This window comes from Agrococcus beijingensis (genome assembly GCF_030758955.1).
Classification (GTDB): domain Bacteria; phylum Actinomycetota; class Actinomycetes; order Actinomycetales; family Microbacteriaceae; genus Agrococcus; species Agrococcus beijingensis.
Map to the genome: position 1 here is coordinate 186,318 of NZ_CP132360.1, position 115,343 is coordinate 301,660.

Below are 115,343 nucleotides of genomic sequence, written 5' to 3' on the forward strand. Positions count from 1 at the left end.
GCCGCCCAGTGGGACGTGCCCGGCTTCGCGAGCGTCGACGAGCTCATCGCGGCCGTGCGACCCGATGTCGTGCACGTCTGCACCCCGCACGACCAGCACGAGCCCGTTGCCGTCGCGGCGCTCGCCGCCGGCGTGCACGTGCTCACCGAGAAGCCGCTCGCCGACTCGCCCGCCGCGGGCGAGGCGATCGCCGCGGCAGCCGCCGCGAGCGGCGCGAAGCTCGCCGTCTGCTTCCAGAACCGCTACAACGCGCCCGTGCAGGCAACCCAGCGGCTGCTCGCCTCCGGCGAGCTCGGCGCCGTGCGGGGCGCCGCCGCGACCGTGCTCTGGCACCGGCTGCCCGACTACTACCTCGACCGCCCGTGGCGCGGCACCTGGGCGGGCGGCGGCGGAGGCCTGTTGATGAACCAGGCGATCCACACCCTCGACCTCCTGCAGTGGCTGCTCGGCCCGGTCGCCGACGTCGCCGGCCACGCCGCGACCCGCGCGCTCGCCGACGTCATCGAGGTCGAGGACACCGCCGAGCTGCGGCTGCGCCACGAGAGCGGCGCGACCAGCGTGCTCTACGCCACGCTCGGCCACGCGGCGAACTCGCCCGTGACGATCGAGATCGTCACCGAGCACGCGACCCTCACCCTGCGCGGCGACCTCACGGTCGAGCACGCCGACGGCCGGGTCGAGACCGTGCGGGAGCGCGAGTCGGCGGGCGGCGGGCGCGCCTACTGGGGCGTCTCGCACGAGCTGCTCATCGACGACTTCCACGCGAGCCTCGCCGATCCCGATCCCTTCTGGATCGGCGCCGACGCGGGCCTCGCCACCCTCTCCACCATCACTGCGGTGTACGACAGCTCCTTCCCCGAGCGAGCTCGTGCGACCGTGCGAAAGGACGCAGCATGAGCGACAAGGTCAGGATCGGCATCATCGGGTTCGGCGCCCAGGGCTCGATGTACGCGAAGTTCATCGCCGACGGCATGGTGCCCAGCATGGAGATCGGCGCGATCGCCGATCACAGCGAGGAGCGCCGGGCGAAGGCCGCAGAGCTCTACCCGGGGGTCGCGCTGCACGAGAGCCTCGACACCGTGCTCACGAGCGGCGAGGTCGACGCCATCGTCACCACCGTGCCGCACTTCCTGCACCCCGAGATGGGCATCGCCGCACTCGAGGCCGGCATCCACGCGCTGGTCGAGAAGCCCGCGGGCGTCTACACGAAGCAGGTCGCCGAGCTCAATGCGCTCGCCGCCTCGAAGCCCGAGCTGACCTTCGGCATCATGTTCAACCAGCGCAACAACCCGCTGTACAAGCGGCTCAAGGAGATCGTCGACAACGGCGAGATCGGCGACATCCGTCGCACGAACTGGATCATCACCACCTGGTGGCGCCCGCAGGGCTACTACGACCAGAGCGACTGGCGCGCTACGTGGGGCGGCGAGGGCGGCGGCGTGCTCGTCAACCAGGCCCCGCACCAGCTCGACCTCTGGCAGTGGATCTGCGGCGTGCCGAAGTCGGTCTACGCCAAGGTCGCCTATGGCTTCCGTCGCGACATCGCGGTCGAGGACGAGGTGACCGCCGTGGTCGACTACGGCAACGGCGCCACCGGCGTGTTCGTGACGGCCACGCACGACATCACCGGCACCGACCGCTTCGAGATCCTCGGCGACAAGGGCAAGATCGTCGTCGAGAACTCGAAGACGGCCACCGTGACCCGCCTGAAGAAGCCCGAGCGCGAGCTCAGCGAGGCGATGAGCATGGACGACGTGATGCGCATGTTCATGGGCGACTTCGACGCGACCGAGCTCTACACCACCGAGGTCATCGAGTTCGACTCCCCGTGGGGCGAGCAGCACTCGGGCGTGCTCGAGGACTTCGCGCAGAGCGTGCTCACGGGCGGCGAGCTGCTCGCGCCCGGAGCCGAGGGCATCAACGGCGTGCGCCTGGCCAACGCGATCCACCTCTCGAGCTGGACCGGCCGTGAGGTCGGGCTCGACTTCGACGAGGACGAGTACCTCGCCGAGCTCAACAGCCGCATCGCCGAGGAGGGCAAGTTCCCGGTCCGATCCTGAGACCAGGCCGCGGCAGGCACGCCAAGTCCTCAGGACCGGCTGCCCGCCTGTCGCGGCCGACACACCGCCGGTCCTCACCTCTGACCGGCGGGCAGCGGCGGCGAGAGCCGCGGGCAGCCGAGCACGACCAGCAAGTCCCAGCACCATCCACTCGAAGACGAGTCACCCCCAGGAGAGACAATGAAGTTTCGCACCCCAGTGACGGCAGCCGCCGTCCTCACCGCCGCCGGGCTCGTGCTCAGCGGCTGCGCCGCAGGCGCACCGGAGCCCGCCGCCAGCGGTGACGCATCCGCACCCACGCAGACGCTCACGATCGGCGCGGTCGCCGACATCACCGACTGGGACCCCGCGCAGGCCCACGTCGGCCACCTGCTGCAGCCCTACCAGGCCGCGTACGACACGCTGCTGCTGCGCGAGCCCGACGGCACGCTGGCACCCATGCTCGCGACCGAGTGGACCTACGACGAGACGAACACGCAGCTCACGCTCGAGCTGCGCACCGACGTCACCTTCAGCGACGGCGAGGCGTTCGACGCCGAGGCCGTGGTGGCGAACTTCGAGCACTTCAAGGCCGAGAACGGCCGCCAGGGCGCCCAGCTCGCGAGCTTCGAGTCGGCGACCGCCGTCGACGCCGACACCGTCGAGATCACGCTCACCGAGCCCGACCCCGCCTTCACCTACTTCCTGAGCCAGGCAGCCGGCCTGATGGGCAGCCCGGCCGCGCTCGACGGCGACGCGATCGGCGCAGCCCCCGTCGGCTCCGGCCCCTACGTGATGGACACGGCGTCGACGGTCGCCGGCTCGCAGTACGTCTTCACCGCGCGCGAGGACTACTGGAACCCCGACCTGCAGAAGTTCGCGGGCATCACCTTCAAGTTCCTGGTCGACAACGCCGCACGCGCCAACGCGCTGGTCTCCGGCCAGATCAACGCGGCGCTGATCGACGCACGCTCGACCGCGCAGGTCGACGGCGCGGGCCTCGAGCGCATCGCCTACCCGACCGACTGGGTCGGGCTGCTGCTGCTCGACCGCGACGGCACCATCGTGCCCGAGCTCGCCGACGTGCGCGTGCGCCAGGCGATCAACCACGCGCTCGACCGCGAGGCCCTGCTCGAGGCGCTCCAGCTCGGCTACGGCACGCCCACCGCGCAGCCGTTCGGCCCGGAGTCGGGCGCGTTCGACGAGGAGCTCGAGAACGCCTACCCGTACGACCCGGAGCGCGCTCGCGAGCTGCTCGCCGAGGCCGGCTACGCGGATGGCTTCACGATGTCGGCGCCGAGCGTCAGCGCCTTCGAGATCTTCTTCGCCACCATCGGCCAGCAGCTGTCCGAGGTCGGCATCACGCTGCAGGCGGAGGCGGTGCCCGACCAGGACCTCGTCTCCGAGATCGCCAGCGGCAACCACCCGTCGGCGTTCTTCTTCCTCTTCCAGGGCGAGGCGTGGGTGGCGATCAACCAGATCATCTCGACCGATGCGCTCTACAACTCGCTCGACAGCACCACGCCCGAGCTGCAGACGCTGATCGACCAGGTGCAGGCGGCCAAGACCGACGAGGAGCTCGAAGCCGCTGCGGTGGAGGTCAACCGCTACGTCGTCGAGCAGGCCTGGTTCGCTCCGCTGTACCGCCCCGACCAGCTGTTCTACACGGATGCGACGGTCACCGTCGAGCCGCAGGTGCAGCAGGCGGTCCCGTCCATCTACAACTTCGCTCCGGCGCAGTAGCACCCCCTGTGGAGGGCGGGGCGACCCGCCCTCCACACCCCAAGCACCACGCATCGACAAGGGAGTCGACATGCTCACCTTCGCCCTCCGACGACTCGGATCAGGCCTCCTCCTGCTGGTCGTCATCAGCGCGCTCGCCTATGCCCTGATGTTCGCCTCCGGCACCAACATCGCCCGCAACATCCTGGGCGAGACCGCGACCGAGGAGCAGGTGCTGCTGAAGCAGCAGGAGCTCGGTCTCGACCAGCCGCTCTGGCAGCGCTACCTGGCCTGGGCCGGCGGCGCGATCACCGGCAGCCTCGGCCGCTCCTGGTTCGGCGCCGAGACGGTCTCGCAGGCCGTGGCCACGCGGCTCCCCGTCACCCTCACGGTGATGGTCGTCGCGATCATCTTCACCGCCCTGATCGCCCTCATCATCGGCGTGACCGCGGCCGTCAAGCGCGGCTGGCTCGACAAGGCCCTGCAGGTCTCCGCCGTCGTCGGGGACGCCATCCCGGGCTTCGTGCTGGCGATCCTGCTCGTGCTCGTCTTCGCGATCCAGCTCAAGTGGGTGCCGGCGGTGAGCACCATCACACCGAACGCGCCGCCCTCCGCCTGGTTCCTCTCGCTGCTGCTGCCGGTGATCGCCATCGTCATCAACGCGGTGACCTCCAGCGCGCAGCAGATCCGCTCCGCCGTGATCAAGCAGTACGAGCGCGACTACGTGCGCACGCTGCGCAGCCGCGGCCTCGGTGAGCGCGAGATCCTCCTGAAGCACGTGCTGCGCGGGGCCAGCCCGGCCGGCCTGACCGTCTTGAGCCTGCAGTTCATCGGCATGCTCGGCGGCCTCGTGATCATCGAGAAGATCTTCGCCATCCCCGGCATCGGCAACCTGGCCGTGAGCGCCACCCAGCTGGGCGACGTCCCGGTCGTCATGGGTGTCGTGCTCTACACGGTCATCATCGTCGTCATCGTCAACCTGCTCGTCGATCTCCTGAACGGCTGGCTCAACCCGAAGGTGCGTGTCGCATGAGCGAGACCAGCGCGGCAGTGACGCCGCAGGCCCCCGCGGGCCAGGCGGGCGCCGTCGTCCGTCCGCACATCATCCGCAAGCTGCTGCGCAACCCGCTCGGGCTGGGCTCGATCGTGCTGCTCGGGCTGCTGCTGGTCACCGCGGCCATCGGCCCGCTGCTGGCGCCGTACGACCAGAACTTCGCCGACATCCTCGTGCCGCTCGCGCCGCCGTCGCCCGAGCACCTGCTCGGCACCGACTCCGCCGGTCGCGATGTGCTGAGCCGGCTGCTCTACGGCACGCAGCTGACCGTGCTCTCAGGCATCCTCTGCGCGGTCGTCGCGATCGCGATCGGCCTGCCCTCCGGCCTGCTCGCCGGCTACTACGGCGGCTGGTTCGACTCGCTCGCCAGCTGGACCGCGAACATGCTGATGAGCCTGCCCGGCATCGTGGTCCTGCTCGCCGTGCGCGCCGCGCTCGGCCCGTCGGTGTGGATCTCGATGGCCATCTTCGGCGTGCTGCTCAGCCCCGGCTACTTCCGGCTCACGCGCAGCGCCGTGCAGTCGGTGCGCAACGAGCTCTACGTCGACGCCGCCCGTGTCGCGGGGCTCTCCGACGCCAGCATCATCGGCCGCCACATCTTCTCGGTGGTGCGGGCGCCCATCATCATCCAGACCGCCGTCGTCGTCGGCGTCGCGATCGCCATCCAGGCCGGGCTGCAGTTCCTCGGCCTCGGCGACCCGACCGAGGCGAGCTGGGGGTCGATGGTCAACGAAGGCTTCCGCAACATCTATGCCGCGCCCGGTCTCATCTGGCCGCCGGTCATCCTCATCGGCCTCACGATCGGCGCCCTGGTGCTGCTCGCGAACGCCCTGCGCGACGCGCTCGAGGACCAGCAGAAGGTCAAGCGCAAGCGTCGCGTCACCGACATCGCCACCGGCGCGATCACGGCGATGACGCCGATCGTGCGCGCAGGCCGCGCCAAGGGCGTCGCCGCCGTCGACGAGGGCACGGAGCACCACCTGGTGCGCGTGAGCGGCCTGGCCGTCGGCTACCCGCAGCCCGACGGCAGCACGAAGCGCGTGGTCGACGACGTCTCCTTCTACGTCGACCGCGGCGAGGTGCTGGGCATCGTGGGCGAGTCGGGCTCGGGGAAGTCGCAGTCGGCGTTCTCGATCCTGGGCCTCCTGCCCGACAACGCCGAGATCGTGGCGGGCTCGATCCAGTTCGACGGCAAGTACACCGTCGCGCCGGGTGAGTCGAAGGTCGAGCAGTCGCGCCTCGCGCCGCTGCGCGGCAAGCGCATCGCCTACATCCCGCAGGAGCCGATGTCGAACCTCGACCCGAACTTCACGATCGGCCACCAGCTCTCCCGCCCGCTCCGCAAGGTGATGGGGCTGTCGAAGCAGGCCGCGAAGGCCCGGGCGATCGAGCTGCTCGACCAGGTGGGCATCCAGAACCCGGAGCGCATCTACGACATGCACCCGCATGAGATCTCGGGCGGCATGGCGCAGCGCGTGCTCATCGCCGGTGCGATCAGCTGCGAGCCCGACCTGGTGATCGCCGACGAGCCGACCACAGCGCTCGACGTGACGGTGCAGGCCGAGGTGCTCGACCTGCTGCGCGGCCTGCAGCAGCGCATCGGCATGGGCGTGCTGCTCGTGACGCACAACTTCGGCGTCGTCGCCGACATCGCCGACCGCGTCGTCGTGATGCAGGCCGGTCGCGTGGTCGAGTCGGGCGATGTCCGGCAGATCCTCGGCAGCCCGCAGCATCCGTACACGCAGATGCTGCTCGGCGCGATGCTCGAGGGCAAGGAGCCCATGACCATGCTGACGGATGCCGGACGCGGCCGAGAGGGGACGGACCGATGACCGCCACGAAGCTGCTCGAGGTCGACCGCCTGGTCGTCGAGTACCCCGGCCGCGGGTTCCGGGCCGCACCCATCCGGGTCCTCAAGGAGGTCTCGCTGTCGATCGAGCCCGGCAAGACGCTGGGGCTGGTGGGGGAGTCCGGCTCGGGCAAGACCACCATCGGTCGCGCGCTCCTGGGTCTCGCCCCGGTCACGGGCGGCACGATCACCTTCGAGGGCAAGGACGCCACGCACGTCCGGCGTGCCGAGCGCAAGCGGCTCAGCCGTCACATGCAGGTCGTGTTCCAGGATCCGTACACGTCGCTGAACCCGTCGATGGAGGTCGGTGCGATCCTGGCGGAGCCGCTGGTGGTGCAGGGCATCGCCGGTGCTGCGGCGAAGGCGCGCGTCGCCGAGCTGCTCGACCAGGTCGGGCTGCCGAGCGACGCGATCCACCGGCTGCCGCGCGAGTTCTCGGGCGGTCAGCGGCAGCGCGTCGCGATCGCCAGGGCGCTCGCGCTCAGCCCGAAGCTCATCGTCTGCGACGAGCCGGTCAGCGCGCTCGACCTGTCGACCCAAGCCCGTGTGCTCGACCTGTTCCTGCAGATCCAGCGCGACACCGGGGTGTCGTACCTCTTCATCTCGCACGACCTCGACGTGGTGCGGCACATCAGCCATGACGTGGCGGTGCTCTTCCGCGGCGACATCGTCGAGCACGGCGCTGCCGAGCAGGTCACGCGGCACCCGCACCACCCGTACACGAAGCGGCTGCTGCTCGCCTCGCCCGTGCCCGACCCCGACCGGCAGGCCGTGCGCCGGCGGGAGCGGCGCGAGCTGCTCGACTCGGAGGCCGTGCCCTCCGTCGAGTCGGCCAGTGCCTGAGGCGAGGGCCGCGCGGATCGGAGCGTGCGCCGATCGTCATAGGATGCAGGTGCAGTCAGCCGCGGACCAGGGAGGCATGGACCATGTCTTCACCTGAGCGCCGCCGCGGCGGTTCGGCGCCGACCATCTACGACGTCGCGAAGCTGGCCGGGGTCAACCCCTCGACCGTCTCCCGGGCGCTGAACTCGCCCGGCCGCATCAACGAGAAGACCGAGGCCAAGGTGCGCGCCGCCGCGCGCGACCTGCGCTACCGCCTCAACCCCATGGCACGAGCGCTGCCCACGGGCAGGACGAGCACGCTGGGCCTGATCCTCTCCGACATCACCAACCCGATGATCGCGGGCATCGTCCGCGGTGCCCAGCAGGCCGCCTCCGAGCGCGGGTACACGCTGCTGCTCGCCGAGTCGCAGGAGAGCGGGGAGCTCGAGGCGACCGCCGTCGACCGCATGATCTCGAGTGTCGACGGCCTGGTGCTGGCGGCCAGCCGCCTCGACGACGAGCGCATCGCGCAGGCCGCGGAGGATCGCCCGATGGTGCTGATCAACCGCGCCGTCGACGACGTCGAGTCGGTCATCGGTGATGTCGAGCCCGGCATCGACGAGGCGGTCGCGCACCTGCACCTGCTCGGCCATCGCCGCATCGTCTACCTCTCGGGACCGCAGACGTCATGGATGAGCCGGCACCGCGAGGCGGTCATCCGCGCCGTCGCGGCTCGGCGGGGTGTCGAGATCGAGGTGCTGGGCCCGAACCGCCCGACGCTCGAGATGGGCACGGAGGCACTGCCGCGGATCGTGGCGACCGGCGCGACCGCGGTGGTCGCGTACAACGACGTGATGGCGATCGGGCTGCTGCGCGCCGCGCAGCAGCAGGGTCTCGACATCCCGTCGGATCTCAGCATCGTCGGCTTCGACGACGTCTTCGGCTCCGACTTCACCTCGCCGCCGCTCACGACCGTCCGCATGCCGCTCATGGTGCTGGGCGAGCTCGCGGTGCGACGACTGCTCGACATGCTGCAGGACGACACGGAGCCCGAGCGCATCGAGCCGCCGGTGTCGCGGCTCGTCATCCGCGGATCCTCGGGGCGCGCCCGAAGCTAGCTCCCGCTCGCCGATTCCCAGCGCACGACGACGGCCCACGCTCCGCGGAGCGTGGGCCGTTCGCGATCAGAAGAGGTCGGCGAAGCCGAGCGCGACCAGGTTGTCGTACGAGGTCTGCAGGCAGTCGAACACGTCACGGCCGTACAGGTCGTCCTGCTCGACGAGCAGGTACTTCGCGCCCGCGTCGATGCTCGTCGGGATGATGCCCTGCCAGTCGAGGTTGCCCTCGCCGACCTCGGCGAACTGCACGACGCCCGTGAACGCCTGCATGAAGGTCGCGAAGTCGCCCTGGGCGAGCGCGCCGAAGGCCTCGGGCGGCAGCTGCCCGATCCGGTAGTCCTTCAGGTGGATCATGGCGACGCGGCCCGCGAAGCGCTCGATCGTGCGCTGCGGGTCGACGCCGCCGCGCTGCAGCCAGTGGGCGTCGAGCTCGAGCCCGACGGTGGGGGAGCGGTCGGCGATGATGTCGAGGAGGAAGCGCCCGTCGTACTTCGCGAACTCGATGTGGTGGTTGTGGTAGTACAGGCCGATGCCGTGCTCGGCGAGCCGCTGGGCCATCTGCTCGGTCGCGTCGCAGAAGGCGAGCACCTTCTCGAGGCTCGCCATGGCGTCGAACGGCAGCATGCCGATCCGCACCATGGTCGCGCCGAGCGCCTTGGCATCGGCGACGATCTTGTCGAAGTCGGTCGTGAGCGCGTCGTTGCCGGCGGGCGAGGGCTCGAGGCCGGCGGAGATCGACGCGATGTCGATGCCCAGCTCGTCGCGTGCCCTGGCGATCTCGGCGACGTTCTCGGGCGTCAGGGGGATCTGCGAGATCTCCACCGCCCGGTAGCCGATCTCGCGTACGCGACGGAGCGTCTCGAACGCCCCGTGCTCCGCAACGCTGTCCTTGAGCATCATCGCCTGGACGCCGATCACTGCCACCTGGTCTCCCATCGTCGAGCGTCGCGACGATGCAACGCTGCTGGGTGCAGTCTGGCACCGGAGGCCGCGATTTGGCAACCGGTTGACAAGGCGCGCGCAGTGCGGTTCACTGCACCTGTGCCAATGACGCTGCGCCTGGATCCCGACCGCCTCCTCCCCGCCGACCCCGCCACGCGCGAGATCGCCCGGGAGCTCTACGCGCTGGTCGCCGATCTGCCGATCGTGTCGCCGCACGGCCACGTCGATCCGCGGCTGCTGCTCGACGACGAGCCCTTCCCCGACCCGGCGCAGCTGTTCATCCGCTTCGACCACTACGTCACGCGCCTGATGCACGCGGCGGGCGTCGAGCTCGCCGACCTCGGCATCCCGCATGCCGATGGCCGACCGGTCGCCGCGCCGCGCGACGTGTGGCGCACCTTCTGCGCCCACTGGCGCCTCTACGCCGGCACCGCATCCGGGTACTGGCTGCAGCACACGTTCGCGACCCTCTTCGGCATCGACGAGCACCCCTCGCCCGAGAACGCCGACGCGCTGTACGACCGCGTCCAGGCCGCGCTCGAGACCGACGAGTTCCGCCCCCGGGCGCTGTTCGCGCGCTTCGGCATCGACGTGATGGCCACCACCGACGACCCGATGGACGACCTCGCCGCCCACCGCGCGCTCGCCGACGACCCGACGTTCACGGGCCGCGTGCTGCCGACGTTCCGCCCCGACGCCTACCTCAACCCGCTCGCGCCCGGCTACGCCGACAACGTGCGCAGGCTCGCCGAATGGGGCGGCCACGAGGCCGACGACTTCCGCGGCTACCTCGACTCGCTCGAGCGCCGCCGCCGCCACTTCGTCGAGCACGGCGCCGTCTCGGCCGACTTCGGCGTGCTCGAGCCCTACACGGTCGACCTCGGCGTCGAGGGCGCGAGCGCGCTCTTCGCCCAGGCGGTCGCCGGCACGATCAGCCCCGCCGACGCGCGCGAGCTGCTGGGCCACATGCTGCTGGAGTCGGCTCGCATGAGCGTCGAGGACGGCCTGGTGATGACCGTGCACCCGGGCGTCGCGCGCAACCACTCGAGCTCGACCTTCCGCTCCTACGGCCCCGACACCGGCCACGACATCCCCGTCGCCGTCGAGTACGTCGAGAACCTGCGCCCGCTGCTCGAGCGCTTCGGCGACGACCCGTCCTTCCACCTCGTGCTCTTCACGATCGACGAGACGGTCTACTCGCGCGAGATCGCGCCGCTCGCGGGCTTCTACCCGTCGGTCTACATCGGGGCGCCGTGGTGGTTCATCGATGCTCCGGATGCGGTGCTGCGGTTCCGCGCGGCCGTCACCGAGACCGCCGGGTTCTCCCGCGGCTCCGGCTTCATCGACGACACCCGCGCGTTCCTGTCGATCCCCGCCCGGCACGACATGTCTCGGCGCCTCGACGCCGCGTTCCTCGCCCGGCTCGTGATCGAGGGCCGCATCGACCGCGACACCGCGGCCCAGATCGTCGTCGACCTCGTCGACGGCTCGCCCAGGAGGGTCTTCAAGCTGTGACCGATCGCATCTCCCGCCAGGCGCTCGCCGACGCCGGCCTCGCCGCCGAAGCGGCGCCCGTCCGCATCGTCCACCTCGGGCTCGGCGCATTCCACCGCGCCCACCAGGCCTGGTACACCGCCAACGCCGACGACGCCGCCGACTGGGGCATCGCCGCGTTCACCGGGCGCAGCCCCGCCGTCGCCGACGAGCTGCGGCCGCAGGACGGCCTGTTCACCCTGATCGTCCGCGACGGCGACGCCGACCGCGCCGAGATCGTGCCGAGCATCGTCGAGGCAGTCTCCGGCGACGACGTCGGGCGCCTGACCGCGCTGCTGGCCGCTCCCGAGACCGCGATCGTGACGATCACCATCACCGAGCCCGGGTACCGCCTGCGCGCAGACGGCTCGCCCGACGAGAGCGACCCGCTGGTCGCCGCCGACGTCGAGGCGCTCCGCGACGGCGGCGATCCCGCCACGACGCTCGGCAGGCTCGTCGCCGGGCTCGACGCCCGCCGCGCCGCCGGCGTCGGCCCGCTCGCGGTCGTCCCCTGCGACAACATGCCCGACAACGGCGCGCTCGTCGCGAACGGCACGGCCGCGCTCGCAGCGCTGGCAGGCCTCGACGAGACCGCCGCCTGGATCCGCGACGAGGTGTCGTTCGTGTCGACCTCCGTCGACCGGATCACGCCCCGATCGACGCCCGCCGACGCTGCGACGGCCGAGCGGCTGACCGGCTTCGCCGACGCCTCGCCGGTGGTCACCGAGCCGTTCCGTGACTGGGTGCTCGAGGGCGAGTTCCCCGCCGGCCGACCCGCCTGGGAGACCGCCGGAGCGCGCTTCGTCGATGAGATCGAGCCCTTCGAGCGCCGCAAGCTGTGGCTGCTGAACGGCGCGCACACGCTGCTCGCCTACACCGGGCTCAGTGGGGGCCACGAGACGGTGGCCGCCGCGGTCGCCGACCCCGAGCTGCGGGCCGCGGTCGACGGACTCTGGGATGAGGCCGCGGCGCACCTGCCCGAGGGCCTCGACCTCGACGCCTACCGGGCTGCACTGCTCGACCGCTTCGACAACGCGCGCATCGAGCACCGGCTCGCGCAGATCGGCATGGAGGGCGTCGCCAAGCTGCGGGTGCGCATCGCTCCGGTGCTCCTGGCCGAGCGCGCCGCCGGACGCTCGGGCGCGGCCTCGCTGCGTGCGCTCACGGCGTGGCTCGCCCTCGCCCTGGACGGCTCGGCGCCAGCCGATGCCGCCGCGGCCCAGATCGACGTCGCGCGATCCGCGGCCGATCCGGTCGCCGCCCTGCTCGATCTGGTCGACCCGCGACTCGCGCAGGACGCCGAGATCCTCGCCTCCGCCAGGGCCGCGGCGCCGACCTCCGGCTGACCTTCCGACGCGTTTCCAGGCAAAGGTTGGCAACCGCTTGCCAACCACTCGGAACACTGCCATGATCGAGGGATCGCCGACCGGCGATCGGAGCACCCACTCCACGCAACGACGCGTACGCGATGGCGCGAAGGGATCCCAACCAGATGACAGTGACGTCGAACGACACGGCTGCGAAGCCGGCGACGAACCAGCAGGCAGGCCGCCTCAGCGCGAAGACGCTGATCGGCTACGGCGCCGGTGACGCCGCCAACAATCTCGCGTTCACGACCGCGACGATGTTCCTGCTCGTCTACTACACCGACGTCGCCGGCATCGGCGCTGCGGCGGCCGGCACCCTGCTGCTCGTGGTGCGCATCTTCGACGCGTTCGCCGACGTCTTCGCCGGCCGCATCGTCGACCGCACCTACTCGAAGCGGTTCGGCAAGTTCCGGCCGTTCATCCTGTTCGGGTCGCTGCCGCTGCTGCTGCTGAGCTTCCTCACGTTCAACGTGCCGCAGATCGGCGAGACCGGCATGCTCATCTACGCGTACCTCACGTACGCGGCGCTGGGCTTGGCCTACAGCCTCGTCAACATCCCCTACGGCTCGCTCGCCGGGGCGATGACGCAGAGCTCCTCCGAGCGCGCGAGGCTGTCGAGCGCCCGCACCATCGGCGCCGTGATCGTCGGCGCGGTGCTGGGCATCGTGGTCGCTCCGCTCATCACGCCGGAGCGCGACCTGCAGACGCTCTTCACCTTCATGACGCTCGGGTTCGTGGTGGTCGGCTTCGCGCTCTACATGTTCACGTTCTTCACCGCCAAGGAGACCGTGCGCCGCGACGTGACGAAGGTCACGATGCGCCAGAGCTTCGCGATCCTCAAGCACAACCGCCCGCTCGCGATGCTGTGCATCTCATCGTTCTTCTTCCTCACCGGCATGCTCGCCATGAGCACCGTGCAGCTCTACTACCTGCGCGACGTGCTGCAGGCGATCGAGCTCTACGCCGCCGTGTCGATCGTGCAGATCATCGGCACCTTCGGCATCGGGGCGATGATGCCGTGGATCGTGCGCACGCTCGGCAAGCGCAACGCCTACATGCTCGGCGGCGCGGTCGTCGTGCTCGGCGGCGTCACGGCGTTCATGGCTCCGACGACGCTGCCGTGGCTCGGCTTCGCGGGCCTCGCGATCGCGACCCTCGGCGTCTCGTTCAACGGCATGCTCGTGTGGGCGCTCGAGGCCGACACCGTCGAGTACGGCGAGTGGAAGACCGGCGTGCGCGCCGAGGGCATCATCTACGCGCTGTTCTCGTTCACCCGGAAGACCGGCCAGGCCATCGGCGGCGCGCTCGCGGCCTACGCACTGGCGGTGGGCGGCTACGTCGCGGGCGCCGCCGAGCAGTCGGAGGCGGCAGACCTCGCCATCCGCGCCGCCGTCGGCCTCGTGCCGGCGATCTTCTCGCTGCTGGCCGTCGGCGTCATGGTGCTCTACCCCCTGACGGATGCCCGCCACCGTGAGATCGTTGCCGAGATCGAGCAGCGCCGCACCGAGACCGAGGCTCTCCGCACCATCGACCCCTCGCTCTCGACTGCAGCGTTCGCGACGCGAGCAGACGCATCCACCCCACCCATCAAGGAGTCATGACATGAAGATCGAGAAGGCAGAGGTGCTCGTCTCGAGCCCCGGACGCAACTTCGTCACGCTGCGCATCACCACCGATGACGGCTACACCGGCCTCGGCGACGCGACCGTCAACGGTCGCGAGCTGGCGGTCGCCTCGTACCTCCAGGACCACGTCGTGCCGCTGCTCATCGGCCTCGACGCGCACCGCATCGAGGACACCTGGCAGTACCTCTACCGGGGTGCCTACTGGCGCCGGGGACCGATCACGATGGCAGCGATCGCCGCCGTCGACACGGCGCTGTGGGACATCAAGGCCAAGGTCGCCAAGATGCCGCTCTACCAGCTGCTCGGCGGTCGCTCGCGCGAGGGCCTGCTGGTCTACGGCCACGCCTCCGGCGCCGAGCTGCCCGAGCTGTTCGACTCGATCCGCGAGCACCAGGAGGAGGGCTACCGCGCCATCCGCGTGCAGACCGGCGTGCCGGGCCTCCCGAGCGTCTACGGCGTCGCCTCGAGCGCCAACGCGCAGCAGGGCGGCATGGGCGTCACGACCCGCTACGACCACGAGCCCGCCCGCCCGGGCGAGCGCCCCGTCGAGGAGTCGTGGGACACGCGCGCCTACATCCGCCACATCCCGACCGTCATGGAGGCCGTGCGCAACGAGTTCGGCCCCGAGCTGCCGCTGCTGCACGACGCGCACCACCGCCTCACGCCCATCGAGGCGGCCAAGGTGGGCAAGCTGCTCGAGCCCTACGACCTCTTCTGGCTCGAGGACGTCACGCCGGCCGAGAACCAGCAGGCGCTGCGCCTCGTGCGCGAGCACACCACCACGCCGCTCGCGATCGGCGAGATCTTCAACACGATCTGGGACTACAAGGAGCTGATCGAGGAGCAGCTGATCGACTACGTGCGCAGCCCCATCACGCACGCGGGCGGCATCACGGCGCTGCGCCGCATCTTCGACTACGCCTCGGTCTACCAGATCAAGTCGGGCGTCCACGGCCCGACCGACGTCTCGCCGGTCGGCCTCGCTGCCGCCATCCACCTCGGCATCGCGATCCCGAACTTCGGCATCCAGGAGTACATGAAGCACTCCAAGGCGACGCACGAGGTGTTCCGCACCGACTACTCGTTCGAGGATGGGCTCCTCAAGCCGGGCGAGGCCGTCGGCCTGGGCGTCGAGTACGACGACGAGGCCGGCGCCGGCCACGGCTACGCGCCCGCCTACCTGCCGGTGGCACGCCTGCTCGACGGGTCGATGCACAACTGGTGACATGACTTCCGGGAACGCGACGCCCGGACGACGACGCCGCTCCGCCCTCGGGCGGGGCGGCGTTCGTCGTCCGTTCGGCGACACGTGCCCACCGCACGTCCAGCCGCGGCTCCTAGCGTCTCGGCATGCAGATCGGGTACAAGCTCTTCGCCGAGGACGTCGCGCCGAACGAGCTGATCAGGCGAGCCGTCGAGGCCGAGCGGGTCGGCTTCGACTTCGTCGAGATCAGCGACCACTTCCATCCCTGGCTGCCGGAGCACCAGCACTCGCCGTTCGCGTGGGCGATCCTGTCGGCGATCGCGGCGAAGACCTTGACGCTGCGGCTCGCCACCGGCGTCACCTGCCCCTCGATCCGCTACCACCCGGCGATCATCGCGCAGGCGGCGGCGACGCTGCAGATCATCTCCGACGGCCGCTTCACGCTCGGCGTCGGCGCGGGGGAGCGGCTCAGCGAGCGCATCGTCGGCCAGGGCTGGCCCGAGGTGGGCGACCGTCATCAGCGCCTGCGCGAGGCGATCGAGATCATCCGGCTGCTGTGGTCGGGCGGCACCCACTCGTACCGCGGCGAGTTCCTCGAGCTGCACGATGCGCGCGTCTACGACCTGCCGGATGCGCTGCCCGAGATCGTCGTGGCGGCCGGCGGGCCGCAGGCGGCGGCGCTCGCAGCAGAGCTGGGCGACGGGCTGTTCGCCACCGATCCCGACGCGTCGCTGCTCGAGGCGTGGCGGGCCGTGGGCGGCGACGGTCCGCGCTACGGCGAGGTGCCGACCGCCTTCGCGCCCGACGAGCGCGCCGGCGCCGAGGCCGCGCACCGCCGGTTCCGCTTCGGGCCGCTGGGCTGGAAGGTGCTGGCCGAGCTGCCCGACCCGACCGCGTTCGACCAGGCGACGCAGCACGTTCGCGTCGACGACATGACGGATGCGTTCGCCTGCGGCCCCGACGTCGAGCGGCACGTCGAGGTCTTCGACGGCTTCCGCGAAGCCGGCTTCGACCACCTCGCGCTCATGGACGGCGGCCCCGACCCGGATGCCTTCTTCGCGTTCTTCGCCGACCAGCTCGGACCGCGCCTGCGGCAGGGCTGACCGGCCGTGAGCCTCCCGGACCGCCAGTAGGGTGATTCGGGAGGACAGCAATGCCAGAGCACACCCTGAAGGTCGCGGCCGCCGTGACCCTCGACGACGCATCCGCCGACCGCATCCGCGAGCTCGAGCCTCGCGTCGAGCTGCTGCGCGACACCTCGCTGACGCGGCCGTGGCGCTGGCACGGCGACTGGGAGGGCGACCCCGACTGGGAGCGCACGCCAGAGCGGCAGAGCGCCTACGAGGCGATGCTCGACGGGGCGGATGCGCTCTTCGGCATCCCGGACGTCGACCCGGTGGCGCTGACCCGCGCCGTGCGCGGCAACGCGGGGCTGCGCTGGGTGCACACGACTGCCGCCGGCGGCGGCGGCCAGGTGCGCGCCGCGCGCCTCAGCGAGGCGGAGCTCGCGCGCGTCGCGGTCACCACGAGCGCCGGCGTGCACGCGTCGACCCTCGCCGAGTGGGCGCTGTTCGGCGTGCTCGCGGGCGCGAAGGACCTGCGCCGGCTCGAGCGCGACCAGGCGGATCGGCACTGGTCCGACGGCCGCCGCATGATGCGGCACGTGGGCGAGATGACCGTGCTCATCGTCGGCACGGGCGGCATCGGCAAGGTCTGCGCCGCGCGGTTCTCGGCGCTCGGCGCGACCGTCTGGGGAACCACCCGCCGCGACGAGCCGGTCGCGCACGTCGACCGGCTGGTGCCGATCGAGCGGCTCGCCGAGGCCGCCGCGCAGGTCGACGCGATCGTCAACACGCTGCCGGGCACCGAGCTGACGGAGGGGCTCCTCGGCGAGGCGGTCCTCGGCGGCGTCCGCGACGACACGATCCTGGTGAACGTGGGCCGCGGCACCGTGGTCGACGAGGCCGCGCTGCTGACCGCCCTCGACGCCGGGCGCGTCGGCTTCGCCGCCCTCGATGTCACCGCGACCGAGCCGCTGCCGCACGACAGCGCCCTGTGGACGCATCCGAACGTCCTGATCAGCCCCCACACGGCGGCGCTCTCGCGGCAGGAGCCCCGCCGCATCGCCGAGCTCTTCGCCGCGAACGCGACCCGCCTGCTCGACGGCGAGCCGCTGCACAACGTGATGAGCACGAAGGAGTTCTACTGATGGGCGACGGCATGCCTCCCGACCGCACGACTTCCAGAGGCACCGCGCTGTTCGACCTGACGGGCCGCATCGCGCTCGTCACCGGCTCGAGCCAGGGCATCGGCCGTGCGCTCGCGCAGGGCCTCGCCGAGGCCGGCGCGACCGTCGTCGTGCACGGCCGCGACCGCCGGAAGGCCGAGCGGGCCGCCGCCGAGATCGCCGGCTCGACCGGCCGCGAGGCGCACGTCGCGATCTTCGACGTGACGGATGCGGCTGCGGTCGATGCCGGGATCGCCGACGTCGAGGCGCGGCTCGGCACCCCCGACATCCTCGTCAACAACGCCGGGATCCAGCGGCGCAACCCGATCGCCGAGTTCACCGACGCGGATTGGCACGACCTGGTCGCCACCAACCTGACGAGCGCGTTCCTGCTCTCGCGCCGGGTGGCGAAGGGCATGATCGAGCGCGGCTCGGGCCGCATCGTCTCGATCGGCAGCGTGCAGTCGCAGCTCGCCCGCCCCTCGATCGCGCCGTACAGCGCCACGAAGGGCGCGATCGTCATGCTGACGAAGGGCCTCTGCGCCGACCTCGCCCCGCACGGCATCAGCGTCAACGCGCTCGCCCCGGGCTACTTCGCGACCGAGCTCACCCAGAAGCTCGTCGACGACCAGGAGTTCTCGGCGTGGGTCGCACAGCGCACGCCCGCCGGGCGATGGGGCAGGGTCGAGGATCTCGTCGGCACGCTCGTGTTCCTGTCGAGCGACGCGAGCGCCTTCGTCAACGGCCAGACGATCTACGTCGACGGCGGCATGACCGCGGTCGTGTGAGAGGAGCAGCATGATCGAGAACCTGGCGCTGGTCGCCCACGCGAAGGAGGACGTGCGCGTCGAGCCGCTGCCCGAGCCCGCTCCGGAGCCCTCGGAGGCGGTGGTCGAGATCGCCTACGGCGGCATCTGCGGCTCCGACCTGCACTACTGGCTGCACGGCGCGGCCGGCCAGTCGATCCTGCGAGAGCCGATGGTGCTCGGGCACGAGATCGTCGGCACCGTGCTGGCCGCCGCGGCCGACGGCTCGGGGCCGGCTGTCGGCGCCCGCGTCGCCGTGCACCCCGCGACGCCCATCGACGACGGCTCGGCGCCGTTCCCCGCCGACCGGCCGAACCTCAGCCCCGCAGGCACCTACCTCGGGTCGGCCGCGCGGCTGCCGCACACCGACGGCGCCTTCGCCCGGCGCGTGGCGCTGCCGGCCCGCATGCTGCGGGCGATCCCCGACGGGCTCTCGCTGCGCCTCGCGGTGCTCGCCGAGCCCGCGGCCGTCGCCTGGCACGGCGTCGGCCAGGCGGGCGACGTCGCCGGCCGCAGGGTGCTCGTGATCGGCACCGGCCCGATCGGGGCGCTCGCGATCGCGGTCGCCAAGCACCACGGCGCCGCCGAGATCGTCGCGACCGACCTGCACGAGCACCCGCGATCGCTCGCGACGCGACTGGGGGCACGCGCCCTCGATGCGACGGATGCGCAGGCCATCGCGGCCGTGCACGCCGACGTGGTCATCGAGTCGTCGGGCACCGTGCCGGGGCTCGCCGCCGCCATCAGCGGTGCCCGCCGCGGCGGCACGGTCGTGATGCTGGGGCTGCAGCGCGCGGGCGACGTCGCCGTGCCGATGGCGAGCGCCATCGCGCGCGAGCTGACCCTGGTCGGCTCGTTCCGCTTCAACGACGAGATCGACGAGGTGCTGGCGGCGCTGGCCGACGGCTCGCTCGACGCGGAGGCGGTGATCAGCCACGAGCTGCCGATCGATCAGGCCCGCGAGGCGCTCGTGCTCGCGCGCGACGCATCCGTATCCTCGAAGGTGCTGCTGACGTTCGCGGCCGACGCACACGAAGGAGTGAAGGCATGAGCGAGACGCGCTACCCGTCGATGATCATCATGGGCGTGCAGGGCTCCGGCAAGTCGACCATCGGCAAGGCGCTCGCCGACCGGCTCAACATCGACTTCATCGATGGCGACGACCTGCACCCGAAGGCCAACAAGGACAAGATGGGCGCGGGGCATCCGCTCACCGACGAGGATCGCGTGCCGTGGCTGAAGGTCATCGGCGACACGATCGCCGCCGGCCGCGCCGAGGGCCGCATCACGATCGTCGCCTGCTCGGCGCTCAAGCGCTGGTACCGCGAGCTGCTGCGCTCGAGCGACCAGCAGCTCGTGTTCCTGCACCTGGTGGGCGACAGGGGGGTGCTCGCGAACCGGCTCGCGCACCGCGACCACGAGTTCATGCCCTCCACGCTGCTCGACAGCCAGATGGAGACGCTCGAGCCCCTCGCCGAGTGGGAGCAGGGCATCGCCATCTCGATCGACCAGTCGCCCGAGGCCATCGTCGACGAGGTCTCGCGCATCCTGATCGCCCGCGCGGCCGGCCGCGACGTGCTGCCCGGGCCGGCGACGACGCTCACCGGCACCATCGAGCTGCCCGGCGCCTGAGCCGCCGCCGGCGCTCGGCCGGCAGATCCCTCCGCCGCAGTCGGATCCCACTGCACCGCATCACCCCCCCATTGCTCTCGCACCACCACTCACAGAGGAGACGCACGATGGACGATCTGGTCCTCAACTGGGATCTCGGCACGGGAGGGCTGCTGCTGCTCGCGGCCGGCGCCATCGCGCTGCTCCTGGTGCTGATCATGACCTTCAAGATCCACGCCTTCCTGGCGCTGATGATCACGAGCCTGCTGACCGCGGTCGCGGCCGGCATCCCGTTCGACCAGCTGATCCCCGCCATCTCCTTCGGCTTCAACCCGACGCTCGGCAGCGTGATGCTGCTGGTCGCGCTCGGCGCGATGCTCGGCCGCATGATCGAGACCTCGGGCGGCGCGCGGGTGCTGACCGACAAGCTGATCGGGCGCTTCGGCGAGCAGCGGGCCGGCATGGCCGTCGGCGTCGCGAGCCTGCTGATGGGCTTCCCGATCTTCTTCGACGCCGGCCTGGTCGTCATGATGCCGATCATCTACGCCGTCGCGCGTCGACTCGGGGGCTCGCTGCTGAGCGTCGCGTTCCCCTCGGCCCTCGCGTTCAGCGCCATGCACATCTTCGTGCCGCCGCACCCGGGCCCGGTCTCCGCATCCGCCATCCTGGGCGCCGACGTGGGCCTCGTGCTCATCCTCGGCCTCGTCGTGGCGCTGCCCGTCTGGTACCTGGTGGGCGTGCTCTTCGGCGGCTGGGTCGGTCGTCGCTACAACATCCCCGTGCCGACGATCCTCGACGGCTCTGCCGAGGACCACAAGGAGATGGAGTCGAACCCCTCCTTCGGCAAGATCATCACGCTGCTGGTGCTGCCGCTCGTGCTCATCCTCATGAACACCGGCCTCAACATGTACGCCTCGACCACCGACGACGCGGATGCGTTCAAGGCACTGCCCGTCGTGGCGCTGCTGCGCGCGCTCGGCGAGACCCCGATCGCGCTGCTGATCACCGTCATCGTGTCGATGTGGCTGCTCGGCTGGGGCATGGGCAAGTCGGGCACGCTGATCGAGAAGGTCGCCGACAGCGCGCTCGGCCCGATCTGCTCGGTCGTGCTCGTCACCGGCGCCGGCGGCATGTTCGGCGGCGTGCTGCGCGTCACCGGCATCGGCAACGCGATCGCCGACTCGTTGAACTCGATCGGCATGCCGGTCATCGTCGCGGCGTTCCTCATCTCGCTCATCGTGCGCATCGCGCAGGGCTCGGCCACGGTCGCGCTCACCACGGCCGCATCGCTGATGGCGGGCGTGGTGGTCGACGGCGGCTTCAACCCGGTCGAGGTCGCTGCGATCGTGCTCGCCACGGCGGCCGGCTCGGTCGGCTTCAGCCACGTCAACGACTCGGGCTTCTGGCTGGTCAGCAAGTTCTTCGGCCTCGACGTCAAGACGACGCTGAAGACCTGGACGGTCGCGCAGGGCCTGATGGCCATCATCGGCTTCGCGATCTCGTTCGTCATCTACCTGATCGCCGGCATGTTCGGCTGATCGCCTGCCACGGGATCGGGGCCCGGGACGGGCTCGGGCACTGGCGTCGCGGGGAGGGCCCGAAAGGGCCCTCTCTCCTCGCTCCAGCGTGCTGTACCATCGGAGGTTGAACTTCGGCGAGGGGTGCTCCGGCACCCGTGATCGACGCGGTCGCGGCAGCAGGCAGAGTCCTCACGCTCCGGGCGTTCGAGTCGACGACAACGATGGGCTGCGGCCCGAAGGAGCAATTCCCATGAGCAACGAAGACAACAAGCTGGCCGCTGAGGTCCGCACGGCCTTCGGCAAGGGCGCGGCACGCAAGATCCGCGCGATCGGCAGCGTTCCCGCGGTCCTCTACGGCCACGGCACCGAGCCCCAGCACCTCACGCTGAACGCCCACGAGGTGTTCCTGCGCGTGCGCCACTCCAACGCCATCTTCGACCTGCAGGTCGACGGCAAGTCGCAGCTCGCGCTCGTCAAGGACGTGCAGCGCAACCCGGTGCTCCAGGGCGTCCAGGCCATCGAGCACCTCGACCTCGTGATCGTCAAGCGCGGCGAGAAGGTCGTCGTCGACGTGCCCGTCCACGTCGAGGGCGAGTCGGCTCCCGGCACGATCACCAACCTCGAGCTGACCTCGCTGTCGATCGAGGTCGAGGCGCTGCACATCCCCGACTCCATCACGCTCTCGATCGAGGGCCTCGAGGAGGGCGCGCACGTGCTCGCCGGCGACATCGAGCTGCCCAAGGGCTCGACGCTGCTCACCGACCCCGAGACGCTCATCGTCGGCATCATGGTGCCCGCGGCCCCGAGCGACGGCGAGGACGAGGCAGCTGCCCCCGCCGCCCCCGCTGAGGGCGAGTCGGCGGAGTAGTTCCAGGCGATCGCGTCTCCATGACGCAGACGTGGCTCGTGGTCGGGCTCGGGAATCCCGGGCCCGACTACGCGCGCACGCGCCACAACATCGGGCAGATGGCGCTCGCCGAGCTCGAGCGCCGCGGCGGCGCGACTGCCAAGCGGCACGGCAAGGCCGAGGCGCTCGTCGCCGAGTCGCGGGTGATCGGCGGCCCCAAGGTGGTCACCGCGTTCCCGACCACCTTCATGAACCGCTCCGGCGGCCCGGTCGCGAAGCTCATGGACTACTACGGCGTCGAGCTCGAGCACGTCATCGTGCTGCACGACGAGCTCGACCTGCCGCTGGGCGAGGTGCGCCTCAAGCAGGGCGGCGGGCACGGCGGCCACAATGGCATGCGCGACATCATCGCCGCGCGGGGGCCCGACGTGCTGCGCGTGCGCCTCGGCATCGGACGCCCGCCCGGCCGTCAGGATCCCGCCGACTACGTGCTCAAGCCCTTCGCGAAGGCCGAGCAGGAGGAGGCCGACCTGCTCGTGCAGCTGGGCGCCGACGCGGTCGAGCGCATCATCGCCGAGGGCTTCCTCACCGCCCAGCAGCGCATCCACTCGCCGTCCTGATCGCCGACGGCACGCCGCTAGCATGGAGTGCCCATCGAGAAGGAGAGCCCTCTTGCGTCGAACCGCACTGCGCGTCGCAGTCGTCATCACGGCGGGACTCGTGCTCGCCGGCTGCGCCAGCGGCGACGCCGAGACTCCCGAGCCCCCGCAGGGACCGAACGGCTACTCGCTCGCGGCCAACAGCGCCGACGGCTCGACGCTGTGGTGGGATCGGAGCGAGGAGTCAGGGCTCACCGACCTGATCCTCGAGGATCCCGACGGCCGCTTCCTGGCCTCGTGCCTGGGCGCGGGACCGCTGCTGTGCATCGAGGGCCCCGAGGCCTCCAAGGGCGTGCTCGTCATCGCCCCCGCCGGCGCCGAGCGTGCGGTGATGGGCTGGTTCGGCCAGGAGTTCGAGCTCACCCGCGGCGAGGATCTGCCCGCAGACGCGCCCCCCGTGTTCGTGGGTGTGATGCCGCCGGTGCTGCCTGAGGGCACCTTCACGCTGCAGGTCCTCGACGGCGCCGGCGCCGTCATCATGGCCCAGTGAGCCCGCTGCCCCAGTGAGCCTCAAGCCTCTCCTCGACCTCCTGGAGCGCGGCGCGCTCGAGCCGGTGGTCGCCGCCTCCCGTGGCGGGGCGCTCAGCGGCATCGAGGCGATGCGCGCGCCGGTGGTGGCCACGATCGCCGGCGGCCACGACCGCCCGCTGCTGGTCATCACCGCCACGCGCCGCGAGGCCGATGCCGTGCGCGACGACCTGCTCGCCTGGCTGCCCGAGGCGCAGGTGCTCGAGCTGCCCGCCTGGGAGACGCTGCCGCACGAGCGGCTGAGCCCGTCCGCCGAGACCGTGGGTCAGCGGGGCGCCACGCTCCGCGCCGTGGCCGAGCGCACGCCCGGCGTGCCGACCGTCGTCATCGCGTCGGTGCGCGCCGCGCTGCAGCCGGTCGCCGACAACCTGCTCGACGTGCAGCCGGTCGAGCTGGTCGCCGGATCCCGCGGCGTCGACCTCGCGGCGCTGTCACGCAGCCTCGTCGACCTCGCGTACCTGCGCGTCGACATGGTCACGCGGCGCGGTGAGTTCGCCGTGCGCGGCGGCATCGTCGACGTCTTCAGCCCCGCCGCCGACCACCCGGTGCGCATCGAGCTGTTCGGCGACGAGGTCGAGCAGATGCGCTGGTTCCACGTCGCCGACCAGCGCTCCGACGCCACGCCGATCGAGCGGATCGTGCTGCCGCCGAGCCGCGAGATGCTGCTGACGGATGCGGTGCGCCAGCGGGCGCGCGAGCTCGCTCCCGAGTTCCCCGGCATCCAGCAGATGCTGGAGAAGATCGCCGAGGGCATCCCGGTCGAGGGCATGGAGTCGCTCGCGCCGGCGCTGCTGCCGCGCCTCGTGCCCGTCACCCACTACCTGCCCGGCGCGGGCGTCGTGGTGCTCGGTCCCGAGCGCATCCGCGACCGCGTCGCCAGCCTCAACGACACGAACCAGGAGTTCCTCGAGGCCGCGTGGAGCGCCGCGACCGCGGGGGGCCAGGCGCCGGTCGACCTGCGCAGCGGCTTCCTCAGCCTCGACGAGCTGCGCGACGCGGTCAGCGCGCCCTGGTGGACGTTCTCGACCCTGCAGGCCGACGACTCGGTGACGGGCATCGACGCGCTGCCGGTGCCGAGCTTCGCGGGCAGGGCAGACGGCGCGGTCGACCACCTGCGCGAGCGCGCCCGCGAGGGCTGGCGCATCGTCGTCACCGCGGCCGGCCACGGGCTCGTCGAGCGCGCCGCTCAGGTGCTGGGGGAGCGCGAGGTGGCCGCGCGCACCGTCGAGGCGCTGCCCGCAGAGCTCGAGCCCGGGATCGTGCACGTCACCCAGGCGTCGGTCGAGCACGGCTTCTCGCTGCCCGACGAGCGCATCGAGCTCGTGAGCGAGGCAGAGTTCTTCGGCCGCGCCGTCGGCGTCGACGCACGTCAGCCGCACAAGCTCGCCGCCCGCCGCCGCTCGGTCGTCGACCCGCTGCAGCTGAAGCCCGGCGACTACGTCGTGCACGAGACGCACGGCGTCGGCCGCTTCGTCGAGCTCACGCAGCGCACCGTCTCGACCGGTGGCCGCAACCCCGTGAAGACCAAACGCGAGTACCTCGTGATCGAGTACGCCGCATCGAAGCGCGGTCACCCCGGCGACCGGCTCTCGGTGCCCACCGACCAGCTCGACCAGCTCAACCGCTATGTCGGCGGCGAGGCGCCGCAGCTGTCGAAGATGGGCGGCAGCGACTGGCAGCAGTCGAAGGCGAAGGCGCGCAAGGCCGTCCGCGACATCGCGGTCGAGCTCGTGCAGCTCTACTCGAAGCGCATGGCCTCCAAGGGCCGGTCGTTCGGGCCCGACACCCCCTGGCAGCGTGAGCTCGAGGACGCGTTCCCGTACGCCGAGACGCCCGACCAGCTGACCACCATCGACGAGGTCAAGCGCGACATGGAGCGCTCGGTGCCGATGGACCGGCTGCTCTCCGGCGACGTCGGCTACGGCAAGACCGAGGTCGCGGTGCGCGCCGCCTTCAAGGCCGTGCAGGACGGCACGCAGGTGGCGGTGCTGGTGCCGACGACGCTGCTCGTGCGCCAGCACTTCGAGACCTTCGCGGCCCGCTTCGCCGGCTTCCCCGTGCAGGTGCGCGCGCTCAGCCGCTTCCAGTCCGACAAGGAGGTGCGCGAGACGATGGCGGGCATCGCCGACGGCACCGTCGACGTCGTCATCGGCACCCACCGCATCCTCTCGGAGAGCGTGCAGTTCAAGGAGCTGGGCCTGGTGATCATCGACGAGGAGCAGCGCTTCGGCGTCGAGCACAAGGAGAAGCTCAAGGCTATGAAGGCCAACGTCGACGTGCTCTCGATGTCGGCCACCCCCATCCCCCGCACCCTCGAGATGGCGGTCACCGGCATCCGCGAGATGTCGACGCTCGCCACCCCGCCCGAGGCCCGGCACCCGGTGCTCACCTTCGTCGGCGCCTACAACGAGCAGCAGGTCGCCGCCGCGATCCGCCGCGAGCTGCTGCGCGAGGGCCAGGTGTTCTTCGTGCACAACCGGGTCTCGTCGATCAACCGCGTCGCGGCGCGGCTGGCCGAGCTCGTGCCCGAGGCCCGCATCGGCGTCGCCCACGGCAAGATGGCCGAGGCGCAGCTCGAGCGGGTGATCGTCGACTTCTGGGAGAAGCAGTACGACGTGCTCGTCTCGACCACCATCGTCGAGACCGGCCTCGACATCCCCAACGCCAACACCCTCATCCTCGACCACGCGGAGCGCTACGGCCTCAGTCAGCTGCACCAGCTGCGCGGCCGGGTGGGCCGTGGCCGTGAGCGCGCCTACGCGTACTTCCTCTACGACGCCGACAAGCCGCTCTCCGAGACCGCGCACGACCGGCTCGAGACCATCGCTGTGCACAACGAGCTGGGCGCCGGCATGCAGGTGGCGCTGAAGGACCTCGAGATCCGCGGCGCCGGCAACCTGCTCGGCGGCGAGCAGTCGGGCCACATCGCCGGCGTCGGCTTCGACCTCTACCTGCGCATGGTGGGGGAGGCGGTGGCGCTGTTCCGCGGCGAGGAGGACGAGGGGCCGCGCGAGCTGCGGCTCGAGCTGCCCGTCGACGCGGTGATCCCGGAGGACTACGTCGACGCCGAGCGGCTGCGCCTCGAGGCCTACCAGAAGCTCTCGGCCGCCGCCTCGAGCCGCGACGACGGCGCCATCGACCACGTGCTCGACGAGCTGCGCGACCGCTACGGCGAGCCGCCGGCGCAGGTCGACGCGCTGGTCGCCGTCGCCCGCCTGCGGCGCAAGGCGCAGCGCGCGAAGCTGTCGGAGGTCATCACGGTCGGCCCGAACCTGCGCGTCGGCCCGGCGGAGCTCGCCGACTCGGTGCAGCTGCGCCTGCGCCGCATGTACCCGGAGGCCAAGGTCAACGTGCAGGCGAAGACGATCGTCGTGCCGATCCCGACCGCCGGCGGCGGCAGGCTCGCCGGCACGGCTGCCGAGCCACTGCCCGACACCGAGCTCATCGCCTGGGTCGACGGACTGCTGACGGCGATCTTCCCGCCGCCCAAGCCGGCCGTCGAGGGCGACGCGTGAGCGCCTTCGACGACCTGGTCGCGGTGATGGCGCGGCTCCGGGCGCCCGGCGGCTGCCCCTGGGACGCCGAGCAGACGCACGCGTCGCTCGTGCCCTACGCCATCGAGGAGGCGCACGAGCTCGCCGAGGCGATCGAGGCGGGCTCGGGCGACGACCACCTGCGCGAGGAGCTCGGCGACGTGCTGCTGCAGGTCGTCTTCCACGCCGACATCGCCCGCGCCGACGGCCGCTTCGACATCGACGACGTCGCGCGCGGCCTGGCCGAGAAGCTGCGCCGACGGCATCCGCACGTCTTCGGCGACGTGGCGGTCGACGGCGTCGACGAGGTGGTCGCGAACTGGGATGCGCTGAAGCGCGCCGAGAAGCCCGAGCGCGAGAGCGCGCTCGACGGCGTGCCGGCGAGCCTGCCGGCGCTCGCCCGCGCCGAGAAGGTGGTGCGTCGCGCTGAGCGCGCCGGCCTGCGGCTGCCCGAGGCGGATGCGTCGGCCGCCGTCGCGCAGGACGCCGAGACCGAGCGCGACCTCGGTCGGGCGCTGCTCGACATCGTGCGGAGCGCGAGCGATCGCGGCCTCGACGCCGAGCGAGCGCTGCGGGGCGCGACGCGCGCGCTCGAGCACGAGCTGCGGGCGCAGGAGCGCGACGCGGCCGGCACCTGAGCCGCGCCGCGTCCGCGGCCCGGCGCCCCCGCGCCTCCGCGCCTCCGCGCCCCGCGATGGCTTCCGCACAACGCAAGCTCGCGCGGCGATCCGCCTGCGATTCGGGAGCGGCGGCGCTGGGCAGCCGCTGGTCGGCCCCCGCGGGCTTGCGTTGTGCTGAGCGCCAGGTGTGCTGGAGGCCCCGAGCTGTCGTCAGGGGTTGACGACCAGGTTGCCCACCTTGCGGCCCGAGTCGACGATCTCGTGGGCGCGGGCGATCTCGGCGAGCGGCAGCGCCTGCACAACCGGGTCGAGCTCGCCGCTCGCGACCTGCGCGAGCAGCTGTCGCATGTGCTCCGGCCGCACTGAGGCGACACCGGCCTTGACCCGGCCGCGGGCCGTGACCGTCTGGCCCAGCGTGGCGAGCACCTGCAGCAGCGTGCCGCCCTCGGCGAGCAGTCGCGTGCGGCTGGCGGTCGTGCCGCCCACGGTGTCGACCACCACGTCGAAGCGCTCGTCGAGCCGCTCGACGGGGGAGCGGGCGTAGTCGATCACGCGCTCGGCCCCCAGCCTGCGCACCAGCTCGGCGTTGCCGGTGCTCGCCACCCCGGTGACGCGCGCGCCCGCGAGCCGTGCCACCTGCACCGCGCTCGTGCCGACCGCGCCCGAGGCGCCGATCACCAGGACGGTCTGGCCCGCGCGCAGGCCGGCGACGTCGAGCAGGAAGTGCATGGCGGTCGTGCCGCCGAAGAGCACGGCGGCGGCCGCGTCGTGCGAGACGCCGGCGGGCTTCCGCACGAAATCCTTGGCGCGCACCGAGGCGAGCTCGGCGTGGCCGCCCAGCCGGTTCGGCATGCCGGCGACCTCGTCGCCGACGGCCAGCTCGGCAACCCCCTCGCCGATCGCCTCGACGGTTCCCGAGAGCGCGGTGCCCAGCACGCGTCGGCGCGGGCCGCGCATGCCGATCGCGAGGCGCGCGACGACGCCGAAGCCTCGGGGGAAGCTGCCCGAGCGCATGCGCGCATCGCCGGAGTTCACCGCGGCCGCGGCCACCCGCACGAGCACCTGGCCGGCTCGTGGCTCCGGGGTCGGCAGATCGACGAGGCGCGCCACGCTGGGCGGGCCATACCTGGGGACGATCGCTGCGCGCACGGGCGGCTCCTTTACGGGTGTGACGACGGCGAGGAGTTCGCCTACGGCCTCGAGCTGGTGCTCGACGGGCTCGAGGCCAGGCCGGCGGCCTGGGTGCCCGAGGGGTTCGAGGAGCCCGACATGCCTGCAGCGTCCGACGCGCCCGCCGCGTCCGCAGCCCGCGGCGCGACCGACGGCTGAGCCGCCCCGTCGCCCGAGGCCTGCACCGAGCCGTCTGCCTGCACCGGGCCGTCCCCGGTCGGTGGCCGCCAGCGCAGCCGGCCCACCGCGGCCACCAGGAAGATGCCGACCACGAAGGCGAGCAGCACCTGGCCGGTGGGCCACACGAGGCCCGCCCAGCCGCCGTGCTCGGCCGGGTCCAGGAACGGGTACGGGAACCAGCTGTCGATCAGCCCGCCGCGCAGCCACGCGAAGACGAGGAAGGCCACCGGGTACGCCATCCACCACCCCGCCCGCGAGACGCGGATCGGCCGGGCGGTCGCGACCAGCAGCCAGTCGAGCCCCACCATCCACGGGATGAAGCGGTGCTGCGCGGCATTGGTGAACTCGACCGACCACGCCCACACCTCGTCGGGCTCCGCCAGCAGCACCGCGTAGACGACGCCCGCGAGCACGATGTAGGCGGTGATCGCGCCGCGGAGGTGGTCGAACCACCGGGGCCGATGCTCCTCCCGCACCAGCAGCATCCACACCATCAGCACGATGACGGCGATGTTCGCCTGCACCGTGAAGTAGGCGAAGTGCTCGGTCGGCGGCTCGCCCGACTGCAGCATGTTCTTGATGTTCCAGCCCTCGGCGAAGACCGCCATGAGCAGGATCACGATGCGCCACGCCACGACGGGCTCGGCTCGATCGGTGAGGGGCCAGGGGCGTCGTCGCACGACGCCATGATGGCACCGCTGTGCGGGTTCCGGATGCGTCGACCCGGCAGGGCGCACCCGCGGCGTGCGGGAGAATGGTCGCCATGGCTACCCAGGTGCACCCGCCGCGCGGCATGCGCGACTTCCTGCCCGTCGACAAGCGAGCGCGGGAGCGCGTGCTCCGCATCATCCGGGATGCCTACGAGGACCACGGCTTCGAGGAGATCGAGACGCCCGTCGTCGAGGACGCCGAGCGGCTGCACGCCGGGCTCGGCGGCGACAACGAGAAGCTCGCGTTCGCGGTGATGCGGCGGGCGCTGAGCGTCGACGACCTGCGCGCGGCCGAGAGCCCGCTGGCGCTCGCCGACCTGGGCCTGAGGTTCGACCTGACCGTGCCGCTCGCGCGCTTCATCGCCACCCACCGCGCGTCGCTGCCGCCGGTGTTCCGCGCGATCCAGATCGCGCCGGTGTGGCGCGCCGAGCGGCCGCAGCGCGGCCGCTACCGCCAGTTCATGCAGTGCGACATCGACATCGCGGGCGAGCCCGGCATCGCGGCCGAGCTCGAGCTGCTGGCGGCGACGGGGGATGCGCTGACGCGCCTGGGCGTGCCCGACGCGTTCATCCGCGTCAACGACCGACGCATCCTGGCGGCCGCGCTCGCGCACGCCGGTGTGCCGGCCGAGGCGCGCGAGTCGGCGCTGATCACCGTCGACAAGCTCGACAAGATCGGCCGCGACGGCGTGATCGCGGAGCTCGCCGAGCGCGGCGTCGACGGCGAGCAACTGATGTCGACCCTCGACGCGATCCGCGACGGCGAGCAGCTCGACGGCTTCGACGCGACCGTGCTCGACGACGTGCGCGTCCTGCTCGACGCGAGCGTCGGCATCCGCCTCGAGTTCGACCCGACGCTCGTGCGCGGCATGGGCTACTACACCGGGCCGATCTTCGAGATCGCGCACCCCGACCTGCCGTTCTCGATCGGCGGCGGGGGCCGCTACGACGGCATGATCGGCCGGTTCCTCGGCCAGGAGATGCCTGCCGTGGGCATCTCGCTGGGCTTCGAGCGGCTCGTCGAGCTCGTCGAGCTGCCCGACAGCGGCGCCCGCGAGGTGGTCGCGCTGCTCGTCGACAAGGCCGTCGAGCCGGCGGCGGTGCTCGCCATCAAGCGCGACCTGGTGGCGGCCGGCCAGACGGTGCGGATCCAGCGCCGCACCAAGAACGTGACGGTGCTGCTCGAGCAGCTGGCCGCATCCGGTGCCACCCACTTCGCGTTCGTGCGCCCGGGCGATGCGGCGGCGCTGCTCGAGGTCAAGCCGATCGGCTGAGCGAGCGCCCGGTGACGCGGCTGTGCCCGGCGAGGGGTGGCGGCTAGGCTCGACACGGCCATCCACTGCGATCCCTTCCCACCCGAACCAAGGAGCACCCGTGGCACTCATCGACACCCTGCAGGCGCGCGAGATCCTCGACTCCCGCGGCAACCCGACCGTCGAGGTCGAGGTGCTGCTCTCCGACGGCTCGGTCGGCCGCGCGGCCGTGCCCAGCGGCGCATCCACCGGCGCCTTCGAGGCCTTCGAGCTGCGCGACGGCGACTCCGCGCGCTACCTCGGCAAGGGCGTCGAGCAGGCCGTCGACGCCGTCAACGAGGAGATCGCCGAGGCGGTCGAGGGCCTCTCGGCCGACGACCAGCGCATCGTCGACGCGACGCTCGTCGAGCTCGACGGCAGCGACAACAAGAAGAACCTCGGCGCCAACGCCATCCTGGGCGTCTCGCTCGCGGTCGCCAAGGCCGCCGCCGACTCGGCGAACCTGCCGCTGTTCCGCTACCTCGGCGGGCCGAACGCCTTCCTGCTGCCGGTGCCGATGATGAACGTCATCAACGGCGGCGCGCACGCCGACACGGCTGTCGACGTGCAGGAGTTCATGATCCTGCCGATCGGCGCCGAGACGTTCCGCGAGGGCCTGCGCTGGGGCGCCGAGACCTACCACACGCTGAAGGCGATCCTGAAGGAGCAGGGGCTCTCGACCGGCCTCGGCGACGAGGGCGGCTTCGCGCCCGACCTGCCCAGCAACCGCACCGCGCTCGACCTGCTCGTGCAGGCGATCGAGAAGGCGGGCTTCACGCCCGGCACCGACATCGCGCTCGGCATGGACGTCGCGGCGACCGAGTTCTACAAGGACGGCGCCTACCGCTTCGAGGGCCGCGACCGCTCGAGCGCCGAGCTGACCGACTACTTCGCCGAGCTCGTCGACGCCTACCCGCTGGTCACGATCGAGGACCCGCTGGCCGAGGACGACTGGGACGGCTGGGTGTCGCTCACCGAGCGCCTCGACGACCGCGTGCAGCTGGTCGGCGACGACCTGTTCGTCACCAACCCCGAGCGCCTCATGGACGGCATCGAGCGCGGCGCCGCGAACGCGCTGCTGGTGAAGGTCAACCAGATCGGCACGCTCTCCGAGACGCTCGACGCCATCCGCATCGCGACCCAGGCCGGCTACGGCTCGGTGCTCTCGCACCGCTCGGGCGAGACCGAGGACACCACGATCGCCGACATCGCGGTCGCGGTGAACGCGGGTCAGATCAAGACCGGCGCCCCCGCCCGCAGCGAGCGCGTCGCGAAGTACAACCAGCTGCTGCGCATCGAGGAGGACCTGGGCGAGGCCGCCGAGTACGCCGGCGCCGGCGCCTACCCGCGCTTCGAGGGCTGACCCAGCCGCGCACCGCGGTTCGACCGCGCTCAGGGGGCACTCGCCGATATCCTCGGCGGGTGCCCCCTCCCCGTTCCGCCTCCGGCCAGCTGCGCGTGTCGTGGCTGCTGCTCGTCGCGGTCGGGCTGGTGGTGGCGGGCTTCGTCGTGCTCGCGCCCTCGGTGGGGCTGCTGCTCGAGCAGCGCCGCGACATCGCCGCGCTCGAGGCGCAGGTGGCCGCGCAGCAGGCGAACGTCGAAGCGCTCGAGGACGAGCGGGCCCGCTGGGACGACCCTGCCTACATCGAGGCCGAGGCGCGCGACCGGCTGTTCTACGTCTACCCGGGGGAGACGAGCTTCGTGCTGCTCGACGACCGCTCCACGCTCGAGACCGCATCGGCCGACGTGCCCTCCGACACGCTCGAGGAGCCGCAGAGCGACTGGGCGGCGGCGGCAGCCGCATCGCTGCTCGTCGCCGGCCTCACCGACGCCGGACCCGCGTCCTTCGGCGTGCCCGCTGACCTGCCCGAGCCCGAGTGACCGCCGCAGTCGTCCTGGAGGACCACCGATGACCGACCGCACCATCGAGCCGGCCAGCGCCCGCGATCTCGAGATCATGGCGCTGCAGCTCGGCCGCACCATGCGCGGGGTGCTGGGCGTGGGCGCGCGCTGTGTCTGCGGGGCGCCCACCGTGGTGGTCACGAGCCCTCGCCTCCCCGACGGCACGCCGTTCCCGACCTTCTACTACCTCACGCACCCCGCGGCCACGGCCGCGGCGTCGCGGCTCGAGGCCGATGGCACCATGGCCGCGCTGCAGGAGCGGCTGGCCGAGCCCGAGATGGCGGATGCGTATGCCGCGGCCCATGCGGCGTACCTCGCCGACCGCGAGCCCCACGGCCACGTCGACGAGATCGCGGGCATCAGCGCCGGCGGCATGCCCACCCGCGTGAAGTGCCTGCACGCGGTGCTGGCGCACTCGCTCGCGGCGGGCGCGCGCGTCAACCCGATCGGCGATCTGACGCTCGAGCTCGCCGACTGGTCGCCCGAAGCATGCGCCTGCGCGCCCGATGCACGGGGCGGCGCACCGGAATGACGGCATCCATGGCCGCGTTAGACTGGATGCACATCCTCATCTGATAGCTGGGAAGAAGCGCGTCTGTGAACAAGATCCTGATCGTCGGAGGCGGCTACGCCGGCCTGTACACCGCACGGGGGCTCGAGCGCTTGCTCAACGCCTCCGAGGCAGAGATCACGATCGTCGATCCCCTGCCGTACATGACCTACCTGCCGTTCCTGCCGGAGGTCGCCGCGGGCTCGATCGAGCCGCGCCACGCCATCGTGCCGCTGCGCCGCCACCTGAGCCGCACCAAGGTGATCCAGGCGAAGGTCACGAACGTCGACCACGCAGCCAAGGTCGCCACCATCCAGCCCGAGGGCGGCGAGGCGTCGACCATCGCCTACGACGTCATCGTCATGACCGCGGGCTCGGTCTCGCGCACCTTCCCGATCCCCGGCGTCGCCGACCAGGCCATCGGCATGAAGACGATCGAGGAGGCCGTCGCGGTGCGCGACCGCCTGATCTCGAACTTCGCCAAGGCCGCGGCGCTGCCCGAGGGTCCCGAGCGCGACCGCCTGCTGACCGTCGTGGTCGTCGGCGGCGGCTTCGCCGGCATCGAGACCATCGCCGAGCTCCGCGACCTCGCCACCCACCTGCTCTCGCGCTTCCGCGAGATCTCGTTCGACGAGGTCAAGTTCCACCTCGTCGAGGCCATGGGCCGCATCATGCCCGAGGTGTCGGAGAGCACCGGCGAGTGGGTCATCGAGGATCTCGGCAAGCGCGGCGTCGACGTGCACCTCAACACGCAGCTGCAGAGCGCCCTCGACGGCGTCATCGAGCTCTCCAGCGGCGACCGCTTCGGCGCCGACCTGATCATCTGGACCGCCGGAGTCATGGCGAACCCGGTCGTGCGCCAGACCGACATGCCGCTCGACGAGCGCGGTCGCATCACGGCGCTCGCCACCCTGCAGGTCGCCGCCGACGGCGTGGTCGTGCCCGACGCCTGGACGGCTGGCGACGTCTCGGCCGTGCCCGACAAGTCGAAGACGCCCGGCCCGGGCGGGTTCTGCGTGCCGAACGCGCAGCACGCCGTGCGCCAGGCCAAGCTGCTCGCGAAGAACATCGTCGCCGTGCTGCGCGACGAGGCCCCGCGCGAGTACATCCACGACAACGAGGGCGCCGTCGCGGGCCTGGGCCTCTGGAACGGCGTGTTCCAGAAGGGCAAGCTCGCCATCAAGGGCCCGCTCGCCTGGCTCGCGCACCGCGGCTACCACGGGCTCGCGATGCCGATGTGGGAGCGCAAGCTGCGCGTGTTCGGCGACTGGATCGGCGGCTTCTTCCTGGGCCGCGACATCGCCGAGATCTCCGACCGCGAGCGCCCGCGCGTCGCGTTCGAGACCTTCGCGTCGCGCCCGAAGCCGAAGGTCGAGGAGCCGGCAGCGCCCAGGGCCGAGGACAAGGTCGACGCCTAGGCCTCACCAGCACCCCTTCAGCGCCGCGCTCCCCATCGGGGGCGCGGCGCTGTCGTATGCTCTTCGCGGACAACCGTCCAAGAGGCTTGCGAGGGGAGCGCGGATGGCGAGGAAGCCGGCGAGCGTGCGCCGCCAGGATCTCGTGGAGGCGGGCCTGCGCGTCATCGCACGCGAGGGGATGCACGGGGCCACCGTGCGCGCGATCGTCGCCGAAGCAGGCGTGCCGCTCGCGACCTTCCACTACGTGTTCGCCTCGCGCGACGAGATGATCGGCGACGCCTACGCCTACGTCGCGATGCCCGCGGAGGGCGAGCAGGCGCTGGTGCTGCCCGACGGCGCCACGCTCGAGCAGGCGGTGCGGCTGGCGCTCGAGGCGTGGTTCGAGCGCTTCGTCCAGCACCCCGAGTACGAGCTGGCGGTGATGGAGATCATGGCCTTCTGCAGCCGCACGCCGTCGCTGGCGCACCTGCCCGGCCAGGTGCAGGAGCGCTACCTGGAGGCGGTCGTCGGCATCCTCGAGCAGGTGGTCGCCCACTTCGGGCTGGCACCCGCCGCGACGCTGCGCGAGGTCGCGACGCTCGTCCTGCACGTCACCGACGCCCTGACCTACGCCTGGCTGCGCACCCGCGACACCGACGCATCCCACCGCTGGATCGAGGCGGTCGTGCCGGTGGTCGTCGGCGCGCTCGAGGGCGAGCGATGAGCGGGCTGCGACTGGCCGACGCGCAGCCCTGGACGCTCGAGGGCCACTGGCTGCGCATGGATGCCGCGACCGCCGCGCTCGACGGGCCGTTCGCGGCGCTGTCGCTCGACGCGCTCGCCGCCAACGCCGGCGACATGGTCGCCCGCGCCGCCGGCACGAGCCTGCGCCTGGCGACGAAGTCGGTGCGCAGCCGCCCGGTCATCGAGGCGATGCTGGCGACGCCCGGCTGGCACGGCGTGCTCGCCGCGACGCTGCCGGAGGGGCTCTGGCTGGCCGAGACGATCGACGACGTGCTCGTCGGCTACCCGACGGCCGACCGCGGAGCACTGCGCGCGCTGGTCGCCGACCCGCGCTCGCTCGAGCGGGTCACCGTGATGGTCGACAGCGCCGAGCACCTCGACCTCATCGACGCCGCCGCCCCCGGGCATGCCGAGATCCGCGTGGCGATCGAGCTCGACGCGGCGCTCGAGCTCGGGCCGCTGCGCGCCGGCGTGCGCCGCTCGCCGCTGCGGAGCCCCGCGCAGGTGCGCGAGCTCGCCCGCGCGGTCGTCGACCGGCCGGGCTTCCGGCTCGTGGGGCTGATGGCCTACGAGGCCCAGGTCGCCGGCGTGCAGAACACCGTGGCGCGCGGCGGCGTGCCCGCGTTCGTGCTGCGCCGCATGCAGCGCCTGTCGATCGACGAGCTGCGCGACCGCCGCGCCGCGACGGTCGCCGCCCTGCACGAGCTCGCCCCGCTCGAGTTCGTCAACGGCGGCGGCACGGGCTCGATCGAGTCGACCGCGGCCGACGCCTCGGTGACCGAGATCGGCGCGGGCAGCGGCCTGTTCGGCGCGCACCTGTTCGACGGCTACCGAGGCTTCCAACCCGCGCCGGCGCTGGCGTTCGCGCTGCCCGTCGTGCGCCGCCCCGGTTCCGGATGCGTGACGCTGCTCGGTGGCGGATGGAACGCCTCGGGCCTGGCCGGGGCCGACAAGGCGCCGGTCATCGCCTGGCCGGAGGGCCTCCGCATCGATCCGACCGAGGGCGCCGGAGAGGTGCAGACGCCCGTGCTGGGGCCGATCGCCGATCGGCTGCGCCTCGGCGACCGCGTCTGGATGCGGCACGCGAAGTCGGGCGAGCTGTGCGAGCGCACCGATGAGCTGCACGTCGTGACCGGCACCCAGGTGCTGGGCGCCATCCCCACCTATCGTGGGGAGGGGAGGAAGCTGCTGTGACGTGGACGAACTGGGCGAGGTCGCTGAGGGCCGAGCCTTCGGAGGTGGCTGCCCCGGTGACCGTCGAGGGCGTCCGCGATGCGCTGGCGCGCGTGCGCTCCCGGGGCGGCACGGTGCGACCGGTCGGCAGCGGCCACTCGTTCTCGGGCGCCGCACGCCCGGACGACGCGCACCTCAGCGTCGACGGGCTCTCGGGGCTGCGCTCGGTCGACCTCGCCACAGGCCGTGCGACGCTGCTGGCGGGCACCTCGGTGCGCGAGGCATCGCTCGCGCTCGCGCGGCACGGCCTCGCCTTCGACAACCTGGGCGACATCGACCACCAGTCGATCGCCGGCGCGATCTCGACCGGCACCCACGGCACGGGCCTGCGGCACCGCTCGATCGGCGCGTCGGTCGTCGCCGCGACGCTCGTGACCGCGCAGGGCGAGACGCTCCGCGTGAGCGAGACCGAGCGGCCGGAGCTGCTGCCTGCTGTGCGGCTCGGCCTCGGGGTGCTCGGCGTGCTCGTCGACGTCACCGTGCAGGCGGTGCCCGCGTTCGCGCTCGAGGCGATCGAGACGACCGTGCGGCTCGATGCCGTGCTCGACGACTGGGTCGGCCTCAACCGGCGCACCGACCACTTCGAGTTCTACTGGTTCGCGGCGACCCGCCTGGCGTCGACGAAGTCGAACAGCCGCGTCGAGGGGCCGCTCGCGCCGCGCTCCGCGCTCGGGCGCTTCGTCGACGAGCGGCTGCTCACCGACCACGGGCACCGGGCGCTGCTCGCGATCGGCGCCCTCGTGCCGCGCGCGGCTCCGGCGCTCAACGACCTCTCGGCCCGGCTGATGCCGCGCGGCCGCTTCGTCGAGCCGAGCCATCAGGTCTTCTCGGCCGACCGGCGCGTGCGGTTCCGCGAGCTCGAGTACGGCCTGCCGATCGAGGCGGTGCCCGAGGCGCTGCGCGAGATCGACCGGGCGCTGCGCCGCGTCGACCTGGTGCCGACGTTCCCGTTCGAGGTGCGCTCGATCGGTGCCGACGACGCGCTGCTGTCGACCGCGCACGGCCGCGACACCGGCTACATCGCGGCGCATCGCTGGTGGCGCGAGGATCCGCGCCCGCTGTTCGACCTCGTCGAGCCGATCCTGCTCGCGCATGACGGCCGCCCGCACTGGGGCAAGGCGCACTCGCTGCGCGCGCCGCAGCTGGCCGAGCGCTTCCCGGGCTTCGCGGCGTTCCTCGCCGTCCGCGACGAGCTCGACCCCGACCGGCTCTTCGCGAGCGCGTGGACGCGGCAGGTGCTCGGCACCTGAGCCGCCTATGGTGGAAGCCATGGACCCCCTGCTGTACCTCTGGATCGCCGTCGGCGCGCTGGTCGTCCTCGCACTGATCGCGATCGTCTGGACCGTCGCAGCCTCCGCGTCGATGCGCCGCCTGAGCGGCACGGTCGACGAGCGCTGGGCCGCGCTGGCCGCGACCCTCGACCGCCGCCCGGCGGTCGCCGCGCCGCTGCTCGCCCACGCGACCGAGGCGCAGCGCGCCCAGGTGGCGGATGCGTTCACGGCACTCGAGCGCGCACACGCACCGGGGGAGAAGGCCGCCGCCGAGGCGGCCGTGCAGCAGGCGCTGCGCCCGCTGGTGCTCGCCGCGGCATCGCAGCCGACCGGCTCGGACGCCGCGGAGGCCCGCGCCGCCCTCGCGGGCCTCGACGACGAGGCGCAGGCACGCCGGCGCGACTACAACACGGGCGCGCGCGAGCTCAACGCGAAGGCCCGGCGCTTCCCGACCTCGCTGTTCGCGAAGTCGGCGGGCGGCCGCCGCGACTTCTTCGAGGTCGACCAGACCGGCGCCGTCGCCGAGCCCCCGCGCATCCAGTTCTGAGTCCGCAGCGCGCGCACCGAGACGAGCCCCCGCGTCGCAGGACGCGGATGGATCCCGAGAGCGTCACGAATCGCGGATCGATCGTCCTCGTCTCGAGACCCGTCCGCGTTTCGCGACACCTGCCGCGCCTCGCGACCCCGTCCGCGCCTCGCGACGCCGGCCGCGTCCCGCGCCGCCTGCCGCGCCTCGCGACCCGGTCCGCGCCTCGCGACGCGGCCGCGTCCCGCCGAATTCTCCGAGCGCGAAGCCGCACGTCTGCGACTGCCCGTCGAGGAGCGGCGCAGGCTCGAGGCCGAGGAGCAGCACGAAGCACCGCCACCCGGCTCATACTGGGCCGGCACAGGCACAGGCACAGGCACAGGCACAGGCACAGGCACGGGCACGGGCGCAGGCACAGGCACCGATGGCGATCCCGTGCCGCCGCCGCCCTTCTAGCGCCGGCGGCGGCGAGGATCTCGCTCCGCATCACGCGACGCAGCGCGACAGCGCGCCCGTGCTCAGCGTGGTCGCCGGGCGGGCCTTGCGCGGCAGCAGCGCTCCGCACCACAGCTACGGCCCGAAGACCAGGATCCTGTCGTCGCCGTCGGCGGGCGTGCCGCGGCCGTCGGTGTTGTTGGTGAGCGCCCAGAGCGACCCGTCCGGCGCGACCGCGACGTCGCGCATCCGCCCGAACCGATCGAGCCAGTGCACCGTCGAGGCGCTCGCGTCACCGAAGTCGACCTGCCGCAGCGACTCTCCGCGCAGGTTGGCGATCCAGAGCGAGCCGGCGGCGAAGGCCATGCCGCTGGGGCTCGCCTCGGCCGGGCTCCACTGCTGCACCGGATCGCGGAATCGCGCATCGCCGCCGATGCCCTCGACCGTCGGCCAGCCGTAGTTGGCGCCCGCCTCGATGGCGTTCAGCTCGTCCCAGGTGTCCTGCCCGAACTCGGTCGCCCACAGCCTGCCGTCGTCGTCCCACGCGAGGCTCTGCGGGTTGCGGTGGCCGAGCGAGTAGACGGGCGAGCCGGGGAACGGGTTGTCGGCGGGGATCGCGCCGTCGGGCTCGAGCCGCAGGATCTTGCCGGCGAGGCTCGCCGGATCCTGCGCCCGGCTCGGCACCGCGGCGTCGCCCGCCGTCACGTAGAGCTTGCCGTCGGGGCCGAAGGCGATGCGCCCGCCGTTGTGGTTGCCCGCTGCCGGGATCGCCTCGATGACGGTCTCGGGCTGGCCGAACGTCAGCGCGCCCGCCGCGCCCGTCAGCGTCGTGCGCTGGACGAGGTTCTCGCCGCCGCCGGTCGCGTACCAGTAGAGGTGCCCGTCGTGGACGGCGATGCCGAGCAGGCCGCCCTCGTCGTCGTCGCCGCCGTCGACGCCGGCGATCTCGATGATCGGCGTGACCGTGCCGTCGGCCCGCACCTCGACGATGGTGGCGCTGTCGCGCTCGCTCACCAGCGCACCGCCGCCCGGCAGGAACGCGATCGACCAGGGCGCGTCGAGCCCGGTCGCGAGCACGGCGGGCTCGTCGAGCGTGCCCGCCGGCGTCGCGGGCGTCGACGGCACAGCGGATGCGTCGGGCTCGGCGGGCGCGCGGCTCGCGGTCGGGGAGGGGGTCGCCTCCGGCGGCTGCGGCGACCCGCAGGCGGTGAGCAGCACGGCGACGGCGAGCGCGAGCGCCGCTGCGGTGGTCGACTGCGCCATGCGGGCTCCTTCGCTCGTGCGGTCAGCGTAGCGGCGACGCGGGCGGTGGGGGCGGTGCGGCGAGATTCGCGCGCGCCGATGCTGTGCCGATCGGCGTCGCGCCCCTACCGTTGGCGCATGACCAGCACGGCTGCCGAGGCGGCGCCCTACGCGATCGCCGACGCTGGCGCCCAGCGGCCGACGCCCTGGTGGACGTGGATGCTCGCCGCCGTGATCCTGTTCCTCGCCGCCGTGGCCGGCGTGCTGCTGCGGCCGGCGGGCACCACCGTCGCGGTGTGGTGGCCGGCGGCCGGGCTGTCGGTGCTGTTCGTGATGCTGCAGCCGCGCGCCAAGATGCCCTGGGCCGTGGTGATCGTGCTGGTCTCGTCGATCGCGGCGAACCTCGTCGGCGGCAGGACGCTGCCGCTGGCCGTCGCGTTCGGCGTCGCCAACCTCGCCGAGGTGGTCGCGGTGCTGGCGGTGCTGGGCGTCTGGCGCCGGCCGTTCCGGCTCTCGTCGCTGCGCGCGGGGCTGCGGTTCGCCGTCGCCGTCGCGACCGGAGCCGCGGTGGTGGGCGTGCTCGCCGGCGCCATCGTAATGCTCCTCGAGGGCGGCGACTTCTTCCCGACCGCAGGCTTCGTCGCCGCGTCGCACGCCGCGGCGGTGGCGATGCTCGCGCCCTTCGCGGTGCTGCCGCCGCGCCTGCCGGTGCTCGCCAGCCGCTGGGAGATCGCGCTGCAGGCGACGATCCTCGCAGCGGTCATCGTGCTGGTGTTCAACCCGGGCATCGAGCTGCCGCTGTCGTTCGCGCCGTATCCGCTCGTGGCGTGGGCCGCGTTCCGGTTCCCGATCCGCGTCGTGCTGGTCGAGACGATCCTCGCCTCGGTGGCGATGCTGGCCTTCTCGATCGCGGGCGGCGGCCCGTTCAACCTGCCGCAGATCGACCTGGTGACGCGCGCGGCGCTGTTCGAGACGATGCTCGTCGCGCTCGCCGCCTTCACGGTGATCCTGACCGCTGCGCAGTACGAGCTGCGCGCCGTGAGCCGGCAGCTGGAGGCGTCGTCCCATCTGCTCAGCGGCAGCGTCGTCGACTCACGGCTGGGGCTCGCGGTGTCGCTGCCGGGCGACGAGCACTCCCGGCTCGTCTGGGCGACCCGGGCGGCGCGCCGGCTGCGCGCCGGCGAGCTCGACGGCGACGACTGGTCGGGACCGGTGCGCCTGGCCGCCATGCAGGCGCTCCGCACCGGCGAGGCGGTCTCCGTCAGCAACGGTGCGGGCCGTCGACTCACCGTCGCGGCGAACGCGATCGAGGGCGAGGAGCACGCGGTGGCCGTGCAGCTGCTCGACATCACCAGCCTGCTGCGGGCCCAGCAGGCCAAGGTCGAGGCCGAGGTCGAGCGCGACGCCGCCAGGAAGATCCGCGCCGAGCTCGAGCGGCAGCGCGACGACTTCCTCGCCACCACCAGCCATGAGCTGCGCACCCCGATCACCAGCGTCATCGGCTACGCCGAGCTGCTCGCCGACTCGCACGCGCTCGAGGGCGCGCCGCGGGAGTGGGTGCGCGTCATCGAGCGCAACGCGGTGCGGCTGAGCGAGCTGGTGGAGGATCTGCTGACCCTCAGCGGTGGCGCCACGGCGCCCCGCAGGCCGTCGAACGCGCAGCCGATCGACAGCGGGCAGCTGCTGGCCGATGCCGCGGCGACGGTGCGGCCGATGAGCGACCACAAGGGCATCGACATCGAGGTCGAGGCCGACGGATCCTCGCTGCTCGGCGCCCGCGGCGACCTCGATCGGGCGATCACCAACGTGCTCACCAACGCGATCAAGTTCACGCCCGCCGGCGGCACCGTGCGGGCTCGCGCCGATGCGCACGACGGCTGGGTGCGCATCCGCATCACCGACACCGGCCCGGGCATGACCGACGACGAGATCGTGCACGCGTTCGACCGCTTCTACAGGGCGCCGGCCGCCGAGCGCGACAACGTGCCCGGCACCGGCCTCGGCCTCGCCATCGTGGCGGAGCTCGTGCGCAGGAACGGCGGCACGGTGGCGCTCGAGGCGGGCGCCGCCGGGAGCACGGGGCTCACGGCCGAGCTGCGGCTGCCCGCGACCGCGTAGCGCTGGTCGCCTCCGCCGTCTCGCCGCGCATCCCGGCCGCTGAGTGGCTGAGGGTCCCGTGCCGATCGGCGAGCTCGATCGCGCGCTCGAGGTCGTCGATGAGGTCGGCCGGGTCCTCCAGCCCGATCGACAGCCGCAGCACGCCGGGGTGCGGCTTCGCCTCCGCCGCCACCGGGCGGTGGGTGAGGGAGGACGGGTGCTGGATGAGCGAGTCGACGCTGCCGAGCGAGACGGCGTGCGTGAAGAGCTCGACGCCCTCGGCGATCGCGGCGGCCCGTGCTGCGGAGCCGACGTCGATGGCGATCATCGAGCCCGGCCCGGCCATCTGCCGCCCCGCGCCGACCAGGCCCGCAGGGTCGCAGCCGTCGAGACCGGGGAAGCGCACCGAGCGCACGCCGGGCATCTCGACCAAGGCCCGCGCCACCACCTCGGCGGCAGCCTGCTGAGCGCGCACGCGCAGCGGCAGCGTCTGCAGGCCGCGGTGCATCAGGTAGGCGCTGAACGGGTGCGCGATCGCGCCCGTGATCGCGCGGATGGGCCGGAGCGCGTGCGCCCAGTCGTCGTCGCAGGCGACCACCCCGCCGAGCACGTCGCCATGGCCGCCGATGTACTTGGTGGCCGAGTGCAGCGACAGCGCCGCGCCGTGCCGCAGCGGTCGCTGCAGCACGGGAGTCGCGAAGGTGTTGTCGACCAGCACCGGGGCGGCGCCGGCCGCCGCCACGAGCGCGTCGAGGTCGATGAGCTCGAGGGTCGGGTTCGCGGGCGTCTCGACCACCACGAGCCCGGTGTCGGGCCGCACGGCGCGGGCCACGGCGTCGATCGAGTCGACGAAGGTCGTCTCGGTGCCGAGCAGCCCGGTCGCCAGCAGATGGTCGGTGCCGCCGTAGAGCGGGCGGAGGGCGACGGCGTGGCTGCCGCGCCGTTGGCGCGCGGCCATCAGCACGGCGCTGACCGCCGCCATGCCGGAGGCGAAGGCCACGGCGGTCTCGGCGCCCTCGAGCTGCGCGAGCGCTGACTCGAAGCGCGCGACGGTCGGGTTCCAGAGCCGTTGGTACACGGCGGAGCCGTCGCCGATGTCGCCGCCCGTCGCGAGGCGCTCGTAGGCGTCGCCGCCGGGCTCGACCCCCGGCAGCGGGCTGGTCGAGGACAGGTCGATGGGGGTCGCGTGCACGCCGAGCGCCCGAAGGTCCTCGCGGCCGGCATGCACCGCGAGAGAGTCGGGTCGGAGGCGAGCGTCATTGCTCGTCGTCATGCCCATGATCATGCCGCATAGCCGGCGTGATGCCGGCCGGGCACTCAGACGAGCGCGAGCTCCTGCAGCTTCGCCTCGACCTCGGCGTTCGACGGCTCGACCTGGTGCGAGCCGTCGGGGAAGACCACCACCGGGATGTTCATGCGGCCCGAGATGCGCTTGGCCTCCTCGACCGCGGCCTCGTCCTGCTCGAGGTCGATGTAGTCGAAGTCGACGCCGAGGGCGTCGAGCTGGCTCTTCGTGCGGCGGCAGTCGCGGCACCAGTCGGCGCCGTACACCTGGATCGTCGTGGCAGTCATCCTTCGATCCTACGTGCGACCGGCGCCGCCGGGCGCATCCGGTGCCAGGATCGACGCGTGAGCCTCCTCGCCCAGCCGCTGCGCATCGGCAGCTTCGAGTCGCCCAACCGCATCATGCAGGCGGCGCACTCCAAGCAGTACTCCGACCGGGTCGAGTCCGACCGCGAGACCGCCTACTTCGTCCGCCGCGCGCGCGGCACCGAGGGTCGCGGCGGCTGCGGCCTGTTCGTCGCCGGCAACCACCTCGTGCATCCGACCGCGTCGACCCGCGGCTTCGAGGACGCCTGGCGGCCCGAGGCCGTCGACGCCAACCGCCGCATGACCGACGCGATCCACGAGGCCGGCTCGCGCGTGCTGGTGCAGCTGAACCACCACGGCGCGCAGGCCTCGCCCGAGGGGCCCGACGGTCCGCGCCCCGTCTTCGCGCCGAGCCGCATCCTCTCGCCCTCGACCGGCGTCGCCACCCGCGAGGCGAGCGCTCGCGACATCGCCGGGTTCGTCGAGGCCTGGGCAGGCGCGGCCGAGCGCTCGCGGCTGGGCGGCTTCGACGGCGTCGAGATCCACATGGCGCACGGCTACCTCCTGCACCAGTTCCTGAGCCCGCTCTACAACAGGCGGGCGGATGCGTACGGTGGCGATCTCGAGGCACGCACGCGGTTCCCGCGCGAGGTGCTGCGCGCGGTGCGCGCCCGCGTGGGCGACGACTTCACGGTCGGCATCCGCATCGTCGTCGACGAGCACAACGACGAGGGACTCGCCGCGGCAGCCTGCCGCGACATCGTCGCGGCGCTGCGCAGCGAGGCGCGCATCGACTTCCTCGACACCGCCGCCGGCGGCTATCACGACGTGCACTGGGTGTTCCCGTCGTCGGCGATGCCGGTCGCCTGGCTGCGCGACGACGTCGCGGCGCTCAAGCGGGCCAATCCCGACATCCCGGTCTTCGGCGTCGGCGCCGCGACGAGCGTCGAGGAGGCGGAGGAGGTGCTCGCGAGCGGGATCGCCGACATGGTGGCGCTCACGCGCGGCCAGCTGGCCGACCCAGACCTGGCGACCAAGCTCCTCACCGGCGCGACCGACGGCATCCGGCACTGCATCCGCCTGAACCAGGGCTGCCTGGGCCGCGGCAGCCAGGGGCTCAGCGTGACCTGCACGGTGAACCCCGAGGCGGGCCGCGAGCTCGAGCCGCCAGCGCCGCGCGCCGCGTCGGCCGCTCGGTGGACGGTCGTGGGCGGTGGGCCGGCCGGCCTCCGGGCTGCGGTCGACCTGGCGCGGCTCGGCCACGCGGTGACGCTGCTCGAGCGCGCCGACCGGCTCGGAGGGCAGCTGCTGCGCGCGGCGCGCGTGCCCGGCCGCGGATCGGTGTCGGTGCTGGTCACCGACCTCGAGCGCGACGCCCGGGCGGCTGGGGTCGACATCCGCCTCGCCGAGGAGGCCACGCTCGATGCGATCCGGTCGACGCGGCCCGACGCCGTCGTGCTGGCCACCGGGGCGACGGCGCCGGCCACCACCGCGCTCGCCGTCGACGACGCCTTCGCCGGAGCGCGGCCCGCGACCGTCGACGCGTTCACGGCGCTCGACGATCCCGCGCGTCTCGGTCCCCGCATCCTGGTCGTCGACGACGACGGCTCGGCCTACGCCTCCGGCGTGCTGCTCAGCCTGGTCGCGACCGGGGCAGAGGTCGAGGCGGTGACGCCGTTCGAGTCGCTGCTGCCGCACGTCGGCACCGGCTACGAGCGGCAGCTCGTGCTGCGCACGCTCGCCGAGGGGCGCTTCCGCCGCATCGCCGGCGCGCGGGTGCGCGGATCGGGCGATCGGCTCGCCGCGGTCGACGCGCTCACGGGGGAGGAGCGGCCGCTCGCCGTGCCGACCGCGATCGTCGCGCTCACGCCGCGCCGCTCGGTGACGGTCGACGGGCGCGATGCCGACGAGCTCGAGGTCGAGCTGGGCGTGCCGGTCTCCGCGATCGGCGACGCGCTGTCGCCGCGCGGCATCGATGCGGCGATCGCGGAGGCCTGGGCGCTCGCCCGCACGACCGCGGCCGGGGCCCTGGAGCCCTGAACCGGGCGCCCTGGAGCCCTGAACCGGGAGCCCCGGATCCGGAGCCGGCAGCCCGGAACTCCGCGCCCTGAGCCCTGGCGGCTGCACGGCCGCTGCGCCATGCTGGGCCTCGCGGCCCGTGCGCCATGCTGAGGGCCGCCGAGAGGAGCCGATGATGACGACGGTGCTGAACCCCTACCTGGCCTTCGCCCGCGAGGCGCGCGAGGCGATGAACTTCTACCACGGCGTGTTCGGCGGTGATCTGGTGCTGAGCACCTTCGGCGAGGGCGGCATGGCGCAGGATCCCGCCGACGCCGACCTGGTGATGCACGCGCAGCTGACCACGGCCGACGGGCACACGGTCATGGGCAGCGACACGCCGTCGTCGATGCCGGCGCCCGCTCGCGGTCAGCAGGTCTCGATCTCGGGCGACGACCGCGCCGCGCTCACCCGCTACTGGGAGGCGCTCGGCGACGGCGCCCGCATCGTGGAGCCGCTCGAGGTCGCGCCGTGGGGCGACACCTTCGGCATGCTGGTCGACCGCTGGGGCATCACCTGGATGGTGAGCATCAGCGGCTGACCGGCCGTCGCCTACGCGTCGTGCTCGGGCGGATCCGCGGGGCCGCCCGAGGCGGTGTCGCGCTCCTCCTCGGGGAGCTCCTCCTGCGGCGGCGTCGTGTCCTGCGTCTCGTCGGCGGTCTGCTTGCGCTGCGTCTCGTCCATGCATCCGTTGTATCGGGATATTGCGCTCGCGTCGAGCAGGTGTCACGTTGTGTCTGCAGGCTCGGCGAGCGTTCACGCTCGACCAGACTCGGTCATTCGGGAATCATATGGCAGCCATAAGCGCTGCATCGATCATCGGCGGCAGCGGGTCGCCCGGGAAGACAGGACGCACCATGACCACCATCAGCATCTTCGGCAACGGCAACATGGGCACCGCGATCGCCGGTCTGCTCGGCGCGGGCGGCGCCGAGATCCAGCAGGTCGGAGAGGGCGAGACCGAGGAGCTCAGCGGCGACATCGTCGTGCTCGCCGTACCCTACGCTGCGCTGGCGTCGATCGCAGAGCAGTACGGCGAGCAGCTCGCCGGCCGCACCGTCGTCGACATCACGAACCCGCTCGACTTCGAGACCTTCGACCGGCTCGTGGTGCCCGTCGGCTCGTCGGCGGCCGCCGAGCTCGCGGCGAAGCTGCCGTCGAGCAAGGTGCTCAAGGCCTTCAACACCACCTTCGCCGCGACGCTCGGCTCGAAGCGGGTCGGCGACCTGACGACGACCGTGCTCGTCGCGGGCGACGACGCCGACGCCAAGGCGACGCTCATCGCAGCCGTGCAGGCCGGTGGCGCCGACGCGATCGACGCCGGCAGCCTGGCACGGGCGCACGAGCTCGAGGCGATGGGCTTCCTGCAGCTCACCCTCGCGGCCTCCGAGAAGATCGCCTGGACGGGCGGCTTCGGCATCGTCCGCTGAGCCACCCGACGCGACGAAGGGCCCCGCATCGCGCGGAGCCCTTCGTCGTCGCAGCAACGTGAGCGCCGGCTCACCGCACCGGCTGGATGCCCAGCGAGTCGAGCAGCCCGCGGATGCGCTGCTCGATGTCGTCGCGGATCGGCCGCACGGCGTCGATGCCTTGGCCTGCCGGGTCGTCGAGCTCCCAGTCCTCGTAGCGCTTGCCGGGGAACACCGGGCACGCATCCCCGCACCCCATCGTGATGACGACGTCGGAGTCGCGCACCGCATCCGTCGTCAGCACCTTGGGCACCTCGGCGGTGATGTCGATGCCGACCTCCTGCATCGCGGCGACGGCGGTCGGGTTGATCTGCTCGGCGGGCATGCTGCCGGCCGAGCGCACCTCGACGGCACCGCCGGAGAGCTCGCGCAGGAAGCCTGCGGCCATCTGCGAGCGGCCCGCGTTGTGCACGCAGACGAACAGGGCGGTGGGAGTGGGCTCGGTCTCGGTCATGGTTCCTCCGGGTCGGGGCGGATGCGTTCAGCGGGTCGTGCGGATGCGTTCAGCGGGTCGTGCGGATGCGTTCAGGGAGTGGGGGAGAGCTCGGCGAGCAGGCGGTCGACGCGTCGCGCGATGTCGTCGCGGATCGCGCGCACGCCCGCAGGCGAGGCGAGGGCCGGGTCGCCGACCTGCCAGTCCTCGTAGCGGACGCCCGGGATGATCGGGCACACGTCACCGCAGCCCATCGTGATCACGACGTCAGCGGCGCGCACGGCGTCATCGGTGAGCGGCTTCGGGAACGGGTCGCCGTCGACGCCCAGCTCGTCGATGAGCGCGCGCACCTCGGCGTGCACGGCGCTCGCGGGCATGGAGCCGGCCGAGCGGGCGACGACGGCACCGCCGGAGCGCTGCTCGACGAGCGCCGCCGCGAGCTGGGAGCGGCCGGCGTTCTGCACGCAGACGAAGAGCACGTGCGGCACGCCGGCGGTGCGGTCGCGCAGCACGTCGGCCAGGCGCTGCTTCGCGAAGCGCTCGGCGAGCACCAGGAGGTGCGACTGCACCCGCGAGGTGCGTGCGAGCCCGGCGAACGACTCGCGCACGATGCGCAGCACCGCGTCGCCCGAGAGGTCCGGCGTGACACCGGAGAGCCGCTCGGCGATCTGCGCCACGCGGGCATCGACGTCGACGAGCTCACGGTCGCCCTGCCCAGGCGGCCAGTGCGCCGCAGGCTGGGGATCGAGCGCGGTGCGCAGCCCCTCGAGCACGGCGGTCGCGACCGGTCGCATGGCGCTCTCGAGCCGGTAGTGCACCCACGTGCCGCGCCGCTCCGACGCGAGCACCCCCGCCTCGCGCAGCACCTTCAGGTGGTGGGAGACCGTCGGCTGCGAGACGTCGGTGAGCTCGGCGAGGTCGCACACGCACGCCTCACCGGTGGGAGAGGTCGCGATGAGCGACACCATGCGCAGCCGCAGCGGGTCGGCCATCGCCTTCACGGCGCCGGCCATGCGGTCGGCGGTGCGCTGGTCGATGGCGCTCGCCGCATCGACGCGGTCGCAGCGCTCGGTGCTGATCACGGTGCCCCCTGCATCCACGCGGTCGGGATATCGAACGCTCTATATTGACAGATCCCGATGCAGGGCGCCAGGAACACGCCGCAGACGCGAGCGCGCCCGCTGCCGGATGTGGGCAGCGGGCGCGCGTCGGAGCAGTGCGTGAGGTCGGAGCAGTGCGTCAGTTGGCGACGTATCCGCCGTCGACGACCAGCTCGGCGCCGGTGACGAACGAGGCGTCGTCGCTGGCGAGGAAGGCGATCGCGGCCGCGATCTCCTCGGGCTTGCCGACGCGGCCCATCGGCGTGACGGCCGAGAGCTGGCCGCGGTCGGCCTCGCCCAGGATCGGCGTCTCGATGAAGCCCGGGTGCACGGAGTTGACGCGCACGCCCTGCTTCGCCCAACCGAGGGCGACGGCCTTCGTGATGGTGCGCACGGCGCCCTTCGCGGCGGCGTAGCCCATGCTGACGCCGAAGCCGCCGGTGATGCCGAAGATCGACGAGATGTTGATGACGGAGCCGTGGCCGCCGACCTTGAGGGCCTCGCCCGCGGCCTTCATGCCGAGGTAGACGGAGTCCTGGGTCACGGAGGTGACCTTCTTGTACTCCTCCCAGGTCGACTCCTCGATCGTGACGGTGTCGCCGATGCCGGCGTTGTTCACCAGGATGTCGAGGCCGCCCTGTGCGCTGACGATCTGCTCGACCGCTGCGGTCCACGAGGCCTGGTCGGTGACATCGAGGTGCACTGCCGAGGCGGTGCCGCCTGCGGCGGTGATCTCGTCGACGACCGAGGCGGCGAGCGCGTCGTTCAGGTCGCCGATGACGACCTTCGCTCCCTCGCTCGCGAGGCGCTTCGAGGTCGCCGCGCCGATGCCGCTGGCGCCGCCGGTGATGAGTGCGACGCGATCCGTGAGCCTGTTCATGGTGTCTCCTTCTCTGTCGGCTGACCGGGCCGTTGCGGTGGCGCCGATGCGCCGGGTCACTGCTGGCTACAACTTCGAATCTGAACGGTCTATTCCGACCCGGCAGGTGAACCGCTCGTCAGGTTCGCCACCCCGCCCGCCGGACGACGGGGTACGATGGGCCGCACATCCACCTGCGAAGGAGCAGCCACCATGCCCGAGACGATCATCGCCGGCTACGCCCGCACGCCGTTCGCCAAGTTCCTCGGGCAGCTGGCGCAGACCCCCTCCACCGAGCTCGGCGCGCACGCCGCCAAGCACGCGCTCGCGAAGGCGGGCGTCGAGGCCACCGAGGTCGACGCCGTCGTCGTCGGGCAGGTGCTGCAGGCCACCGTCGGCCAGAACCCGCCCCGCCAGACCGCCGTCGGCGCCGGCATCCCGATGACCGTGCCGGCGCTGGGCATCAACGCCGTCTGCCTCTCGGGCACCGAGGCGATCGTCACCGGCCACCGCATGATCCAGCTCGGTGAGGCCGACGTGGTCGTGGCGGTCGGCCAGGAGTCGATGACGCTCGCCCCGCACGCCGCGCCGATGCGCGCCGGTTCGAAGTTCGGCGACATGGGCCTCATCGACACCATGCAGTTCGACGGCCTCACCGACGCGTTCGACCGGGTCGCCATGGGCGCCTCCACCGACAGCTACAACGGCGCTTTCGAGATCACGCGCGAGCAGCAGGACGAGCTCGCAGCCGCCTCGCACGCCCGCCTCGTGCGGGCGCAGGGCGACGGCACCTTCGACGACGAGATCGTGCCCTTCGAGGCGAAGGCCGGCCGCAGGACGGTCACGGTCGCCGCCGACGACGGCGTGCGCGCCGAGACCACGACCGAGTCGCTCGCCGCCCTGCGCCCCGCGTTCACGCCCGACGGCACAGTCACGGCCGGCAACGCGTCGCAGATTACCGACGGCGCGGCCGCCGTCGTGCTCGTCTCCTCCGACTACGCATCCGCCCACGGGATCACGGGGCTGGCGAGGATCCTGTCGACCGGCTTCGTCGCCGGCGACGACGTCTCGCTGCACTCGCAGCCCGCCGACGCCATCGAGCAGGCGCTCGGGCGCGCAGGCAGGGCCACCGGCGACCTGCAGGCGGTCGAGATCAACGAGGCCTTCGCGGCCGTCGGCGTCGCCTCGACCCGCCAGCTGGGCGTCGACCCCGAGATCGTCAACGCCAACGGCGGAGCGATCGCCATGGGCCACCCCATCGGCGCATCGGGCCTGCGCATCGTCGGCCACCTCGCGCGGCGCCTGCAGCAGCTGGGCACCGGCTCGATCGGCGCAGCCGGCATCTGCGGCGGCGGCGGCCAGGGCTCGGCCGTCGTGCTCGAGGCGCTCTGACGCCCGCCCGCTGAGCCCCCGGACGCATCCGCCGGCCCTAGGCTGGTCGGATGCGTCTCTCCGTGCTCGACCTCGCCCCCATCGCCCCCGGCCAGAACGCCGGCCAGAGCCTCGCCGGCTCCGTCGAGCTGGCGCAGGCGGCTGAGCGGCTGGGCTTCGCGCGCGTCTGGTACGCCGAGCACCACAACATGGCGACGATCGCGTCGAGCGCCACGAGCGTGCTCATCGCGCACGTCGCCGCGCACACCGAGTCGATCCGGCTCGGCGCGGGCGGCGTGATGCTGCCGAACCACTCGCCGCTCGTGATCGCCGAGCAGTTCGGCACCCTCGCCGAGCTGCACCCGGGCCGCATCGACCTCGGGCTCGGCCGCGCGCCCGGCACCGACCAGCGCACCTGGACGGCGCTGCGCCGCGACATCCGCGCCTCCGAGCGCTTCCCCGAGGACGTGCTCGAGCTGCAGGGCTACCTGCGCGGCGAGCCGACGGTGCCGGGCATCAAGGCCATCCCCGGGCACGGCACCGACGTGCCGCTCACGATCCTCGGCTCGTCGCTGTTCGGGGCGCAGCTCGCGGCGGCGCTCGGCCTGCCCTACGCCTTCGCCTCGCACTTCGCCCCGGATGCGCTGCACCAGGCCGTCGCCGTCTACCGCGAGCGGTTCGAGCCCTCCGCGCAGCTCGCCGAGCCCTACGTGATCGCCGGCCTCAACGCCGTGGTCGCCCCCACGCGCGCCGAGGCGATGGCGATGCAGCGCACCGTCATCCGCAGTCGCGTGCGGAGCCTGCTGCTGCGCGACACCCCGGCCGCCGCGGCCGTCGGGGACGACGAGCTGGATGCGCTGGCCGCGAGCCCGCAGGCCGCCCACGTCATGAAGATGGTGCAGCACACCGCGCTCGGCACGGCCGAGGAGGCGACGGCCACGCTGCGCAGCTTCCTGATCGAGGCGGATGCGGACGAGCTGATCATGGCGGTCCACGGCACCACGGCCGAGCGCATCACGGCGCTCGAGCTGCTGGAGGGCGCCGGCGCGCTGGCGGACCAGCAGGCTCCGGCCGGTCGCGGAGACGCGGTCAGCCCCGCGCGCTGACCGGCTCCAGCGCGCCGTCGGGGTCGACGGCATCGTCGGTGGCGTCCTCGTGCGCATACGCGATGCCGCGCTCGACCACCACGCCGACGCGGTCGCCGACGCTCGGCCGGTGGCCGAGCGTGCGGCAGCGCACGCTCGCGCCGGCCCAGTCGAGCACGACGTCGCTGCCGTCGCGGCGGTAGAGCGCAGCCGTGACCGTCGCCTCGTCGCCGGGCACGATCGAGATGGCCTCCGGGAGCACCGCGATCGTGACCGACCCGCTGGCGCCGGTGACCGCATCCGCCCCGAGGCGCAGGGGATGGTCGAAGGCGGCGAAGCCCGCCGCGTCGTTGCAGCCCTCGACGAGCGTCGCATCGGAGAGGAAGCGCGCCACCGTCGGCGAGGCGGGCCGCTCCACGAGCGCTTCGGGCGTGCCGATCTGCTGGACGCGTCCGCCGTCGAGCATCACGACGCGGTCGGCGAGCGCGAGGGCCTCGTCGCGATCGTGGGTGACGTGGATGACGGTGAGGCCGAGCGAGCGGGTGAGCGCCTGCAGCTCGAGCCTCAGGCGGTCGCGCAGGGGCTCGTCGAGCGCCGAGAGCGCCTCGTCGAGCAGCAGCACCCGCGGGCCGCCGACGAGGGCGCGCGCGATCGCGACGCGCTGCCGCTGGCCCCCGGAGAGCGTCGCGGGGTCGCGGCGCTCGAAGCCCGCCAGGCCTACGCGCTCGAGCGCCTCGGCCGCGAGCTGCCGGCGCTGCGCGCGCGGCACCCGCCGCATGCGCAGCGGGTACTCGACGTTGCGGCCGACGCTCCAATGGGGCCAGACGGCGTGCTGCTGGAAGACCATGCCCAGGCCGCGGTGCTCGGGCTCGACGAAGGTGCGCGCCCCCGCCATCGGCTCGCCGCCGATCGCGATGGTGCCGCCGGTCGGCCGCAGGAAGCCGGCGACGGCGCGCAGCAGCGTCGTCTTGCCGGAGCCCGAGGGCCCGACGAGCGCGACGAACTCGCCGTCCCGCACATCGAGCGACACGTCGGCGAGGCCGACGGTGCCGTCGGGGAAGCGCACGTCGAGGTGGTCGAGCGAGACGGTGGCCATGGTGGATCCCTTCAGCGCCGCGACTTCGGCACGGCCAGCGAGAGCCCTGCGAGTCCGACGACGGTGACGATGAGCGAGAGCGCGGCCGCGGCGTTCGGGCCGCCGCCCTGCTGCAGCCCGAAGATGACGACGCCCAGCGTCTGGCTGCCGGGGGAGAGCAGCAGCGCCGAGAGGGTGAGCTCGCGCACCGCGGTGAGCGCCACGAGCACGGCGCCGCCGATCGCGGCCGGCGCCGCCATGCGCAGCGACACGTCGCGCAGGGCGCGCATCCGGCTCGCGCCCGAGGCGCGCGCCGCCTCCTCGGCGGTGAGCGGGGTGGCCGACAGGGGCGCGTGCACCGACTGCACGACGAGCGCCAGGAACGACGTGACGTAGGCGGCGAGGATGAGCCAGGGCGTGTTGAACAGGCCGAGGCGCGGCGCGATGACGAGCCAGGCGACGGCGATGACGAGGCCCGGGATCGCCTGCGGCATGATCGCGAGCGTGTGCAGCGCGCGGTTGTCGCGCGCCCGGGTGCGGGTGACGAGGGTGCCGATGACCAGCCCGAGGCCGCCGCAGAGCACCGCGGCGAGGCCGGCGAGCCAGAGCGAGGTGGTCGCGCCCGCGATGGTGCCGCTGGCCGTGAGCGCGCGCTCGATCGACGCCGTCGTGATGGTGTCGGGGGTGAGCGGCACGCCCGGGGCCGGCAGCAGCGACTGCTCGAGCAGCGCCAGCAGCGGCAGCAGGGTGATCGCCAGCACGACGATCCAGGCGAGGGTCGCGACGAGCCGGCGCCAGCGGCCCAGCGGCAGCGGCTCGGCGCGCGATGCGGAGGCATCGAGCTCGACGCGTCGGCGACCGGCGGTCAGGTCGAGCGCGACCGCGAGCAGCGCGACAGCGAGCAGCACGACCCCGATCGTCGCGACGACGCCCAGCGGGTCGTCGACCGTGCCCGACTGCACGTAGCGGTAGACGAGGGTGGCGAGCGTGGTGAAGCGCTCCGGCGTGCCGAGGATCGAGGGGATGCCGAAGTCGGCGAGGTTCGAGACCGCGGTGAGCGTGAACGACGAGAGCAGGGCGCCGCGCAGCAGCGGCACCGTGACGGTCAGCAGCGCGCGGGGCGCCGATGCCCCGGCGATGCGCGCCGCCTGCTCGAGGTCGGCGGGCACGCGGCGCAGCGCCGCCGTGACGATGAGCATGGCGATCGGGTACGAGTGCACGATCAGCAGCATGATGACGCCGTCGGCGCCGTACACCGACCACAGCGGCTCGCCGAAGCGCTCCCGCCACCAGCGGTTGATCGGGCTCGCAGGGCCGGCGAGGCCCACCCACGCGATGGCGCCGACGAAGGGCGGCACGAGCATGGGGCTGAGGGCCAGCAGGCGCAGCGCGCGACGCCCGGGGATGTCGGTGCGCTCGAGCACGAGGGCCAGCGCGGTGCCCACCAGCACGGCGCCCGCGGCCGACGCGAGCGCAGAGACCAGGCTGTTGCGGCCCGCCTCGACCACGTCGCCGTCGACGAGCGTCGCCAGGTGCTCGGTGCCCGCGAGCAGGATCATCGACCCGAACGGCAGCAGCACGACAGCCGCGACCGCCAGCCAGGCGGCGACCCGCACGAGGTCGAGGCCGTCTGGCCGGCGCGCGAGCTGCCGCTGGCGCGCGCCGAAGGGCCCGACCTTGCGGTCGGGCCTCTGGAGCGCGCCGCCGGGCCCGACCTTGCGGTCGGGCCGCGGGGGCGCGCCGAAGGGCCCGACCGTGCGGTCGGGCCGCTGGGGCGCGCCGAAGGGCCCGACCGTGCGGTCGGGCCGCTGGGGCGCGCCGAAGGGCCCGACCGTGCGGTCGGGCCTCTGGAGCGCGCCGAAGGGCCCGACCTTGCGGTCGGGCCGCTGGGGCGCGCCGAAGGGCCCGACCGTGCGGCCGGGCCCCGGGGAGGCGGTCCTACTGGAAGAGCTCATTGAAGGTCGCGACCGCATCGGCCTTCGTGGCGGCGATGACCTCGAGGTCGGGGTTCAGGAGCGCGATGTCGCTCATCGCCGGTGCGCCCTCGGGCGTGCCGACGTCGCCGCGCACGGGCAGGTAGGCCTGCTCGACCGCGATCGTCTGGCCCTCGACGCTGACCAGGAAGTCGACGAACGCCTGCGCGGCGTCGGCCTCGTCGGTGCTGGCGAAGACGCCGGCGGGCTGGCTGACGAAGGGCACGCCCTCCGACGGGTACGAGACCGCGATGGGCGAGCCCGCGGCCGCGAGGTCGCGCACGAGGTAGTCGACGACCACGCCGACGGGCTGCGCGCCGCTGGCGATCGCCTGCGACGTGGGGCCGTTGCTGTCGACGATGACCGGCTCGTTGGCCGCCAGCGCCGTCAGCCACGCCTCGCCCAGCTCGGCCTCGTCGAGCCAGACGGCCGCGTTGAAGGCCGCGGCGCCCGAGACGTCCGGGTTCGGCATCACGAGCCGGTCGGCGTACGCCGGGTCGGTCAGCTCCTGCCACGACGCGGGCGGGGCGTCGACGACGTCGGTGTTGTAGGCGATGACGGTGGGGATGATCCGGGTGCCCACGTAGAAGCCCTCGGGGTCGACGACGGCGGGGTCGAGCGCGTCGACGTCGGCGGTGTCGAGCTCGAGCAGCAGGCCGTCGGCGGCGAAGCCCTCGAAGGTGGGAGCGTCGGCGGCGAGCAGCACGTCGGCCTGCACCTCGCCCGTGGCGCGCTCCGACTCGATGCGGGCGTTCAGGTCACCGGTGCCGGCGCGGAAGACCTCGACCGTGATCTCGGGACGCCGCTCGTTGAAGGCTGCGACGATCTGGTCGATCTTCTCCTGCGGCTCCGAGGTGTAGAGGGTGATGCTGGCGGGGGCCGCGTCGGCAGTCGCCGACTCGGTGGCGGCGGGGCCGGCGTCGGCCTGGCTGCAGCCGGCGAGCACGAGGGCGCTGGCGGCGAGCGCGGCGAGGGCGCTGGTCTTGCGGTGCATGACGTTCCTTCTGCGAGGTCGATGGGACCCTGCCAGCGTCACGATCGCGCATGAACGCGCGGTGTCCCACGCCTGTCGCGCGGGCGACCGTCAGACGGCCATCGGGCTCGGCGGCGACGCCGTCGAGGCCCTGCTCGACTCGCTCGTCCTGCCTCGTGGAAGGAGGCAGACGTCAGGGCGCGCACCGCGATGGCTGCGCGCCCTGACGATGACGGGGCTACCGCACGGTCACGTTGGCCGTGACCTCGAGGGCGCCGAGCCTGGTGGTGACGATCACCGTGCTGCCCCTGGCGGTGTTGGTGGTGCGCAGCCGCCAGTCACCGGCGGCGTCCGGGATGGCCGTGCCGAGCACCACGCCGTTCGCGGCCCGCACCGTCACCTGGTTGCCCGACGGGATGCTGACCGTCCCGTCGATCCGCCATTCCGACTTGCGCGTGTCGAGCCTCGCGGAGGTGACGGTCACCACGTCGCGCAGGACGGAGACCGCCACCTCGTCCGTGGAGGTCGTCCCGTCGGCGCCGGTGGTGGTGAGGCGCAGCACGACGTCGCCGTCGGGCATGGTGAACGTCGGGCGCACGGCCGTGGCATCGCTCAGCGCGACCGCAGGACCGGAGACCAGGCTCCAGCTGTGGCCCGTGGCAGCGACGGACGCCGACCCGTCGAGCGTCACGACCGCTCCCCGCAGCGCCCGCTGGTCGGGCCCCGCGGCGGCGACCGAGGGAACCAGTGCCGGCTCCTGCGTGACGATGGTCACCTGCGCCGTGGCGGAGGCTCCGAACGAGCTGGAGACCGTGAGGGTCACCACGATCGACCGGTCGGCTTCGGCGGGTGCGGTGAAGCTCGTCGTCGAGCCTGTGTCCGTGGCGAGGACACCGCCGGACGTCGTCCAGGCGTAGCCCGCCACGTCGCCCAGCGAACCGGTGCCGTCCAGGGTGACGGTGGCACCCGGCGCGACGAACACGACCGGGTCAGTGCCCAGGGTCCCCGCGGTCGCCGGAGTGACCTGGACGTCGGCGTGCAGCTCGAGTCCCGCGTGGGCAGGGCCGTCCGACACCACGGGGGCCTGGTCCGAACCGCCGCCGTCCGAGGTCACGGTGACGCGGGCCGGCGGTGCGTCGGTCAGGAACGCGCCGACCCCGCTGAGCGTCGCCAGCGGATCCGTCGAGCTCGCGATGACCGTGAGGACGCCGCTGCTCGCTCCCGAAGCGTCCACGGTGCGCGTGAAGGTGGCGCTCGACACGGTGACCGCGTCGGTGACGTCGATGACCTTCTCGGCCACCGGCACATCGCCGGCGTTGACGACGGTCACGGTCTGCGGCCGCTCCGCCGAACCGTACGACACCCGGGCGTAGTACTCGGTGCCGCTCGACGCCATGGGGGTGGTCGGCCAGAGCGAGCTGCTCTTGACCTGGAGGGCTTCGCCGGGCTGCGAGGTCGCGTGCACGTCGATCGTGCCGGTGGTCGGGTTGTAGACGGCGGCGACGGCGTCGAGCCCGGCATTGGTGGCGTACCGGCCCGACAGGCTGAACAGGTCCGTCCTCACGTCATCGGTGCCGCCGACGGCGCGGAAGTAGTTCTGGGCCGCGCCGCTGTCGTCGACCCAGACGCTGCCCGTGACGTCGTGCAGCACATCCGGGTCACCGATGTAGCCCTCGGGTGCGCCGCTCGTCCAGGTCAGGAACGGGCCGACGCGGCTCCGCAGCGCACCGGTGAAGTCGCCGGCAGCGCCGATGCCGACGTCCTCGACGAGGCGGGCGGAGCCCGTCCCGTCGGTGGTCAGGGTGTCGACGCCGTAGGGGTGCGTGAAGGTGTACGCGGTGTTGGGCAGGGCGTCGCGCACGACGATGCGGACGCGTCCGAAGGTGACCTGCTCGCCGTCGACCGGCGCTTCGGTGTTGAACGTCGCCTCGAGCCCCGTGGTGAGCACGGCTCGGCCCGCGCCTCCGCCGACCGACAGCTCGGCTCCGGCGAGGAAGTAGAAGTGCTCCAGGGGGAAGTTGTCCGGCCAGGAGGTGCGTGCGAAGGGGTCCGGGACTTCGTCGGCGGGGATCGCGCAGAGCGGATCCTCCACCTGCAGGCAGCCCTCCAGCCGGACGCCGTTCGCGTCCTCGTACCAGGTGGGGAACCCATGGACCGGGTCGGTCGGGCCCACCGTGACGGGATGGTTGGTGGCGCCGGGCGCCAGAGCCGCCTGTGCCGCCACTCCCGTCCCCAACAGGGCGAGCGCCACGACGCCGGCGATTGCAGTTGTTCGTACTCGGGTCAACACGGTCGCTCCATTCGTTCGGCGGAAGTCGCAGAGCTGCGCGACGTCCACGCTGGCAACGGTGGATGCGGGCGCTTGGAATTTCCTTGTGCTTCCCGAACGCCGTTACTGGAGCGGCCTCGGACTCCGGCAGATCCGGATCAGCGCTGCAGGCCGTAGCGCTCGGCGAAGCGGGCGAGGATCGCCTGCGGATGCTCGACGTGCGCCGCGCGCCCCGCGGCGATCAGGTCGTCGACCTCCTCGGGCGAGAAGTAGCCGTGATCGCGGTACACGCGGATGCGCTGCTCGAGGCCGTCAGCGTCGAGCTCGGGATGGAACTGGGTCGCCACCACGTGCTGCCCGATGCGCACCATGTGCACGCACGCGGCCGAGACCGCCAGCAGCGTCGAGCCCTCCGGCGCCTCGGCGATGCCCTCCTTGTGGCCGCCGAACGCGGTGAAGGCCCTCGGCAGGCCGTCGGTCAGCCAGTCCTGCCCGACGAGGCTCAGCTCGACCGGCGCCACCGACTCGGCGATGCCGCGCACCATGCGCCCGCCGAGCGCGTGCACGACCGCGCCCAGCCCGAGGCACGCGCCCAGGTAGGGGATGTCGTCGCGGATCACTCGGGTGGCGAGGTCGGTGAGCCAGGTGATCGTCTCGGCGTGCGCGCGGGGCCGCCCGTGCTCGTCGCTGAAGTTCGCCGGGCCGCCGCCGATGAGCACGGCGTCGACGGTGTCGAGCTCGATCGGCGGGCGCTCGCGGTCGAGCCGCACGCGCTGGACGCGCGCCTGGTCGAGCCGCCCGAAGCGCAGCATCGCCTCGAGCTCGGCCTCGGCGACCTCGTCCTCCGGTCGCGACTGGACGATCAGGATCTGGCGCATGGCTCGCGCTCCTTCATCTCGGGATGCCCGCCTCGGCCGTGCCGCCCCCCGGTGGTGGAGGACTCGGCCGCCCAGACGCCGCTGGAGCCCCGCCGGTGCGAGCCGAGCAGGTGGGTGTCGACGATCCCGACGGCCTCCATCAGCGCGAACATCGTCGTCGGCCCCACGTGCGCGAAGCCGCGGCGCTTGAGCTCCTTCGACAGCGCGAGCGACTCCGGCGACTGCGTGGGCACGTCGGCGTACGAGGCGGGCGCCGGCGTCGCCGTGGGCTGGAACGACCAGATGAGCGCAGCGAGGCCCTCCTGCTCGCGCAGCCCCACCGTCGCCCGCGCGTTCTGGATCGTGGCGTCGATCTTGCGGCGGTTGCGCACGATGCCGGCATCGGCCATCAGCCTGACGACGTCCGCCTCGTCGAAGCGGGCCACCGCATCCGCCTCGAAGTGCCGGAAGGCGGCGCGGAACGCGGGGCGCTTGCGCAGGATCGTCGCCCACGAGAGCCCCGACTGGAAGGCCTCGAGCGAGAGCCGCTCGAACAGCCCCGTCTCGTCGCGCACCGGCATGCCCCACTCGGTGTCGTAGTAGTCGCGCAGCATCGCGTCGGTCGCCGCCCAGGCGGGCCGGGCGAGGCCGTCGTCGCCCACGATCAGGTGCATGCCAGCCAGGCTAGCGGCGTCCATAGGATTGGCCGGTGCGAGCTGATGCAGAGGCCACAGGGCAGACGGATGCGGTCCGTCGCGCCTGGCGGGCGGGCGTCAGCGTGACGGTGGCCACCAGCGCCTACGGACTCTCGTTCGGGGCGCTCTCGATCGCGTCGGGCCTCGACCTCTGGCAGACCATGGTGCTGAGCGCCCTGATGTTCTCGGGCGGCTCGCAGTTCGCCTTCATCGGCGTGATCGCCGCGGGCGGCGGCATCGCCGGCGTCGCCAGCGCGGCCATGCTGGGGCTGCGCAACGCGCTCTACGGCATGAGCATGCGGCGCGTGGTGCAGCCGCGCGGGGCGCTGCTGCCGCTGGCCGCTCACGTGACCATCGACGAGTCGACCGCCGTCGCGCTCGCGCAGACCGAGCCTCGCGCGCAGCGCACGGGGTTCTGGGTGACGGGCGTCGGCATCTACCTGGGCTGGAACCTCGCGACCCTCGCCGGCGCGCTGCTGGGCGACCTGCTCGGCGACCCGAAGCAGTGGGGGCTCGACGCGGCAGCTGCCGCCGCGTTCGTCGGCCTGCTGTGGCCGCGGCTCAAGGCGCGGCAGGCGATCGCGGTGGCCGCCGGCAGCGCCGTCGTGGCGACCGCGCTGCTGCCGGTGCTGCCGGCCGGCATGCCGGTGATCGTGGCGGCAGCGGTGGGCGTGCTCGTGGGCCTGACGAACTGGCTCGGCCCGAAGCACGAGTCGCGCCTGCCCGATCCCGGTGGGCAGCCGCATCCGAAGGGGCAGCACGCGTGACCCTGTGGCACCTGATCCTGCTGGCGAGCATCGCGGTGCTCGCGATCAAGCTCGTCGGCTACGCCGTGCCGCCGCGGCTGTTCGAGCGCCCGCGGCCCAGGCGCACGCTCGAGCTGCTGACGGTGTCGCTGCTCGCGGGCCTCGTCGCCGTGCAGACGCTCGGGGCGGGCGCGGCGGTGGTGCTCGACGCGAGGATCCCCGCGGTGGCGGTCGCCGCGGGCCTGTTCGCGGTGCGCGCGCCGTTCATCGTCGCGGTGCTCGGGGCGGCCGTGACGGCTGCGCTGCTGCGCGCGTTCGCCGGGTTCGCGTGACGGCCCCGCGAGCCCCTCGCGGTTCGCTATGGTTGCCTCTCGAGATCGATCCGCCAGACCGGGCTGGAGCACAGCCTCGAGTCGCTATGCTGAACGGCACTCGCCAGCGCCGCTGGCCCATCCGCGTGGAGGAAACCGCATGACCGAGCACGACGGCCCCGACGCCGAGAGCACGCAGTCGTGGGGTGACGACTACCGTGCCCAGCTCGCGTCGATGCTCTCGGGCACGAGCCCCGAGGACCGCGAGGCGGTCGCCTCGCTGCCGTCGGGCTCGGCGATCCTCGTCGTGCGCCGCGGCCCGAACGTGGGCGCGCGCTTCCTGCTCGACCAGGACTCCACCATCGCCGGCCGCCACCCCGACGCCGACATCTTCCTCGACGACGTCACCGTCTCGCGCCGCCATGCAGAGTTCCAGCGCTCGGGCACGTCGTTCGAGCTGCGCGACCTCGGCTCGCTGAACGGCACGTACTTCGAAGGCGAGCGCGTCGACCACGTGGCGCTCCAGGACGGCGCGGAGGTGCAGGTCGGCAAGTTCCGCCTCACCTTCTACCGCTCACGGCTCGACCTCGAGCCACGGCAGTGAGCGCCCAGGCCCAGCCCGCGCGCAAGGCCGCCGCGCTCCTGTCGATCGGGCAGGTGCTCGCGAAGCTCGGCCCGGAGTTCCCCGACCTGTCGCCGTCGAAGCTGCGCTTCCTCGAGGACCAGGGGCTCATCTCGCCCCAGCGCACCGCCTCCGGCTACCGCAAGTTCGACGCCGCCGACCTCGAGCGGCTGCGCTACATCCTCACGCTGCAGCGCGACCACTACCTGCCGCTGAAGGTCATCCTCGGTCACCTCGACGACATCGATGCGGGCCGGTCGCCGCAGATCCCTGGCGCCAACGTGCGCGTCGAGGCGCCGTCGATCCTGGGGGCGGAGCGCCGGCTGACGCGCGCCGAGCTGCAGGCCGAGTCGGGCGCCACGAAGCAGCTGCTCGCCGATGCGCTGTCGGCGCAGCTGGTGCCGGGCGCCGAGCCGTTCGGCGAGGCGGCGCTGCACGCCATGCGCGCGCTCGTCGAGCTGCAGCGGTTCGGCATCGAGCCGCGGCACCTGCGCGGCATGCGCCAGTCGGCGCAGCGCGAGGCCGCACTGATCGAGTCGGCGCTGACGCCCATCCGCGGCCGGCGCGAGACGGGCAGCCAGGCGAAGGCGGCCGAGGCGGCACGCGACCTGGCCGGTCAGATCCAGGCGGTCCGCGACCTCCTGACCCGCGACGCGCTCGGCGCGTAGCCGGCAGGCGCGCCCTGCCCGCTCGTGGGCGGCAGGGCGTAGACTCGCCCCGACACGCCGCGCCGATCATCGGTTGCACGGGATGAGCGTGGAGCCTCGATACGGTGAGGCTCAACACTCAACCTTGACTTGAAGGTTGCGGCACTCCTGAAGGGATCGGCGATGGGCGACGGCACCCACGATGCAGACCAGGGCGACACCGCCCGCGATGCGAGCATGCTCTTCAGCGACGGCCTCCCGCAGGAGCCCGACGCCGTCGGCTACCGCGGTGCGGTCGCCGCGGACGCGGCGGGCATCACCTACCGCCAGCTCGACTACTGGGCGCGCACCGGCCTCGTCGAGCCGACGATCCGCCCGGCGCACGGCTCGGGCAGCCAGCGCCTCTACTCCTTCCGCGACATCCTCGTCCTGAAGCTCGTCAAGCGACTGCTCGACACCGGCATCTCGCTGCAGCAGATCCGCGTCGCGATCCAGCAGCTGCACGAGGCGGGCGTCCGCGACCTCACGCAGACCACGCTCATCTCCGACGGCGCGTCGGTCTACCTCTGCACCTCGAACGACGAGGTGATCGACCTGCTGAGCAACGGCCAGGGCGTGTTCGGCATCGCCGTCGGGCGCGTGCTGCGCGAGGTCGAGTCGCAGCTCATCGAGCTCGAGGGCACGCCGGTCGACGCGCAGCCCCTCGACGAGCTCGCCGCCCGCCGCGCGCGCAAGAGCCGCACGGCCTGACCCTGACGGCCTGAGTCTGACGGCCAGCGCCTGACGGCCAGCGCCTGACGACCAGCGCCTGACGGCCTGAACCTGACGGCCTGAGCCTGACGGCCCCCTGACCGCGGTCGCGCCGTCCGAGCGCGTCGTCACGTCCCGCGGGCAGCTGGTCGCGCAGTGCGGCGGCTCGCCGACGGCGCGGTCGTCGCGCACGGATAGCCGCGCTCTGGAGCCCGCATCGCCTCGCTCTGAGGCGCGTGGTGGAGGGCTCGCGCCGCTACTTGCTCTCGGGCTCGCCCTCGGGCACCGTCTCGGAGGCCGCTGCCTCCTCGAGCTCCGCAGCCGCGGTCGCGTCGACCGCGGCGGTCGGCGCCGGCACCTTGCGGCCGGAGGCCGCCTCGTCGCCCGCGCGGCCGGAAGCCGTCAGCACCGTCTGCAGCAGCTCGTCGAACTGCAGCGCCATCTCCTGCGCGCCCTCGCCGGGCCACACGTGGAGCGGCCGTGCGGCACCCTGCGCCTGCTGCATCGACGTGCGCTCGGGCAGCACCGTCTCGAGCACGAGCGGCCCGAACATGTCCTTGAGCTCCTGGATGCGGTACTGGTGCTCGAGCGACTGCGGGCGGGCGCGGTTGACGACGATGCCGAGCGGCTGCAGGCGCGGGCTCAGGCCGCGGCGGATCTCCTCGATCGCGCGCAGCGCGCGGTCGGCGGCGGCGACCGAGAACAGGCCGGGCTCCGTCACGACCAGCACGCGGTCGGAGGCGGCCCACGCGGTGCGGGTGAGCGCGTTGAGCGAGGGAGCGCAGTCGACGAGCACGAGGTCGTAGTCGTTCTCGACGGTCGTCAGCGCCGTCTCGAGCTTCCAGATGTCCTTGATCGTCGGGTGCGGCCCGTCGAAGTTGATCGCGCTGGGGGAGCCGATGAGCACATCGATGGTGCCGCCGTGCCCCTGCGTCCAGCCCGAGGGCGAGATCGCCTGCTGGACGACCTTGTCCTTGGGGTTCGCAAGCACATCGGCGACGTTGAGACGGCCTTCGATCTCGATGTCCATGCCGGTCGAGGCGTCCGATTGCGGGTCGAGATCGACGACGAGCGTGCGAAGGCCCTTGGCGAAGGCGGCAGAGGCGAGACCGAGGGTCACCGTCGTCTTGCCGACGCCGCCCTTGAGTGAGCTGATCGAGAGTACGTGCACGGCGGCCAAGCCTAGCCCCACTAGATTGGGAAGACCGCGCCGCCGCACCCGGAGGATCCCTCTATGTTCTCGAAGCTCCTTGTCGCCAACCGAGGCGAGATCGCCATCCGCGCGTTCCGCGCCGCCAACGAGCTGGGGATCAGGACCGTCGCCGTCTACGCGCACGAGGACCGCAACTCGCTCCACTGCCAGAAGGCCGACGAGGCCTACCAGATCGGCGAGCCCGGCCGCCCGGTGCGCGCCTACCTCACGGTGAGCGAGATCATCCGCGTCGCGAAGGACTCCGGCGCCGACGCCATCTACCCGGGCTACGGCTTCCTCAGCGAGAACCCCGAGCTGGCGACCGCCGCGGCTGCGGCGGGCATCACGTTCGTCGGTCCCGGCGCCTCGGTGCTGGCGATGGCCGGCAACAAGGTGACGGCCAAGGAGCACGCGATCGCCGCCGGCGTGCCCGTGCTGGCCTCCACGCCGGCGACCTCCGACCTCGACGAGCTCATCGCGGGCGCCGACGAGATCGGCTTCCCCGTCTTCGCGAAGGCGGTCGCCGGTGGCGGCGGTCGTGGGATGCGTCTGGTGAAGCGCCGAGAGGATCTCCGGGAGGCGCTCGAGGCCGCCATGCGCGAGGCCGACAGCGCCTTCGGCGACCCGACGATGTTCATCGAGCAGGCCGTGGTCCGTCCGCGGCACATCGAGGTGCAGATCCTCGCCGACGCGACCGGCGAGACGGTGCACCTGTTCGAGCGCGACTGCTCGGTGCAGCGCCGCCACCAGAAGGTCGTCGAGCTGGCACCCGCGCCCAACCTCTCCGACGAGAAGCGCGCCGAGCTCTACCGCGACGCCGTCGCCTTCGCCCGCTCGATCGGCTACGTCAACGCCGGCACGGTCGAGTTCCTGCTCGACACCGCTGGCGACCGCGCGGGCGAGCACGTGTTCATCGAGATGAACCCGCGCATCCAGGTCGAGCACACGGTCACCGAGGAGATCACCGACGTCGACCTGGTGGCCAGCCAGATCCGCATCGCCGCGGGGGAGTCGCTCGAGCAGCTCGGCCTCAAGCAGGAGCAGATCGAGATGCACGGCGCTGCCCTGCAGTGCCGCGTCACCACCGAGAACCCGGCCGACGGCTTCCGCCCCGACACCGGCCGCATCACCGCCTACCGCTCGCCGGGCGGCGCGGGCGTGCGCCTCGACGGCGGCACGATCAACCCCGGCACCGACGTCAGCCCCCACTTCGACTCGATGCTGGCGAAGGTCACCACCCGCGGCCGCGATCTCGACACCGCGATCCGCCGCGCCCACCGCGCGGTCAGCGAGTTCCGCATCCGTGGCGTCGCGACGAACATCCCGTTCCTGCTCAACCTGCTCGACACCGACGAGTTCCGCGCCGGCGACGTGTCGACCCAGTTCATCGACGAGCACCCCGAGCTCACGCGCATCAACCCGCCGAAGGACCGCGCGTCGAAGGTGCTCGCCTGGCTCGCCGACGTGACGGTCAACCAGCCCAACGGCAAGGCCGAGGGCGTCATCAACCCGGCGATCAAGCTGCCCGCCATCGACCTCGAAGCGCCGGCGCCCGACGGCGAGCGGCAGCGGCTGCTCGAGCTCGGCCCGGCCGGCTGGGCGAAGGCGCTGCGCGAGCGCACCACGCTCGCGGTCACCGAGACCACCTTCCGCGACGCGCACCAGTCGCTGCTCGCGACCCGCGTGCGCACCGCCGACCTGGTCGCGGTCGCCCCGCACGTCGCGCGCATGACGCCGCAGCTGCTCTCGATGGAGGCCTGGGGCGGCGCGACCTACGACGTGGCGCTGCGCTTCCTCGGCGAGGACCCGTGGGAGCGGCTCGCGGCGCTCCGCGAGGCGATGCCGAACATCCCGCTGCAGATGCTGCTGCGCGGCCGCAACACGGTCGGCTACACGCCGTACCCGACCGAGGTGACCACCGCCTTCGTCGAGGAGGCCGCACTCACCGGCATCGACGTGTTCCGCATCTTCGACGCGCTGAACGACGTCGACCAGATGCGGCCGGCGATCGACGCGGTGCTCGAGACCGGCTCCACGGTCGCCGAGGTGGCGCTGTGCTACTCCGGCGACATGCTCGACCCGGCGGAGGACCTCTACACCCTCGACTACTACCTGCGGCTCGCCGAGCGCATCGTCGACGCCGGCGCGCACGTGCTCGCGATCAAGGACATGGCGGGCCTGCTGCGCGCGGGCGCGGCCTCGAAGCTCGTGGCGGCGCTCCGCGACCGCTTCGGCGTGCCGGTGCACCTCCACACGCACGACACCGCCGGCGGTCAGCTCGCGACGCTGCTCGCCGCCTCCGCCGCGGGCGTCGACGCGGTCGACGTCGCCAGCGCCCCGATGGCCGGCACCACCAGCCAGCCGTCGCTGTCGGCGCTGGTCGCCGCCGTCGCGCACACCGACCGCGACACCGGCCTCTCGCTCGCCGCGGTGAGCGACCTCGAGCCCTACTGGGAGGCCGTCCGTCGGCTCTACAAGCCGTTCGAGTCGGGCCTGCCCGGCCCCACCGGCCGCGTCTACCACCACGAGATCCCGGGTGGTCAGCTGTCGAACCTGCGGCAGCAGGCGATCGCGCTCGGGCTCGCCGACGACTTCGAGAAGATCGAGGACTGGTACGCCGCGGCGAACCGCATCCTCGGCCGCCCGACGAAGGTGACGCCCTCGTCGAAGGTGGTGGGCGACCTGGCGCTGCAGCTCGTGGCGCAGGGGGTCGACCCCGACGACTTCGAGCGCGACCCGCGCAAGTACGACATCCCCGACTCCGTCATCGGCTTCATGGCCGGCGAGCTGGGCGACCTGCCGGGCGGCTGGCCCGAGCCCTTCCGCTCGAAGGTGCTCGCCGGCCGCGAGGTCGACATCTCGATCAAGCCGCTCGCGCCCGAGCAGGCCGAGCGCCTGCTGACGGCCGGCGCCGACCGCCAGCACGCGCTGAACGAGCTGCTGTTCGCTGGCCCGACGAAGGCGTTCGACGAGAGCCGCGCGCAGTACGGCGACCTCTCGGTGGTCGACACCATCGACTACCTCTACGGCATGCTGCCCGGCGAGGAGCACCACGTCGGCATCGGCCGCGGCGTCACCCTGAACGTCGAGCTCGAGGCCGTGGGCCAGCCCGACGACGACGGCATCGTGACGGTGATGACGGTGCTGAACGGCCAGCTGCGCCCGGTCTACGTGCGCGACCGCTCCGTCAAGGTCGACAAGCCCCAGGTCGAGAAGGCGGATGCGTCGGTGCCCGGCCAGATCGCGGCTCCGTTCGCCGGGGCGGTCACCGTGAAGGTCGCCGTCGGCGACACGGTCGCGGCAGGCGACGCCGTGGCGACGATCGAGGCGATGAAGATGGAGGCCGGCATCACCTCGCCGGTCGACGGCGTCGTCGAGCGGCTGGCGCTCACCGGCACGACGCCGGTCGAGGCCGGCGACCTGATCGTGGTGGTGAAGCCCGCGTGAGCGTGCGGGAGATCCGGGTCTTCGGCGACCCTGTGCTGCGGGAGCGCGCCCAGCCGGTCGACCCGGCGGCGCCCGCGACGGCGGCCCTGGTGCAGGATCTGCTCGACACCGTGCAGCTGCCGGGCCGCGCGGGCGTGGCGGCGTGCCAGATCGGCGTCGCGAAGGCGGCGTTCTCCTACCTGGTCGACGACGAGCTGGGCTATGTGCTGAACCCGCGCATCGACGAGGTGCGCGGCGAGCCGCAGCTGGTCGACGAGGGCTGCCTGTCGGTGCCGGAGCTCGGCTTCCCGACGCCGCGCCATCCCTTCTGCCGCGTGATCGGCGAGGATCTCGAGGGCCGCGAGGTCGTGCTCGAGGGCGAGGGCCTGATGGCGCAGATGCTGCAGCACGAGATGGGGCACCTCGACGGCCGGCTCTACCTGCAGGCGCTCGACAAGGAGACGCGGTCGATCGCGATGGCCGAGGTGCGGAAGGCCGCCTGGTACTGAGGCCGCGACGGCACCGGCTCAGGCCTTGACGAGCGTGAAGATGCCGTAGCGCATCGCGCCCGTGCGGTAGGCGAGGATCAGCCTCGGGAACGAGAGCGCGAAGACGCGGTTGCGGCCCTCGAGGGCGAGCCGACGGGTGTCGCGGTCGACGATCACCGACCGCAGCAGCCGGCGCGTGCAGATCGTCCACGTGCGGGCGACGCGGCGGCTGACGTCCTCGTAGTCGACGACCTCGAAGCCGGCCGCGCGCGCCAGCGCCGCGTACTCCTCGGGCGTGCCCATCGAGGGCAGTCGGCCCTCGCGGCAGATCGGCTCGAGCAGGTGGCGCAGCTTCCAGCCGCGGGCATCGGGCGCCGCGAGCCAGGCGCAGACGACGAAGCGGCCCCCGGGCGCCAGCACGCGGTGGGCCTCGTCGAAGAAGCCCTGCTTGTCGGCCATGTGCTCGCTCGACTCGATCGCCCACGCGGCGTCGGCGGAGCCCTCGGGCAGGCCGTTCTCGAGCCAGTCGCGCTGCTGGACCTCGACGCCGTCGACAGGCTGCGCGGCCGCGTGGCGCGCCTGCTCGCCCGAGAGCGTGAAGCCGGTGACGCGCACACCGCGCTGGGCCGCGAGGCGTCGCGCCGTGCCGCCGTAGCCGCAGCCGATGTCGACGCACGCGTCACCGGTCTGCAGCTGCAGCCGGTCGCCGACCGTGTCGACCAGCGCCTCGACGGCTGCGACGGGCGTCTCGCGGCCCGTCGTCCACAGCCCGTGGTGCACGTGCTCGCCCCACAGGCGGCGGTAGATCGCGTCGAGCTCGTCGTAGTGGTCGGCCACGGCGGCGGCGCTCTGGGGAGCACGAGCAAGGATCATGCGCTCACCCTGCCGCATCCGTCACGCCGCGTCCATCGTGCCCACGTCGTGACGACGGCGGCATCGAGGCGCTGCCTCGACGCCGCCGTCGGTCGGCTCACTCGCCGACGTCGTGCGCGGTGGAGTTCGACGCGTAGATGTCCTCGACCTGGGCGGCGAAGTCGCGCAGCACGTTGTCGCGCTTGATCGACATCTTCGGTGTCAGGTGGCCGTTCGCCTCGATGAACTCGACCGGCAGGATCGCGAACTTGCGCACCGACTCGGCGCGCGAGACGTGCTTGTTGGCGCGCTCGATCGCGGAGCGGACCTCCTCGATCACCGCCGGGTGGTTCGCGGCCTGCTCGAGCGTCATCGACGCGTCGTGCCCGTTGTTCTGCAGCCAGGTCGCCAGCATCTCGCCGTCGAGGGTGATGAGCGCGGCGATGAACTTGCGCTGGTCGCCCACGACGACCGGCTGCCCGATGATGGTGTTCGAGCGGATCGGGTCCTCGAGCGTGTTCGGCGCCACGTTCTTGCCGGCGGCCGTGACGATGAGCTCCTTCTTCCGACCGGTGATCGTGAGGTAGCCGTCGGCGTCGAGGGAGCCGATGTCGCCGGTGCGGAACCAGCCGTCCTCGGTGAAGGAGTCCTTGGTCGCCTGCTCGTTGTTCCAGTAGCCCGCGAAGACGGCGACGCCCTTGCCGAGGATCTCGCCGTCGTCGGCGATCTTCACGCCGTTGCCGGGCATGGCCGGCCCGACCGTGCCGATCTTGAACCTGGAGGGCAGACCGACCGTCAGCGGCGCCGTGGTCTCGGTCAGGCCGTAGCCCTCGAGCACCCGGATGCCGAGCGAGCGGTAGAAGTGCGCGAGGAACGTCGACAGGGGCGCCGAGCCTGAGACGGCGTACCGCACGTTGCCGCCGAGCGCGGTGCGCAGCTTGTTGAGCACGAGCCGGTCGAACAGCGCGAACTGCAGCTTGAGCCCCAGCGGCACGTGGCCGGCGTCGAGCGCCTTGGAGTGCGCGACGGCGACCCGGGCGGCGCGGCGGAAGATCTTGCCCTTGCCGCCCGCCTCCGCCTTCTGCTCGCTGGCGTTGTAGACCTTCTCGAACACGCGCGGCACAGCGAGGAAGAACGTCGGCTTGAACGAGCCCATCGCCGGCAGCAGCTGCTTCGTGTCGGACTGGTGCCCGACCCGCACGCCCGCGGTGACGCCGAGGATCGAGATGAAGCGCGCGAAGACGTGCGCCTGCGTGACGAACAGCAGCGTCGACGATCCGGGCGCGACGACCTCGGCCATCGCCACGCGCGCGTTGCGGCACAGCTCGACGAAGTTCGAGTGCGTCAGCATGACGCCCTTCGGGCGGCCCGTCGACCCGGAGGTGTAGATGAGCGTGGCGATGTCGTCGCCCACGGCGAGCCGCCGGCGCCGCTCGATCTCGTCGTCGGCGACGTCCTTGCCCTGCTCGACCAGCGAGTCGAGGTCGCCGCGGTCGATGCGCCAGACGTCGCTGATCGCCGGCAGGTCGCCGTGCGCCTCGTCGAAGCGCGACACCAGGTCGGCGTCCTCGAGGATCACGCGGGTGGCGCCGCCGTCGGAGAGGATCCACTGGATCTGGGAGGGTGCGGACGTCTCGTACACGGGCACCATGTGGGCGCCGGCGTAGAAGAGCGCGAAGTCGACGAGCGAGAACTCGTAGCGCACCTTGCACAGGAAGCCGACGGCGTCGCCGGGCTGCACGCCCGCGGCGACGAAGCCCTTGGCGAGCGCGACCACCTGGCGGCGGAACTCGGTGGCGGAGATGTCGCGCCAGCCGTCGCCCTGCGGCACCGAGAACAGCGCGATGTGCGGGTTCTCCCGGACGGTGTCCTCGAGCAGGTCGGTGACGTTCGCCTCCGGGTCGGGTGCGACGACGGGAGGGGTGACACCCTCGGGTGCGGTGAGCTGGGGCACTGGGACTCCTTCGGCGTTCGTGCGTTGGCGCCATTGTATGGTCGGGCGTCCCACTGCGCCGTGAGGTGCGCGCATGTCTGTCGCGGGGTCGTGCAGGCCCTAGGCTCGGGTGCGTCTTGGAGGTGCGATGTTCTACTGGCTGCTGCGGCACTGGGTGGTCGGCCCGTACATGAACCGGGTGTTCCGCCCGTGGGTCGTGGGCCTCGAGCACCTGCCCGCCTCGGGCGGCGCGATCATCGCCGGCAACCACCTGTCGGTCATCGACTCCTTCCTGATGCCGCTGGTGCTCGATCGCCGCGTCTACTTCCTGGCGAAGTCCGACTACTTCAACGGCAAGGGCCTCAAGGGCAGGCTGATCCGCTGGTTCTTCCTCGGCGTCGGCCAGCTGCCGATGGACCGCTCGGGCGGCGAGAAGAGCTCGCAGAGCCTCGACGCCGCGCTGCAGAAGGTGCAGGACGGCCAGTTCATCGGCATCTACCCGGAGGGCACCCGCAGCCCCGACGGCAAGATGTACCGCGGGCGCACCGGTGTCGCCCGCATGGTGCTCGACGCGCGCGTGCCGGTCATCCCGTGCGTGATGGTCGACACCGAGAAGATCATGCCGATCGGCAAGCGCCTGCCGCGCGTCGGGCGCATCGGCATCATCTTCGGCGAGCCGATCGACTTCTCGCGCTACTACAACCTCGAGGGCGACCGCTTCGTGCTGCGCTCGATCACCGACGAGATCATGGTCACCCTCAACCGCATCTCCGACCAGGAGTACGTCGACGTCTACGCCTCGAGCGTGAAGTCCCGCGTCGAGGCGGAGCGGAAGGCGCTCGCCGCCGCGCGCGCCGAGCGCTGAGCGGCCGCGGACGGGTCCGGCGCTTCGCCGCTCAGTAGACTGGCCTCTGGCGCACTTCCGCGCCATCCGATTGCAGAGGCACGCATGACCGAGACGTTCGTGAACCCGTTCGACACTGAGCGCAGCTCCATCGAGCAGGGACTCGACGCCTATCGCTCGCTGCCCGTCAAGCAGCAGCCATCGTGGCCCGACGAGGCCGAGCTCGAGCGCGTCCGCCGCGAGCTGCGCGCGGCTCCGCCGCTGGTGTTCGCCGGCGAGGTCGACATGCTGCGCGACCGGCTCGCGACCGCTGCCCAGGGCGGCGCCTTCCTGCTGCAGGGCGGCGACTGCGCCGAGACCTTCGCGGGCGCGACGGCCGACAACATCCGCAACCGCGTGAAGACGATCCTGCAGATGGCGGTCGTGCTCACCTACGGCGCGGCGATGCCGGTGATCAAGATGGGCCGCATGGCCGGGCAGTTCGCCAAGCCGCGCTCCAACGACAGCGAGACGCGCGGCGACCTGACGCTGCCCGCCTACCGCGGCGACATCGTCAACGGCTACGACTTCACCCCCGAGTCGCGCGCCGCCGACCCCGACCGCATCCTCCGCGGCTACCACATGGCCGCATCCACCCTGAACCTCGTGCGCGCCTTCACGCAGGGTGGCTTCGCCGACCTGCGCCAGGTGCACTCCTGGAACAAGGGCTTCGCCGAGAACCCGCTGTTCGCCCGCTACGAGGCGCTCGCCAGCGAGATCGATCGCGCGGTGCGCTTCATGGAGGCCGCCGGCGCCAACTTCGACGAGCTGCGCGGCGTCGAGTTCTTCACCGGCCACGAGGGCCTGCTGATGGACTACGAGCGCCCGCTCACGCGCATCGACTCGCGCACCGGCCTCGCCTACAACACCTCGAGCCACTTCCAGTGGATCGGCGAGCGCACGCGCGAGCTCGACGGCGCGCACGTCGACTTCTTCTCGCGGGTGCGCAACCCCATCGGCGTGAAGCTGGGCCCGACCACGACGCCCGCCGACATGGAGGCGCTGGTCGACAAGCTCGACCCCGAGCGCGAGCCCGGTCGCCTGACCTTCATCACCAGGATGGGCGCAGGGCGCATCCGCGACGTGCTGCCGGGCCTGCTCGAGGCGTCGAAGTCGCTCGAGTCGACCCCGCTGTGGGTCACCGACCCCATGCACGGCAACGGCATCACGACGAAGAACGGCTACAAGTCGCGCCGCTTCGACGACGTGGTCGACGAGGTGCGCGGCTTCTTCGAGGCGCACAAGCAGGTCGGCACGTTCCCCGGCGGCATCCACGTCGAGCTCACCGGCGACGACGTCACCGAGTGCCTCGGCGGCTCGGAGGACATCGACGAGCTCGCGCTCGAGTCGCGCTACGAGTCGCTCTGCGACCCGCGCCTGAACCACATGCAGTCGCTCGAGCTGGCGTTCCTGGTGGCCGAGGAGCTGCGGGCGGCACCGCGCCCGTAGCGGTCTGCTGCGCCTCCGGCCGCGCCGGCCCCTCGTGGCCGGCGCGGCTCAGTAGGTCGCGTCGATGACGACGGTCGAGCCCTGCACGACGGCGCTCGATCCGGGATCCTGCGACAGGACCGCCGCGAGGCTCTGCAGCGCCTCGGGCACGTTGGTGCGCAGCTCGGGCACGAGCTGCGCATCCCGGATCGCCTGCACGGCATCGGGGATGGGCATGCCCACCACGTCCGGCACCTGCGACATGGGCGGGCCCAGCGAGACGACGCCGGTGATCGTCGCGCCGCGGCGCACCGGCCCGTCGCTCGGCACCGTCATCGACACGAGGTGGCCGGTCGGCACCTCGAACGAGTGCTCCTGCGCCGAGAAGTCGACGAGCAGGCCAGCCTGCTGCAGGGCGGCGGAGGCGTCGTCCGCGTTCTGGCCGGACTCGGCGGGGATCGGGCCGAGCGAGACGCGCAGCGCGATCGGCGTGCGCTCCTCGAGCGTCTGCACCTGGCTGAGGTCGACCTCGTTCGCCGAGGCCGCGAGCACGGTCTGCGGAGGCGCTGCATCGAACACGAAGTCCGGCTCGGCCTCGGCGACCGTGAAGCCGGCGGTGGCGATCTCGGCGCGGGCCTGCTCGAGCGGCATGCCAGCGAGGGCAGGCACCGGCAGGCTCCGTCGGCCCGCGGAGACCACCAGCTGCACCGCGTCGCCGTTGCCGATCTCGGCGCCGGCGGGCGGGACGGTCCGCAGCACGTGCCCTGACGGCGTGTCGTAGTTCGCCTCGGCCACCACCTCGGAGACCTCGATGCCGTCGCCGTCCAGCAGCGCGACCGCGGCGTCCTGCGTCTCGCCGACGACCGACGGCACGGTGCTGCTGCCGCCCGGTCCGAGGTTGAACCACCAGCCCAGGCCGGCCGCGAGCAGCAGGCCGAGCAGCACCACCGCGAGCCACAGCATGCCGCGGCGCCGGCGCACGGTGACGCGTCGCGCGAGCGCCGTCGCGGCCACGCCGTCGCCGCCGTCGCGCACGACCACCGGCGGGGGCGGCGCGACCGTGCGCCGGGGCTTGCGCGGCCGCTCGATGACGGTCGTCGACCGGTCGTCCTCCGAGACTGAGGGCAGCACGGTCGTCGGGGTGTCGATGCCGCGCTCCCGGATCGCGTGCAGCTCTGCCAGCATCTCCGACGCATCCGTCGGTCGCAGGTTCGGATCGCGCTGCGTCGCCCAGTGCACGAGCGAGTCGAGCGCCTCGGGCACGCCGGGCGCCTCGGTCGACGGCAGCGGCACCTGCTCGTTGGCGTGCTGGAAGGCGATCTGCATGGGCTCGTCGCCGGTGAACGGCTGCTTGCCGGTGAGCATCTCGAACAGCAGGATGCCCACGGCGTAGATGTCGCTGCGGGCGTCGGCGATGCCACGGGTGACGAGCTCGGGGGAGAGGTAGGCGATCGTGCCCAGCAGCGCCTTCCCGGTCGCGGTGTTCGCGGTCGCCGCCCGCGCGAGGCCGAAGTCGCCGATCTTGATGCGCCCGTCGTGGGCGAGCAGGATGTTCTCGGGCTTCAGGTCGCGGTGCACGATGCCGGCCCGGTGCGCGGCCGCCAGGCCCGCGAGGATCGCCTCGAGCACGTCGAGCGACTGCTCAGCGGTGATGCGGCCGCGCTCGATGAGCAGGTCGCGCAGGGTGATCGAGGGCACCAGCTCCATGACGAGCCACGCCAGCCCGTCGTCGTCTCCCTGGTCGTAGGTGTTCACGACGTTCGGATGCGCGAGGCGGGCCGCCGCCTTCGCCTCCTGGATGAAGCGCTCCCGGAAGTCCTCGTCGTCGCTCAGGTGCGGGTGCATCACCTTCACGGCCACCTTGCGGTCGAGCCGCAGGTCGAGCCCGGCGTAGACGCTCGCCATGCCGCCGCGGGCGATGCGGTCGCCGACCTCGTACCTGCGGTCGATCAGCCGTCCGATGACGGGATCGCGGGGGTCGACAGGCACGAAGCGAGGATAGGCGGAGGTGCGGCGCAAGCACGGCACCCACGCCGCTGTGGGGCGCAGGTCGGGTCCGGTGGCATCATGGAGGCGTGACGCAAGACACCGCTTGGCTCTCCGTGCCCGACCTCGTGACGCTGCTCGGTCAGCCGGTCGGACGCATCCACCGACTCATCGAGGATCACCGCCTGCCGGCGACGCGCCGGAACGGCACGCTGCAGGTGCCCGCCGCGGCGATCCGCGACGGCGAACCGCTCAGCGAGCTGCGCGGCACCCTGCTCGTGCTGCTCGACGCCGGGCACACCGAGGACGAGGCGATCGACTGGCTGCTCGCCGAGGACGACTCGCTGGGCGTCGCGCCGATCGAGGCCATGCGCGCAGGCTCGAAGGCCGCCGTGCGCAAGGCCGCGCAGCTGCTCGGCTGAGCCGGCCCGGCGGCAGCGCCGATCAGCGGTCGCGCTTCGCGACCGTGTCGGCCAGTCGCTCGAGCTCGAGCACGGCCGAGCGCGAGAGCGTGCCCCCGTGGAGCGCCTCGAGCGCCTCGCCGACCGCGCGGTCGATCAGCGACTCGAGCCGCTCGGGCGCCTCGGAGCGCTGGATCGCGTCCTGCAGGATCGCGATCTGGCGGTCGTCGAGCTCGCGGTCGCCGAGCAGCTCGTCGAGCATGGTGCGGATGCCCGGGGCCAGCCGCTGCCGGGCGATCTCGATCAGCACGGTGCGCTTGCCCTCGCGCAGGTCGTCGCCCGCCGGCTTCCCGGTGATCTCGGGATCGCCGAACACGCCCAGCAGGTCGTCGCGCATCTGGAACGCGACCCCGACCGGCAGGCCGTAGCCGGCGAGCGCGTCGAGCTGCTCGCGGTCGGCGCCGGCCAGCAGGGCACCGAGCGTCAGCGGCGCCTCCACCGAGTACTTGGCCGACTTGTAGACCGCCACGGTGTGCGCGCGGTCGAGCAGGTCGGCCGGCTCCTGCCGGATCCATGCGGCCTCCTCGAGCACGTCGAGGTACTGCCCGAAGGTGACCTCCTCGCGCATCCGGCGGTACGCGTCATGGACCGCCTCGCCGTGGGCCGTCCCGCGGCACGCCTCGAGCATCCGGTCGTCGGCCCAGTTGAGCAGCAGGTCGCCCACCAGGATCGCGGCGCTCGTGCCCCAGGAGGCCGCGTCGCCCACCCACTCGCCGTCGCGGTGCCGCGACTCGAGCGCGCGGTGCATCGCGGGCCTGCCGCGGCGCGTGTCGGAGGCGTCGATGATGTCGTCGTGCACGAGCGCGGCGGCGTGGAACAGCTCGATCGCGGTCGCGACCTGCACCACGTCGCTCCACTGCGGGTCGCGCTCGGTGCCGGCGGTGTGGCCGGCGTCGCTGCGCGCAGCGGTCACCGCGTGCCAGCCCCACAGCACGAAGGCGCTGCGCACCCGCTTGCCGCCGGCGACCATCTCGCGCACCTGCGCCAGCAGCGGCCCCGCATCGGGCGAGATCTCCGTCAGGGCGCGCTCCCGCGCGTCGAGGTATTCCTGGATCGAGCCCTCGACTGCTCGGGCGAAGCGCTGCTGTGCTGACACAAGACACATGCTATTGACAGCCGCAGCGCGTAGACTGGCGCTCCGCACCGGTCGATCGAAAGGGGTGCGACATGGGCCTCTCCGAGCACGAGCAGCGACTGCTCGACGAGATGGAGCGCAATCTCTACAAGCACGAGGCAGACATCGTCAACACGACGAGCGGGCCTCGCACCGTCGACTACACCAAGGTGGCCGTCGGCGTCCTCGGCATCGTCGCGGGACTCGTGCTGGTGGTGGTGGGCGTGCTGATGAAGCTGGCGATCATCGGCGTCGTCGGGTTCGGCATCGCGGTCGCGGGCGCGCTCTGGGCGCTGTCGGCGTCGAAGCCGGCGACCGGCGACGAGGCCGACCGGGCGCGCGCGGGCGGCGACGGCCCGGCCGCGAAGCAGCAGAGCCCGAGCCTGATGGATCGTCTCGCCGAGGAGTGGGACGACCGCAACCAGCGGGGCTGAGCCCCCACTCCACTCCACTCCCTCTGAGGGTCGACGCGCTCGCGTCGGCCCTCTTTCGTCGTCCTGAGGGCGATCCGCCCCGGGCGCTGCGGCGTCCGGGGCGTCTGCACGTCTCCACGGCGCCAAAACCCCTCCACCGCGAAAACCCAGACGAATGTTGAGAACACGCCCGGAGTTTGCGCAACTTTCTGAGGAAAGTGGCGCTGAGTGGAGTACGGTGGAGGAAGTCGGCGGATGTCGGCGAACCATCTGCTCGCAGGCCGGACGAGAGGGGGCTCCGTGTTCCTCGGCACGCACACGCCCAAGCTCGACGACAAGGGCCGCGTCATCCTCCCCGCGCGCTTCCGGCAGGAGCTCGAGGGAGGCCTCGTGCTCACCCGCGGCCAGGAGCGCTGCATCTACGTCTTCTCGGTGCGCGAGTTCGAGCGTGTCCACGAGCAGATCCGGCAGGCGCCGCTCACCTCGGCCGCCGCCCGCGACTTCCTCCGCCTGTTCCTCTCGGGCGCGTCGAGCGAGCAGCCCGACAGCCAGCACCGCGTGACCGTCCCCGCCAACCTGCGCGAGTACGCCGGCCTCGGCCGCGAGCTCACCGTCATCGGTGCGGGCTCCCGCGCCGAGATCTGGGACACCGAGGCCTGGAACACCTACTACGCGGCCAAGGAGGCCGACTTCGCGACGACCACCGAGGAGGTGATCCCCGGCATCTTCTGACCCGACCCGTGACCCCCAGCTGGGCGCCGCGACACACCTTCCCCGGTGCCGCGCCGCACGGATGGGGATCAGGGGCCGGGACGGACAGGGAGACGACATGGACGCATCCGCACTGCACACCCCGGTCATGCTCGAGCGCACGCTCGCGCTGCTCGCGCCGGCGATCGACGCGGCCGTCACCGCCGGGCGCGCGCCCGTCGTGGTCGACGGCACCCTCGGCATGGGCGGGCACACCGAGGCGATGCTCGCGGCGCACCCGACGCTCGTGGTCGCCGGCATCGACCGGGACCCCGACGCCATCAGGCTCGCGCGGCAGCGGCTGGCGCCGTTCGGCGAGCGCTTCGTGCCGGTGCAGACCACCTACGACCGCATCGACCTCGCCCTCGACGCCGCCGGGGTCGTCGCCGCCGACGGCATCCTGCTCGACCTGGGCGTCTCGAGCCTGCAGCTCGACGCCGCCGACCGCGGCTTCGCCTACGCCAAGGACGCCCCGCTCGACATGCGCATGGGGCAGGCGGGCGACGTCACCGCCGCCTCGATCATCGCCGAGCGCAGCGACCGCGAGCTCTCGCGGCTGTTCCGCGTCTACGGCGACGAGAAGCTCGCCGACCGCTACGCGCGGGCGATCGTCGCCGCGCGCGCCGAGGCGCCGATCGAGACGTCGGCGCAGCTCGTCGACATCCTGCAGGCGGCCACGCCGCGGGCGCTGTCGAACCAGGGCCACCCCGCCAAGCGCGTCTTCCAGGCGCTGCGCATCGAGGTCAACCAGGAGCTGGCGATCCTCGAGCGCACCATGCCTGCGGCGATCGACGCGCTGGCCGTCGGCGGGCGCCTCGTGGTGCTCGCCTACCAGTCGCTCGAGGACCGCATCGTCAAGCGCGCGCTGCAGGCCGCAGCCGCGTCGACCGCGCCGCGCGACCTGCCGGTCGAGCTGCCCGAGCACGCGCCGCACCTGCGGCTGCTCGTGCGCGGCGCCGAGCTCGCCGACGACGCGGAGCGCGCCCGCAATCCGCGCTCCGCGCCCGTCCGCCTCCGGTCGGCCGAGCGCATCCGTCCCGTCAACGCATCCGCATCGAAGACGCCCGCATCCAGCCCAGGGGAGCCGTCATGACCAACGCCGCCGTCGTCGACCTGCACGCGCTGCCGCAGCAGCACCCCGCGCCGAGCCCTGCGCCCGAGCGCGAGCGCCATCTGCGGGCGCTGCCGGTCGTCGTGCCGCGTCGCAGCCCGCGCCTCGTGCACGGCATCGTCGCGATGGTCGGCCTCGGCGCCGTGGTGTGCGCCCAGCTCGGGCTCTCGGTCGTCATCAGCGAGGGCGCCTACCGCATGAGCGCGCTGCAGGGGGAGTCGACCGTGCTCGCCCGCGCCGAGCAGTCGATCGCCGAGGAGATCGCGGTGCTCGCATCGCCGCAGCACGTGGCCGTCGCGGCCGGCGAGCTCGGCATGCTCGGCGGCCAGCCGTCGCAGTTCCTGACGCTCGCGGGCACCGCGACCGCCGGGGGGCCAGACGCGATGCACATGCAGGTGCCGGCCGTCGACCAGTTCGGCATGTACGTGCCGAACGCACTGCTCGCGGCGGAGCCGCAGGCCGCCGCGGTCGTCGCCGAGGTGCAGGCCGAGGCGACCCTTCCGTACCCCGGGATGCTGCTGCCGCCGGGCGAGTCGGTGCCGGCTCCCGCGGCGGCGCCGGTCGCGCCCGCCGCGCCTGCCGCGCCCCCGGCACCCGCCCCCGGCACGCTCCTGCCGGCCACGCCGACCCAGTAGCGGCGGGGCGGGGCGTGGCGGCGGAGCCGCCGGCGCATCCGCCGGTACCGTGCTCACGACCTGATCGAGGCTCGCACCGCGAGCGGAAGCGGAGGTGCGGGTGACCGCCAAGCCGAAGCGCAGCGCCGGCCGTCTGCGCACGACGCTGGTCGCCGTCCTGACGTTCGCGCTGCTCGCCACGTTCGTCGTGCGGCTCGCCGACATCCAGCTCGTCCGCGCCGAGGCGCTGAACGCCGAGGCGGATGGGCGACGTGGCGTCGCGCAGACCCTCTTCGGCACCCGCGGTCCCGTCGTCGACGCGGAGGGCACCGTGCTGGCCGAGAGCGTCGACCGCTGGGATCTGACCGTCTCGCCGCGCTACACGCGCGACCTGCAGCCGGGCATCGACGGGGTCGACGAGACGCGCACCGTCGGCGACGCGCTGGTGCAGATCGCCCAGATCACCGGCGACGACCCGCGCGACCTGCAGGCGCAGATCTACGCCGAGCTCGAGCGCAACCCCGACTCCGACTACCTGCTGCTCGCGAGCGGCCTCGACGTGGCGCAGTTCGAGGCGGTGCGCGACCTCGACCTGCCCTACGTCTACCTGCGGCTCAACCCGCAGCGGGTCTACCCCTCCGGCTCCGTCGCCGGCAACCTGGTGGGCTTCATGGGGCAGTCCGAGGCGCTCTCCGGCGTCGAGCGCAGCGAGCAGGAGTGCCTGGCGGCGACCGACGGGAGCCGCGTCTTCGATCGCTCGGCCGACGGCACGCCGATCCCGGGCTCCATGGTGACCCGCCCCGCCGTCGACGGCGGCACCGTGCAGCTCACGATCGACGCCGACGTGCAGTTCCAGGTGCAGCAGCTCACCGCGCAGTACACGGCGCAGCTGCGGGCCCGCAGCGGCACCAGCATCATCATGCGCACCGACGGCACGATCGTCGCGGTCGCCGAGTCGAGCACCGTCGACCCCAACGACCCGACCGCCACCGATGCGCGGGATCGCGGGTCGCGAGCCTTCACCGCCGCCTACGAGCCCGGCTCGATCTTCAAGGCCTTCTCGTTCGCCGCGATGCTCGACCTGGGCCTCATCACCCCGCGCGACGAGCTGACGGTGCCGTGGACGTACACGGCGCCCGGCGTGCGCGTGCGCGACGCGCAGTCGCACGAGCCGAAGCAGTGGACGGCCGCGGGCATCCTCGTGAACTCCTCGAACTCCGGCATGGTGCGGCTCGCCGAGCAGATGGATCGCGGCGACTACTACGACTACCTCGCGCGCTTCGGCTTCGGCGAGCGCACGGCGGTCGACTTCGCCGGCGAGCAGCCGGTGCCGCTGCGACCGGCCGACAGCCTCGACGCGCAGACGAAGCTCAACGTGCTGTTCGGCCAGGGCATCGCGGCGACGCCGATCCAGCTGGCCTCGGCCTATCAGGCGCTGGCCAACGGCGGGGTGCACCTGCCGGCGAGGCTCATCGCCGGCTGCACCGACGCCGAGGGCGTCACGACGGCACCCGAGCTGGGCGAGGGGGAGCGCGTGGTCGGCGACACGGCCGCGCGGCAGACCCTCGAGGTGCTCGAGAACGTGGTCACCGACTACGGCTACGACACGTTCCCCATCGAGGGCTACCGGATCGCCGCCAAGACGGGCACCGCGCAGATGGCCTACGAGGACGGCTCGGGCTACGACCCGAGCAGGATGATGATCTCGGTGGCCGGCGTGTTCCCGGTCGACGACCCCCAGTTCGTGGTCGTGACGCTGTTCGACAGCCCGCAGACCATCCGCACCAGCGGCGGGGCCATCCCTGCCTTCCACGATATGGTGAACCTCTTGATCCGCCACTACGACGTGCCTCCGAGCAGCACCCTGCCTCCGGAGATCCCGCTCGAGTGGACCGCGGATCAGCCTTGACGCGACACAGCACCAGCGTCGACCGAGCCAGTGAGGAGAGGATGTCCGTGGCGGGCGTGACCCCGAGGATCCTGCGACCGGAGCATCCCGCACCGCGGCCCCTCAACGGGCTGATCGACGAGTTCGACCTCCGTGTCGAGGCCGACGCCGACGGCATCGAGGTGACGGGGATCACCCTCGACTCCTCCGACGTGCACCCCGGCGACATCTTCGCGGCGCTCCCCGGGGCGCACCGGCACGGGGCCGAGTACGCAGCGGCGGCCGTCGAGCGCGGCGCGGTCGCGATCGTCACCGACCCGGCCGGCGCCGAGCGACTCGCGACAAACGTGCCCGTGATCGTCGTCGACGACCCGCGCGCGGCGCTGGGCGAGATCGCCGCCTGGGTCTACCGCACCATGGAGGAGCCGCCGAAGCTCTTCGGCATCACCGGCACCAACGGCAAGACCTCGACCTCGTTCATGCTCGAGGGCCTGCTCGCCGACCTCGGGTTCGTCACCGGGCTGTCGACCACCGCCGAGCGGCACGTCGGCGACCTGGTCGTCACCTCGAAGCTCACCACGCCCGAGGCCAGCGAGCTGCACGCGCTGCTCGCGCGGATGCGCGAGGCCGGCGTGCGCGCCGCCGTGCTCGAGGTGAGCGCACAGGCGATCGAGCGCCACCGCGTCGACGGCGTCGTCTTCGACGTGGTCGCGTTCACGAACCTGAGCCACGACCACCTCGACGACTACGGCTCGATGGAGGCGTACTTCGACGTGAAGCTCGAGCTGTTCACGCCCGACCGCGCCGAGCGCGGCGTCGTCTGCGTCGACACCGACTGGGGCGCCAAGGTCGCCGAGCGCAGCCGCATCCCCGTCACCACGGTGACGAGCGACCCGGAGCGCCACGCCGACTGGCATGTCGACATCTGGGAGGAGACGCCGACCTCGACCTCCTTCACCCTGACTGGCATCGACGGCGGCGCGATCGAGGTGCAGGTGCCGTTCATCGGCCGGCACATGGCGGTCGACGCCGCCATCGCCATCCTCATGCTGGTCGAGGGCGGCTTCGAGCTCGAGGCGATCGCCGAGGTCATCGACCGCGGCATGCGCTCGACGCTGCCCGGGCGCATCGAGCGGGTCTCGGGCGACAGCGGGCCTGCGGTCTTCGTCGACTACGGCCACAGCCCCGATGCGTTCGCGCAGACCCTCGAGGCGCTGCGGCGGGTCACCGAGGGTCGGCTGATCATGCTCTTCGGCGCCGACGGCGACCGCGACGCCACGAAGCGCGCCGAGATGGGCCGCATCTCGGCCGAGCTCGCCGACGCCGTCGTGGTGACCGACTTCAACCCGCGCTCGGAGGACGCCGCGGCGATCCGCGAGCAGGTGCTCGCGGGCGCCTACGCCGCGGCGGGCAGCAAGCCCGTCATCGAGTCGTCGCCAGAGGAGGCCGCGATCCGAGCCGCGCTCGCGCTCGCCGGCCCCGGCGACACGATCCTCTGGGCCGGCCCCGGCGATGCCGACTACCGCGACGTCGCGGGCGTGCGCGAGCCGTTCGTGGCGCGCGACGAGGCCAAGCTCGCCCTGCACGAGGCGGGCTGGTCGACCGCTGACCCGCTGCCCAACGGCGACTGGTCGCCGGTGAAGGACCGTCACTGATGCTGCGGATGCTCGCGAGCGAGATCGCGGCGGTGACGGGCGGGGTGCTCCAGGGTGCCGACGTCGAGGTCACCGGCTCGGTGGAGACCGACTCGCGGCTGGTCACGCCCGGCGGCGTGTTCTTCGCGATGCCGGGAGAGGTCACCGACGGCCACCGCTTCATCGGCACCGCGATCGAGGCCGGCGCTGCGCTGATCGTCGCCGAGCGCCCGATCGAGCACGACGTGCCGCACATCCTGGTCGACCAGGGTGTGGTCGCGCTCGGCGCGCTCGCCGCGGAGGTCATCCGGCTCGTGCGCGAGCGGGGCGAGCTGACGGTCATCGGCATCACCGGCTCCAACGGCAAGACGACCACCAAGAACATGCTGCAGGCGATCCTCGAGCAGCACGGGCCCACCGTGAGCCCCGTGAAGTCGTTCAACAACGAGGTCGGCGCCCCCATGACGATGCTCCGCATCGACGAGGCGACGCGCTATCTCGTGCTCGAGATGGGCGCGAGCGTCGAGGGCGACATCGCGCGCCTGACGGCCATGGCGCATCCGGATCTCGGTGTCGTGCTCAAGGTCGGGCTCGCCCACGCGGGTGAGTTCGGCGGCGTCGAGGCGACCACCCGGGCCAAGACCGAGATGGTCGCCGACCTCGGCGAGGATGACGTCGCCGTGCTCAACCGCGACGACGAGCGGGTCGCCGGCATGGCTGCCGCCACCCGCGCCCGCGTGGCGTGGTTCGGCACCGACCCGGGCGCGGCCGACGAGCCGACCGCGGTCTGGGCCGACGGCGTCGACTCGACGCTCGAGGGCACCGTCGCGACCGTGCACCGCGGAGGCGAGCAGTGGCCGCTGCGCATGCGCATCCTCGGCGAGCACCACGTCATGAACGCGCTCGCCGCGCTGACGGTCGCCGATGCGCTCGGCATCGAGCTCGCCGGCGCGATCGACGCGCTCGCGCACCTCGAGCGGGCCGAGCGCGGCCGCATGGAGCTGCTCGAGCCCGGCGGCGGCGTGACCGTCATCAACGACGCCTACAACGCCAGCCCCGACTCGACCGCCGCAGCGCTGCGCTCGCTGGCGCACATGACGCGCCAGGCCGGGCGCCGCTCGATCGCGGTGCTGGGCGAGATGGCAGAGCTCGGCCCGCACGCGGTCGAGGAGCACGACCGCCTCGGACGCCTCGCGGTGCGGGTGCGCATCGACCGGCTGGTCGTGGTCGGCGAGGGCGCGAAGGCGATCCACGACGCCGCAGAGCTCGAGTCGTCGTTCGGCCAGGAGACCACCTGGGTCGCCACCGCCGACGAGGCCGAGGCGCTGCTGCGCGGCGAGCTCGTCGAGGGCGACGTGGTGCTCTTCAAGTCGTCGAACGTGTCGGGGCTGCAGGCGCTCGCCGAGCGGATCGGTGGCCGCTGATGCTCGTGCTGCTCGCCTCCGCAGGCATCGCGCTGCTGGTGTCGCTGTTCGCCACCCCGCTGTTCATCCGCGGGTTCGCGCGGATCGGCTGGGGCCAGTTCATCCGCGACGACGGCCCGCAGTCGCACCACACGAAGCGCGGCACGCCGACGATGGGCGGGCTCGTCTTCATCGTGGCGACCCTGCTGGGCTACTTCGGCGGCAAGCTGCTCGCGCAGGATCCGCCGACGCTGCCGGCGCTGCTGATCCTGCTGCTGATGGTCGGCATGGGCGCCGTCGGCTTCGTCGACGACTACCTGAAGATCTCCAACCAGCGCTCGCTCGGCCTGGGCGGATGGGCGAAGGTCGCCGGGCAGGTCGTGGTCTCGGTCGTCTTCGGCGTGCTCGCGATCACGGTGCCGTTCGGCACCTCGGGCCGCACCGTCGTCGACCCGATCATCTCGGGCGTGCGCGACATCCCGTGGCTCGACCTCGCCCCATGGGGCGCGGTCGGCGGCATCGTCTTCGTGCTGTGGATCCTGCTGATGAACGTCTCGGCGTCGAACGCCGTGAACGTCACCGACGGCCTCGACGGCCTCGCCACCGGCGCCGTCGTGCTCTCGATGGGCGGCTACGCCTTCATCGCGTTCTGGCAGTTCAACCAGTCCTGCTTCCAGCTCGACGCGTCCACCGGCTGCTACGACGTGCTGCTGCCGCTCGACGTCGCGACGCTCGCCGCGACCGTCACCGGCTCGCTGATCGGCTTCCTCTGGTGGAACACCAGCCCCGCGCAGATCTTCATGGGCGACGTCGGCTCGCTGGCGCTCGGCGGCGCGCTCGCCGGCTTCGCGGTGATGACCGACACGCACCTGCTGCTGCTGCTCATGGCCGGCCTGCCGATCGTCGTCACCGGCTCCGTCATCCTGCAGCGCGCCTACTTCAAGATCACCGGCGGCAAGCGCATCTTCCTGATGAGCCCGCTGCACCACCACTTCGAGCTCAAGGGCTGGGCGGAGGTGACGATCGTCGTGCGGTTCTGGATCATCGCCGGCCTCTTCGTCGCCGCCGGCATCGGGCTGTTCTACTTCGAATGGGCGCTGCAGAGCTGATGCGCAGCCTCGACTCCCTCACCTCCTGGCACAGCGACTGGGCGGGACTCCGCGTCGCCGTGCTCGGCGTCGGCGTGACCGGCTTCGCGGCCGTCGACACGCTCGCCGAGCTGGGCGCATCCGTCACCGCCGTCGCCGAGAAGGTCGACGACGAGCGGCGCACGATCCTGGGCGTGCTCGGCGTGCCGATCGTCGACGCCCGCGCCGCCGAGGTGCCCGCGGCGATCATCGATGCCGAGCTCGTGATCGCCTCGCCCGGCCTGCGCCCCGACCACGCGTGGCTGGTCGCGGCCGCCGAGCGCGGCATCCCGGTCTGGGGCGACATCGAGCTGGCCTGGCGCGTGCGCGACAAGGTGCGCGAAGCCTCGTGGATCCTCATCACCGGCACCAACGGCAAGACCACCACCACGCAGCTCACCGCCCACATGCTGCGCGAGGCCGGCTACCGCGTCGCGCCGGTCGGCAACATCGGCACACCGGTGCTCGACGCGGTGCGCGACCCCGAAGGGTTCGACGCGCTGGTGGTCGAGCTCTCGAGCTTCCAGCTGCACGGGCTGCCCGTCGACGGCGCCGGCGCGCTCTGGCCGCACTCGGCCGCGTGCCTCAACATCGACGACGACCACCTCGACTGGCACGGCGGGGCGGATGCGTACCGTGCGGCCAAGGGGAAGGTCTACGGCAACGCCCGGGTCGCCGCCGTCTACAACGTGGAGGACCCCGCCACGATGCGCCTCGTCGAGGAGGCCGACGTGGTCGAGGGATGCCGCGCCATCGGCTTCTCGCTCGGCGTGCCCGGTCCCAGCGACGTCGGGATCGTCGACGGCGTGCTCGTCGACCGCGCGTTCCTCGAGCAGCGCCGCGACCAGGCGCTCGAGCTCGCCGACCTCGGCGACCTCGAGCCGGCTGGCCTGCGCTCGCCCCACATGGCGCGCAACGTGCTCGCGGCCGCGGCGCTCGCGCGCGCCTTCGGTGCCGAGCCCGCCCACGTGCGCGACGCCATCCGCTCGTTCCGCCTCGACCGGCACCGCACCGAGCTGGTCGCCGAGGTCGACGGCGTGCGCTTCGTCGACGATTCCAAGGCGACCAACCCGCACGCGGCCGAGGGGTCGCTCAGCGCGTTCGACCGCGTCGTGTGGATCGTCGGCGGGCTCTTCAAGGGCGCCGACGTCGCACCGCTCGTCGAGCGGCACGCCTCGCGCCTCGTGGCGGCGATCGCGATCGGCGTCGACCGGGAGCCCGTGCGGCAGGCGTTCGCGCGACACGCGCCCGGCATCCCGCTCGTCGAGGTCGACGGGCAGGACACTGATGCGGTGATGCGGCTGGCCGTCGAGGCGGCCGCAGCGCACGCCGTGCCGGGCGTGACGGTCCTGCTGGCACCGGCGGCGGCATCCATGGACCAGTTCACGGACTACGCGGAGCGCGGCGATCGATTCGCCGAGGCGGTGCGGGAGAGGGGGGCTCGTGGCGACCACGACGGCTCCCGCCCTGGCGACTGACACCAGCCGCGTCGAGCGGATGGGCAGGCGCGCCCTGGTGCGCGTGCGTTCGGTGTTCGGCGCGCCCACGCTCAACGCGGCGCTGCTCATGGGCACCACGCTCTTCCTGGTGGCGTTCGGGCTGATCATGGTGCTCTCCTCCTCGTCGGTCGAGAGCTTCGTCGCCAACGACTCCTTCTTCACCGACTTCGCCAAGCAGGGCGCGTTCGCCGCGATCGGTCTCGTGCTGATGCTCTTCGCGGCGCGGATGCCCGCCACGATCTGGCAGCGGCTGGGCTGGTGGGGCATCATGCTCGGCATCGCGATGCAGGTGCTGGTGTTCACTCCGCTCGGCTTCGGAGCGAACGGCAACCGCAACTGGATCGGCGTGGGCGGCTTCTCGCTGCAGCCGTCGGAATTCGTCAAGGTCGCGCTGTGCGTCTGGCTGGCGATGATCATGACGCGCAAGCAGCGCAGGATCACCAACTTCTGGCAGGCGTGGATCCCCGCCGGGCCGATCGCCGGGCTGTCGATCGGCCTCGTGCTGCTGGGCAGCGACCTCGGCACCGTCGTGATCATGGCGATGCTGTCGTTCGGCGCGCTCTGGTTCGCGGGCGTCAAGTGGTGGCACCTGCTGCTGCCCGCCGCAGGCGTCGCGGTGCTGGCGGTGCCGATCGTGCTCGCGAGCCCGTCGCGCGTGCGACGGGTGACGGCGTTCGTGCAGGGCTGCACCGACGCCGACTACTACCTCGGCTGCTGGCAGCAGCTGCACGGCACCTGGGCGCTCTCCGCCGGCGGCCTGTTCGGGGTCGGGCTGGGCAACTCGCGCGCGAAGTGGTCGTGGCTGCCCGAGGCGGACAACGACTACATCTTCGCCATCATCGGCGAGGAGCTCGGGCTCCTCGGCGCCGTGGTGGTGCTCGCGCTCTTCGCGCTGCTGGGCTGGACGATGCTGCGGATCGTGCGCCAGGCTGAGCACCAGATGACGCGCGTCGTCACCGGCGCCGCGACGGTGTGGCTCGTCGGCCAGGCGATCGTGAACATCGCCGTGGTGCTGGGCCTCCTGCCGGTGCTGGGCGTGCCGCTGCCGTTCATCTCCTCCGGCGGATCGCAGCTCATCGCGGCGCTGCTGGTGGTGGGCATCGTGCTCTCGCTCGAGCGCGTCGACAACCCCGCGGCACGGGGCGAGCTGCCCGCGCCCGCAGCGGCGGGGAGCTGACCGTGCGCGTGCTGCTCGCCGGCGGTGGCACCGCCGGCCACGTGAACCCCCTGCTCGCGACCGCGCAGCGGCTCGCCGAGCGCCACCCGGAGGCCGAGCTCGTGGTGCTCGGCACCCGGGAGGGCCTCGAGCGCGAGCTCGTGCCGCGCGCCGGCCTCGAGCTGGTGACGATCGAGAAGCTGCCGTTCCCGCGCCGGCCCGACGGCGCCGCGCTGCGCTTCCCGGCGCGCTGGCGCCGTGCGGTGCGGCAGGTGCGCGCGCTGCTGCGCGAGCGTCGCTTCGACGTGGTCGTCGGCTTCGGCGGCTACGCCTCGGCGCCCGCCTACCGCGCCGCCCACCTCGAGGGCGTGCCCATCGTCATCCACGAGGCGAACGCGAAGCCAGGCATGGCCAACCTGCTCGGCGCGCGCTGGAGCGACTTCGTCGGCATCTCGTACCGCTCGACCAAGCTCGAGGGCGAGCTGGTCGGCATGCCGCTGCGCGCCGCGATCACGGGGCTCGATCGCACGGCCGTCAGGGCCGAGGCGATCGCGGAGCTCGGCCTCGACGCCGATCGGCCGACGCTGCTCGTGACCGGCGGCTCGCAGGGGGCGCGCTCGATCAACCGTGCGATCGTCGCGGCGGCCCCCGACATCGTCGCCGCCGGCTGGCAGATCGTGCACCTGAGCGGCGGCAGGCAGACCGACTTCGAGCCGGCGACCGTCGACCACTACGTCGCGATCGAGTACCTCGACCGCATGCACCTGGCGCTCGCCGCCGCCGACCTGGTCGTCTGCCGCGCCGGCAGCCTCACGGTCTCCGAGCTCATGGCCGTGGGCCTGCCCGCGGTGTACGTGCCGCTGCCCTACGGCAACGGCGAGCAGGGGCTCAACGCGGCCGACCAGATCGCCGCCGGGGGAGCGCTGCTCGTCGCCGACGCCGACTTCACGGCAGAATGGGTGCGCGCGCGGCTGGTGCCGCTCCTGCGGGATGCGGATGCGATCGCAGCGATGGCCTCCGCGAGCGCGGGCGCCGGAGCGGTCGACGGCAGCGACCGCATGAGCGACCTCATCGAACGGGCCGCAGCCACCAGGAGGCAGTCGTGATCGAACCCGACCTCACCCAGCCGATCCCCGAAGCGATCGAGCGGGTGCACTTCATCGGCATCGGCGGCTCCGGCATGTCGGGCATCGCGCACATGATGCTCGACGCCGGCCTCGAGGTCTCGGGCTCCGACCGCTCGGGCTCCGCCACCGTCGACCGGCTCGTCGAGCGAGGGGCCAGGGTGGCCATCGGCCACGACGCGGCGAACCTCGCCGTCTCGGGCGAGCACGGGGCGGATGCGGTGGTCGTCACGAGCGCGCTGTGGCCCGACAACCCCGAGCTGGTCGCGGCGCGCGAGCACGGCATCCCCGTGCTGCATCGCTCGCAGGCGCTCCACGTGCTGGCGCGCGGCAAGCGGGTGGTCGCCGTCGCGGGCGCCCACGGCAAGACGACCACGACCGGCATGCTCGTCGTCGGGCTCCACGGGCTCGGCATCGACGCGGGCTTCGTCAACGGCGGCATCATCGGCGGACTGGGCACCTCGAGCGGCCACGGCTCCTCCGACGTCTTCGTGCTGGAGGCCGACGAGTCCGACGGCTCCTTCCTGCTCTACGACGTCGCGGTCGCGCTGATCACGAACGTCGACACCGATCACCTCGACCACTACGGCACGCCGGAGGCCTTCGACGAGGCCTTCGCCGAGTTCGCGGACCGGGCCGGCGAGGCCGTCGTCATCTCGATCGACGACCCGGGCGCCCTGCGCGTGCGCGAGCGGATCACGCATGAGCGCGTCATCACCTTCGGCGAGGCCGAGGGCGCCGACGTGCGCATCCTCGACGTGCAGCTGGGCGAGAGCGCGCGCTGCACCGTCGAGGTCGCCGGAGAGCGCATCGAGCTCGAGGCCGGCGTGCCCGGTCGCCACAACGCGGTGAACGCTGCAGGCGCCCTCGCGACCCTCGTCGCGCTCGGCGTCGCGCCCGCCGACGCCGCCCGCGCGCTGGCGGCCTTCCGCGGCACCGGCCGCCGCTTCGAGCTGCACGGCGAGCGCCGCGGGGTGCGCGTCTTCGACGACTATGCGCACCACCCGGCGGAGGTCGACGCGGCGCTCACCGCCGCGCGCAGCGTCATCGGCGACGGCCGCATCATCGCCATCCACCAGCCGCACCTCTACACCCGCACGCGCGACATGGCGGGGGAGTTCGCGGCCGTCTACGAGCGTGTGGCCGACCACACCGTCGTGCTCGACGTCTACGGCGCGCGCGAGGATCCGATCCCCGGCGTCACCGGCGCGCTCGTCGCCGACCGGTTCGGCGACCCGGACGACGTCGACTACCTGCCCGACTGGCAGCAGGCCGCCGAGCGCGCCGCCGCCATCGCGCGCGACGGGGACATCATCGTGACGCTCTCCTGCGGCGACGTCTACCGCATCATCCCGCAGGTGCTCGCGGCGCTGGAGGAGGGCGGCGAGGCGTGAGGCGACCCGACGGCTTCGAGCGGCTCGACGAGCCGGTCGGCCCAGCGCCGCGGCCGGTCGACCCAGCGTCGCGGACGGTCGACGCAGCGTCGCGGCCGGTCGACGCGCCGCAGCCCGTCGACCCAGCGTCGCAGCCGGCTGGCGAGCGCGAGGCCCGGCTGGCCGACGTGCTGGCGCTCGACGCGATCCGCCGTCGGCGCGAGGCGGCGAGCCAGCGCTCGCAGGCCGCTGCCGAGCCCGAGCCCGGGGCGCGCCGCTGGGCGCTGAGCGCCTACGAGCTCGACGAGCCGGGGTCGGACGCCGACGCGGCGGACGCATCCGCCGATCGTGCTGCGCCGGAAGGACCCGGCCCCGACCACGACGCCGCCGAGGCGGCGCTCGGCTCCGGCGGCTCGCACGCCCAGCGGGTCGACCGCGCCTGGCGCGAGGCCGAGCAGGCGCAGCGCCGGCTCGAGCGCGAGGAGGCGAAGCAGGTCAAGCGCGCAGCGCGGCAGGCTCGACGGGCGCGCCTGCGCCGCGAGCGGGCCGAGATGCGCCGCTTCACCGCGGCGCGGCGACGCCAGCTGCGGATCGCGGGAGCGACCGTCGGCGGGCTCGCGCTGGTGCTGGCCCTGCTCGTCGGGCTCGTCTGGTCGCCGCTCATGTCGGTGCGCGACGTGCGGGTCGAGGGCGCGGAGCGGCTCGACCCGGTGGTGGTGCAGCAGGCGCTCGCCGACGCGGTGGGGGAGCCCATCGCCACCGTCACCGAGGAGGGCGTCGCGGCGAGGCTGCAGACGATCCCGCAGATCGAGTCGTTCCGCCTCGACGTGGTGCCGCCGTCGACCGTGATCGTGCGCATCGTCGAGCGCGTGCCTGCGGCCATCATCCCCGGCCCGTCCGGGGAGACGGTGATCGATGCCGCCGGCGTGGTGCTCGGGGCTGTCGACGAGAGCGCTGCGGCACTGCCGCGGCTCGACGGCGTCGAGGTGGGCAGCGAGGCATTCGAGGCGGTCGCGGCCGTGCTGGTGGCCGCGCCCGCGAGCGTGCTCGAGGCGACGGTGTCGATCGCGGCGCCCACGCCCTCCGAGATCCGGCTGTCGCTGCGCAGCGGCCAGACCGTGGTGTGGGGCGGCGCCGACGAGAGCGAGCTGAAGGCCGCGGTGGTGGCCGCGCTGCTCGAGACGCAGGACCCCGCCGCCGCACGCGTCCTCGACGTCCGTGCGCCGCAGCATCCGGTCGTCACCGGCGGCTGAAGAAGCTGACGATTCATTTTCTTGTCGGATCTGTCGCCGACACACCGAGTCGCTCCCGGCCCGCGTGCCCCGCCGCCCGTAGCGTCGTCCTCGTCAGCATGAAGTGAGGAATTCTCTAAACTTCAACTAGAGGTTGAGAGTTCGATCGAGGGGCCGGAACCGTGACTTCCAACAACAACTACCTCGCCGTCATCAAGGTGGTCGGCGTAGGCGGCGGTGGCGTGAACGCCGTCAACCGCATGATCGATCTCGGCCTGCGAGGGGTCGAGTTCATCGCCATCAACACCGATGCGCAGGCGCTGCTGCTCAGCGACGCCGACGTCAAGCTCGACGTCGGCCGCGAGCTCACCAAGGGTCTCGGCGCAGGTGCCGACCCCGAGGTCGGCCGCCGCGCAGCAGAGGACCACGCGGAGGAGATCGAGGAGGCGCTCGCCGGCGCCGACATGGTCTTCGTCACCGCGGGCGAGGGCGGCGGCACCGGCACCGGTGGCGCTCCCGTCGTGGCCCGCATCGCGAAGAGCCTCGGCGCTCTGACCGTCGGCGTCGTGACCAAGCCGTTCTCGTTCGAGGGCCGTCGCCGTCAGGCGCAGGCCGAGGCGGGCGTCGAGGCGCTCAAGAACGAGGTCGACACGCTCATCGTGGTGCCGAACGACCGACTGCTCGAGATCAGCGACATGGGCATCTCCATGGTCGAGGCGTTCGAGACGGCCGACCAGGTGCTGCTCGCCGGCGTGCAGGGCATCACCGACCTCATCACCACCCCCGGCCTCATCAACGTCGACTTCGCCGACGTGAAGAGCGTCATGCAGGGCGCCGGCAGTGCGCTGATGGGCATCGGCTCGTCGCGCGGCGCCGACCGCGCCATCAAGGCCGCCGAGCTCGCCGTCGCCAGCCCGCTGCTCGAGGCCAAGATCGACGGTGCGCACGGCGTGCTGCTGTCGATCCAGGCGGGCAGCAACCTCGGCATCCACGAGACCTACGACGCCGCCAAGCTCGTGCAGGAGGCGGTGCACCCGGAGGCGAACATCATCTTCGGCACCGTGATCGACGACACCCTCGGCGACGAGGTGCGCGTCACCGTCATCGCCGCCGGCTTCGACGGCGCCGGCCCGGTGGCCAAGGAGGACGACTCCGTCATCCGCACCGCCGCCCGCACCGAGATGGGCCTGCGCCCCACGAGCGCGAGCGCCGCGGCGCCCGAGCCCGAGGTCGAGCGCCGCTCGGTGCCCGCACCGCCCGTCGCCGACCACCTCACCGGACCGGTGCAGCCGCTGACCCAGGTCGACGAGGAGGAGGACGAGTTCCTCCCCGACTTCCTGCGCTGACACCGGCGCACGGATCGTGACCGAAGCCCCCGCCGCGCGCCTGGCCGCGTTCCTCGAGCAGCTCGAGGACGCGCGCCGGGCGCGCGACGTCACCGTCGTCGTGGTGACCAAGTTCCACCCGGTCGAGCTCGTGCGCGAGCTGGCTGCCGCAGGGCACCGCCACTTCGGCGAGAACCGCCATCCCGAGGCGCGCGACAAGGCTGAGGCGACGACCGACCTGGGGCTCGTGTGGCACTTCGTCGGGCAGCTGCAGCGCAAGAAGGCGCGGCAGGTCGCGCGCTATGCCGATGTGCTGCACTCCATCGACGCGATCGAGCTGGTCGAAGCGCTGGAGGGCGGCGAGCCCGGCGACGAGCGGCCGGTGCGCGACGCGCTGGTGCAGGTCAACCTCACCGACGACCCGGCCCGCGGGGGCGTCGAGCCGACCGGCCTCGAGGCGCTCGCCGAGCGGGTGGCGGCCTCCGAAGCGCTGCGCCTCCGGGGCGTGATGGCCGTCGCACCGCTGGGCGAGGAGCCCGGCCGCGCGTTCGAGCGGCTCGCGACGTACGCCGAGCGCGTGCGGCGACTCGACGCATCCGCCGACTGGATCTCGGCCGGCATGAGCGCCGATTGGCGTGAAGCGCTGGAGCACGGCGCGACACACCTCAGGATCGGCACGGCAATCACGGGAAACCGTGCGGTCGGCGGATAGCGTGAACGCAGCCAGGAGGAGGATCCCATGAGCAACGCATTGAAGAAGGCGGCCATCTATTTCGGCTTCGCCGAAGAGGACGAGCTGACCCAGGAGGTCCGCCCCGTCGAGCGGGCCGAGGAGCAGGACCGCGCCCCGCAGCCGCGGGAGCGCGTCATCGAGGAGCCGCGCCGCGCCCCGGTCACGAAGCTCCGCGCCAGCCAGAAGGTCAACGACATGAGCGAGATCCTCACGGTGCACCCGCGCCAGTACAAGGATGCCAAGTCGATCGCCGAGGCGTTCCGCGACGGCACGCCGGTGATCATCAACCTGTCGCAGATGACCGACGGCGACGCACGCCGCCTGATCGACTTCTCGGCCGGCCTCACGCAGGGCCTCGAGGGTCGCATCGAGCGCGTCACCACGAAGGTCTACCTGCTGACCCCCGAGCACATCGCCGTCTCGGGCGCCCGCGCCGCCGACGAGGACGCGGACTCGGCCGTCTTCGCGCACTGACGCGTCGCTGAACCCGAGTCTCCGAACCTCCAGTGCCGATCGTCTCGATCCTCGCCTGGATCCTCCACACCGCAGCGCTGGTCTCGTTCTACATCCTCTGGTCGCGGATCATCCTCGACTTCGTGCGGCAGCTGCGGCGCGACTGGAAGCCCTCGGGCTTCTGGCTCGTGCTGTCGGTGTGGATCCTCCGGCTCACCGACCCTCCGCTGCGCTTCGTGCGCCGCTTCGTCAAGCCGGTGCGCATCGGCGGCGCGATGCTCGACCTGGCGATGATCGTGCTGCTGCTGGCGCTGCTGCTGCTCATGACGATCATCGGTCCGTTCCGCATGCTCCCGGCATGAGCGCCGAGAGCGTGGGCGGCGGCTAGGATCGAGTGCACGCCGCCCTGACGGGTACAGTGAATCTGCGTTGCGCGCCCGCCCGGGTGCGCAGCCGATGAGAAAGGCAAGCCATGGCACTGACTCCTGACGACGTCGTCCACAAGCGCTTCGAGACGACGCGCTTCCGCGACGGCTACGACCAGGACGAGGTCGATGACTTCCTCGACGAGGTCGTCACGGAGCTCCGTCGTCTCACCGAGGAGAACGACACCCTCCGCGCTGAGAACGAGCAGCTCAAGCAGGGCGGCGCTGTCGCCGCCCCGGTCGAGCGCGCGGAGTCCGAGCGCCCAGTGGCCGAGGCTCCCGTGATCGACACCGCCGAGCTCGACGCCCTGCGCGCCGAGAACGAGCAGCTGAAGACGCAGCTCGCCGAGCGCGAGGCCGCTGCGGTCGCCGAAGCCCCCGCGGCAGAGCCGGTGCAGCAGCCCGAGGCCGCCGAGGCGCCCGCAGAGGTCGTCACCGCCGCTCCCCAGGAGGCGGCCGCGCCGGCCGTCGCGAACGCCGATGGCCTGCTCGCGCTCGCCCAGCGCGTGCACGACGAGCACGTCGCCGCCGGTGAGCGCCGCCGCGACGAGCTCATCGCCGAGGCCGAGCAGACCGCCCAGCAGATCGAGGACGACGCGCAGCTGCGCAAGGAGACCCTCGCGCAGGAGTTCGAGGCGCAGAAGGCCAAGCTCGACGAGCAGAAGACCGGCCTCGAGCAGAAGATCGACGAGCTGAAGAGCTTCGAGCGCGACTACCGCCTCAAGCTCCGCGGCTACATCGAGAGCCAGCTCCGCGACCTCGACCGCTCGTCCTCGCTCGCCTTCGGCGGCCAGGGCGGCAGCTGAGCCGCGAGGTGACCGACGACGCTCCTGCCGTGAGCAAGGGCCCAGACGCAGCGGTCCCGAGATCCACGACCTGGCGGATGCTGGGCCTGGTGCTCGGGACCGCATTCGTCGCCTGGGCGGCCGACTTCCTGATGAAGGAGTGGGTGCTCGCCGAGATGACCGAGGGCGAGACGCGCCAGGTGCTGGGCGAGGTGCTGCAGCTGCACTTCGTGCGCAATCCGGGCGCCGCCTTCTCGTTCGCGGCCGGCTCCACCTGGATCTTCACCCTGCTGGCCACCGCCGTGGTGGTCTTCATCGTCACGCAGCTGCGCCGCATCCGCTCGCTCCGGTGGGCCGCGGCCTTCGGCGGTCTGCTCGGCGGCACGCTCGGCAACCTGACCGACCGCCTGACGCGCGCGCCCGGCGCCTTCGAGGGCCACGTCATCGACTCCCTCCAGGTCTGGGGCTTCCCGGCGATCTTCAACATCGCCGACATCTTCATCGTCAGCTCGATGATCGGCATCGTGCTGCTGGTGCTCGCGAACGTCGGGCTCGACGGCGTGCGCCGCACCGACGAGCCGAAGCCCGATCGGTCGAAGCCCGATGCGTCCAAGCCGGATGCGCCGAAGCCGACCGCGTCGGCGGGGCCCGACGACACCGCGACCCCCACCGCCTGATGGAGTCCCGCTTCCTCCAGGTGCCGCCCGGCCTCGACGGCACGCGCGCCGACGCCGGCCTCGCCAAGCTGCTCGGCCTCTCCCGCACCGCGGTCGTGAGCATGCTCGAATCCGGCACCGCGCTGCAGGACGGCGTCGTGCTGGGCAAGTCCGACCGGCTGCTGGCCGACGCATGGCTCGACCTGTCGTGGCAGCCGCGCGAGGCGCCGACGATCGTCGCCACGCCCGTGCCCGACCTCGGCATCGTGCACGACGACGCCGACATCGTGGTGGTCGACAAGCCGGCCGGCGTGGCCGCGCACCCGAGCGTCGGCTGGCAGGGACCGACGGTCGTCGGCGCGCTCGCCGCCGCCGGCTTCCAGGTCGCCACCTCCGGGGCCGCCGAGCGCCAGGGAGTCGTGCACCGGCTCGACGCCGGCACGAGCGGCCTGATGGTGGTGGCGAAGAGCGAGCGCGCCTACACGCGCCTCAAGGCGGCCTTCCACGACCGCGAGGTGCAGAAGATCTACCACGCCGCCGTGCAGGGGCATCCCGATCCGCTCGTCGGCACCATCGACGCGCCCATCGCCCGGCACCCCAACCACGAGTGGCGCTTCGCCGTGGTCTCGAGCGGCAAGCACGCCATCACGCACTACGAGACGCTCGAGGCGTACCGCGGCGGCAGCCTCCTCGAGGTCGAGCTCGAGACGGGGCGCACCCACCAGATCCGCGTGCACATGGCGGCCAGGAAGCATCCGTGCCTCGGCGACACCATGTACGGCGCCGACCCCACCGTGGCCACGAGGCTGGGGCTCGAGCGCCAGTGGCTGCACGCGATGCGGCTCGGGTTCCGGCACCCGGCGACGGGCGAGCAGGTGACCTTCGAGTCGAACTACCCGGCCGACCTCGCGCACGCGCTCGAGCTGCTGCGCGAACAATGACGGCGCGGCGCGAGCCGCCATCCGCAGTGGGTGCGCCGCCGTAGGATCGAGTGGCCATGGCAGACTCCTTCGCGCACCTCCACGTCCACACCGAGTACTCGATGCTCGACGGTGCGGCCCGCATCAACGACCTGATGGGGGCGGTGGAGCAGGAGGGCATGCCGGCGGTCGGCATGACCGACCACGGCAACGTCTTCGGCGCCTTCGAGTTCTGGAAGGCGGCGAAGGCCCGCGGCGTGAAGCCGATCATCGGCACCGAGGCCTACATCACGCCCGGCACCCACCGCTCTGAGCGCACCCGCGTGAAGTGGGGCGACCAGAGCTCGGCCCCCGGCGACGACGTCTCTGGCGGTGGCGCGTACACCCACATGACGCTGCTGGCCGAGAACAACGAGGGGATGCACAACCTCTTCCGGCTCTCGTCCTACGCGTCGATGGAGGGCTACTACTTCAAGCCCCGCATGGACCGCGAGCTGCTCGAGCGCTACTCGACGGGCCTCATCGCCACCACCGGCTGCCCCTCCGGCGAGGTGCAGACGCGCCTGCGGCTCGGCCAGTTCGACGAGGCGATCGCCGCGGCCGCCTCCTACCGCGACCTGTTGGGCGCCGAGAACTACTTCCTCGAGCTGATGGACCACGGGCTCGAGATCGAGCGCCGGGTGCGCGACGGGCTGCTGACCATCGGCAAGCAGCTCGGCCTGCCGCTGCTGGCGACGAACGACCTGCACTACACGCACGCCGAGGACGCCAAGAGCCACGAGGCGCTGCTGTGCGTGCAGTCGGGCTCGACGATGGACGACCCGAACCGCTTCCGGCTCGAGGGCGGCGGCTACTACGTGAAGTCGGCCGCCGAGATGCGGCACCTGTTCCGCGACATGCCCGAGGCGTGCGACAACACGCTGCTCATCGCCGAGCGCTGCGACGTGCAGTTCGACACCGACGCCAACTACATGCCGCGCTACCCGGTGCCCGAGGGTCACGACGAGCACTCGTGGTTCCGCCACGAGGTGCAGGTCGGCCTCGAGCGCCGCTACCCGGCCGGCATCCCGGAGAAGGTGCAGGCGCAGGCCGAGTACGAGATCGGCGTCATCTCGAACATGGGCTTCCCCGGCTACTTCCTGGTGGTCGCCGACTTCATCAACTGGGCGAAGGACAACGGCATCCGCGTCGGCCCCGGCCGCGGCTCGGGCGCCGGCTCCATGGCCGCCTATGCGATGCGCATCACCGATCTCGACCCGCTCGAGCACGGCCTCATCTTCGAGCGGTTCCTGAACCCCGACCGCGTCTCGATGCCCGACTTCGACATCGACTTCGACGATCGGCGCCGCGGCGAGGTCATCCGCTACGTGACGCAGAAGTACGGCACCGAGCGGGTCGCCCAGATCGTCACCTACGGCACGATCAAGCAGAAGCAGGCGCTCAAGGACGCCAGCCGCGTGCTGGGCTTCCCCTTCGGCATGGGCGACAGGCTCACGAAGGCGATGCCGCCGGCCATCATGGCGAAGGACATCCCGCTCGGCGGGATCACCGACCCCGAGCACGAGCGCTACAAGGAGGCGGGCGACTTCCGCGCGCTGATCGAGACCGACCCCGACGCGAAGACCGTCTACGAGACGGCGCTCGGCCTCGAGAACCTGAAGCGCCAGTGGGGCGTGCACGCCGCGGGCGTGATCATGTCCTCCGACCCGCTGATCGACATCATCCCGATCATGAAGCGCGAGCAGGACGGCGCGATCATCACGCAGTTCGACTACCCCGCGTGCGAGTCGCTCGGCCTGATCAAGATGGACTTCCTGGGGCTGCGCAACCTCACGATCGTCTCCGACGCGCTCGACAACATCCGCGCGAACCGCGGCGAGGAGCTCGACCTCGAGACCCTGCCGCTCGACGACCGCGGCGCCTACGAGCTGCTGCAGCGCGGCGACACGCTCGGCGTCTTCCAGCTCGACGGCGGGCCGCTGCGCTCGCTGCTGCGGCTGATGAAGCCCGACTCGTTCGGCGACATCTCGGCCGTCATCGCGCTGTACCGGCCCGGCCCCATGGGTGCCGACTCGCACACCAACTACGCGCTGCGCAAGAACGGCCTGCAGCCGATCACACCCATCCACCCCGAGCTCGAGGAGCCGCTCGCCGAGATCCTGGGCGAGTCGTACGGCCTGATCATCTACCAGGAGCAGGTGATGGCCGTCGCGCAGAAGGTGGCCGGCTACTCGCTGGGCCAGGCCGACATCCTGCGGCGCGCGATGGGCAAGAAGAAGAAGGAGGAGCTCGACAAGCAGTTCGCGGCCTTCTCCGGCGGCATGCTCGAGCGCGGCTTCTCCGCCGCGGCGGTGAAGGCGCTGTGGGATGTGCTGCTGCCCTTCTCCGACTACGCCTTCAACAAGGCCCACTCGGCGGCGTACGGCGTCATCTCCTACTGGACCGCGTTCCTCAAGGCCCACTACCCGGCCGAGTACATGGCGGCGCTGCTCACGAGCGTCGGCGACTCCAAGGACAAGATGGCCATCTACCTGTCGGAGTGCAGGCGGATGGGCATCACCGTGCTGCCGCCCGACGTCAACGAGTCGACGCTGTACTTCACGGCGGTCGGCGACGACATCCGCTTCGGCCTGGGCGCGGTGCGCAACGTCGGCGAGGGCGTCGTCGACGGCATCATGGCCGCCCGGCAGCGCGAGGGCGCGTACGGCTCGTTCCACGACTTCCTGAAGAAGGTGCCGCTGGGCGTCGCCAACAAGCGCACCGTCGAGTCGCTCATCAAGTCGGGCGCGTTCGACAGCCTCGGCGCGACGCGTCGCGGCATGCTCGAGATCCATGAGGATGCGGTGGACGGCGCCGTCTCCATCAAGCGCAACGAGGCCAACGGCCAGGTCGACCTCTTCGGCGACATCTTCGACGACCTCGACACCGTCGCCGACCGGGTGCCGGAGCGCCCCGAGTGGGGCAAGCGCGACAAGCTGGCGTTCGAGCGCGAGATGCTCGGCCTCTACGTCTCCGACCATCCGCTCTCTGGCCTCGAGCTCGAGCTCGCGAAGCACTCGACGCACCAGATCCAGGAGCTCGCCGAGACCGCGGAGGACGGCGACACCGTCATGCTCGCCGGGCTCATCACGAGCGTGCAGCACCGCGTCGCCCGCAACTCGGGCAACCAGTACGGCATCATCGCGCTCGAGGACTTCGGCGGCGAGATCGAGATCATGGTGCTCGGCAAGAGCTACACCGAGTTCCGGCATGCGCTCGTCGCCGACCAGGTGGTCGTCGTGCGGGGCAGGGTGCGCACCCGCGACGACAGCTTCACCGTGCACGCGAACAGCATCGACACGCCTGATGTGCAGCCGGTCGACGAGTCGCGCCCGCTCGAGCTGCGGATCCCCGAGCGGCGCGCGTCGATGACCGCGATGCGCGAGCTGCGGGGGCTGCTCGAGCGTCACCACGGGCCGACCGACGTGCGGCTCGCGCTCGAGCGGCCCGAGGTCGAGCGGGTCTTCGCGCTGCCGCAGCGGGTGAAGGTGTCGAGCGATCTGTTCGGCGAGATCAAGAGCCTGCTGGGCCCGGCCTCCATCGCCTGAGGCCCTGGCGGCGGCCCCGGCCGCCGTACGATGGAGGCCATGCTCCGACGACTCGATCTCACGACGCTGCCCGACGATCTGGAGCTGCGCAGCCTGCTGCCGCGCCCGGCGATCGACGTGGCGCACGCGCTGCCGGTCGTGCAGGACCTCATCGCCGATGTGCGCGAGCGCGGCGGCGACGCGCTCCTCGACCAGGCCGAGCGCTTCGACCGCGTGCGTCCCGCGACGCTGCGGGTGCCGCAGCAGGCGATCACGGATGCGCTGGTCGCGCTCGACCCGCAGGTGCGGTCGGCGCTCGAGACGGCCATCGCTCGCGTGCGCGTCGGCTCCCAGGCCCAGGTGCCGCCACCCAGCCGGGTCGAGGTCGCACCCGGCGCGATCATCGAGCTGCGCTGGCAGCCGGTCGACCGGGTCGGCCTCTACGTGCCGGGAGGCAAGGCCGTCTACCCGTCGAGCGTCGTCATGAACGTGGTCGCCGCGCAGGCCGCCGGGGTGCGCTCGATCGCTGTCGCGAGCCCCGCGCAGGCCGCGAACGGCGGGCTGCCGCACCCGACGATCCTCGCCGCCTGCGCGCTGCTGGGCGTCGACGAGGTCTACGCGATGGGCGGAGCCGGAGCCATCGGCGCCCTGGCGCACGGCGTGCCCGACATCGGCCTCGAGCCGGTCGACGTCGTCACCGGGCCCGGCAACGTGTTCGTCGCCGCCGCCAAGCGCGCCGTCGCAGGCCTCGTGCGCGTCGACGCCGAGGCCGGCCCGACCGAGATCCTGGTGATCGCCGACGCCACCGCCGACGCCGAGCTGGTCGCGGCCGACCTGGTGAGCCAGGCCGAGCACGACGAGCTCGCCTCCGCGGTGCTCGTGACCGACAGCACCGACCTCGCCGACCGCGTCGACGCATCCGTCGCCCGCCGGGCGGCCGCGACGCCCGCCGCCGAGCGGGTGGCGGCGTCGCTGACGGGGGAGCAGTCGGCGATCGTGCTGGTCGCCGACCTCGCCGCCGCGGCTCGGGTGAGCGACGCCTACGCGCCCGAGCACCTCGAGATCATGACCGCCGACGACGACGCCGTGCTCGCCACCGTCCGGCACGCGGGCGCCGTCTTCCTCGGTGCCCACGCGCCCGTCAGCCTCGGCGACTACGCCGCAGGCTCCAACCACGTGCTGCCGACCGGCGGGCAGGCCCGGCGGGTGGCGGGGCTCGGCGCCGCCACCTTCCTGCGGCCGCAGCAGGTGGTGCGCTACGACCGGGCAGCGCTCGAGGCCGTGCGGGCCGACGTCACCGCGATCGCGGGCGCCGAGGGCCTGCCCGCCCACGCCGAGGCGATCGAGGCGCGCTTCGCGCCCACGGCCGCGCCGCGCATCGACCCCGCCGCCGCGCCGCGCATGGAGGAAGAGTCCTGATGCACTGCCCCTTCTGCCGCAACCCCGACTCGCGCGTCGTCGACTCGCGCACGACCGACGACGGCACCTCGATCCGTCGGCGCCGCCAGTGCACCGAGTGCGGCAGGCGCTTCACGACCACCGAGACCGCGAGCCTGTCGGTGGTGAAGCGCTCGGGCGTGCTCGAGCCGTTCCGCCGCGAGAAGGTGATCGAGGGCGTGCGCAAGGCGGTGCGCGGGCGCCCCGTGACCGACGCCGATCTCGCCTCGGTGGCGCAGAGCGTCGAGGAGACGATCCGGGCGACGGGCGCGAGCCAGATCGACGCGAACGAGATCGGCCTGGCGGTGCTGCCGCCGCTGCGCGACCTCGACGAGGTCGCCTACCTGCGGTTCGCGAGCGTCTACAACGCCTTCGACTCGCTCGACGACTTCGAGGCGGCGATCCGCACGCTCCGCGAGGAGCGCGAGCGGGCCTCGAGCGAAGGGGATGAGCGATGACCGCCTACGACCTGCTGTTCCAGCACGGCTTCACGCACCTCGACCCCGAGCGCGCCCACCACCTCGGGGCCTCGGTGGTCCGCGCGATCGGCGCGGCCCGGCCCGGCGTCCGCACCGATCCGAGCCTGCGCACCCGCGCGCTCGGCCGCGAGCTCGCGACGCCCTTCGGCATGGCGGCGGGCTTCGACAAGGACGCGACGATGATCGCCGGCCTCGGCGCGCTCGGCTTCGGCCACGTCGAGGTGGGCACGCTCACGGCGCTGCCGCAGCCGGGCAACGACCGGCCGCGGCTCTTCCGCCTCCTCGACGACCGGGCGCTCGTCAACCGCATGGGCTTCAACAACGGGGGAGCGGCCGCGGCGGCCGAGCGCATCGCCGCCGCCCGCGAGGCGCGCTCGCGCCCGGTGATCGGCGTCAACATCGGCAAGAGCCGGGTCGTCGACGCCGACGACGCGGCCGCCGTCGAGGCCGACTACCTCGCCTCCACCCGGCTGCTCGCGCCGGTCGCCGACTACCTGGCCGTGAACGTCTCGTCGCCGAACACGCCGGGCCTGCGCGGCCTGCAGGACGAGCGCCTGCTCGAGCCGCTGCTCGCCGCGATCCGTGGGGCCGCGGGCGACGTGCCGGTGCTCGTGAAGATCGCGCCCGACCTCGACGACGAGCAGGTGGAGGGCATCGCCGCGCTCGCCGGGCGCCTCGAGCTGGCGGGCGTGATCGCCACGAACACGACGATCCGCCGCGACGGGCTGCGGACGGGGGCGGATGCGGTGGCGCGCGCGGGTGCGGGCGGCCTGTCGGGCCCGCCGGTCGCGCAGCGCTCGCTCGAGGTGCTGCGGCTGCTCGTCGCGGCCCTGCCGGACGGCATCGACGTCATCTCGGTCGGCGGTGTCGAGACGGCCGACGACGTGTGCGAGCGGCTCGCCGCCGGTGCCGCGCTCGTGCAGGGCTACACCGGCTTCGTCTACCGCGGTCCGGGCTGGGCCCGCGAGGTCAACCGGGGGCTGGCTACGCCGGGTACTTGAAGAGCTTGGTCTGCGGCTTCGGCATGCGCATGAACGGCAGCTGCACCGACCGCATGGTCGCGTACCAGCCGTGCCCCTTCGCATCCTTCTGGCCGAACTTCGCGCGCAGCGCGCGACGCAGCTGCCAGGCCATGAAGACGGAGTCGAGCACGACGACGGCGACGAAGCCCCACAGCACCAGGTTGGCGACCAGGCGCCACTGCGGGTCGTTGAGGAACGTGAGCACGAGCACGACGATCATCATCGGCATCGCGGCGGTGCCGATCGACAGGCGGGCGTCGACCCAGTCGCGCACCCAGCGGCGCACCGGGCCCTTGTCGCGTGCGGGCAGGTACTTCTCGTCACCGGCCTCCATGCCGCGGCGGGCCTTCTCGCGCTCGCCGCGCATCTTCTCCTGCACCTGACGACGCGCCTCCTTGCGGTCCTCGGGCACGAGCGGGCGGCGATTGCGGGCGACCTGCTCCGACTGCTTGGGCGTGCGGCGCACCGGTGCCTCCGACCCTTGGGGCTTGGGCAGCGAGGAGGCCTTGTCGTCGGCAGAACGGCTGAACAGCGCCACAGGGAGGTCCTTCTCGAGTCGGTCGCGGGGGATCGTCCCATCGTACCGCCGGAGCGGTGCCGCTCGCGGCCTAGGATCGTGCGCATGACCGACTCTCTCGCTGACTCCCGCGCGCTCTCGGAGCGCGAGCTCTCCGACCGCGACCGCGCCATCCTCGCCGCCGTCGACGCCGGCTTCGCGGCGGCCCTCGACGACCTGAAGGCGCTCGTGCGCATCCCGAGCGTCGCGTGGGACGCGTACGACCCGGCGCAGGTGCAGGCGAGCGCCGAGGCGGTCGCCGCGCTCGCCGAGGCCACCGGCGTGTTCGAGACGGTGTCGATCGAGCGGGCGCCGATCGGCGACACCGACGAGCTCGGGCAGCCCGCGGTGCTCGCGTCGCGCCCCGCCCGCGGCGGCAGGCCCACCGTGCTGCTCTACGCGCACCACGACGTGCAGCCGTGGGGCGACGAGGCGCTGTGGCGCACGCCGCCGTTCGAGCCCACCGAGATCGACGGCCGCCTCTACGGCCGCGGCGCCTCCGACGACAAGGCGGGCGTGGTCACCCACATCGCCGCGATCCGGGCGCTCGCCGAGGTCGTCGACCCCGAGATCGGGCTCGCGCTGTTCATCGAGGGGGAGGAGGAGCACGGCTCCCGCTCCTTCCAGCGCTTCCTGCAGCTGCACGAGGACGCCCTGCGCGCCGACGTCATCGTCGTCGCCGACAGCGACAACTGGTCGACCGAGACGCCCTCGCTGACGGTGGCGCTGCGCGGCAACGTCGCGCTGAACGTGCGCGTCACGACGCTCGAGCACGCCAGCCACTCCGGCATGTACGGCGGCGCCGTGCCCGATGCGATGCTCGCCTTCGCGAAGCTCGCCGCGACGCTGTGGGACGACGAGGGCTCGGTCGCGATCGAGGGCCTCACGGGCGCCTCGCTCGACGTGCCCGAGCAGTCCGAGCAGCAGCTGCGCGACGAGGCGGGCGTGCTCGACGGCGTCGACCTCATCGGCACCGGCCCGCTGCTGGAGCGCCTCTGGGCCAAGCCGGCCGCGACGATCACCGGTGTCGACGCGCCCACCGTCGCCGACGCATCCAACACGATCCTCCCGACGGTGCGGTTCCGCCTGTCGACGCGCATCGCGCCGGGGCAGTCGGCGGCCGACGCGTTCGCCGCGATCGAGCGCCACCTGCGCGCGAACGCCCCCTTCGGCGCGAGGGTCGAGCTCGACAGCGTCGACCTCGGCGACCCCTTCCTGGTCGACGCGACCGGCTGGGGCGCCACCGAGGCCAAGCGGGCGATGGCGGATGCGTGGGGTGCGGAGGCGGTCGAGGCCGGCATCGGCGGGTCCATCCCGTTCATCGCCGACCTGGTGCAGCAGTTCCCGGGCGCGCAGATCCTGGTGACGGGCGTCGAGGACCCGGGCACGATGGCGCACAGCCCGAACGAGTCGCAGCACCTGGGCGTGCTGCGCCGCGCGATCGGCGCCGAGGCGCTGCTGCTCGCGCGGGCCGGCGACCGTACGGCGTGATCCGGGGTCGATCGCGTAGAATGCAGGAGTCGGGCGTGCCCCGACGATGAGCGAGAGGAGCCCCAGATGACCGATCTGGCTACCCACGGCGTGATGCTGACCGACACGGCCGCCGACAAGGTGCGCCGCCTGCTCGACCAGGAGGGCCGCGACGACCTGCGCCTGCGCGTCGCCGTGCAGCCCGGCGGCTGCTCGGGCCTCATCTACCAGCTCTACTTCGACGAGCGGATGCTCGACGGCGACGTGACCCGCGACTTCGACGGCGTCGAGGTCATCGTCGACCGCATGAGCGTGCCCTATCTCGACGGCTCGACGATCGACTTCGAGGACACCATCCAGAAGCAGGGCTTCACGATGGACAACCCCAACGCGGGGGGCAGCTGCGCCTGCGGAGACTCGTTCCACTGACGCGGCTACCACCTTCAGGACGACACGCCGCCGACCCTCAGGGGTCGGCGGCGTGTCGTCGTTCAGAGCCATCTGTGCGGGGCGTCGCAGGAGCCTGAGCGCGTTCTGTGGGTACTAGGATCGGAGGTGACTGCTCATCGACTCGGAGGAAGACATTGCGCAATCGTCGATCTCGTTGGATCGCGGCCCCGGTCGCGGTCGTCGTCGCTCTTGCGCTGGCCGGATGCACTCAGGCACAGCTGCAGGGCTGGATGCCGAGCACCTCGGGGCTCACGAACCACGTCGACCGCATCATGGGCCTGTGGACGACGTCCTGGATCGTGCTGCTGGCCGTCGGCCTCGTCACGTGGGGCCTCATGATCTGGGCCGCCATCGCCTACCGCCGCCGCCGCGGCCAGACCGGCCTGCCGGTGCAGCTGCGCTACCACATGCCGATGGAGATCTTCTTCACGATCGTGCCGGTCATCCTCGTCGCGGGCTTCTTCGCCTTCACCGCGCGTGACCAGGCGATCATCGAGGAGCCGATCGAGGACCCCGACTACTCGCTCACCGTCTACGGCAAGCGCTGGGCATGGGACTTCCTCTACGAGCGCGAGAACCAGGACCCGGTCTACTATCAGGGCATCCAGGTGCAGGACGACCCGGAGACGAACCAGATGGACGCGAGCTCGCTGCCCACGCTGGTGCTGCCGACCAACTCGTCGATCGAGATCACGCTCGAGTCGCGCGACGTCGCGCACTCGTTCTGGGTCGTGGAGTTCCTCTACAAGAAGGACATGCTCCCCGGCGTCACGAACCACATGTACTTCGAGACGGGCGACCAGGAGGGCATCCTGCGCGGCAAGTGCGCGGAGCTCTGCGGCGAGTACCACTCGGCCATGCTCTTCAACGTCGAGCTGGTCAGCCCCGAGGAGTACGATGCGTACCTCGAGGACCTCGAGTCGCAGGGCTTCGTCGGCGAGATCCCCGACACGCTCAACCCCGATCCCGTTCCCGGAACCGAGCCGGGGTCCCAGGAAGGCGAGGGCAACTGATGACTGCCACGGTCACGCCAACGACGCAGACCCGGCCGGCGATCAGCCGCTCGGCTGAGGCCAAGGGCAATGTCCTGGTCAAGTGGCTCACCACCACCGACCACAAGACGATCGGGTACCTGTACCTGATCACGTCGTTCCTGTTCTTCCTGATCGCCGGCGTCATGGCACTGCTGATCCGCGCCCAGCTGTTCGCGCCGGGCCTGGAGATCGTGCCGACGGAGGAGCAGTACAACCAGCTCTTCACCATGCACGGCACGATCATGCTGCTGATGTTCGCGACGCCGCTGTTCGTCGGCTTCGGCAACGTGATGATGCCGCTGCACATCGGCGCCGCCGACGTGGCGTTCCCGCGCCTCAACGCGCTCGCGTTCTGGATGTTCCTGTTCGGCTCCCTCATCGCGGTCGGTGGCTTCCTCACGCCCCAGGGTGCTGCCTCGTTCGGCTGGTTCGCCTACACGCCGCTCAGCGACAACGCGTTCTCGCCCGGCATCGGCGGCAACCTCTGGGCCCTGGGCCTCGGGCTGTCGGGCTTCGGCACGATCATGGGTGGCGTCAACTTCGTCACCACGATCATCACGATGCGCGCGCCCGGCATGACGATGTTCCGCATGTCGATCTTCACCTGGAACATCCTCATCACGTCGATCCTCGTGATCGTGGTGTTCCCGGTGCTCGCAGCGGCGATCTTCGGGCTGGTGATGGACCGCATCTTCGGCGGCCACATCTACGATCCGGCCAATGGCGGGGCCGTGCTCTGGCAGCACCTCTTCTGGTTCTTCGGCCACCCAGAGGTCTACATCATCGCGCTGCCGTTCTTCGGCATCATCTCCGAGGTCATCCCGGTCTTCTCGCGGAAGCCCATCTTCGGCTACAACACGCTGGTCGGCGCGACGATCGCGATCGCGGCGCTGTCGGTCACGGTGTGGGCGCACCACATGTACGTCACCGGCACGGTGCTGCTGCCCTGGTTCTCGCTGATGACGATGCTCATCGCGGTGCCCACCGGCGTGAAGATCTTCAACTGGATCGGCACGATGTGGCGCGGCTCGATCACGTGGGAGTCGCCCATGCTGTGGTCGCTGGGCTTCCTCGTGACGTTCACCTTCGGCGGCCTGACCGGCGTCATCCTCGCGTCGCCGCCGCTCGACTTCGCCATCTCCGACACGTACTTCGTGGTCGCGCACTTCCACTACGTGGTGTTCGGCACCGTCGTGTTCGCGATGTTCGCCGGCTTCTACTTCTGGTGGCCGAAGTGGACGGGCAAGATGCTCAACGACCGCCTCGGTCACGTGCACTTCTGGCTGCTGTTCATCGGCTTCCACATGACGTTCCTGGTGCAGCACTGGCTGGGCGTCATGGGCATGCCCCGCCGGTACTACTCGTACCTGGAGGAGGACGGCTTCACCTGGATGAACCAGCTCTCGACGGTCGGCTCGGTCGTCCTGGCTGCCTCGATGATCCCGTTCCTCTGGAACGTGTGGATCACCGCGCGCACCGCGCCCAAGGTCACGGTCGACGACCCGTGGGGCACCGGCCGCTCGCTCGAGTGGGCGACCAGCTGCCCGCCGCCGCGGCACAACTTCGTGTCGATCCCGCGCATCCGCTCGGAGTCGCCCGCGTTCGACCTGCACCACCCGCGTGCCGGCATGCAGTACGGCGTCGGCCTGGGCGGGCTCAAGGACGCCCCGGACCGCCCGGTGGTCGACCTGACCGACGAGGAGGTGCGCTGACATGCGCGCGAACATCATCCTGATGGCCGTCCTCGCCGCGTTCTTCTTCCTGTGCGCCGCGGCCTACACGCTGAGCCACATGGCGACGTACGACGGCCGCATCGAGTGGGCCGGCACGCTCGGCATGGCGCTCACCGGCGTCATGGCGGTGCTCATCGGCTTCTACCTGGTGCTGATCCGTCGCGGCCAGCACGGCCACGAGCACCCGTCCGACCGCCTCGACGCCGAGATCGACGACGCCGACCCCGAGGAGGGGCACTTCTCCCCGTGGAGCTGGTGGCCGATCGGCCTCGCCGTCGCCTTCGCGCTGATGTTCCTCTCGCTCGCGGGCCCGACGTTCCTCATCCCCATCAGCGCCGGTCTGTTCGCGATCATGATGGTCGGCTGGGTGTACGAGCACTACCGCGGCAACTTCAGCCGCTGAGCCTCAGAGTCACTGAGCTCTGCGCAACGACCGAAGGCCCCGTCCGCGAGGATGGGGCCTTCGTCGTGTCAGGCCGAGCGTCCCGCGCGCAGCCCCGTGTGCAGGCATCCGCCCAGGAACGTGCCCTCGAGCGCGCGGTAGCCGTGCACGCCACCGCCGCCGAAGCCGGCCGCCTCGCCGACGGCGAACAGCCCCGGCACCGGGCGGCCGTCAGCGCCGAGGGCGCGCGAGTCGAGGTCGGTCTGGATGCCGCCCAGCGTCTTTCGGGTGAGCGTGTGCAGGCGCACGGCGATGAGCGGCCAGTGGCGCTCGTCGAGGATGCGGTGCGGCGCCGCGGTGCGCACGAGGCGATCGCCGACGTACTCGCGGGCGCGCCGGATCTCGACCGCCTGCGGGTCGGTGGAGTCGGGGTCGGCGACGGCGGCGTCGCGCTCGTCGATGGCGGCGACGACCGCGGCCCGGTCGATGCCCGGGCCGCCCGACTCGGCGCTCAGGCGCTCCATGCCGTCGAGCAGCTCGGTGAGCGAGTGCGCCACCACGAAGTCGTCGCCGTGGTCGAGGAACGCCTGCACGGGGGCGGGAGCCCCCGGCAGCACGCGCTGGGCGAGCTTGGGAATGCTGCGGCCGGTGAGGTCGGGGTTCTGCTCGGAGCCCGAGAGCGTGAACTCCTTCTCGACGATCGACTGGGTGAGCACGAACCACGAGTGCTCGGCCCCGACCTGGCGCAGGTGCTCGAGCGTCGAGAGGGTGTCGAAGCCGGGGTAGTTGGGGGAGGGGAGCCGGCGGCCCAGGTGGTCGAGCCAGAGGCTCGACGGGCCCGGGAGGATGCGGATGCCGTGGTCGGGCCAGATCGGATCCCAGTTGCGGATGCCCTCGGTGTAGTGCCACATGCGGTCGCCGTTGACGAGGCGGGCGCCCGCGTCGTTGGCGATCGCGAGCCCGGAGCCGTCGACGTGCAGGGGCACGCCGCGCACGGCCGTGCGAGGCGCCTCGCCCAGGCGCGCCGGCCACAGCTCGCGCACCCGCTCGAGCTCGCCGCCGATGCCGCCGGTGGCGACCACGACGCTCTCGGCGCGCAGCGAGAACTCGCCAACGGCCTCGCGGCTCGAGGGCTCGCCGCGCACGGTCAGGTCGTCCGCGAGGCGGTCGCCGGCCACCCCGACGACCCGGCCGTCCTCCACCAGCAGCCGGGTGACGCGGTGGCGGAACGAGAGCGTCGCACGGCCGTCGGCGACGGCGTCGCGCAGCTGCCGGGTGAAGGGTGCGACGAGGCCGGGGCCGGTGCCCCAGACGATGTGGAAGCGGGGCACCGTGTTGCCGTGCCCGCCGGCCGTGCGGGCGCCGCGCTCGGCGTGGCCGACGATCGGGAACAGCCGCACGCCCAGCGCGCGCAGCCACGGCCGCAGATCCCGGTGGGCGAACGCGAGGTAGGCCTCGGCCCACTGGCGACCCCACGCATCCTCGTCGTCGCGGTCGAAGCCGGCGGAGGCCGCCCAGTCGGCGCGGGCGAGCTCGAGCGAGTCGTCGATGCCGAGCCGGCGCTGCTCGGGGGAGTCGACGAGCAGCAGGCCGCCGAACGACCAGAAGGCCTGGCCGCCGATGGAGTGCCGGCCCTCCTGCTCGACGATGCGCACCCTGCGGCCGCGGTCGAGGGCCGTGCAGGCGGTCACGAGCCCGGCCAGGCCGGCTCCGATCACGATGACGTCGTGGTCGTCGGATGCGGCCATGGTGCGCTCCTTGCCTACCGGAAGAGGGGGTTGCGGTTGAGCATCGCCGTGGCGGCGCGCTCGAAGTAGTCGTCGAGCTCCGCGCGGTGCAGCGGTGCAGGGTCGAGCGCGTCGAGCGCGCCGTGCATGCAGGCGAGCCAGCGGTCGCGGGCGTCGGGGTCGATCGGGAAGGCCGCGTGGCGCATGCGCAGCCGGGGGTGGCCGCGCTGCTCGCTGTAGGTCGTCGGCCCGCCCCAGTACTGCTCGAGGAACCGGCGGAACCGCTCCTCGGCGCCGGCGCGGTCGTCCTGCGGGTACATCGGCCGCACGACCTCGTCGGCCCAGATGCGGTCGTAGAACTCGCGCACGAGGTCGGTGAAGAAGGCCTCGCCGCCGACGGCGTCGTAGAGGGTCTGATGCGTCATCGCTTTGCTCCGGAGGCCTGCTGCTCGCCCATGCCCTGCACGACCACCTTCTGCAGCGACGGCAGCACGACCCCCAGGTCGTCGAGGCCCGTCTTGATGCGGCGGCGCAGCTCGCGGGCCACGTCGTCCTTCGCGCTGGCTCGGGTCTTCACGACGAGTCGGATGACGACCGCTTCGGCCGAGACCGACTCGATGCCCCACGTCTCGGGCTTGTCGATGATGCGGCCGAGCCACTCGGGCGCCTCGCTCATGTCGGTCGCGACGTCGAGCAGCCGCTGCTCGATGACGTCGACGTCGGCGCTGTAGGGCACCGCCTGATCGATGATCACGCGCGCCCAGCCCTGCGACCTGTTGCCGACGCGGATGATCTCGCCGTTGCGCACGTACCAGAGGGTGCCGTGCACGTCGCGCACCTGGGTGACGCGGATGCCCACCGACTCGACGACGCCCGATGCCTCGCCGAGGTCGACCACGTCGCCGATGCCCATCTGATCCTCGAACACCATGAAGAGGCCGTTGAGGAAGTCCTTGATGACGCCCTGGGCGCCGATGCCGGCTGCCGCGCCGAGGAAGCCTGCCATCGCGACGAGCGACGCGGGCTCGACGCCGAGGATGCTCAGGATGAGGATCAGCGCGAGCGCGCCGATCACCCAGGCGAGCATCGTGTTGAGCACGCTGCCGATCGCGCGGGTGCGCTGCACGACCCGCACCTGGGCGAGCGGCGAGTTCGACAGCGCCTCGGTGTCGGCGGCGTCGGCGCGGCGCTTCACGCCGCTCACGACACCGCCGACCACGCGGCCGATCAGCTGCCTGATCACCCAGAAGGCGATGAAGGCGCTGACGATCACCAGGAGCACGCCGATCGGCTGACCCCAGGACTGCCACCAGACGCCGACGGCGAGCCAGTCCACGCCCGGCGAGTCGGGGGCGGACTCGGCGCTCGTCGCCATCAGGGTGCTCATCGACGCCATCGTTGAGCCGATCAGGCGTCCCGCTCCTGTGCGGCCAGCGCCCGCTCGACGCCGGCGAGGTGCTCGACCATGATGCGGCGCAGCGCCGGCGACGCCGACTCGTTGGCGGCCAGCCACCCGCGGGTCGCCTCGGCGAGCTGCGGGCTCGCGGCCACGGCCGGGTAGAGCCCCACGAGCAGCCCCTCGGCCACCTGGTAGGTGCGCGACTCCCAGAGCCCGACGATGGCCTCGTGGTAGCGGCCCACGATCGCGTCGAGCGATGCGGGGTCGTTGACGTGCACGAGGCCGAGGCCCGTGTAGCGCACGATCATGTTCGAGGCGCCGGCCTGGTCGACGACCGACGCGAACGCGGCCTCCTTGGCCTCGGGCGTGGGGATGGTCGCGCGGGCGCGGGCGGCGAACTGCCGGCCGGTGGCGGTGTCGTCGGTCGCGAGCTCCGCGTCGATCTCGGCCGGGCCGGCGGCGCCGTTCAGCACCAGGCCGTCGAGCAGCTGCCAGCGCAGGTCGGCGTCGATCGCGAGCCCCTCGAGCGTGCGCGAGCCGTCGAGCAGCGACTGCAGGATCGTGACGTGGTCGGGCGTCGAGGCGAGCCCGGCGAACGCGCCGATGAACTGGAACTGCGCGTCGGAGCCGGCCTCCGCCTGCTCTGCCAGCGTCCACAGCGCATCCGCCGCCTTGTCGATCGTGGCGGCGCGTCGCGACGGGTGCACGTAGGTGCGGGCCGACAGCGCCAGCTGCGCGAGCGCGAGGCGGATCGTGGTCGACTCGGTCTCGGCGCCGATGTTGGCGAGCACGAGGTCGACGTAGTCGCTCGCCGGCGTCTCGCCGTCGCGCGTGGCGTCCCAGGCTGCGCCCCAGACGAGGGCGCGGGCCAGCGGATCCTCGATGGCGCTGAGGCTGGTGATGGCGGTGCTCATCGACTGCTCGTCGAGGCGGATCTTCGCGTAGGCGAGGTCGTCGTCGTTGAGCAGGATGAGCGCAGGGCGGATGTGGCCGAGCAGCTGCGGCACGTCGGTGCTCTCGCCGTCGATGTCGAGCTCGACCCGGTGGATGCGGCGCAGCAGATCGTCGTCGAGCTCGTAGAAGCCCACCGCGATGCGGTGCGGGCGCAGCGTCGGCCACTCGGCGGGGGCCGACTGCTCGATCGCGAAGGCCGAGATGATGCCGTCGGCGGTCAGCTCCATGCGGGGGCGCAGCGTGTTGACGCCGGCGGTCTCGAGCCACTTCTGGCTCCACTGGCTCAGGTCGCGGCCGCTGGCGGCCTCGAGCTCCGACAGCAGGTCGCTGAGCTCGGTGCTGCCCCACGCGTGCTTGCGGAAGTAGGCGCCGACGCCCTGCATGAAGGCCTCGATGCCCACCCACGCGACGAGCTGCTTCAGCACCGAGCCGCCCTTGGCGTAGGTGATGCCGTCGAAGTTGACCTGCACGTCCTCGAGGTCGCGGATCTCGGCGACGATCGGGTGCGTCGACGGCAGCTGGTCCTGGCGGTACGCCCAGGTCTTCTCCATCGCCTGGAAGGTGGTCCAGGCGCCGGTCCACTCGGTGGCCTCGGCGGTCGCGAGGGTCGACGCCCACTCGGCGAACGACTCGTTGAGCCACAGGTCGTTCCACCAGCGCATCGTGACGAGGTCGCCGAACCACATGTGGGCCAGCTCGTGCAGCACGGTCACGACGCGGCGCTCACGGATGGCGTCGGTCACCTGCGCGCGGAACACGTACGACTCGGTGAAGGTGACGGCTCCCGCGTTCTCCATCGCGCCCGCGTTGAACTCCGGCACGAACAGCTGGTCGTACTTCTCGAACGGGTAGGCGACGCCGAACTGCGACTCGAAGAACGCGAAGCCCTTGCGGGTGGTGTCGAAGATGTAGTCGGCGTCCATGTGCTCGGCGAGCGAGGCGCGGCAGAAGATGCCGAGCGGGATCGTGCGGCCGTCGCTCGAGGTGAGCTCGGAGCGGGTGACCGTGTACGGGCCGGCGACGAGTGCGGTGATGTAGCTCGAGATGCGCGGCGTGGGCTCGAAGCTCCACGTGGCCGTCTCGCCGTCGACGACGGGCTCGGGGGTCGGCTGGTTCGACACGACCTGCCAGGCGGCGGGCGCAGTCACGGTGAAGCGGAACGTGGCCTTCAGGTCGGGCTGCTCGAAGACCGCGAAGACGCGGCGCGAGTCGGGCACCTCGAACTGCGAGTAGAGGTAGACCTCGCCGTCGACCGGGTCGACGAAGCGGTGCAAGCCCTCGCCGGTGTTGCCGTAGAGCGCGTCGGAGACGACGGTCAGCTCGTTCTCGGCGGCGAGGCCGTCGAGCTGGATGCGCACGCCGTCGTTCACGGCGGATGCGTCGAGCTCGGTGCCGTTGAGGGTGACGGCGTGCACGGTGCGCGAGATGTGGTCGATGAAGGTCGACGCGCCCTCGTCGGCGCGGAACTTCACGGTGGTGGTCGAGCGGAACG

The 115,343-nt window shown here is 72.3% G+C and carries 102 protein-coding genes (2 of these 102 cut by a window edge); 76 read left to right on the top strand and 26 right to left on the bottom strand.

Annotated elements, in window-relative coordinates; genetic code table 11:
• From Q9250_RS00855 to Q9250_RS00885, 7 genes are all read left to right on the top strand, one after another.
• Positions 1-897: the 3' portion of a Gfo/Idh/MocA family protein gene (locus Q9250_RS00855; RefSeq protein ID WP_306232686.1), read on the top strand. The gene continues 132 nt to the left of window position 1, outside the view; 897 of the gene's 1,029 nt are visible here — the last part of the coding sequence; the start codon falls outside the window, past its left edge; it ends in the stop codon at positions 895-897.
• Complete coding sequence (locus tag Q9250_RS00860; RefSeq protein ID WP_306232687.1) at positions 894-2,060, top strand: Gfo/Idh/MocA family protein; 1,167 nt, start codon at positions 894-896, stop codon at positions 2,058-2,060. Before Q9250_RS00855 ends, Q9250_RS00860 begins: the two co-directional genes overlap by 4 nt.
• Before the next feature lie 180 nt (positions 2,061-2,240).
• Complete coding sequence (locus Q9250_RS00865; RefSeq protein ID WP_306232688.1) at positions 2,241-3,782, top strand: ABC transporter substrate-binding protein; 1,542 nt, start codon at positions 2,241-2,243, stop codon at positions 3,780-3,782.
• A 70-nt stretch (positions 3,783-3,852) separates the two neighbouring features.
• Positions 3,853-4,794, top strand: coding sequence for an ABC transporter permease (locus tag Q9250_RS00870; protein WP_306232689.1), 942 nt, complete (start codon positions 3,853-3,855; stop codon positions 4,792-4,794).
• Positions 4,791-6,647 (top strand): dipeptide/oligopeptide/nickel ABC transporter permease/ATP-binding protein, encoded by a 1,857-nt coding sequence (locus tag Q9250_RS00875; RefSeq protein WP_306232690.1) that lies wholly within the window; start codon positions 4,791-4,793, stop codon positions 6,645-6,647. Before Q9250_RS00870 ends, Q9250_RS00875 begins: the two co-directional genes overlap by 4 nt.
• Positions 6,644-7,507, top strand: a complete 864-nt coding sequence (locus tag Q9250_RS00880; RefSeq protein WP_306232691.1) for an ATP-binding cassette domain-containing protein — start codon at positions 6,644-6,646, stop codon at positions 7,505-7,507. Before Q9250_RS00875 ends, Q9250_RS00880 begins: the two co-directional genes overlap by 4 nt.
• Positions 7,508-7,590: 83 nt before the next feature.
• Entirely contained in the window at positions 7,591-8,604 is a 1,014-nt protein-coding gene (locus Q9250_RS00885) for a LacI family DNA-binding transcriptional regulator (protein ID WP_306232692.1), read from the top strand.
• 66 nt (positions 8,605-8,670) lie between these two features.
• On the opposite strand, the gene Q9250_RS00890 is transcribed toward Q9250_RS00885, so the two are convergent.
• The gene (locus tag Q9250_RS00890; protein ID WP_306232693.1) at positions 8,671-9,540 is read right to left on the bottom strand and encodes a sugar phosphate isomerase/epimerase family protein; all 870 of its coding nucleotides are present in this window, start codon (positions 9,538-9,540) and stop codon (positions 8,671-8,673) included.
• Positions 9,541-9,651: 111 nt separating this feature from the next.
• On the opposite strand from Q9250_RS00890, the gene uxaC reads away from it, so the two are divergent.
• The 15 genes from uxaC to mazG all read left to right on the top strand — a co-directional run bounded on the left by uxaC (position 9,652) and on the right by mazG (position 27,644).
• Positions 9,652-11,061 carry a glucuronate isomerase gene (uxaC, locus tag Q9250_RS00895; RefSeq protein WP_306232694.1) on the top strand — a complete coding sequence of 470 codons (1,410 nt, stop codon included), beginning with the start codon at positions 9,652-9,654 and terminating at the stop codon, positions 11,059-11,061.
• Positions 11,058-12,425, top strand: a complete 1,368-nt coding sequence (locus Q9250_RS00900) for a mannitol dehydrogenase family protein (RefSeq protein ID WP_306232695.1) — start codon at positions 11,058-11,060, stop codon at positions 12,423-12,425. Before uxaC ends, Q9250_RS00900 begins: the two co-directional genes overlap by 4 nt.
• A 146-nt stretch (positions 12,426-12,571) precedes the next feature.
• Positions 12,572-14,047 (top strand): glucuronide transporter, encoded by a 1,476-nt coding sequence (uidB, locus tag Q9250_RS00905; protein ID WP_306232696.1) that lies wholly within the window; start codon positions 12,572-12,574, stop codon positions 14,045-14,047.
• A 1-nt stretch (position 14,048) separates the two neighbouring features.
• Entirely contained in the window at positions 14,049-15,296 is a 1,248-nt protein-coding gene (manD, locus tag Q9250_RS00910; RefSeq protein WP_306232697.1) for a D-mannonate dehydratase ManD, read from the top strand.
• Between the two features lie 125 nt (positions 15,297-15,421).
• Positions 15,422-16,378, top strand: coding sequence for a TIGR03557 family F420-dependent LLM class oxidoreductase (locus tag Q9250_RS00915; protein WP_306232698.1), 957 nt, complete (start codon positions 15,422-15,424; stop codon positions 16,376-16,378).
• 50 nt (positions 16,379-16,428) lie between these two features.
• Positions 16,429-17,484 carry a D-2-hydroxyacid dehydrogenase gene (locus tag Q9250_RS00920; protein ID WP_306232699.1) on the top strand — a complete coding sequence of 352 codons (1,056 nt, stop codon included), beginning with the start codon at positions 16,429-16,431 and terminating at the stop codon, positions 17,482-17,484.
• The gene (locus Q9250_RS00925) at positions 17,484-18,290 is read left to right on the top strand and encodes a glucose 1-dehydrogenase (RefSeq protein ID WP_306232700.1); all 807 of its coding nucleotides are present in this window, start codon (positions 17,484-17,486) and stop codon (positions 18,288-18,290) included. The genes Q9250_RS00920 and Q9250_RS00925 overlap by 1 nt, the downstream gene beginning before the upstream one ends.
• Positions 18,291-18,300: 10 nt before the next feature.
• Complete coding sequence (locus tag Q9250_RS00930) at positions 18,301-19,359, top strand: L-idonate 5-dehydrogenase (RefSeq protein WP_306232701.1); 1,059 nt, start codon at positions 18,301-18,303, stop codon at positions 19,357-19,359.
• Entirely contained in the window at positions 19,356-19,940 is a 585-nt protein-coding gene (locus tag Q9250_RS00935; protein ID WP_306232702.1) for a gluconokinase, read from the top strand. Before Q9250_RS00930 ends, Q9250_RS00935 begins: the two co-directional genes overlap by 4 nt.
• A 107-nt stretch (positions 19,941-20,047) precedes the next feature.
• Positions 20,048-21,457 carry a GntP family permease gene (locus Q9250_RS00940; RefSeq protein WP_306232703.1) on the top strand — a complete coding sequence of 470 codons (1,410 nt, stop codon included), beginning with the start codon at positions 20,048-20,050 and terminating at the stop codon, positions 21,455-21,457.
• 232 nt (positions 21,458-21,689) lie between these two features.
• Positions 21,690-22,307, top strand: a complete 618-nt coding sequence (locus Q9250_RS00945) for a 50S ribosomal protein L25/general stress protein Ctc (RefSeq protein WP_306232704.1) — start codon at positions 21,690-21,692, stop codon at positions 22,305-22,307.
• A 20-nt stretch (positions 22,308-22,327) separates the two neighbouring features.
• Positions 22,328-22,906, top strand: coding sequence for an aminoacyl-tRNA hydrolase (pth, locus tag Q9250_RS00950; RefSeq protein ID WP_306232705.1), 579 nt, complete (start codon positions 22,328-22,330; stop codon positions 22,904-22,906).
• 52 nt (positions 22,907-22,958) lie between these two features.
• Complete coding sequence (locus Q9250_RS00955; protein ID WP_306232706.1) at positions 22,959-23,435, top strand: hypothetical protein; 477 nt, start codon at positions 22,959-22,961, stop codon at positions 23,433-23,435.
• A gap of 13 nt (positions 23,436-23,448) precedes the next feature.
• Positions 23,449-26,988, top strand: coding sequence for a transcription-repair coupling factor (gene mfd, locus Q9250_RS00960; protein WP_422665055.1), 3,540 nt, complete (start codon positions 23,449-23,451; stop codon positions 26,986-26,988).
• On the top strand, positions 26,985-27,644 hold the full coding sequence (mazG, locus tag Q9250_RS00965) for a nucleoside triphosphate pyrophosphohydrolase (protein ID WP_306232707.1): 660 nt from the start codon (positions 26,985-26,987) through the stop codon (positions 27,642-27,644). The genes mfd and mazG overlap by 4 nt, the downstream gene beginning before the upstream one ends.
• 192 nt (positions 27,645-27,836) lie before the next feature.
• On the opposite strand, the gene Q9250_RS00970 is transcribed toward mazG, so the two are convergent.
• Complete coding sequence (locus Q9250_RS00970) at positions 27,837-28,775, bottom strand: NAD(P)-dependent alcohol dehydrogenase (RefSeq protein WP_306232708.1); 939 nt, start codon at positions 28,773-28,775, stop codon at positions 27,837-27,839.
• Between the two features lie 41 nt (positions 28,776-28,816).
• A complete protein-coding gene (locus tag Q9250_RS00975) occupies positions 28,817-29,656 on the bottom strand; it encodes a Pr6Pr family membrane protein (protein WP_306232709.1) in 840 nt (279 codons plus the stop codon).
• An 83-nt stretch (positions 29,657-29,739) separates the two neighbouring features.
• On the opposite strand from Q9250_RS00975, the gene hisS reads away from it, so the two are divergent.
• The 9 genes from hisS (at position 29,740) to Q9250_RS01020 (ending at position 38,622) form a co-directional block, all read left to right on the top strand.
• Complete coding sequence (gene hisS, locus Q9250_RS00980) at positions 29,740-30,960, top strand: histidine--tRNA ligase (protein WP_306232710.1); 1,221 nt, start codon at positions 29,740-29,742, stop codon at positions 30,958-30,960.
• Positions 30,961-31,060: 100 nt separating this feature from the next.
• A complete protein-coding gene (eno, locus tag Q9250_RS00985) occupies positions 31,061-32,341 on the top strand; it encodes a phosphopyruvate hydratase (protein WP_306232711.1) in 1,281 nt (426 codons plus the stop codon).
• Between the two features lie 59 nt (positions 32,342-32,400).
• Entirely contained in the window at positions 32,401-32,859 is a 459-nt protein-coding gene (locus tag Q9250_RS00990) for an FtsB family cell division protein (RefSeq protein ID WP_306232712.1), read from the top strand.
• Positions 32,860-32,887: 28 nt separating this feature from the next.
• Positions 32,888-33,412, top strand: coding sequence for a DUF501 domain-containing protein (locus tag Q9250_RS00995; RefSeq protein WP_306232713.1), 525 nt, complete (start codon positions 32,888-32,890; stop codon positions 33,410-33,412).
• 65 nt (positions 33,413-33,477) lie between these two features.
• A complete protein-coding gene (locus Q9250_RS01000) occupies positions 33,478-34,848 on the top strand; it encodes an NAD(P)/FAD-dependent oxidoreductase (RefSeq protein ID WP_306232714.1) in 1,371 nt (456 codons plus the stop codon).
• Positions 34,849-34,951: 103 nt separating this feature from the next.
• Positions 34,952-35,551 (top strand): TetR/AcrR family transcriptional regulator, encoded by a 600-nt coding sequence (locus Q9250_RS01005; RefSeq protein WP_306232715.1) that lies wholly within the window; start codon positions 34,952-34,954, stop codon positions 35,549-35,551.
• Positions 35,548-36,765, top strand: coding sequence for an alanine racemase (locus Q9250_RS01010; protein ID WP_306232716.1), 1,218 nt, complete (start codon positions 35,548-35,550; stop codon positions 36,763-36,765). Before Q9250_RS01005 ends, Q9250_RS01010 begins: the two co-directional genes overlap by 4 nt.
• A complete protein-coding gene (locus tag Q9250_RS01015; protein WP_306232717.1) occupies positions 36,762-38,054 on the top strand; it encodes a D-arabinono-1,4-lactone oxidase in 1,293 nt (430 codons plus the stop codon). The genes Q9250_RS01010 and Q9250_RS01015 overlap by 4 nt, the downstream gene beginning before the upstream one ends.
• Before the next feature lie 19 nt (positions 38,055-38,073).
• On the top strand, positions 38,074-38,622 hold the full coding sequence (locus tag Q9250_RS01020; protein WP_306232718.1) for a LemA family protein: 549 nt from the start codon (positions 38,074-38,076) through the stop codon (positions 38,620-38,622).
• A 549-nt stretch (positions 38,623-39,171) separates the two neighbouring features.
• On the opposite strand, the gene Q9250_RS01025 is transcribed toward Q9250_RS01020, so the two are convergent.
• Positions 39,172-40,299, bottom strand: coding sequence for a PQQ-dependent sugar dehydrogenase (locus Q9250_RS01025; RefSeq protein WP_306232719.1), 1,128 nt, complete (start codon positions 40,297-40,299; stop codon positions 39,172-39,174).
• Positions 40,300-40,416: 117 nt separating this feature from the next.
• Here Q9250_RS01025 and Q9250_RS01030 point away from each other — a divergent pair, with 117 nt between their 5' ends.
• The gene (locus tag Q9250_RS01030; RefSeq protein ID WP_306232720.1) at positions 40,417-42,396 is read left to right on the top strand and encodes a sensor histidine kinase; all 1,980 of its coding nucleotides are present in this window, start codon (positions 40,417-40,419) and stop codon (positions 42,394-42,396) included.
• Here the strand turns inward: Q9250_RS01030 and Q9250_RS01035 are convergent.
• Positions 42,362-43,648, bottom strand: coding sequence for a trans-sulfuration enzyme family protein (locus Q9250_RS01035; RefSeq protein WP_306232721.1), 1,287 nt, complete (start codon positions 43,646-43,648; stop codon positions 42,362-42,364). The genes Q9250_RS01030 and Q9250_RS01035 overlap by 35 nt on opposite strands.
• A gap of 44 nt (positions 43,649-43,692) precedes the next feature.
• On the bottom strand, positions 43,693-43,947 hold the full coding sequence (locus Q9250_RS01040) for a glutaredoxin domain-containing protein (RefSeq protein ID WP_306232722.1): 255 nt from the start codon (positions 43,945-43,947) through the stop codon (positions 43,693-43,695).
• Positions 43,948-44,004: 57 nt separating this feature from the next.
• Between Q9250_RS01040 and Q9250_RS01045 the strand changes: the two genes are divergently transcribed.
• Positions 44,005-46,005: an oxidoreductase gene (locus tag Q9250_RS01045; RefSeq protein WP_306232723.1), complete on the top strand. Its 2,001-nt coding sequence runs from the start codon at positions 44,005-44,007 to the stop codon at positions 46,003-46,005.
• Between the two features lie 154 nt (positions 46,006-46,159).
• On the top strand, positions 46,160-46,564 hold the full coding sequence (locus tag Q9250_RS01050) for a VOC family protein (RefSeq protein WP_306232724.1): 405 nt from the start codon (positions 46,160-46,162) through the stop codon (positions 46,562-46,564).
• Between the two features lie 11 nt (positions 46,565-46,575).
• Here Q9250_RS01050 and Q9250_RS01055 read toward each other — a convergent pair whose 3' ends face one another.
• Entirely contained in the window at positions 46,576-46,707 is a 132-nt protein-coding gene (locus Q9250_RS01055) for a hypothetical protein (RefSeq protein ID WP_306232725.1), read from the bottom strand.
• A 173-nt stretch (positions 46,708-46,880) separates the two neighbouring features.
• On the opposite strand from Q9250_RS01055, the gene Q9250_RS01060 reads away from it, so the two are divergent.
• A complete protein-coding gene (locus Q9250_RS01060; protein WP_306232726.1) occupies positions 46,881-47,453 on the top strand; it encodes an NADPH-dependent F420 reductase in 573 nt (190 codons plus the stop codon).
• Positions 47,454-47,523: 70 nt separating this feature from the next.
• Here Q9250_RS01060 and Q9250_RS01065 read toward each other — a convergent pair whose 3' ends face one another.
• From Q9250_RS01065 to Q9250_RS01075, 3 genes are all read right to left on the bottom strand, one after another.
• A complete protein-coding gene (locus Q9250_RS01065) occupies positions 47,524-47,946 on the bottom strand; it encodes an arsenate reductase ArsC (protein WP_306232727.1) in 423 nt (140 codons plus the stop codon).
• 71 nt (positions 47,947-48,017) lie between these two features.
• Positions 48,018-49,007, bottom strand: a complete 990-nt coding sequence (locus Q9250_RS01070; RefSeq protein ID WP_422665056.1) for a metalloregulator ArsR/SmtB family transcription factor — start codon at positions 49,005-49,007, stop codon at positions 48,018-48,020.
• A gap of 157 nt (positions 49,008-49,164) precedes the next feature.
• Entirely contained in the window at positions 49,165-49,905 is a 741-nt protein-coding gene (locus Q9250_RS01075; protein WP_306232728.1) for an SDR family NAD(P)-dependent oxidoreductase, read from the bottom strand.
• A gap of 192 nt (positions 49,906-50,097) precedes the next feature.
• Here Q9250_RS01075 and Q9250_RS01080 point away from each other — a divergent pair, with 192 nt between their 5' ends.
• On the top strand, positions 50,098-51,276 hold the full coding sequence (locus Q9250_RS01080) for an acetyl-CoA C-acyltransferase (RefSeq protein WP_306232729.1): 1,179 nt from the start codon (positions 50,098-50,100) through the stop codon (positions 51,274-51,276).
• 50 nt (positions 51,277-51,326) lie between these two features.
• Complete coding sequence (locus Q9250_RS01085) at positions 51,327-52,361, top strand: LLM class flavin-dependent oxidoreductase (RefSeq protein ID WP_306232730.1); 1,035 nt, start codon at positions 51,327-51,329, stop codon at positions 52,359-52,361.
• On the opposite strand, the gene Q9250_RS01090 is transcribed toward Q9250_RS01085, so the two are convergent.
• The 6 genes from Q9250_RS01090 to Q9250_RS01115 form a co-directional block, all read right to left on the bottom strand.
• Entirely contained in the window at positions 52,345-53,436 is a 1,092-nt protein-coding gene (locus Q9250_RS01090) for an ABC transporter ATP-binding protein (RefSeq protein WP_306232731.1), read from the bottom strand. The genes Q9250_RS01085 and Q9250_RS01090 overlap by 17 nt on opposite strands.
• An 11-nt stretch (positions 53,437-53,447) precedes the next feature.
• Positions 53,448-55,370 carry an ABC transporter permease gene (locus tag Q9250_RS01095; RefSeq protein WP_306232732.1) on the bottom strand — a complete coding sequence of 641 codons (1,923 nt, stop codon included), beginning with the start codon at positions 55,368-55,370 and terminating at the stop codon, positions 53,448-53,450.
• Positions 55,354-56,382 (bottom strand): ABC transporter substrate-binding protein, encoded by a 1,029-nt coding sequence (locus Q9250_RS01100; protein ID WP_306232733.1) that lies wholly within the window; start codon positions 56,380-56,382, stop codon positions 55,354-55,356. Before Q9250_RS01100 ends, Q9250_RS01095 begins: the two co-directional genes overlap by 17 nt.
• A 217-nt stretch (positions 56,383-56,599) precedes the next feature.
• On the bottom strand, positions 56,600-58,585 hold the full coding sequence (locus tag Q9250_RS01105) for a PKD domain-containing protein (RefSeq protein WP_306232734.1): 1,986 nt from the start codon (positions 58,583-58,585) through the stop codon (positions 56,600-56,602).
• Between the two features lie 203 nt (positions 58,586-58,788).
• On the bottom strand, positions 58,789-59,508 hold the full coding sequence (locus Q9250_RS01110) for a glutamine amidotransferase-related protein (RefSeq protein ID WP_306232735.1): 720 nt from the start codon (positions 59,506-59,508) through the stop codon (positions 58,789-58,791).
• Positions 59,493-60,161 carry a DNA-3-methyladenine glycosylase I gene (locus tag Q9250_RS01115; protein WP_306232736.1) on the bottom strand — a complete coding sequence of 223 codons (669 nt, stop codon included), beginning with the start codon at positions 60,159-60,161 and terminating at the stop codon, positions 59,493-59,495. Before Q9250_RS01115 ends, Q9250_RS01110 begins: the two co-directional genes overlap by 16 nt.
• Positions 60,162-60,196: 35 nt before the next feature.
• Between Q9250_RS01115 and Q9250_RS01120 the strand changes: the two genes are divergently transcribed.
• From Q9250_RS01120 to Q9250_RS01140, 5 genes are all read left to right on the top strand, one after another.
• Positions 60,197-60,949, top strand: coding sequence for an AzlC family ABC transporter permease (locus Q9250_RS01120; protein ID WP_306232737.1), 753 nt, complete (start codon positions 60,197-60,199; stop codon positions 60,947-60,949).
• On the top strand, positions 60,946-61,260 hold the full coding sequence (locus Q9250_RS01125; RefSeq protein WP_306232738.1) for an AzlD domain-containing protein: 315 nt from the start codon (positions 60,946-60,948) through the stop codon (positions 61,258-61,260). The genes Q9250_RS01120 and Q9250_RS01125 overlap by 4 nt, the downstream gene beginning before the upstream one ends.
• 139 nt (positions 61,261-61,399) lie before the next feature.
• Positions 61,400-61,843: an FHA domain-containing protein gene (locus Q9250_RS01130; protein ID WP_306232739.1), complete on the top strand. Its 444-nt coding sequence runs from the start codon at positions 61,400-61,402 to the stop codon at positions 61,841-61,843.
• The gene (gene ftsR, locus Q9250_RS01135; RefSeq protein ID WP_306232740.1) at positions 61,840-62,529 is read left to right on the top strand and encodes a transcriptional regulator FtsR; all 690 of its coding nucleotides are present in this window, start codon (positions 61,840-61,842) and stop codon (positions 62,527-62,529) included. The genes Q9250_RS01130 and ftsR overlap by 4 nt, the downstream gene beginning before the upstream one ends.
• A 162-nt stretch (positions 62,530-62,691) precedes the next feature.
• Positions 62,692-63,258, top strand: a complete 567-nt coding sequence (locus Q9250_RS01140; protein ID WP_306232741.1) for a MerR family transcriptional regulator — start codon at positions 62,692-62,694, stop codon at positions 63,256-63,258.
• Between the two features lie 256 nt (positions 63,259-63,514).
• Here the strand turns inward: Q9250_RS01140 and Q9250_RS01145 are convergent, their stop codons facing one another.
• Positions 63,515-64,429 carry a ParA family protein gene (locus Q9250_RS01145; protein ID WP_306232742.1) on the bottom strand — a complete coding sequence of 305 codons (915 nt, stop codon included), beginning with the start codon at positions 64,427-64,429 and terminating at the stop codon, positions 63,515-63,517.
• 63 nt (positions 64,430-64,492) lie between these two features.
• Between Q9250_RS01145 and Q9250_RS01150 the strand changes: the two genes are divergently transcribed.
• Together Q9250_RS01150 and Q9250_RS01155 are read left to right on the top strand one after the other, a co-directional pair.
• The gene (locus Q9250_RS01150; RefSeq protein ID WP_306232743.1) at positions 64,493-67,897 is read left to right on the top strand and encodes a pyruvate carboxylase; all 3,405 of its coding nucleotides are present in this window, start codon (positions 64,493-64,495) and stop codon (positions 67,895-67,897) included.
• Positions 67,894-68,385 (top strand): peptide deformylase, encoded by a 492-nt coding sequence (locus tag Q9250_RS01155; protein WP_306232744.1) that lies wholly within the window; start codon positions 67,894-67,896, stop codon positions 68,383-68,385. The genes Q9250_RS01150 and Q9250_RS01155 overlap by 4 nt, the downstream gene beginning before the upstream one ends.
• Before the next feature lie 18 nt (positions 68,386-68,403).
• Here the strand turns inward: Q9250_RS01155 and Q9250_RS01160 are convergent, their stop codons facing one another.
• Positions 68,404-69,237, bottom strand: coding sequence for a class I SAM-dependent methyltransferase (locus tag Q9250_RS01160; RefSeq protein WP_306232745.1), 834 nt, complete (start codon positions 69,235-69,237; stop codon positions 68,404-68,406).
• 97 nt (positions 69,238-69,334) lie between these two features.
• Positions 69,335-71,170, bottom strand: a complete 1,836-nt coding sequence (locus tag Q9250_RS01165; protein WP_306232746.1) for an AMP-dependent synthetase/ligase — start codon at positions 71,168-71,170, stop codon at positions 69,335-69,337.
• A gap of 127 nt (positions 71,171-71,297) precedes the next feature.
• On the opposite strand from Q9250_RS01165, the gene Q9250_RS01170 reads away from it, so the two are divergent.
• Both Q9250_RS01170 and Q9250_RS01175 read left to right on the top strand, forming a co-directional pair.
• Positions 71,298-72,014 (top strand): lysophospholipid acyltransferase family protein, encoded by a 717-nt coding sequence (locus Q9250_RS01170; RefSeq protein WP_306232747.1) that lies wholly within the window; start codon positions 71,298-71,300, stop codon positions 72,012-72,014.
• Positions 72,015-72,098: 84 nt separating this feature from the next.
• Positions 72,099-73,481, top strand: a complete 1,383-nt coding sequence (locus tag Q9250_RS01175; protein ID WP_306232748.1) for a class II 3-deoxy-7-phosphoheptulonate synthase — start codon at positions 72,099-72,101, stop codon at positions 73,479-73,481.
• A 48-nt stretch (positions 73,482-73,529) separates the two neighbouring features.
• On the opposite strand, the gene pknB is transcribed toward Q9250_RS01175, so the two are convergent.
• Positions 73,530-75,449: a Stk1 family PASTA domain-containing Ser/Thr kinase gene (gene pknB, locus Q9250_RS01180; RefSeq protein WP_306232749.1), complete on the bottom strand. Its 1,920-nt coding sequence runs from the start codon at positions 75,447-75,449 to the stop codon at positions 73,530-73,532.
• 86 nt (positions 75,450-75,535) lie between these two features.
• On the opposite strand from pknB, the gene Q9250_RS01185 reads away from it, so the two are divergent.
• On the top strand, positions 75,536-75,868 hold the full coding sequence (locus Q9250_RS01185; protein ID WP_306232750.1) for an Rv2175c family DNA-binding protein: 333 nt from the start codon (positions 75,536-75,538) through the stop codon (positions 75,866-75,868).
• Positions 75,869-75,890: 22 nt separating this feature from the next.
• On the opposite strand, the gene Q9250_RS01190 is transcribed toward Q9250_RS01185, so the two are convergent.
• Positions 75,891-77,003, bottom strand: coding sequence for a polyprenyl synthetase family protein (locus Q9250_RS01190; RefSeq protein ID WP_306232751.1), 1,113 nt, complete (start codon positions 77,001-77,003; stop codon positions 75,891-75,893).
• A 71-nt stretch (positions 77,004-77,074) separates the two neighbouring features.
• On the opposite strand from Q9250_RS01190, the gene Q9250_RS01195 reads away from it, so the two are divergent.
• The 24 genes from Q9250_RS01195 (at position 77,075) to Q9250_RS01310 (ending at position 104,125) form a co-directional block, all read left to right on the top strand.
• Positions 77,075-77,455, top strand: coding sequence for a DUF3040 domain-containing protein (locus tag Q9250_RS01195; RefSeq protein WP_306232752.1), 381 nt, complete (start codon positions 77,075-77,077; stop codon positions 77,453-77,455).
• 279 nt (positions 77,456-77,734) lie between these two features.
• Complete coding sequence (gene mraZ, locus Q9250_RS01200; RefSeq protein WP_306232753.1) at positions 77,735-78,166, top strand: division/cell wall cluster transcriptional repressor MraZ; 432 nt, start codon at positions 77,735-77,737, stop codon at positions 78,164-78,166.
• A 97-nt stretch (positions 78,167-78,263) separates the two neighbouring features.
• Positions 78,264-79,277, top strand: a complete 1,014-nt coding sequence (gene rsmH / locus Q9250_RS01205; protein ID WP_306232754.1) for a 16S rRNA (cytosine(1402)-N(4))-methyltransferase RsmH — start codon at positions 78,264-78,266, stop codon at positions 79,275-79,277.
• Positions 79,274-79,930: a hypothetical protein gene (locus tag Q9250_RS01210; protein WP_306232755.1), complete on the top strand. Its 657-nt coding sequence runs from the start codon at positions 79,274-79,276 to the stop codon at positions 79,928-79,930. The genes rsmH and Q9250_RS01210 overlap by 4 nt, the downstream gene beginning before the upstream one ends.
• A gap of 100 nt (positions 79,931-80,030) precedes the next feature.
• Positions 80,031-81,818 (top strand): peptidoglycan D,D-transpeptidase FtsI family protein, encoded by a 1,788-nt coding sequence (locus Q9250_RS01215; protein WP_306232756.1) that lies wholly within the window; start codon positions 80,031-80,033, stop codon positions 81,816-81,818.
• A gap of 41 nt (positions 81,819-81,859) precedes the next feature.
• Entirely contained in the window at positions 81,860-83,452 is a 1,593-nt protein-coding gene (locus Q9250_RS01220; RefSeq protein ID WP_422665057.1) for a Mur ligase family protein, read from the top strand.
• Positions 83,452-84,855 carry a UDP-N-acetylmuramoyl-tripeptide--D-alanyl-D-alanine ligase gene (locus tag Q9250_RS01225; protein WP_306232758.1) on the top strand — a complete coding sequence of 468 codons (1,404 nt, stop codon included), beginning with the start codon at positions 83,452-83,454 and terminating at the stop codon, positions 84,853-84,855. The genes Q9250_RS01220 and Q9250_RS01225 overlap by 1 nt, the downstream gene beginning before the upstream one ends.
• Entirely contained in the window at positions 84,855-85,943 is a 1,089-nt protein-coding gene (mraY, locus tag Q9250_RS01230; RefSeq protein ID WP_306232759.1) for a phospho-N-acetylmuramoyl-pentapeptide-transferase, read from the top strand. Before Q9250_RS01225 ends, mraY begins: the two co-directional genes overlap by 1 nt.
• Positions 85,925-87,439 carry a UDP-N-acetylmuramoyl-L-alanine--D-glutamate ligase gene (gene murD, locus Q9250_RS01235; RefSeq protein WP_306232760.1) on the top strand — a complete coding sequence of 505 codons (1,515 nt, stop codon included), beginning with the start codon at positions 85,925-85,927 and terminating at the stop codon, positions 87,437-87,439. Before mraY ends, murD begins: the two co-directional genes overlap by 19 nt.
• The gene (ftsW, locus tag Q9250_RS01240) at positions 87,405-88,637 is read left to right on the top strand and encodes a putative lipid II flippase FtsW (RefSeq protein WP_306232761.1); all 1,233 of its coding nucleotides are present in this window, start codon (positions 87,405-87,407) and stop codon (positions 88,635-88,637) included. The genes murD and ftsW overlap by 35 nt, the downstream gene beginning before the upstream one ends.
• Entirely contained in the window at positions 88,634-89,722 is a 1,089-nt protein-coding gene (locus Q9250_RS01245; protein ID WP_306233878.1) for a UDP-N-acetylglucosamine--N-acetylmuramyl-(pentapeptide) pyrophosphoryl-undecaprenol N-acetylglucosamine transferase, read from the top strand. Before ftsW ends, Q9250_RS01245 begins: the two co-directional genes overlap by 4 nt.
• The gene (gene murC / locus Q9250_RS01250) at positions 89,719-91,134 is read left to right on the top strand and encodes a UDP-N-acetylmuramate--L-alanine ligase (RefSeq protein WP_306232762.1); all 1,416 of its coding nucleotides are present in this window, start codon (positions 89,719-89,721) and stop codon (positions 91,132-91,134) included. Before Q9250_RS01245 ends, murC begins: the two co-directional genes overlap by 4 nt.
• Positions 91,131-92,366 carry an FtsQ-type POTRA domain-containing protein gene (locus tag Q9250_RS01255; protein ID WP_306232763.1) on the top strand — a complete coding sequence of 412 codons (1,236 nt, stop codon included), beginning with the start codon at positions 91,131-91,133 and terminating at the stop codon, positions 92,364-92,366. The genes murC and Q9250_RS01255 overlap by 4 nt, the downstream gene beginning before the upstream one ends.
• A gap of 161 nt (positions 92,367-92,527) precedes the next feature.
• Positions 92,528-93,691 carry a cell division protein FtsZ gene (gene ftsZ, locus Q9250_RS01260; protein ID WP_306232764.1) on the top strand — a complete coding sequence of 388 codons (1,164 nt, stop codon included), beginning with the start codon at positions 92,528-92,530 and terminating at the stop codon, positions 93,689-93,691.
• Positions 93,692-93,707: 16 nt separating this feature from the next.
• A complete protein-coding gene (locus tag Q9250_RS01265) occupies positions 93,708-94,382 on the top strand; it encodes a YggS family pyridoxal phosphate-dependent enzyme (protein WP_306232765.1) in 675 nt (224 codons plus the stop codon).
• Between the two features lie 27 nt (positions 94,383-94,409).
• Positions 94,410-94,877 (top strand): cell division protein SepF, encoded by a 468-nt coding sequence (locus Q9250_RS01270; protein ID WP_306232766.1) that lies wholly within the window; start codon positions 94,410-94,412, stop codon positions 94,875-94,877.
• A gap of 32 nt (positions 94,878-94,909) precedes the next feature.
• On the top strand, positions 94,910-95,218 hold the full coding sequence (locus Q9250_RS01275) for a YggT family protein (protein ID WP_306232767.1): 309 nt from the start codon (positions 94,910-94,912) through the stop codon (positions 95,216-95,218).
• 110 nt (positions 95,219-95,328) lie between these two features.
• Positions 95,329-96,087 (top strand): DivIVA domain-containing protein, encoded by a 759-nt coding sequence (locus Q9250_RS01280; protein ID WP_306232768.1) that lies wholly within the window; start codon positions 95,329-95,331, stop codon positions 96,085-96,087.
• An 89-nt stretch (positions 96,088-96,176) separates the two neighbouring features.
• A complete protein-coding gene (gene lspA / locus Q9250_RS01285) occupies positions 96,177-96,743 on the top strand; it encodes a signal peptidase II (RefSeq protein WP_306232769.1) in 567 nt (188 codons plus the stop codon).
• Positions 96,743-97,663, top strand: a complete 921-nt coding sequence (locus tag Q9250_RS01290) for an RluA family pseudouridine synthase (protein ID WP_306232770.1) — start codon at positions 96,743-96,745, stop codon at positions 97,661-97,663. The genes lspA and Q9250_RS01290 overlap by 1 nt, the downstream gene beginning before the upstream one ends.
• A 56-nt stretch (positions 97,664-97,719) precedes the next feature.
• A complete protein-coding gene (gene dnaE, locus Q9250_RS01295; protein WP_306232771.1) occupies positions 97,720-101,229 on the top strand; it encodes a DNA polymerase III subunit alpha in 3,510 nt (1,169 codons plus the stop codon).
• 39 nt (positions 101,230-101,268) lie between these two features.
• On the top strand, positions 101,269-102,627 hold the full coding sequence (gene hisD / locus Q9250_RS01300) for a histidinol dehydrogenase (RefSeq protein WP_306232772.1): 1,359 nt from the start codon (positions 101,269-101,271) through the stop codon (positions 102,625-102,627).
• The gene (gene nrdR / locus Q9250_RS01305; protein WP_306232773.1) at positions 102,627-103,103 is read left to right on the top strand and encodes a transcriptional regulator NrdR; all 477 of its coding nucleotides are present in this window, start codon (positions 102,627-102,629) and stop codon (positions 103,101-103,103) included. Before hisD ends, nrdR begins: the two co-directional genes overlap by 1 nt.
• Complete coding sequence (locus Q9250_RS01310) at positions 103,100-104,125, top strand: quinone-dependent dihydroorotate dehydrogenase (protein WP_306232774.1); 1,026 nt, start codon at positions 103,100-103,102, stop codon at positions 104,123-104,125. Before nrdR ends, Q9250_RS01310 begins: the two co-directional genes overlap by 4 nt.
• Here the strand turns inward: Q9250_RS01310 and Q9250_RS01315 are convergent.
• Complete coding sequence (locus tag Q9250_RS01315; RefSeq protein WP_306232775.1) at positions 104,109-104,684, bottom strand: DUF3043 domain-containing protein; 576 nt, start codon at positions 104,682-104,684, stop codon at positions 104,109-104,111. The two genes, Q9250_RS01310 and Q9250_RS01315, sit on opposite strands and share 17 nt — an antisense overlap.
• Positions 104,685-104,768: 84 nt before the next feature.
• Between Q9250_RS01315 and Q9250_RS01320 the strand changes: the two genes are divergently transcribed.
• From Q9250_RS01320 to ctaF, 5 genes are all read left to right on the top strand, one after another.
• Positions 104,769-106,193: a dipeptidase gene (locus Q9250_RS01320; RefSeq protein ID WP_306232776.1), complete on the top strand. Its 1,425-nt coding sequence runs from the start codon at positions 104,769-104,771 to the stop codon at positions 106,191-106,193.
• Between the two features lie 66 nt (positions 106,194-106,259).
• A complete protein-coding gene (locus Q9250_RS01325; protein ID WP_306232777.1) occupies positions 106,260-106,601 on the top strand; it encodes a HesB/IscA family protein in 342 nt (113 codons plus the stop codon).
• 155 nt (positions 106,602-106,756) lie between these two features.
• Complete coding sequence (gene ctaC / locus Q9250_RS01330; protein WP_479688791.1) at positions 106,757-107,635, top strand: aa3-type cytochrome oxidase subunit II; 879 nt, start codon at positions 106,757-106,759, stop codon at positions 107,633-107,635.
• Positions 107,635-109,368: an aa3-type cytochrome oxidase subunit I gene (gene ctaD / locus Q9250_RS01335; protein ID WP_306232779.1), complete on the top strand. Its 1,734-nt coding sequence runs from the start codon at positions 107,635-107,637 to the stop codon at positions 109,366-109,368. Before ctaC ends, ctaD begins: the two co-directional genes overlap by 1 nt.
• 1 nt (position 109,369) lies before the next feature.
• The gene (ctaF, locus tag Q9250_RS01340; RefSeq protein WP_306232780.1) at positions 109,370-109,792 is read left to right on the top strand and encodes an aa3-type cytochrome oxidase subunit IV; all 423 of its coding nucleotides are present in this window, start codon (positions 109,370-109,372) and stop codon (positions 109,790-109,792) included.
• A 68-nt stretch (positions 109,793-109,860) separates the two neighbouring features.
• On the opposite strand, the gene Q9250_RS01345 is transcribed toward ctaF, so the two are convergent.
• The 4 genes in view from Q9250_RS01345 to pepN are tightly spaced (at most 20 nt apart) and all read right to left on the bottom strand, a layout consistent with a single transcriptional unit that may run on beyond the window.
• Entirely contained in the window at positions 109,861-111,519 is a 1,659-nt protein-coding gene (locus tag Q9250_RS01345; RefSeq protein WP_306232781.1) for an FAD-binding dehydrogenase, read from the bottom strand.
• Positions 111,520-111,533: 14 nt separating this feature from the next.
• Positions 111,534-111,923, bottom strand: coding sequence for a globin (locus Q9250_RS01350; RefSeq protein WP_306232782.1), 390 nt, complete (start codon positions 111,921-111,923; stop codon positions 111,534-111,536).
• Positions 111,920-112,885, bottom strand: coding sequence for a mechanosensitive ion channel family protein (locus tag Q9250_RS01355; RefSeq protein WP_306232783.1), 966 nt, complete (start codon positions 112,883-112,885; stop codon positions 111,920-111,922). Before Q9250_RS01355 ends, Q9250_RS01350 begins: the two co-directional genes overlap by 4 nt.
• 20 nt (positions 112,886-112,905) lie before the next feature.
• Positions 112,906-115,343: the 3' portion of an aminopeptidase N gene (pepN, locus tag Q9250_RS01360; RefSeq protein ID WP_306232784.1), read on the bottom strand. 103 nt of this gene lie beyond the right edge of the window; the window shows 2,438 of its 2,541 coding nt (coding positions 104-2,541); the start codon falls outside the window, past its right edge; its stop codon occupies positions 112,906-112,908.

Bases quoted from the DNA above. Each gene is read 5' to 3' on its own strand.
- Q9250_RS00860 (WP_306232687.1), top strand. From the start codon at position 894: ATGAGCGACAAGGTCAGGATCGGCATCATCGGGTTCGGCGCCCAGGGC.
- uxaC (WP_306232694.1), top strand. From the start codon at position 9,652: ATGACGCTGCGCCTGGATCCCGACCGCCTCCTCCCCGCCGACCCCGCC.
- Q9250_RS01055 (WP_306232725.1), bottom strand. From the start codon at position 46,707: ATGGACGAGACGCAGCGCAAGCAGACCGCCGACGAGACGCAGGACACG.
- uidB (WP_306232696.1), top strand. From the start codon at position 12,572: ATGACAGTGACGTCGAACGACACGGCTGCGAAGCCGGCGACGAACCAG.
- pth (WP_306232705.1), top strand. From the start codon at position 22,328: ATGACGCAGACGTGGCTCGTGGTCGGGCTCGGGAATCCCGGGCCCGAC.
- Q9250_RS00945 (WP_306232704.1), top strand. From the start codon at position 21,690: ATGAGCAACGAAGACAACAAGCTGGCCGCTGAGGTCCGCACGGCCTTC.
- Q9250_RS01085 (WP_306232730.1), top strand. From the start codon at position 51,327: ATGCGTCTCTCCGTGCTCGACCTCGCCCCCATCGCCCCCGGCCAGAAC.
- Q9250_RS01010 (WP_306232716.1), top strand. From the start codon at position 35,548: ATGAGCGGGCTGCGACTGGCCGACGCGCAGCCCTGGACGCTCGAGGGC.
- Q9250_RS01095 (WP_306232732.1), bottom strand. From the start codon at position 55,370: ATGAGCTCTTCCAGTAGGACCGCCTCCCCGGGGCCCGGCCGCACGGTC.
- nrdR (WP_306232773.1), top strand. From the start codon at position 102,627: ATGCACTGCCCCTTCTGCCGCAACCCCGACTCGCGCGTCGTCGACTCG.
- Q9250_RS00875 (WP_306232690.1), top strand. From the start codon at position 4,791: ATGAGCGAGACCAGCGCGGCAGTGACGCCGCAGGCCCCCGCGGGCCAG.
- Q9250_RS01040 (WP_306232722.1), bottom strand. From the start codon at position 43,947: ATGACTGCCACGACGATCCAGGTGTACGGCGCCGACTGGTGCCGCGAC.
- Q9250_RS00915 (WP_306232698.1), top strand. From the start codon at position 15,422: ATGCAGATCGGGTACAAGCTCTTCGCCGAGGACGTCGCGCCGAACGAG.
- Q9250_RS00995 (WP_306232713.1), top strand. From the start codon at position 32,888: ATGACCGACCGCACCATCGAGCCGGCCAGCGCCCGCGATCTCGAGATC.
- Q9250_RS01220 (WP_422665057.1), top strand. From the start codon at position 81,860: ATGTCCGTGGCGGGCGTGACCCCGAGGATCCTGCGACCGGAGCATCCC.
- Q9250_RS01100 (WP_306232733.1), bottom strand. From the start codon at position 56,382: ATGCACCGCAAGACCAGCGCCCTCGCCGCGCTCGCCGCCAGCGCCCTC.
- Q9250_RS01150 (WP_306232743.1), top strand. From the start codon at position 64,493: ATGTTCTCGAAGCTCCTTGTCGCCAACCGAGGCGAGATCGCCATCCGC.
- rsmH (WP_306232754.1), top strand. From the start codon at position 78,264: ATGGACGCATCCGCACTGCACACCCCGGTCATGCTCGAGCGCACGCTC.
- Q9250_RS01310 (WP_306232774.1), top strand. From the start codon at position 103,100: ATGACCGCCTACGACCTGCTGTTCCAGCACGGCTTCACGCACCTCGAC.
- Q9250_RS01025 (WP_306232719.1), bottom strand. From the start codon at position 40,299: ATGGCGCAGTCGACCACCGCAGCGGCGCTCGCGCTCGCCGTCGCCGTG.
- Q9250_RS01020 (WP_306232718.1), top strand. From the start codon at position 38,074: ATGGACCCCCTGCTGTACCTCTGGATCGCCGTCGGCGCGCTGGTCGTC.
- hisD (WP_306232772.1), top strand. From the start codon at position 101,269: ATGCTCCGACGACTCGATCTCACGACGCTGCCCGACGATCTGGAGCTG.
- Q9250_RS01210 (WP_306232755.1), top strand. From the start codon at position 79,274: ATGACCAACGCCGCCGTCGTCGACCTGCACGCGCTGCCGCAGCAGCAC.
- Q9250_RS01075 (WP_306232728.1), bottom strand. From the start codon at position 49,905: ATGAACAGGCTCACGGATCGCGTCGCACTCATCACCGGCGGCGCCAGC.
- Q9250_RS00865 (WP_306232688.1), top strand. From the start codon at position 2,241: ATGAAGTTTCGCACCCCAGTGACGGCAGCCGCCGTCCTCACCGCCGCC.
- Q9250_RS01170 (WP_306232747.1), top strand. From the start codon at position 71,298: ATGTTCTACTGGCTGCTGCGGCACTGGGTGGTCGGCCCGTACATGAAC.
- Q9250_RS01005 (WP_306232715.1), top strand. From the start codon at position 34,952: ATGGCGAGGAAGCCGGCGAGCGTGCGCCGCCAGGATCTCGTGGAGGCG.
- dnaE (WP_306232771.1), top strand. From the start codon at position 97,720: ATGGCAGACTCCTTCGCGCACCTCCACGTCCACACCGAGTACTCGATG.
- Q9250_RS00920 (WP_306232699.1), top strand. From the start codon at position 16,429: ATGCCAGAGCACACCCTGAAGGTCGCGGCCGCCGTGACCCTCGACGAC.
- Q9250_RS00930 (WP_306232701.1), top strand. From the start codon at position 18,301: ATGATCGAGAACCTGGCGCTGGTCGCCCACGCGAAGGAGGACGTGCGC.
- Q9250_RS01280 (WP_306232768.1), top strand. From the start codon at position 95,329: ATGGCACTGACTCCTGACGACGTCGTCCACAAGCGCTTCGAGACGACG.
- Q9250_RS01325 (WP_306232777.1), top strand. From the start codon at position 106,260: ATGACCGATCTGGCTACCCACGGCGTGATGCTGACCGACACGGCCGCC.
- Q9250_RS01175 (WP_306232748.1), top strand. From the start codon at position 72,099: ATGACCGAGACGTTCGTGAACCCGTTCGACACTGAGCGCAGCTCCATC.
- Q9250_RS01355 (WP_306232783.1), bottom strand. From the start codon at position 112,885: ATGAGCACCCTGATGGCGACGAGCGCCGAGTCCGCCCCCGACTCGCCG.
- Q9250_RS01225 (WP_306232758.1), top strand. From the start codon at position 83,452: ATGCTGCGGATGCTCGCGAGCGAGATCGCGGCGGTGACGGGCGGGGTG.
- Q9250_RS01195 (WP_306232752.1), top strand. From the start codon at position 77,075: ATGGGCCTCTCCGAGCACGAGCAGCGACTGCTCGACGAGATGGAGCGC.
- Q9250_RS01115 (WP_306232736.1), bottom strand. From the start codon at position 60,161: ATGCACCTGATCGTGGGCGACGACGGCCTCGCCCGGCCCGCCTGGGCG.
- Q9250_RS01030 (WP_306232720.1), top strand. From the start codon at position 40,417: ATGACCAGCACGGCTGCCGAGGCGGCGCCCTACGCGATCGCCGACGCT.
- mraY (WP_306232759.1), top strand. From the start codon at position 84,855: ATGCTCGTGCTGCTCGCCTCCGCAGGCATCGCGCTGCTGGTGTCGCTG.
- Q9250_RS01090 (WP_306232731.1), bottom strand. From the start codon at position 53,436: ATGGCCACCGTCTCGCTCGACCACCTCGACGTGCGCTTCCCCGACGGC.
- Q9250_RS00925 (WP_306232700.1), top strand. From the start codon at position 17,484: ATGGGCGACGGCATGCCTCCCGACCGCACGACTTCCAGAGGCACCGCG.
- Q9250_RS00935 (WP_306232702.1), top strand. From the start codon at position 19,356: ATGAGCGAGACGCGCTACCCGTCGATGATCATCATGGGCGTGCAGGGC.
- Q9250_RS01050 (WP_306232724.1), top strand. From the start codon at position 46,160: ATGACGACGGTGCTGAACCCCTACCTGGCCTTCGCCCGCGAGGCGCGC.
- Q9250_RS01130 (WP_306232739.1), top strand. From the start codon at position 61,400: ATGACCGAGCACGACGGCCCCGACGCCGAGAGCACGCAGTCGTGGGGT.
- Q9250_RS00890 (WP_306232693.1), bottom strand. From the start codon at position 9,540: ATGGGAGACCAGGTGGCAGTGATCGGCGTCCAGGCGATGATGCTCAAG.
- manD (WP_306232697.1), top strand. From the start codon at position 14,049: ATGAAGATCGAGAAGGCAGAGGTGCTCGTCTCGAGCCCCGGACGCAAC.
- ctaD (WP_306232779.1), top strand. From the start codon at position 107,635: ATGACTGCCACGGTCACGCCAACGACGCAGACCCGGCCGGCGATCAGC.
- Q9250_RS01080 (WP_306232729.1), top strand. From the start codon at position 50,098: ATGCCCGAGACGATCATCGCCGGCTACGCCCGCACGCCGTTCGCCAAG.
- Q9250_RS00870 (WP_306232689.1), top strand. From the start codon at position 3,853: ATGCTCACCTTCGCCCTCCGACGACTCGGATCAGGCCTCCTCCTGCTG.
- hisS (WP_306232710.1), top strand. From the start codon at position 29,740: ATGGCTACCCAGGTGCACCCGCCGCGCGGCATGCGCGACTTCCTGCCC.
- Q9250_RS01035 (WP_306232721.1), bottom strand. From the start codon at position 43,648: ATGACGACGAGCAATGACGCTCGCCTCCGACCCGACTCTCTCGCGGTG.
- Q9250_RS01290 (WP_306232770.1), top strand. From the start codon at position 96,743: ATGGAGTCCCGCTTCCTCCAGGTGCCGCCCGGCCTCGACGGCACGCGC.
- ctaF (WP_306232780.1), top strand. From the start codon at position 109,370: ATGCGCGCGAACATCATCCTGATGGCCGTCCTCGCCGCGTTCTTCTTC.
- Q9250_RS01270 (WP_306232766.1), top strand. From the start codon at position 94,410: ATGAGCAACGCATTGAAGAAGGCGGCCATCTATTTCGGCTTCGCCGAA.
- Q9250_RS01060 (WP_306232726.1), top strand. From the start codon at position 46,881: ATGACCACCATCAGCATCTTCGGCAACGGCAACATGGGCACCGCGATC.
- Q9250_RS00940 (WP_306232703.1), top strand. From the start codon at position 20,048: ATGGACGATCTGGTCCTCAACTGGGATCTCGGCACGGGAGGGCTGCTG.
- murD (WP_306232760.1), top strand. From the start codon at position 85,925: ATGGGCGCTGCAGAGCTGATGCGCAGCCTCGACTCCCTCACCTCCTGG.
- Q9250_RS00885 (WP_306232692.1), top strand. From the start codon at position 7,591: ATGTCTTCACCTGAGCGCCGCCGCGGCGGTTCGGCGCCGACCATCTAC.
- Q9250_RS01065 (WP_306232727.1), bottom strand. From the start codon at position 47,946: ATGACCGAGACCGAGCCCACTCCCACCGCCCTGTTCGTCTGCGTGCAC.
- Q9250_RS01110 (WP_306232735.1), bottom strand. From the start codon at position 59,508: ATGCGCCAGATCCTGATCGTCCAGTCGCGACCGGAGGACGAGGTCGCC.
- Q9250_RS01160 (WP_306232745.1), bottom strand. From the start codon at position 69,237: ATGATCCTTGCTCGTGCTCCCCAGAGCGCCGCCGCCGTGGCCGACCAC.
- Q9250_RS01350 (WP_306232782.1), bottom strand. From the start codon at position 111,923: ATGACGCATCAGACCCTCTACGACGCCGTCGGCGGCGAGGCCTTCTTC.
- Q9250_RS01320 (WP_306232776.1), top strand. From the start codon at position 104,769: ATGACCGACTCTCTCGCTGACTCCCGCGCGCTCTCGGAGCGCGAGCTC.
- Q9250_RS01345 (WP_306232781.1), bottom strand. From the start codon at position 111,519: ATGGCCGCATCCGACGACCACGACGTCATCGTGATCGGAGCCGGCCTG.
- Q9250_RS00880 (WP_306232691.1), top strand. From the start codon at position 6,644: ATGACCGCCACGAAGCTGCTCGAGGTCGACCGCCTGGTCGTCGAGTAC.
- Q9250_RS01140 (WP_306232741.1), top strand. From the start codon at position 62,692: ATGGGCGACGGCACCCACGATGCAGACCAGGGCGACACCGCCCGCGAT.